Origin of the sequence: Streptomyces avicenniae (assembly GCF_000719135.1) — a bacterium.
Classification (GTDB): domain Bacteria; phylum Actinomycetota; class Actinomycetes; order Streptomycetales; family Streptomycetaceae; genus Streptomyces; species Streptomyces avicenniae.
Genome location: NZ_JOEK01000002.1, coordinates 225599 through 339159 on the forward strand (window position 1 = coordinate 225599; position 113561 = coordinate 339159).

105 protein-coding genes, 1 tRNA gene, 2 pseudogenes and 1 riboswitch (2 of these 109 running past the window's edge) are annotated in these 113561 nt (G+C 73.7%); of the genes and pseudogenes, 46 read left to right on the forward strand and 62 right to left on the reverse strand.

The features are described from left to right. Together IF27_RS05060 and IF27_RS05065 are read right to left on the reverse strand one after the other, a co-directional pair. A protein-coding gene (locus tag IF27_RS05060) for a prenyltransferase/squalene oxidase repeat-containing protein (RefSeq protein WP_052848114.1) crosses the window boundary here: on the reverse strand, positions 1-1316 show its 5' portion. Its footprint begins 142 nt before the window's first position; the window shows 1316 of its 1458 coding nt (coding positions 1-1316); it begins with the start codon at positions 1314-1316; the stop codon falls past the left edge of the window. A 315-nt stretch (positions 1317-1631) separates the two neighbouring features. Further along, positions 1632-2225: a hypothetical protein gene (locus IF27_RS05065; RefSeq protein WP_052848424.1), complete on the reverse strand. Its 594-nt coding sequence runs from the start codon at positions 2223-2225 to the stop codon at positions 1632-1634. 157 nt (positions 2226-2382) lie between these two features. On the opposite strand from IF27_RS05065, the gene IF27_RS05070 reads away from it, so the two are divergent. The 12 genes from IF27_RS05070 (at position 2383) to IF27_RS05125 (ending at position 9691) form a co-directional block, all read left to right on the forward strand. Further along, positions 2383-3624, forward strand: a complete 1242-nt coding sequence (locus IF27_RS05070) for a sensor histidine kinase (RefSeq protein WP_052848425.1) — start codon at positions 2383-2385, stop codon at positions 3622-3624. After that, on the forward strand, positions 3621-4280 hold the full coding sequence (locus IF27_RS05075) for a response regulator (RefSeq protein WP_052848115.1): 660 nt from the start codon (positions 3621-3623) through the stop codon (positions 4278-4280). Before IF27_RS05070 ends, IF27_RS05075 begins: the two co-directional genes overlap by 4 nt. Positions 4281-4355: 75 nt before the next feature. After that, positions 4356-4658 (forward strand): gas vesicle protein GvpO, encoded by a 303-nt coding sequence (gvpO, locus tag IF27_RS05080; RefSeq protein ID WP_052848116.1) that lies wholly within the window; start codon positions 4356-4358, stop codon positions 4656-4658. Between the two features lie 48 nt (positions 4659-4706). Then, the gene (gvpJ, locus tag IF27_RS05085) at positions 4707-5141 is read left to right on the forward strand and encodes a gas vesicle protein GvpJ (RefSeq protein WP_052848117.1); all 435 of its coding nucleotides are present in this window, start codon (positions 4707-4709) and stop codon (positions 5139-5141) included. Beyond that, on the forward strand, positions 5138-5917 hold the full coding sequence (locus IF27_RS05090; RefSeq protein ID WP_052848118.1) for a GvpL/GvpF family gas vesicle protein: 780 nt from the start codon (positions 5138-5140) through the stop codon (positions 5915-5917). Before gvpJ (IF27_RS05085) ends, IF27_RS05090 begins: the two co-directional genes overlap by 4 nt. 1 nt (position 5918) lies before the next feature. Then, positions 5919-6194, forward strand: coding sequence for a gas vesicle protein GvpG (locus tag IF27_RS05095; protein WP_052848119.1), 276 nt, complete (start codon positions 5919-5921; stop codon positions 6192-6194). Continuing rightward, positions 6194-6979 carry a hypothetical protein gene (locus tag IF27_RS05100; protein WP_052848120.1) on the forward strand — a complete coding sequence of 262 codons (786 nt, stop codon included), beginning with the start codon at positions 6194-6196 and terminating at the stop codon, positions 6977-6979. The genes IF27_RS05095 and IF27_RS05100 overlap by 1 nt, the downstream gene beginning before the upstream one ends. A gap of 5 nt (positions 6980-6984) precedes the next feature. Further along, the gene (locus IF27_RS05105) at positions 6985-7956 is read left to right on the forward strand and encodes an SRPBCC family protein (RefSeq protein ID WP_052848121.1); all 972 of its coding nucleotides are present in this window, start codon (positions 6985-6987) and stop codon (positions 7954-7956) included. A gap of 8 nt (positions 7957-7964) precedes the next feature. Continuing rightward, entirely contained in the window at positions 7965-8288 is a 324-nt protein-coding gene (gene gvpJ, locus IF27_RS05110; protein WP_052848426.1) for a gas vesicle protein GvpJ, read from the forward strand. Continuing rightward, the gene (locus IF27_RS05115; RefSeq protein ID WP_052848122.1) at positions 8285-9157 is read left to right on the forward strand and encodes a GvpL/GvpF family gas vesicle protein; all 873 of its coding nucleotides are present in this window, start codon (positions 8285-8287) and stop codon (positions 9155-9157) included. The genes gvpJ (IF27_RS05110) and IF27_RS05115 overlap by 4 nt, the downstream gene beginning before the upstream one ends. After that, positions 9138-9374, forward strand: a complete 237-nt coding sequence (locus IF27_RS05120; RefSeq protein WP_052848123.1) for a gas vesicle protein — start codon at positions 9138-9140, stop codon at positions 9372-9374. Before IF27_RS05115 ends, IF27_RS05120 begins: the two co-directional genes overlap by 20 nt. Positions 9375-9391: 17 nt before the next feature. Beyond that, a complete protein-coding gene (locus tag IF27_RS05125) occupies positions 9392-9691 on the forward strand; it encodes a gas vesicle protein K (RefSeq protein ID WP_052848427.1) in 300 nt (99 codons plus the stop codon). 34 nt (positions 9692-9725) lie between these two features. Here the strand turns inward: IF27_RS05125 and IF27_RS05130 are convergent, their stop codons facing one another. From IF27_RS05130 to IF27_RS05255, 26 genes are all read right to left on the reverse strand, one after another. Next, positions 9726-10172 carry a DUF2550 domain-containing protein gene (locus IF27_RS05130; protein WP_052848124.1) on the reverse strand — a complete coding sequence of 149 codons (447 nt, stop codon included), beginning with the start codon at positions 10170-10172 and terminating at the stop codon, positions 9726-9728. A gap of 68 nt (positions 10173-10240) precedes the next feature. Further along, positions 10241-10624: a F0F1 ATP synthase subunit epsilon gene (locus tag IF27_RS05135; protein WP_052848125.1), complete on the reverse strand. Its 384-nt coding sequence runs from the start codon at positions 10622-10624 to the stop codon at positions 10241-10243. Positions 10625-10784: 160 nt separating this feature from the next. Continuing rightward, positions 10785-12239, reverse strand: a complete 1455-nt coding sequence (gene atpD, locus IF27_RS05140) for a F0F1 ATP synthase subunit beta (RefSeq protein WP_052848126.1) — start codon at positions 12237-12239, stop codon at positions 10785-10787. A gap of 2 nt (positions 12240-12241) precedes the next feature. Next, a complete protein-coding gene (locus IF27_RS05145) occupies positions 12242-13171 on the reverse strand; it encodes a F0F1 ATP synthase subunit gamma (RefSeq protein WP_052848127.1) in 930 nt (309 codons plus the stop codon). A gap of 3 nt (positions 13172-13174) precedes the next feature. Continuing rightward, complete coding sequence (gene atpA, locus IF27_RS05150; protein WP_052848128.1) at positions 13175-14746, reverse strand: F0F1 ATP synthase subunit alpha; 1572 nt, start codon at positions 14744-14746, stop codon at positions 13175-13177. Positions 14747-14880: 134 nt separating this feature from the next. Then, positions 14881-15705 (reverse strand): F0F1 ATP synthase subunit delta, encoded by an 825-nt coding sequence (locus tag IF27_RS05155; protein WP_052848129.1) that lies wholly within the window; start codon positions 15703-15705, stop codon positions 14881-14883. 45 nt (positions 15706-15750) lie between these two features. Next, positions 15751-16311, reverse strand: coding sequence for a F0F1 ATP synthase subunit B (locus tag IF27_RS05160; RefSeq protein ID WP_052848130.1), 561 nt, complete (start codon positions 16309-16311; stop codon positions 15751-15753). A gap of 41 nt (positions 16312-16352) precedes the next feature. Beyond that, positions 16353-16583: an ATP synthase F0 subunit C gene (gene atpE / locus IF27_RS05165; RefSeq protein WP_052848131.1), complete on the reverse strand. Its 231-nt coding sequence runs from the start codon at positions 16581-16583 to the stop codon at positions 16353-16355. A gap of 82 nt (positions 16584-16665) precedes the next feature. After that, positions 16666-17475, reverse strand: a complete 810-nt coding sequence (gene atpB, locus IF27_RS05170; protein WP_052848132.1) for a F0F1 ATP synthase subunit A — start codon at positions 17473-17475, stop codon at positions 16666-16668. Positions 17476-17688: 213 nt separating this feature from the next. Further along, positions 17689-18114: a Cg1360 family ATP-synthase-associated protein gene (locus tag IF27_RS05175; protein WP_052848134.1), complete on the reverse strand. Its 426-nt coding sequence runs from the start codon at positions 18112-18114 to the stop codon at positions 17689-17691. A 305-nt stretch (positions 18115-18419) separates the two neighbouring features. Further along, positions 18420-19904: an MraY family glycosyltransferase gene (locus tag IF27_RS05180; RefSeq protein WP_052848137.1), complete on the reverse strand. Its 1485-nt coding sequence runs from the start codon at positions 19902-19904 to the stop codon at positions 18420-18422. Positions 19905-20055: 151 nt separating this feature from the next. Further along, positions 20056-20700, reverse strand: a complete 645-nt coding sequence (locus IF27_RS05185) for an arsenate reductase/protein-tyrosine-phosphatase family protein (RefSeq protein ID WP_052848140.1) — start codon at positions 20698-20700, stop codon at positions 20056-20058. Positions 20701-20747: 47 nt separating this feature from the next. Continuing rightward, a complete protein-coding gene (locus IF27_RS05190; RefSeq protein ID WP_052848143.1) occupies positions 20748-21395 on the reverse strand; it encodes an L-threonylcarbamoyladenylate synthase in 648 nt (215 codons plus the stop codon). 32 nt (positions 21396-21427) lie between these two features. Continuing rightward, entirely contained in the window at positions 21428-22306 is an 879-nt protein-coding gene (gene prmC / locus IF27_RS05195; RefSeq protein ID WP_052848146.1) for a peptide chain release factor N(5)-glutamine methyltransferase, read from the reverse strand. Positions 22307-22330: 24 nt separating this feature from the next. Next, a complete protein-coding gene (gene prfA, locus IF27_RS05200; RefSeq protein ID WP_052848149.1) occupies positions 22331-23401 on the reverse strand; it encodes a peptide chain release factor 1 in 1071 nt (356 codons plus the stop codon). A gap of 144 nt (positions 23402-23545) precedes the next feature. After that, positions 23546-23770, reverse strand: coding sequence for a 50S ribosomal protein L31 (gene rpmE / locus IF27_RS05205; RefSeq protein ID WP_052848151.1), 225 nt, complete (start codon positions 23768-23770; stop codon positions 23546-23548). 120 nt (positions 23771-23890) lie between these two features. Next, on the reverse strand, positions 23891-25051 hold the full coding sequence (locus IF27_RS05210) for an LCP family protein (RefSeq protein ID WP_052848154.1): 1161 nt from the start codon (positions 25049-25051) through the stop codon (positions 23891-23893). A gap of 113 nt (positions 25052-25164) precedes the next feature. Next, positions 25165-26100, reverse strand: a complete 936-nt coding sequence (locus tag IF27_RS05215; RefSeq protein ID WP_052848156.1) for an aldo/keto reductase — start codon at positions 26098-26100, stop codon at positions 25165-25167. Continuing rightward, complete coding sequence (locus IF27_RS05220; RefSeq protein ID WP_052848158.1) at positions 26097-26606, reverse strand: hypothetical protein; 510 nt, start codon at positions 26604-26606, stop codon at positions 26097-26099. Before IF27_RS05220 ends, IF27_RS05215 begins: the two co-directional genes overlap by 4 nt. Before the next feature lie 141 nt (positions 26607-26747). Further along, positions 26748-28766, reverse strand: coding sequence for a transcription termination factor Rho (gene rho / locus IF27_RS05225; RefSeq protein ID WP_052848161.1), 2019 nt, complete (start codon positions 28764-28766; stop codon positions 26748-26750). 393 nt (positions 28767-29159) lie between these two features. Beyond that, the gene (thrB, locus tag IF27_RS05230) at positions 29160-30086 is read right to left on the reverse strand and encodes a homoserine kinase (RefSeq protein ID WP_052848163.1); all 927 of its coding nucleotides are present in this window, start codon (positions 30084-30086) and stop codon (positions 29160-29162) included. 200 nt (positions 30087-30286) lie between these two features. Further along, complete coding sequence (thrC, locus tag IF27_RS05235) at positions 30287-31354, reverse strand: threonine synthase (protein ID WP_052848428.1); 1068 nt, start codon at positions 31352-31354, stop codon at positions 30287-30289. 55 nt (positions 31355-31409) lie between these two features. Continuing rightward, complete coding sequence (locus IF27_RS05240; protein ID WP_052848166.1) at positions 31410-32702, reverse strand: homoserine dehydrogenase; 1293 nt, start codon at positions 32700-32702, stop codon at positions 31410-31412. Positions 32703-32800: 98 nt separating this feature from the next. After that, entirely contained in the window at positions 32801-34195 is a 1395-nt protein-coding gene (gene lysA, locus IF27_RS05245; protein WP_052848168.1) for a diaminopimelate decarboxylase, read from the reverse strand. 16 nt (positions 34196-34211) lie between these two features. Further along, positions 34212-34961, reverse strand: a complete 750-nt coding sequence (locus IF27_RS05250) for a DALR anticodon-binding domain-containing protein (RefSeq protein ID WP_052848170.1) — start codon at positions 34959-34961, stop codon at positions 34212-34214. Further along, entirely contained in the window at positions 34958-35353 is a 396-nt protein-coding gene (locus IF27_RS05255) for a response regulator (RefSeq protein ID WP_052848172.1), read from the reverse strand. Before IF27_RS05255 ends, IF27_RS05250 begins: the two co-directional genes overlap by 4 nt. A 156-nt stretch (positions 35354-35509) precedes the next feature. Between IF27_RS05255 and IF27_RS05260 the strand changes: the two genes are divergently transcribed. Then, a tRNA-Arg gene (locus tag IF27_RS05260) sits at positions 35510-35581 on the forward strand. Between the two features lie 140 nt (positions 35582-35721). On the opposite strand, the pseudogene IF27_RS29955 reads toward IF27_RS05260, so the two are convergent. The 3 genes and pseudogenes from IF27_RS29955 to IF27_RS30860 all read right to left on the reverse strand — a co-directional run. Further along, positions 35722-35904, reverse strand: a pseudogene (locus IF27_RS29955) (tyrosine-type recombinase/integrase); the annotation flags it as partial. An 89-nt stretch (positions 35905-35993) separates the two neighbouring features. Further along, the gene (locus IF27_RS05265; protein ID WP_052848174.1) at positions 35994-36302 is read right to left on the reverse strand and encodes an immunity 53 family protein; all 309 of its coding nucleotides are present in this window, start codon (positions 36300-36302) and stop codon (positions 35994-35996) included. 131 nt (positions 36303-36433) lie between these two features. Further along, the gene (locus tag IF27_RS30860) at positions 36434-36784 is read right to left on the reverse strand and encodes a hypothetical protein (RefSeq protein ID WP_190232816.1); all 351 of its coding nucleotides are present in this window, start codon (positions 36782-36784) and stop codon (positions 36434-36436) included. A gap of 181 nt (positions 36785-36965) precedes the next feature. Here IF27_RS30860 and IF27_RS05270 point away from each other — a divergent pair, with 181 nt between their 5' ends. Further along, complete coding sequence (locus IF27_RS05270; protein WP_052848175.1) at positions 36966-37778, forward strand: AraC family transcriptional regulator; 813 nt, start codon at positions 36966-36968, stop codon at positions 37776-37778. Between the two features lie 66 nt (positions 37779-37844). After that, complete coding sequence (locus IF27_RS05275) at positions 37845-38312, forward strand: cupin domain-containing protein (protein WP_052848429.1); 468 nt, start codon at positions 37845-37847, stop codon at positions 38310-38312. A 53-nt stretch (positions 38313-38365) separates the two neighbouring features. Here IF27_RS05275 and IF27_RS05280 read toward each other — a convergent pair whose 3' ends face one another. After that, entirely contained in the window at positions 38366-38761 is a 396-nt protein-coding gene (locus IF27_RS05280; protein ID WP_052848430.1) for a cupin domain-containing protein, read from the reverse strand. A gap of 53 nt (positions 38762-38814) precedes the next feature. On the opposite strand from IF27_RS05280, the gene IF27_RS05285 reads away from it, so the two are divergent. Next, positions 38815-39807, forward strand: a complete 993-nt coding sequence (locus IF27_RS05285; RefSeq protein WP_052848176.1) for a GlxA family transcriptional regulator — start codon at positions 38815-38817, stop codon at positions 39805-39807. A gap of 11 nt (positions 39808-39818) precedes the next feature. On the opposite strand, the gene IF27_RS05290 is transcribed toward IF27_RS05285, so the two are convergent. Beyond that, complete coding sequence (locus IF27_RS05290; protein ID WP_110945560.1) at positions 39819-40535, reverse strand: HNH endonuclease; 717 nt, start codon at positions 40533-40535, stop codon at positions 39819-39821. A 112-nt stretch (positions 40536-40647) separates the two neighbouring features. Next, the gene (locus IF27_RS05295; RefSeq protein WP_052848178.1) at positions 40648-41130 is read right to left on the reverse strand and encodes a DUF2231 domain-containing protein; all 483 of its coding nucleotides are present in this window, start codon (positions 41128-41130) and stop codon (positions 40648-40650) included. Positions 41131-41258: 128 nt separating this feature from the next. On the opposite strand from IF27_RS05295, the gene IF27_RS05300 reads away from it, so the two are divergent. The 4 genes from IF27_RS05300 (at position 41259) to metE (ending at position 45885) form a co-directional block, all read left to right on the forward strand. Continuing rightward, complete coding sequence (locus IF27_RS05300) at positions 41259-41765, forward strand: sigma-70 family RNA polymerase sigma factor (RefSeq protein WP_223290924.1); 507 nt, start codon at positions 41259-41261, stop codon at positions 41763-41765. Beyond that, positions 41762-42469: an anti-sigma factor family protein gene (locus IF27_RS05305; protein WP_052848180.1), complete on the forward strand. Its 708-nt coding sequence runs from the start codon at positions 41762-41764 to the stop codon at positions 42467-42469. Before IF27_RS05300 ends, IF27_RS05305 begins: the two co-directional genes overlap by 4 nt. Positions 42470-42557: 88 nt before the next feature. Beyond that, complete coding sequence (locus tag IF27_RS05310; RefSeq protein ID WP_052848181.1) at positions 42558-43097, forward strand: COG4315 family predicted lipoprotein; 540 nt, start codon at positions 42558-42560, stop codon at positions 43095-43097. 99 nt (positions 43098-43196) lie between these two features. Next, positions 43197-43391, forward strand: a riboswitch (cobalamin riboswitch). A 175-nt stretch (positions 43392-43566) separates the two neighbouring features. After that, positions 43567-45885 carry a 5-methyltetrahydropteroyltriglutamate--homocysteine S-methyltransferase gene (gene metE, locus IF27_RS05315; protein WP_052848431.1) on the forward strand — a complete coding sequence of 773 codons (2319 nt, stop codon included), beginning with the start codon at positions 43567-43569 and terminating at the stop codon, positions 45883-45885. Positions 45886-45936: 51 nt separating this feature from the next. Here the strand turns inward: metE and IF27_RS05320 are convergent, their stop codons facing one another. From IF27_RS05320 to IF27_RS05330, 3 genes are all read right to left on the reverse strand, one after another. Beyond that, positions 45937-46578 carry a peptidoglycan DD-metalloendopeptidase family protein gene (locus IF27_RS05320; protein ID WP_052848182.1) on the reverse strand — a complete coding sequence of 214 codons (642 nt, stop codon included), beginning with the start codon at positions 46576-46578 and terminating at the stop codon, positions 45937-45939. A 61-nt stretch (positions 46579-46639) separates the two neighbouring features. Then, positions 46640-47536, reverse strand: coding sequence for a peptidoglycan-binding protein (locus tag IF27_RS05325; protein WP_052848183.1), 897 nt, complete (start codon positions 47534-47536; stop codon positions 46640-46642). Positions 47537-47816: 280 nt separating this feature from the next. Further along, on the reverse strand, positions 47817-48803 hold the full coding sequence (locus tag IF27_RS05330; RefSeq protein ID WP_190232818.1) for a helix-turn-helix transcriptional regulator: 987 nt from the start codon (positions 48801-48803) through the stop codon (positions 47817-47819). Positions 48804-49138: 335 nt separating this feature from the next. Here IF27_RS05330 and helR point away from each other — a divergent pair, with 335 nt between their 5' ends. Continuing rightward, on the forward strand, positions 49139-51343 hold the full coding sequence (helR, locus tag IF27_RS05335) for an RNA polymerase recycling motor ATPase HelR (RefSeq protein WP_052848185.1): 2205 nt from the start codon (positions 49139-49141) through the stop codon (positions 51341-51343). On the opposite strand, the gene IF27_RS05340 is transcribed toward helR, so the two are convergent. From IF27_RS05340 to IF27_RS05355, 4 genes are all read right to left on the reverse strand, one after another. Further along, complete coding sequence (locus IF27_RS05340; protein WP_190232819.1) at positions 51330-52082, reverse strand: hypothetical protein; 753 nt, start codon at positions 52080-52082, stop codon at positions 51330-51332. The genes helR and IF27_RS05340 overlap by 14 nt on opposite strands. A gap of 118 nt (positions 52083-52200) precedes the next feature. After that, positions 52201-52854, reverse strand: a complete 654-nt coding sequence (locus IF27_RS05345) for a DsbA family oxidoreductase (protein ID WP_052848186.1) — start codon at positions 52852-52854, stop codon at positions 52201-52203. Between the two features lie 159 nt (positions 52855-53013). Further along, positions 53014-55755 carry a DUF6493 family protein gene (locus IF27_RS05350; RefSeq protein ID WP_052848187.1) on the reverse strand — a complete coding sequence of 914 codons (2742 nt, stop codon included), beginning with the start codon at positions 55753-55755 and terminating at the stop codon, positions 53014-53016. Beyond that, positions 55752-57155, reverse strand: a complete 1404-nt coding sequence (locus IF27_RS05355; protein ID WP_052848188.1) for an SWIM zinc finger family protein — start codon at positions 57153-57155, stop codon at positions 55752-55754. The genes IF27_RS05350 and IF27_RS05355 overlap by 4 nt, the downstream gene beginning before the upstream one ends. Positions 57156-57294: 139 nt before the next feature. Here IF27_RS05355 and IF27_RS05360 point away from each other — a divergent pair, with 139 nt between their 5' ends. Together IF27_RS05360 and IF27_RS05365 are read left to right on the forward strand one after the other, a co-directional pair. Next, positions 57295-58779 (forward strand): MFS transporter, encoded by a 1485-nt coding sequence (locus IF27_RS05360; RefSeq protein ID WP_052848189.1) that lies wholly within the window; start codon positions 57295-57297, stop codon positions 58777-58779. 32 nt (positions 58780-58811) lie between these two features. Next, complete coding sequence (locus tag IF27_RS05365) at positions 58812-59180, forward strand: VOC family protein (protein WP_052848190.1); 369 nt, start codon at positions 58812-58814, stop codon at positions 59178-59180. Between the two features lie 9 nt (positions 59181-59189). Here IF27_RS05365 and IF27_RS05370 read toward each other — a convergent pair whose 3' ends face one another. Next, positions 59190-59651, reverse strand: a complete 462-nt coding sequence (locus tag IF27_RS05370; protein WP_190232820.1) for a hypothetical protein — start codon at positions 59649-59651, stop codon at positions 59190-59192. Between the two features lie 57 nt (positions 59652-59708). Next, a complete protein-coding gene (locus tag IF27_RS05375; protein ID WP_052848433.1) occupies positions 59709-60965 on the reverse strand; it encodes an NAD(P)/FAD-dependent oxidoreductase in 1257 nt (418 codons plus the stop codon). 275 nt (positions 60966-61240) lie between these two features. On the opposite strand from IF27_RS05375, the gene IF27_RS05380 reads away from it, so the two are divergent. The 8 genes from IF27_RS05380 to IF27_RS05415 all read left to right on the forward strand — a co-directional run bounded on the left by IF27_RS05380 (position 61241) and on the right by IF27_RS05415 (position 69302). Next, a complete protein-coding gene (locus IF27_RS05380) occupies positions 61241-61795 on the forward strand; it encodes a hypothetical protein (RefSeq protein ID WP_052848192.1) in 555 nt (184 codons plus the stop codon). A 696-nt stretch (positions 61796-62491) separates the two neighbouring features. Continuing rightward, a complete protein-coding gene (locus IF27_RS05385) occupies positions 62492-63367 on the forward strand; it encodes an ABC transporter permease (protein ID WP_110945561.1) in 876 nt (291 codons plus the stop codon). A gap of 48 nt (positions 63368-63415) precedes the next feature. After that, positions 63416-64183: an ABC transporter ATP-binding protein gene (locus tag IF27_RS05390; protein ID WP_052848193.1), complete on the forward strand. Its 768-nt coding sequence runs from the start codon at positions 63416-63418 to the stop codon at positions 64181-64183. After that, entirely contained in the window at positions 64183-65841 is a 1659-nt protein-coding gene (locus tag IF27_RS05395; protein ID WP_052848194.1) for an FAD-dependent oxidoreductase, read from the forward strand. The genes IF27_RS05390 and IF27_RS05395 overlap by 1 nt, the downstream gene beginning before the upstream one ends. Continuing rightward, a complete protein-coding gene (locus IF27_RS05400; protein ID WP_052848195.1) occupies positions 65838-66209 on the forward strand; it encodes a 4Fe-4S dicluster domain-containing protein in 372 nt (123 codons plus the stop codon). Before IF27_RS05395 ends, IF27_RS05400 begins: the two co-directional genes overlap by 4 nt. Before the next feature lie 11 nt (positions 66210-66220). Beyond that, positions 66221-67252: an ABC transporter substrate-binding protein gene (locus tag IF27_RS05405; RefSeq protein WP_223290925.1), complete on the forward strand. Its 1032-nt coding sequence runs from the start codon at positions 66221-66223 to the stop codon at positions 67250-67252. Next, positions 67249-68886 (forward strand): FAD-dependent oxidoreductase, encoded by a 1638-nt coding sequence (locus IF27_RS05410; protein ID WP_052848196.1) that lies wholly within the window; start codon positions 67249-67251, stop codon positions 68884-68886. Before IF27_RS05405 ends, IF27_RS05410 begins: the two co-directional genes overlap by 4 nt. Continuing rightward, entirely contained in the window at positions 68883-69302 is a 420-nt protein-coding gene (locus IF27_RS05415) for a 4Fe-4S dicluster domain-containing protein (RefSeq protein WP_052848197.1), read from the forward strand. Before IF27_RS05410 ends, IF27_RS05415 begins: the two co-directional genes overlap by 4 nt. Before the next feature lie 63 nt (positions 69303-69365). Here IF27_RS05415 and IF27_RS05420 read toward each other — a convergent pair whose 3' ends face one another. The 4 genes from IF27_RS05420 to IF27_RS05435 form a co-directional block, all read right to left on the reverse strand. Beyond that, complete coding sequence (locus tag IF27_RS05420; RefSeq protein ID WP_052848198.1) at positions 69366-70352, reverse strand: aldo/keto reductase; 987 nt, start codon at positions 70350-70352, stop codon at positions 69366-69368. A 152-nt stretch (positions 70353-70504) separates the two neighbouring features. Continuing rightward, the gene (locus IF27_RS05425) at positions 70505-71338 is read right to left on the reverse strand and encodes a helix-turn-helix domain-containing protein (RefSeq protein ID WP_052848199.1); all 834 of its coding nucleotides are present in this window, start codon (positions 71336-71338) and stop codon (positions 70505-70507) included. Between the two features lie 102 nt (positions 71339-71440). Then, positions 71441-73444: an ABC transporter ATP-binding protein gene (locus IF27_RS05430; RefSeq protein WP_052848200.1), complete on the reverse strand. Its 2004-nt coding sequence runs from the start codon at positions 73442-73444 to the stop codon at positions 71441-71443. Positions 73445-74167: 723 nt separating this feature from the next. Next, a complete protein-coding gene (locus tag IF27_RS05435) occupies positions 74168-77293 on the reverse strand; it encodes an AfsR/SARP family transcriptional regulator (protein WP_052848201.1) in 3126 nt (1041 codons plus the stop codon). A gap of 230 nt (positions 77294-77523) precedes the next feature. On the opposite strand from IF27_RS05435, the pseudogene IF27_RS32125 reads away from it, so the two are divergent. Next, positions 77524-78183 (forward strand): annotated as a pseudogene (locus tag IF27_RS32125) (ATP-binding protein); the annotation flags it as partial. A gap of 96 nt (positions 78184-78279) precedes the next feature. Continuing rightward, a complete protein-coding gene (locus IF27_RS05440) occupies positions 78280-79917 on the forward strand; it encodes a tetratricopeptide repeat protein (protein ID WP_476713123.1) in 1638 nt (545 codons plus the stop codon). A gap of 29 nt (positions 79918-79946) precedes the next feature. Here the strand turns inward: IF27_RS05440 and IF27_RS05445 are convergent, their stop codons facing one another. The 3 genes from IF27_RS05445 to IF27_RS05455 all read right to left on the reverse strand — a co-directional run bounded on the left by IF27_RS05445 (position 79947) and on the right by IF27_RS05455 (position 82711). Next, complete coding sequence (locus IF27_RS05445) at positions 79947-80522, reverse strand: hypothetical protein (protein WP_052848202.1); 576 nt, start codon at positions 80520-80522, stop codon at positions 79947-79949. Continuing rightward, complete coding sequence (locus IF27_RS05450) at positions 80519-81760, reverse strand: hypothetical protein (protein ID WP_110945565.1); 1242 nt, start codon at positions 81758-81760, stop codon at positions 80519-80521. The genes IF27_RS05445 and IF27_RS05450 overlap by 4 nt, the downstream gene beginning before the upstream one ends. 141 nt (positions 81761-81901) lie before the next feature. Continuing rightward, complete coding sequence (locus IF27_RS05455) at positions 81902-82711, reverse strand: Fpg/Nei family DNA glycosylase (RefSeq protein WP_052848437.1); 810 nt, start codon at positions 82709-82711, stop codon at positions 81902-81904. Between the two features lie 46 nt (positions 82712-82757). On the opposite strand from IF27_RS05455, the gene IF27_RS05460 reads away from it, so the two are divergent. Then, positions 82758-84245: an FGGY-family carbohydrate kinase gene (locus IF27_RS05460; RefSeq protein ID WP_223290939.1), complete on the forward strand. Its 1488-nt coding sequence runs from the start codon at positions 82758-82760 to the stop codon at positions 84243-84245. Positions 84246-84308: 63 nt separating this feature from the next. On the opposite strand, the gene IF27_RS05465 is transcribed toward IF27_RS05460, so the two are convergent. The 4 genes from IF27_RS05465 to IF27_RS05480 all read right to left on the reverse strand — a co-directional run bounded on the left by IF27_RS05465 (position 84309) and on the right by IF27_RS05480 (position 88420). Next, a complete protein-coding gene (locus IF27_RS05465) occupies positions 84309-85334 on the reverse strand; it encodes a hemolysin family protein (RefSeq protein ID WP_052848205.1) in 1026 nt (341 codons plus the stop codon). Further along, entirely contained in the window at positions 85331-86659 is a 1329-nt protein-coding gene (locus IF27_RS05470; protein WP_052848438.1) for a hemolysin family protein, read from the reverse strand. Before IF27_RS05470 ends, IF27_RS05465 begins: the two co-directional genes overlap by 4 nt. A gap of 341 nt (positions 86660-87000) precedes the next feature. Then, complete coding sequence (locus tag IF27_RS05475; protein WP_052848206.1) at positions 87001-87939, reverse strand: M56 family metallopeptidase; 939 nt, start codon at positions 87937-87939, stop codon at positions 87001-87003. Positions 87940-87943: 4 nt separating this feature from the next. After that, complete coding sequence (locus tag IF27_RS05480; protein ID WP_052848207.1) at positions 87944-88420, reverse strand: BlaI/MecI/CopY family transcriptional regulator; 477 nt, start codon at positions 88418-88420, stop codon at positions 87944-87946. Positions 88421-88583: 163 nt separating this feature from the next. Here IF27_RS05480 and IF27_RS05485 point away from each other — a divergent pair, with 163 nt between their 5' ends. Further along, on the forward strand, positions 88584-89159 hold the full coding sequence (locus tag IF27_RS05485) for a TerD family protein (protein WP_052848208.1): 576 nt from the start codon (positions 88584-88586) through the stop codon (positions 89157-89159). 101 nt (positions 89160-89260) lie between these two features. Here IF27_RS05485 and IF27_RS05490 read toward each other — a convergent pair whose 3' ends face one another. Together IF27_RS05490 and IF27_RS05495 are read right to left on the reverse strand one after the other, a co-directional pair. Further along, positions 89261-90058 (reverse strand): VOC family protein, encoded by a 798-nt coding sequence (locus IF27_RS05490; protein WP_052848209.1) that lies wholly within the window; start codon positions 90056-90058, stop codon positions 89261-89263. A 110-nt stretch (positions 90059-90168) separates the two neighbouring features. Then, complete coding sequence (locus tag IF27_RS05495; protein ID WP_052848210.1) at positions 90169-91182, reverse strand: aldo/keto reductase; 1014 nt, start codon at positions 91180-91182, stop codon at positions 90169-90171. A gap of 221 nt (positions 91183-91403) precedes the next feature. Between IF27_RS05495 and IF27_RS05500 the strand changes: the two genes are divergently transcribed. Further along, a complete protein-coding gene (locus IF27_RS05500; protein WP_052848211.1) occupies positions 91404-91895 on the forward strand; it encodes a hypothetical protein in 492 nt (163 codons plus the stop codon). 23 nt (positions 91896-91918) lie between these two features. Next, positions 91919-93379, forward strand: a complete 1461-nt coding sequence (locus IF27_RS05505; RefSeq protein ID WP_052848212.1) for a flotillin family protein — start codon at positions 91919-91921, stop codon at positions 93377-93379. A 79-nt stretch (positions 93380-93458) separates the two neighbouring features. On the opposite strand, the gene IF27_RS05510 is transcribed toward IF27_RS05505, so the two are convergent. Then, a complete protein-coding gene (locus IF27_RS05510; protein WP_223290926.1) occupies positions 93459-94568 on the reverse strand; it encodes a PucR family transcriptional regulator in 1110 nt (369 codons plus the stop codon). A gap of 205 nt (positions 94569-94773) precedes the next feature. Between IF27_RS05510 and IF27_RS05515 the strand changes: the two genes are divergently transcribed. Further along, the gene (locus IF27_RS05515; RefSeq protein ID WP_052848213.1) at positions 94774-95631 is read left to right on the forward strand and encodes an aldo/keto reductase; all 858 of its coding nucleotides are present in this window, start codon (positions 94774-94776) and stop codon (positions 95629-95631) included. A 49-nt stretch (positions 95632-95680) separates the two neighbouring features. Here the strand turns inward: IF27_RS05515 and IF27_RS05520 are convergent, their stop codons facing one another. Both IF27_RS05520 and IF27_RS05525 read right to left on the reverse strand, forming a co-directional pair. Further along, a complete protein-coding gene (locus tag IF27_RS05520; protein WP_052848214.1) occupies positions 95681-96517 on the reverse strand; it encodes a nitroreductase/quinone reductase family protein in 837 nt (278 codons plus the stop codon). A gap of 256 nt (positions 96518-96773) precedes the next feature. Then, a complete protein-coding gene (locus IF27_RS05525) occupies positions 96774-97430 on the reverse strand; it encodes a VTT domain-containing protein (protein WP_052848215.1) in 657 nt (218 codons plus the stop codon). Positions 97431-97552: 122 nt separating this feature from the next. Here IF27_RS05525 and IF27_RS05530 point away from each other — a divergent pair, with 122 nt between their 5' ends. Then, positions 97553-98617 carry a sensor histidine kinase gene (locus IF27_RS05530; protein WP_052848216.1) on the forward strand — a complete coding sequence of 355 codons (1065 nt, stop codon included), beginning with the start codon at positions 97553-97555 and terminating at the stop codon, positions 98615-98617. Beyond that, positions 98608-99252, forward strand: coding sequence for a response regulator transcription factor (locus IF27_RS05535; protein WP_052848217.1), 645 nt, complete (start codon positions 98608-98610; stop codon positions 99250-99252). Before IF27_RS05530 ends, IF27_RS05535 begins: the two co-directional genes overlap by 10 nt. A gap of 186 nt (positions 99253-99438) precedes the next feature. On the opposite strand, the gene IF27_RS05540 is transcribed toward IF27_RS05535, so the two are convergent. From IF27_RS05540 to IF27_RS05550, 3 genes are all read right to left on the reverse strand, one after another. Beyond that, positions 99439-100785 (reverse strand): ThuA domain-containing protein, encoded by a 1347-nt coding sequence (locus tag IF27_RS05540; protein WP_110945567.1) that lies wholly within the window; start codon positions 100783-100785, stop codon positions 99439-99441. A 4-nt stretch (positions 100786-100789) separates the two neighbouring features. Further along, positions 100790-103228 carry a PQQ-dependent sugar dehydrogenase gene (locus IF27_RS05545; RefSeq protein WP_420821978.1) on the reverse strand — a complete coding sequence of 813 codons (2439 nt, stop codon included), beginning with the start codon at positions 103226-103228 and terminating at the stop codon, positions 100790-100792. Positions 103229-103507: 279 nt separating this feature from the next. Further along, entirely contained in the window at positions 103508-104152 is a 645-nt protein-coding gene (locus IF27_RS05550; protein ID WP_223290927.1) for a TetR/AcrR family transcriptional regulator, read from the reverse strand. Between the two features lie 99 nt (positions 104153-104251). Between IF27_RS05550 and IF27_RS05555 the strand changes: the two genes are divergently transcribed. The 6 genes from IF27_RS05555 to IF27_RS05580 all read left to right on the forward strand — a co-directional run. Next, positions 104252-106765: a beta-glucosidase family protein gene (locus IF27_RS05555; RefSeq protein WP_052848219.1), complete on the forward strand. Its 2514-nt coding sequence runs from the start codon at positions 104252-104254 to the stop codon at positions 106763-106765. 207 nt (positions 106766-106972) lie between these two features. Next, positions 106973-108907, forward strand: coding sequence for an RICIN domain-containing protein (locus IF27_RS05560; RefSeq protein WP_052848220.1), 1935 nt, complete (start codon positions 106973-106975; stop codon positions 108905-108907). Between the two features lie 152 nt (positions 108908-109059). Beyond that, entirely contained in the window at positions 109060-109458 is a 399-nt protein-coding gene (locus IF27_RS05565; protein WP_052848440.1) for a ChaB family protein, read from the forward strand. 43 nt (positions 109459-109501) lie between these two features. Continuing rightward, positions 109502-111907 (forward strand): phosphoketolase family protein, encoded by a 2406-nt coding sequence (locus IF27_RS05570; protein ID WP_052848221.1) that lies wholly within the window; start codon positions 109502-109504, stop codon positions 111905-111907. Positions 111908-112196: 289 nt separating this feature from the next. Further along, complete coding sequence (locus tag IF27_RS05575) at positions 112197-113465, forward strand: glycosyltransferase family 4 protein (protein WP_052848222.1); 1269 nt, start codon at positions 112197-112199, stop codon at positions 113463-113465. Further along, positions 113462-113561, forward strand: the 5' portion of a protein-coding gene (locus tag IF27_RS05580) for a hypothetical protein (RefSeq protein WP_052848223.1). 794 nt of this gene lie beyond the right edge of the window; the window shows 100 of its 894 coding nt (coding positions 1-100); its start codon is at positions 113462-113464; the stop codon falls past the right edge of the window. Before IF27_RS05575 ends, IF27_RS05580 begins: the two co-directional genes overlap by 4 nt.

The following is a 113561-nucleotide window of genomic DNA, read 5'->3' on the forward strand; positions in this document are numbered from 1 at the left end:
AGCATGCCCGCGATACGTTCCTTCGCGAGGCCGTCCTCAGGCGCGTCGTACAGGACCTTGATCAGGTCGAACAGACGCTCCGACAGCTCGCAGATCACCTCCCCTCCGCCGTCGCGTGCCCCGAGGAGAACCTTGCGCCCCGGGCCGAGCGCGACGTGCTCGATGACCCTCTCCGGCGATTCCTCCGCGCCCCGGTCCTCCGGGATGCTGTCGTCCAGACTCAGCCGCGCCGAGCGCCGTATTGCCTCTTCGTAGGCCGACACGGTGTAGTACGCGGCCCGGATAGTGGCGCGTTTCCCCGAAGCGCCCGGCTCGTTCCACATCCCGGCCTCCGCGTCCCAGAGGTCGTTCATCAGGCGCCATGCCTTCGTGAGCCGGGCATCTCGTGGGCTGGCGCCGGCCCGAATGGCCCCTTGGGTGCACAGGGCGTACGCCAGGTGCTCCCACGCGGTGCCCTGCACGTCCTTGTCGTCCTCGACGAAGGTCTCCCATCGGTGGTGGTTGCGCAGCAACCACCGGCCAGCCTCGTTGACGGCGTCGGAAAGCCGTTTCGTCTGCACCGGCCCGTGCACTCCGCCGACCTCCCGTGGGTCGTCCCGGTACGCGGGCTCGCCGTCGGGCCCGATACCTGAATTGACCGCGGCCAATGCCAACAGGCACAGCGCGGTCTTGCTTGGGCTCGGATCGGTGTCGATGTAGGTGCGCCACCCCCATGCTCCGCTGGGGCGCCGGTGGTAGAGCAGGCCGTGCACGCCGTGGTCGATCAGCGGCTCGACCCGCTCAAGAAGGCTGCCGCTCTCCACCCCGCCGGGCAGGACGAGTCCCGGGCCGAAGGAGTGAAGGACGTCTCGGAGCTGAGCGAGCGCATGAACGGCGAGGGCCGTCTGGTGCAGCGAGGTGTCGTCGAGCCGGAGCACCTCGGGCCAACCGTGATCCACCTGGTGATCCTCAAGTCGCCCGACACACCATGCCGCGGTCTCCGCGACCCCGTCGTGCTGGAAGAAGCGGGGGTGGGACAGCAGGCCGGCCAGGCCGAAGGCGATGAATCGGGTGTGCTCCCCACGGCCCCCCTTGTCACGGGGACGGCAGTGCTCCGCGATGGCGCCGGTCAAGAAGTCCAGCGCCTGACGTACCGGTTGGCCGGCGATGCCGGCGGCCCGCAGGATGGGCAGGACTTCACTGGTGTTGACGATCGACGAGACGGAAGTGAGTGTCAGGCCCCATCCGCCGTCGTGGCCCTGGTGGCGCAGCAAGGTACGGGCGGCCTCGCCCGCCCTGGGCTCGAATGCGCTCAGCCCCGCACGCGTTCTCTTCACGATTCGCCTCCGCCGCCGACCGCTGATGGCTCCCCGGGAACGTACCCGGCTCGACCGGCAGAGACCCGCGTTCACGCCCAGCTCGCCGCCGTGCACGGTCATGAAGCATGCGAAGCAGCAAGGCTCCGCCCCGGAGGCAGAGGAAGGCGGCGGGTCGGCCCAGCACCCTCACGGAGACGCTGCCCCAGATCAACACGGGACGCTGCGCTCGTAACTCCGGGCTCATCGCGAACCGCTGCCCATCTCCGCCCTGATGACCTACGTCTGACGCAGACCGCGGCCGACAACCTCCTCCGCGCCCGAGGTGCGACCGGCTCAGCGGGGCACCTCGGTGTCGCGGGCCGTCCCCACCGGCGCGGGGGCCTCGGCGGCCTCGGCGGGGGGCCGCTTCTGCCAGATCGAGTAGGTGGCCGCCACGACCCCGTGGATGAGCACCGCCCGCAGGGCGGCCGACTGCGTCGCACGCAGCCGATCCCGCCCGGCCACGTCGCCTATGAGCCACAGCATCGCCTCCAGCACGCCGATCGCTATCAGCGCGCCCGCCAGCGTCATCGCCCACAGCCGCCACTCGTGGCGCGCCCGCGCCGCCCCGTACCTCGGCGGCTTCTGCGGGCGCGGCCCGCCTCCCCACCAGTGCGCCGCATGCCCGTCCGCCCAGTGGATGACGTAGTGCCCGTACGCCACGGTGAAGCCGAGGTACAGCGCCGACAGACCGTGCGCCCACGACGGCTCGCCGCCCGAGCGTAGATCCACGACCGTCACCGTCAGCAGCACGAGGTCCACCACCGGCACGCACAGCAGCAGCACATTGCTCAACCGCCGCCTGCGCAGCACGTAACGCGTCACGAGCCCGCCGCCGAGCACCACCCAGAAGGCGATCTCCGCCGCGAGAATCAGCCCGATACCCACGTCTCCCCCGATCTCCGCCACCAGGCAGGCAGCCCCTGCCCTACACCCAGCCTTCCGCCGCGCCCGCCCCGTTCCGTCATCGGAAATGACGATCCAGGCTGCAACTTTCGATGTAGCCCCGGCCGCGACGCCGCCCGCCTGTGCTGAGATGGACGGCATGCCGGGACCACGCACCCGCCCCCACCGCACCGACGCCCTGATCGCCGCCACCGGCCTGACGGGCGGCCTCGTCATGTGGTGGCTCGGCCTCTACTCCAGCCCCGCGCTGGCGCAGGGGCGCGAGAACTGGGTCCTGCTCCCCCTGGCCGTCATCTGCGCCGCCGCGCTGCTGCGCAGGACCTGGCAGCCGGGCGCGCTCCTGCTCGGCTGCGCCGCCGTCGTCGCCGACCAGGCCACGGGCTCGCTGGTCGTGACCGTCGCGCTGTTCACCGACCTCTGCTACGCGGCCGTGATGTACGGGGCGCCGCGCGTCGCCCGCGCCGTCCCGATGGCGTCCATCGTCCTGAGCGTCGTCGGCACCGGCCTCCTCCTCGTCCTGCTGCGCGACCCGCAGGCCCTGCTGCTCGGCGCGGTGCTCGGCCTGGTCACGGCCGGCTCCGCGTTCACCGGGGCGATCACCCGCGCCCACCGCGACGACGCCGCCGCCGAACGGCTCCGCGCCGAACAGACCCGCCTGCTCGCCGAACTCGACCGCACCCAGGCCGTCACGGCGGAACGCTCCCGCGTGGCCCGCGAACTGCACGACGTGGTCGCCAACCACCTGTCCGCCATAGCCCTCCACTCGACGGCCGCCCTGTCCCTCGACGAACCCGCCGTCACCCACCACGCCCTCGGCGTCATACGCGAGAACTCCACCCAGGGCCTCACCGAGATGCGCCGCCTCATCGGCCTGCTGCGCGACGGCACGCCCGAGGCGCCGTCCCCGGCCCCCAGCCTCGACGGCCTCACCGCCCTGATCACCCGGGCGAACGAGTCGGGCGCCGCCACCGGCCTGCGCTTCACCGTCCACGACAACCGCCCGGACGCCCCCCTGCCCGCGCCGGTCGAGCTCGCCGCCTACCGCATCGTGCAGGAGTCCCTGGCCAACGCGGTGAAGCACGGCGCCCCCGGCGGCGCGGCCGTCCGCCTCGATGTCCACGACGACACCCTGCGCGTCGAGATCACCAGCCCGTACGGCGAGCGGCGGCGCGCCACCGACGTGCCCGGCACGGGCACCGGCCTCACCGGGATGCGCGAGCGCGCGGCGCTCCTCGGCGGCGCGCTGACGGCGGGACGGGACGGCGGCGCCTGGCACGTCCGCGCCGACCTGCCGCTCGACCCGCGGGAACGGCAGGAACCCCCGGAGCCCCCCACCCCGGCCGAGACCGCCCCACGCCCCGAGGGGAGCGCCCGCCCATGACGATCCACGTGCTCGTCGCCGAGGACCAGGCCGCGGTACGCCAGGGGCTCGTCCTCATCCTGGGCGCCGCCCCCGGCATCGAGGTGGTGGGGGAGGCCGCCGACGGAGAGCGCGCCGTACGGCTCGCCCGCGAGCTGCGCCCCGACCTCGTCCTGATGGACGTCCAGATGCCCCGCCTCGACGGCGTCTCCGCCACCGCCGCGATCACCGCGGAACGCCTCGCCGAGGTGCTGGTCCTCACGACCTTCGACTTCGACGCGTACGTCTTCGGCGCCCTGCGCGCGGGCGCGGGGGGCTTCCTGCTGAAGGACAGCGACGCCGAGACGCTGATCGCGGCCGTCCGCGCCGTCGCGGCGGGCGAGGGCGCGATCGCCCCGGCCGTCACACGGCGGCTGATCACCGAGTTCGCCCGCACGGCGCCACGCGCGCCGTCCCCCGCCGCCGCCAGGGTGCCCACGCTCACGCCCCGCGAGCACCAGGTGCTGGCCCACGTCGGCGCGGGCCTGTCCAACGTGCAGATCGGCCGCCGCCTCGGCATGGCGGAGGCGACCGTGAAGACGCACGTCAGCCGCCTGCTCGGCAAGCTCGACCTGCGCAGCCGCGTGCAAGCCGCCGTCCTGGCCCAGGAGTTGGGTCTGACGCCGGACGCCCGCTGATCCCGGCCGCCGCGCCACCCCCCGGACGGCTCAGCACCCCGCGCCGATCGGCGGGACCCTGCCGAGACTGAGCCCATGGGAGAACACTCGAAACGGCGCGGCGGTCAGGCGACGGCCGAGCGCGTCCGCGGCCCCGAGGGCGCCGCCCGGCGGGCGAGCCGCCGCCTCGAACGCCTCACCGGGCACCCCGTGGACGGCGTCTCCGCCGTCTCCGCGGAGGACCACGGCTGGCGCGTCGCGCTCGACGTCCTCGAAGTCCCGCGCATCCCGGACACCACCAGCCTGATGGCCACCTACGAGGTGGACCTCGACCAGGACGGGAGACTCCTGCGCTTCCGCAGGGTCCGCCGCTACCGGCGCGCCGCGTCCGACGACTGACGCACCCCTCCGGCACCGCTTGGCGCCACCCCGCGAAGGAGCACCCGCATGACCGTGGCCACCCCCTACCCCGACACCCTCACCTGCGCACCCCGCTCGGGCACCCTCTACGACGTCATCGACATCATCCTCGACCGCGGCATGGTCATCGACGTGTTCGTACGCGTCTCGCTGGTCGGCATCGAGATCCTGCGCGTGGACGTCCGCGTCGTCATAGCCAGCGTGGACACGTACCTGTACTTCGCCGAGGTCTGCAACCGGATCGACCTGGAGGCGGACGACCGGGCGCAGTCCCTGCCGAACATCAGGGGCGGCGCCAAGGCCCCCCACCCGCCCGTCCGCCACCGGGCCGCCAAGAAGGTCAAGAAGACGGCGGGCTCGGGCCGCAAGAAGGCGAAGAAGGTCAAGGACACCCTCACGCCCGGCCACCACCGGCACCACCACCACGAGCACCACCACGACGACGACGGAGGTGACGAATGAGCGCGCTGTACGTGTACGGCGTCGTCCGTCCCGGCCATCCCCTCCCGGCCGGGGCACGGGGCGTCGGCGACCCCCCGGCGCGCCTGCGTGTCGTGGGCGACGGCGCGCTCGCCGCCGTCGTCAGCAAGGCGCCGCCCGACCTGCTGGCGCGCCGCCGCGACCTCGTCGCGCACCAGGAGACGCTGCTCGCGCTCGCGGCGGACGGCCCCGTGGTGCCGATGCGCTTCGGCGTCGTCGCCCCGGACCGCGCCACGCTCGTGGACCGCCTCGCCGCGTCCCTGGACACGCACCTGCGCGCGCTCGAACGGCTCGACGGGCGGCTGGAGATGAACGTGAAGGTCTTCCCCGTCGAGGCCGCGCTCGCCGGGCTGCTGCGGGCGGACGCCACGCTGCGCTCGCTCCGCGAGCAGGCACGCCGCCGCCCCGGCTACGAGACCAGCGTCCGCCTCGGCGAGGCGGCGACGGACGCGCTGCGGCGGCTCGCCACCACGGCGGCGGCGCCGGTGCTGCGGGCACTCGGCGCGTTCGCGGAGGCCGTCTCGCCCGGTCCCGAGGTGCCCGGCTGCGTCGGCAACACCTCGTTCCTCGTACCGCGCGCCGCCGTCGCCGACTTCGGCGCGGAGGCGGCCCGCCGCACGGCGGAGGTCGCCGCGCGGGCCGAGCTGCGGGTCACCGGCCCGCTGCCCTGCTTCAGCTTCGCCGACACGGGGACGGCCGCCGAGGCCGCGCCCGCGCCCGCCGGACCGCCCCCCGCCACGCTCGCCGGGCGGTCCTGACATGGGCCTGCTCTCAGGACTGCTCCTGCTGCCGCTGGCTCCCGTCCGCGGCACCGCGTGGGTGGCCGAGCGGATCGCCGAGGCCGCGGACAAGGAGACGAGCGACCCGGCGCCCGTCCTCGCCCGAATCACGGCGCTGCACCGGGCGCTGGACGAGGGCGAGATCGGCGAGGCGGAGTTCGAACGCGAGGAGGAGGCCCTCCTGGTCGAGCTGCAACGCCGCCGGGCGGCGTCCGCCCCGCCCCCCACCCAACCGAGCAGGAAGGCCCTGAACTGATGGACACCACCAAGGCGGCGCTGGCCGCGGGCATCGCGGGCGGCTACCTGCTGGGACGCCGCCGCAAGGCCAAGCTCGCCTTCGCCGTCGCCACCTACGCCGCCGGGCGCCGCTTCGGGCTGAGCCCCCGGGGGATGGTCGGCGCGGGCGTGCGGAAGATCCAGGAGAACCCGCAGTTCGCCGAGGCCACCGAGCGGCTGCGCAGCCAGTTCCTCGACGCCGGGCGCTCGGCCGCCCACCAGCAGATCGGCACCCTCGCGGACACGCTGCACGAGAGGACCGAGTCGATCAGCGGCTCGCTCGGCGCCGACGAGCACGAGGACAAGGACGAGACGCCGCCGGAGGGGCGGAAGCCCCGGGAGAAGCAGGAACCGGAGGACGAGCACGAGGACCACCCGGACGACGAGGACCAGGACGAGGACGAGGACCAGGAACCTCACGACGAGCACGAGGACCACCCGGACGACGAGGACCACGACGAGGACGAGGGCGAGGACGAGCAGCCCCAGGCGCGACGGAGCAGCCACCGGCACCGCGACCGTTCCGGACGTGGCAAGGCTCCGGCGGACGACGGCGACGACAGCGACGACGGCGACGACGGCGACGACGGCGACGACGGGCCGGACGACGAGGAGGACGCCGTGGACCACAGCCACGACGACCAGCCGCCGCCCCGGAAGCAGCGCAAGAAGGCCGCCGCGGCGAAGGCGGCCCACACGAGGAAGGCGGCGGGCGCCAGCAAGCGGGCCGCCCGTGCCACCTCCCGACCCCAGCGTGAGAGGTAGCCGACATGGCGAACAGCGACACGGCCGACCAGGACAGCAAGGGCGGCAAGGACGGCAAGGGCGGCGCGTCCGACGTGCTCACCCAGAGCATGGAACGCCTCGGCCACGAGCTGACCGGCTTCCTCACGGCGCAGATCCACCGGCTCGCGGACCGGGCCGGGGGCAAGCTCGGCGGCGTGGCCGGTCAGGTCGGGCAGAACGCGCTGCACCCCACGCAGCTGCCGAAGACGGGCGCGAAGCTCGCGGGTGCCGGGGCGAGCAAGGCGAAGGACTCGGCCGTCGGCTCGGTGAAGAAGGCGGTCCCCGGGATGGGCGGCGGGGACGACGACGACAGCGGCGGCGACGACGACGGGGGCGGCAAGGGCGGCGGGAAGGGCAAGGGCGGCAGCGCGGGCGGCAAGTTCACCAGCATCATCGAGACCATCGACGTCGGTCTCCCCCTGAGCGACTGCTACCGCCACTGGACGTCGTACGAGGACTTCGGCGACTTCATGAAGGGCGTGCAGAGCGTCCAGCGTTCCGACGAGACGACCACCGACTGGAAGCTGAAGGTCGGCCCCTCCAGTCGCGGCTGGAAGGCCACCGTCCAGGAGCAGATCCCCTACGAGCGGATCGAGTGGACGTCCGAGGGCGCCCAGGGCAGCACCACCGGCGTGGTCTCCTTCCACGAGCTGGCGCCGAAGCTGACGCGGATCGTGCTCGTCGTCCAGTACTACCCGGCGGGCTTCTTCGAGAAGACGGCCAACATCTGGCGCGCCGCGGGCCGCCGCATCCGCCTCGACCTCAAGAACTTCCAGCGCTACGTGACGCTGGAGGCCGACGAGGTGCCCGAGGGCTGGCTCGGCGAGATCCGGGACGGCGAGGTCGTCCAGGACCACGAACCGGACGACGAGGACCAGGGGGACGACGACCAGGACGACCAGGACGAGGAAGAGGACGACGAGGACGACGAGGCCGAAGACGAGGAGAAGCGGTGACCCTCCCCCTGGAGCCCGTGGACACCTGCGACACGCTCACGCACCGCGCCTCGGGCCCGTCCAACCTCGCCGACATCCTCGAACGCATCCTCGACAAGGGCATCGTCATCGCCGGTGACATCAAGATCGACCTGCTCGACATCGAGCTGCTGACGATCCGCCTGCGGCTGTTCATCTCCTCCGTCGATACCGCCCGCAAGGCGGGCATCAACTGGTGGGAGACCGAGCCGTCGCTGTCCACCACGGCCGCACGCGACGCCCTCGTGGACGAGAACCGTCTGCTGCGCGAGCGCATCGCCGACCTGCAACAGGAGATCACCGACCGCCCATGACCGCACCCGCCTCCTCCCCCGCGCCCCCAGGGACCGCCACGTCGGCGTCCGCCACCTGCGTCTTCGCCGTCTGCCCCCGCGCCGCCGAGGGCGCCCTGGCCGCCGCGCTGGCGTCCGTCCCCGGCCACGTCACGGCCACAGGACCCGTCCGCGCCCTGGCCGCCGGGCCGCTCACCGCGGTCGTCCAGGACGTGCCGGCCGAGGCGTTCACCCCCGAGGCGCTGCGCGAACGGCTCGCCGACCGCGCGGCGCTCGAACAGTACGCGCGGGCCCACGACGAGGTGGTCGCCGTCACGGCGGCCACCGCCCCGGCCGTCCCCCTCCCCCTCGCGACGCTCTACCTCGCGGACGGACGGGCCGCCGACGCGCTCGTCGCCGACGCCGCCCGCCTCCTGACCGTCCTCGACCGCGTCACCGGCCGCGAGGAGTGGGGCGTCAAGCTGACGCTCACCGGCCGCGCGACGGCGCCCCCGCCGGAACCCGCCGCCGCACCGGCCCCTGCGCCCACCCCTGCGCCCGAGCCGTCGGGCCGCGCCTACCTCGACCGCGTACGCGGTCGGCAGCGCGCCCGCGAGGACCGGCAGCGCGCCGCGTACGACGCGGCCGAGCGCGTGGACGCCCGCCTGCGCCCCCTCGCCACCGCCGCCCGCAGGCTGCGCCTCCAGGGCGACGGCGCGCAGGGCGGCCCGCAGCCGCAGGTGTTCAACGCCGCCTACCTCGTGGACCGCGCCCGCGCCGCCGAGTTCCGCGCCGCCGTGGCGGCCCTGCGGCAGGCGCCGGAGATCGCGGAACGGCTGCGGATCGACCTGACCGGCCCCTGGGCGCCCTACTCGTTCACGGGTGAGGACCATGACGACACCCACGGCTGAACCCGTCGCGTGGAAGGGCCCCGACGGGCCCTACGGACCGATCGGCGTCCCACTGGTTGACCTGCTCGACCGGGTCCTCGGCTGCGGGGTCGTCATCAGCGGCGACCTGGTGATCGCCATCGCCGAGGTGCCCCTCGTGCGGCTGTCGCTGCACGCGCTGCTGGCCTCGGTCTCCGAGCGCGTGCCGTCGCCCTGGGCCGACAGCGGGCCGCTGTGAGCGGGGCACGGGACGTGCTGGCCGCCACGGCACCCGGCGGCGCGCCCGCGCGGCTCGACATCGACGGGCCGAGCGTCGGACGCGACCTCGCCGCGCTCGTGCTCACGATCGTGGAACTGCTGCGGCAGCTCATGGAACGGCAGGCGGTCCGCCGCGTCGAGGCGGGCGAGCTGACCGACGAGCAGGTGGAGCGCGTCGGCACCACCCTGATGCTGCTGGAGCGGCGGATGGAGGAGCTGCGCGACCAGTTCGGCCTGACGGCCGCCGACCTCAACCTCGACCTCGGCCCCCTCGGCTCGCTGCTGCCGCGGGACTGACACCCCACGGGCGCGGGAACGCGAAAGGCCCGGCTCAGGCGACGTTCACCCGTTGTCCGGGTGGCGCCGCCTCCAGCCAGGCCAGGAAGCCGGTGAGCGCGTCCTCGCTCATCGCCAGCTCGATGTCCCATTCCTCGTGGCGACAGCTGAGGACGACCGCGCCGGGCAACAGCGCCAGCTCCTCGTCGTCGGCCGGGCGCCGCCGCTCCCGTACCTCGATACGGTCGCGCTGGAGGGTACGCCGGGGACGCGGCGCGTAGGAGAAGACCCGGAACCACTCGACGTGGTCCCCGTTGTAGCGGGCGACGCCGTACAGCCAGCCCTTGCCGGACGGCTGCCCCGCGCGCACGGTGAACCGGGCGCTGCAGTCGAACGTGCCGCCGGAGCGCTGGATCAGCCTGCGCCGCAGTCCGAAGCCGAAGAGCCCGAGAACCGCGAGCAGGAGCACCGCCCCCACGGACACGAGCAGGACGACGACCATGGGTGACGACCTCCTCGCCTCGTGCCGTGTGTCTCGCGCCGGATACCCCTGGTGTGCCTGGTGATGCGTCAGCGATCCACCGACACGGCACGCAGGCGGACGTCGGCACGCCGCTCGGCCTCCGCGTCCTCCTCGGCACGGGCCTGCTCCAGGGCACGCTGGGCACGCTCGACATCGATCTCGTCGGACAGCTCGGCGATCTCGGCGAGCAGCGACAGCTTACCGTCCGTGTACGACAGGAAACCGCCGTGCACGGCCGCGGTGACCGTGCCGGTGCCGCTCTCGCCCGCCGTGCGGATGGTCACGGGGCCCGACTTCAGCACGGCAAGCACCGGCTGGTGGCCGGGCATGATGCCGATGTCGCCCGCGGTGGTCCGCGCGACGACCAGGCTCGCCTCGCCGGACCAGACCCGGCGGTCGGCGGCGACCAACTCGACGTGCAGCTCAGCCACGATGGCTCCCTCACTTCCGGATATCCACCTGGATATCGCCGGCTAGTCGAAGAATAGATGGGGTGCGCGGACGTCCGTGGGGCGGGGGCTCCCTGTCGGGGTGGGCCCCCGCCCCGGGACGGACGCGGTCCGCGGCCCGGCGGTCGGCCGGGCGCCGGTGTCAGGAGACGCCCAGCGCCTTGGCCTTGGCCTTCAGGTCGTCGAGGCCACCGCACAGGAAGAACGCCTGCTCGGGGAAGTGGTCGTACTCCCCGTCCGCGATGGCGTTGAACGCGGCGATGGACTCGTCCAGCGACACGTCCGAGCCGTCCATGCCGGTGAACTGCTTCGCCGCGTGGGTGTTCTGCGACAGGAAGCGCTCGATACGGCGGGCGCGGCTGACGGTGAGCTTGTCCTCCTCGCCCAGCTCGTCCATGCCGAGGATGGCGATGATGTCCTGGAGGTCCTTGTACTTCTGCAGGATGTTCTTGACGCGCGAGGCGCAGTCGTAGTGGTCCTGCGAGACGTAGCGCGGGTCCAGGATGCGGGACGTGGAGTCCAGCGGGTCCACGGCCGGGTAGATGCCCTTCTCCGAGATCGGACGGGAGAGCACCGTCGTCGCGTCGAGGTGGGCGAACGTGGTGGCCGGGGCCGGGTCCGTCAGGTCGTCGGCGGGCACGTAGATCGCCTGCATCGAGGTGATCGAGTGGCCACGGGTCGAGGTGATGCGCTCCTGGAGCACACCCATCTCGTCCGCCAGGTTCGGCTGGTAGCCCACCGCGGAGGGCATGCGGCCCAGCAGGGTGGAGACCTCGGAACCGGCCTGCGTGAAGCGGAAGATGTTGTCGATGAAGAACAGCACGTCCTGCTTCTGCACATCGCGGAAGTACTCCGCCATGGTCAGACCGGCCAGGGCGACGCGCAGGCGGGTGCCCGGCGGCTCGTCCATCTGGCCGAAGACGAGGGCGGTCTGCGGGAGCACGCCGGACTCGGCCATCTCCGCGATCAGGTCGTTGCCCTCACGGGTGCGCTCGCCGACACCGGCGAACACGGAGACGCCCTCGTGCAGCTTCGCCACACGCATGATCATCTCCTGGATGAGCACGGTCTTGCCCACCCCGGCGCCGCCGAACAGGCCGATCTTGCCACCCCGGACGTACGGGGTGAGCAGGTCGATGACCTTCAGACCGGTCTCGAACATCTCGGTCTTCGACTCAAGCTGGTCGAACGCGGGCGCCTGCCGGTGGATCTCCCACCGGTCGGTGATCTCCGACTCGGCCTCGGGCTCGTTCAGGATGCGGCCCAGGGTGTTGAAGACGCGGCCCTTGGTCACGTCGCCGACCGGCACCGTGATGCCCTTGCCGGTGTTCGTGACGGGCGCCTGGCGGACCAGGCCGTCGTTCGGCTCCAGGGCGACGGTACGGACCATGCCGTCACCGAGGTGCTGCGCGACCTCAAGGGTCAGCGTCTTCGTCGCACCGGCCTGCGCCGGGTCGGCGATGTCAACGGTCAGCGCGTCGTAGATCCCGGGCATGGAGTCCACGGGGAACTCCACGTCCACGACCGGGCCCCTGACCCGCGCGATGCGGCCCGTGGCCGTGGCCTGCGTGGGGGCCGACTCAGCAGCAGTAGTCATGATCAGCGTTCACTTCCCGCGGTCGCGTCGGCCAAGGCGCTCGCGCCACCGACGATCTCGGTGATTTCCTGGGTGATTTCGGCCTGGCGGGCCGCGTTCGCAAGCCGGGTGAGCGACCGGATCAGGTCCTCGGCGTTGTCGGTCGCGGACTTCATCGCCCGGCGGGTGGCGGCGTGCTTGGAGGCCGCCGCCTGGAGCAGGGCGTTGTAGATCCGGCTCTCGACGTAGCGCGGCAGCAGCTCGTCCAGCACGCGTTCGGCCGACGGCTCGAACTCGTACAGCGGCTGCGCCTGGTTGCCGCGCTGGAACGTCTCGGCCGACTCCTCGGCGGAGCGCTCCAGCGTGAGCGGCAGCATCCGGGTCTCGACCGGCCGCTGCGTCATCATCGAGATGAACTCGGTGAAGACGATGTGCAGCTCATCGACGCCGCCCTCGTCCGTGTCCCGCTGGATCGCCTCGATGAGGGGCTCCGCCACGGCCTTGGCGTCGGCGTACGTCGGGCTGTCCGTGAAGCCGGTCCACGACTGGCGGACCGGCCGCTCCCGGAAGCCGTAGTACGAGACACCCTTGCGGCCGACGATGTAGGCGTCCACCTGCTTGCCCTGGGCGACCAGCTCGCTGGTCAGGTGCTCGCCGGCCTTGATGGCGTTGGCCGAGTAGCCGCCGGCCAGACCGCGGTCGGACGTGATCAGCAGCACCGCCGCCCGCCGGGGCCGCTCGGCCTCGGTGGTCAGCGGGTGCTTGACGCCCGCGCCGTGCGCGACGGCGGTGACGGCCCTGGTCAGCTCGTCGGCGTACGGCGCCGACGCGGCCACCTTGCGCTGCGCCTTGACGATGCGCGAGGCCGCGATCATCTCCATGGCACGCGTGATCTTCTTGGTGGCCGTGACGGACTTGATCCGCCGCTTGTATACGCGAAGCTGAGCGCCCATGGGTCAGTCCTCGCCCAGCAGCTGGCCGTCCGCCGTCTCGAACTGCCGCTTGAACTGGGTGACGGCGGCGCGGACGGCGTCGAGCGTGTCGTCCGACATCTTGCCGCCCTCGCGGATGGAGGTCATGAGGTTCTTGTGCTCACGGCCCAGGTAGTCCAGCAGCTCCCGCTCGAAGCGGCGGATGTCGCCGACCGGGATCTCGTCCATCAGACCGCTGGTGCCGGCCCAGACGGAGACGACCTGGTTCTCGGTCGAGAACGGGTTGTACTGGTCCTGCTTCAGCAGCTCGACCATGCGCTGGCCGCGGGCCAGGGACGACTTGGACGCGGCGTCCAGGTCGGAACCGAAGGCGGCGAACGCCTCCAGCTCGCGGTACTGCGCGAGGTCCACGCGCAGCGAGCCGGTGATCTGCCGGATCGCCTTGTGCTGCGCGGAGCCGCCGACGCGGGAGACGGAGATACCGACGTTCAGCGCCGGGCGCTGGCCCGCGTTGAACAGGTCGGACTCCAGGAAGCACTGGCCGTCGGTGATGGAGATGACGTTGGTCGGGATGAACGCCGACACGTCGTTCGCCTTGGTCTCGACGATCGGCAGACCGGTCATCGAGCCGGCGCCCATCTCGTCGGAGAGCTTGGCGCAGCGCTCCAGCAGGCGGGAGTGCAGGTAGAAGACGTCGCCCGGGTACGCCTCGCGGCCCGGCGGGCGGCGCAGCAGCAGCGAGACGGCGCGGTAGGCGTCGGCCTGCTTCGACAGGTCGTCGAAGACGATCAGGACGTGCTTGCCGTCGTACATCCAGTGCTGGCCGATGGCCGAGCCGGTGTACGGGGCGATGTACTTGAACCCGGCCGGGTCGGACGCGGGGGCCGCCACGATGGTGGTGTACTCCAGCGCGCCGGCCTCCTCCAGGGCGCCGCGCACGGACGCGATGGTGGAGCCCTTCTGGCCGATCGCCACGTAGATGCAGCGGACCTGCTTGTTCGGGTCGCCGGAACGCCAGTTGTCGCGCTGGTTGATGATCGTGTCCACCGCGAGGGCGGTCTTGCCGGTCTGCCGGTCGCCGATGATCAGCTGACGCTGGCCGCGGCCGATCGGCGTCATGGTGTCCACGGCCTTGTAGCCGGTCTCCATGGGCTCGTGCACCGACTTGCGCTGCATGACCGAGGGGGCCTGGAGTTCGAGGGCGCGGCGGCCCTCGGTCTCGATCTCGCCGAGGCCGTCGATCGGGTTGCCCAGCGGATCGACGACGCGGCCGAGGTATCCCTCGCCGACGCCGACCGAGAGCACCTCGCCGGTACGGCGTACCGGCTGGCCCTCCTCGATGCCGCTGAACTCGCCGAGGACCACGGTGCCGATCTCCCGCTCCTCAAGGTTGAGGGCGAGGCCGAGGGTGCCGTCCTCGAACTCCAGCAGTTCGTTCGCCATGGCCGAGGGCAGCCCCTCGACCAGCGCGATGCCGTCACCGGCAACGCTGACCGTCCCGACCTCTTCCCGCGAGGCCGCGTCCGGCGTGTACGACTGGACGAAGTTCTCCAGTGCGTCCCGGATCTCATCCGGCCGGATCGTGAGCTCCGCCATCTGGGTTCCCTGCTCTCCTTGTTGGGCCCGTACGTTCGTTCCGTCTACGGCCCAACCGGGCCGCTGGTCCTGCAATGTTCGATCGACGTGCGATCGGCCGCGCGTGACGCTCGCGGCGCGTGCCGCCCGGACGGTCAGCCGGCGAGGCGCCGGTTCACGTCGTCCAGGCGGTCGGCGATGGTGCCGTGGATGACCTCGTCCCCGATCCGGACCGAGATCCCGCCGACGACGGCGGGGTCCACGTCCAGGTTGAGCTGGATCGGCCGGCCGTAGAGCCGGGCCAGGACGCCGCCCAGCCGGTCCCGCTGCCCGTCGCTCAGCGGTACCGCCGTGGTGACGACCGCGACCGAACGGCCGCGGCGCGCCGCCGCCAGCGTGGACAGGGATTCGAGTCCCGCCTCCAGGCTACGGCCTCGCGGCCGTTCCACCAGGCGGGCGACCAGTCGCCGTGTGACCTCGTGGGTCCGGCCGCCGAGCAGTTCGGCGACGAGGCCCGCACGGGCCGTGACGGCGGCCTGCTCGGTGTTCCTGGCGGCGAGCGCCGCGCGCAGCTGCGGCGCGGTGGCGACGATCCGCGCGAAGCGGAACAGCTCGTCCTCCACCGCGTCCAGGCCCCCGGCCCGCTCCGCGGCGATGAGGTCGGCGCTGTCGGCCAGTTCCTCGACCGCGTCCACCAGGTCGCGGGAGGCGGACCAGCGGGACCTGACCATGCCGGAGACCAGATCGACGGCCTCGCCGGAGACCTGGCCGGTCAGCAGCCGCCCGACCAGTCCCGCCTTCTCCTCGCCCTGCTGGGCGGGGTCGGTCAGCACCCGGCGCAGCGCGACCTCGCGGTCGAGCAGGCCGGTGACCGCGGCCAGGTCGGCGGCGAGGGCCGCGGCGTCGAGGGACGTGTTGTCGGCCAGGGCGTCAAGCCCTTCCCTGGCCGCCTCCAGCGCCTCGCGGCTCGCTCCGTTCATGCGGTCACGCTTCCCTTCCGGCCCGGTGGACCGCGCTGGCGGTGGTCATCGGCCCGCCTCTGAGCCGCTGGTCACGCCGGACTCGGCGCGGTCCTCCAGCTCGTCGAGGAAGCGGTCGATGGTCCTGCTCTGCCGGGCGTGGTCCTCCAGGGACTCACCGACGAGCCGACCGGCCAGATCGACGGCGAGCTTGCCGACGTCCTGCCGCAGCTGCTCGGCGGCCTGCTTGCGATCGGCCGCGATCTGGGTGTGACCGGCGGCGATGATCTCCTCGCGCTGCCGCTGGCCTTCCGCACGCATCTCGGCGATGAGCGCGGCGCCCTGCTCCTTGGCCTCCTGGCGCAGCCGGGCGGCCTCGTGACGGGCCTCGGCGAGCTGCTCCCGGTAGCTCTCCAGCGTCTGGCGGGCCTCGGCCTGGGTGGCCTCCGCCTTCTCCATACCGCCTTCGATGGCCTCGCGGCGCTCCTCCAGCGTCTTGTTGATGCTGGGGAGGAGCTTCTTGTAGAAGACGAAGAAGATGACCGCGAAGCAGAAGAGCCCGATGAAGACCTCGGGCCACACCGGCAACAGCGGGCTCTGGGGTCCCTCGCTCTCCGCGAACAACATGGTGGTTGACCTCTCGTCGGTTGTGGCTCGGGGTGCTGGGATCAGATGGCGAACGCCAGCACGAAGCCCATCAGCGCCAGCGCCTCGATGACGGCGAAGCCGAGCAGCATGTTGGTACGGATGAGACCGGCGGCCTCGGGCTGCCTGGCCATGGCCTGAACGCCGTTACCGAACACGATGCCGACGCCCACACCGGGGCCGATGGCCGCGAGACCGAAGCCGATGGTGTTGACGCTGCCTTCGACGGCGGCAAGGGTTTCGAAAGCGGACATGTCGGTGGTTCCTTCTCTGTGGTGGGCCGGTGGGGGGTTGGCCCACCGGTGGGTCGTGCGCTCGGGAAGGTCGTGCTGACTCTCAGTGCGCTTCTTCGAGCGCCTGGGAGAGGTACGTGGCGGTCAGGACGGTGAAGACGTACGCCTGGAGCGCCTGGATGAAGAGCTCGAAGACGGTCAGCACCAGCGCCAGGACCAGCGCCGGGACCGCGTAGACGGTGCCGACGACCGTGCCGGACATGTACCAGGCCGCGGTGATGAACAGCAGCAGCAGCAGGTGGCCGGCGAACATGTTGGCGAAGAGCCGCACCGCCAGGGTGAACGGCCGCAGGAAGACGTTGGAGATGAACTCGATGGGCGTCAGGACGACGTAGATGCCCTTGGGCAGGCCGCTCGGGACGCAGAGGTTGCGCAGCCCGCCGACGAAACCGTTCGTCTTGAAGGTCACCGTCATGTAGACGACCCACACCGTCACCGCGAGTGCGGCCGGGAAGGCGATCGCCGAGGTGACGGGGAACTGGGCGAACGGGATGACCGCCCAGATGTTCATGACCCAGACGAAGAAGAACAGCGAGACGAGCAGCGGGACGTACGGCTCGCCCTTCTTGCCGATGATCTCGCGCGCGATGCCGCGGTGCACGAAGTCGTAACCGGCCTCGGCGACCATCTGGAGCTTGCCCGGCACGATCTTCGGCTTGGCGAACGCCGTCCAGAAGAAGGCCAGGATCGCCAGCGTGCCGAGCAGCGCCAGCAGCATGATCTTGTTGAACTCGATCGGGCCGACGCTGAAGATCGGGTCGAAGATGAACGACCACACCGACGGAGCGGGGAAGCCGCATTCCTGGAACAGATGGCAATCGGTCTCGAAGGCGAGCAGCTGATCGTTACTCACCGTGAGCTCCCTCGGCGTGACGCATGAATACGGCTACCTCGATGTGTCGGCGTGGCAGCGTGCCACGGGACGGCACTGGACTGGGTGTGGCGGAATGCGGGCCGGTCAGCGTGCGCGCGACTGTCCCGCACAGCCCGCGCGGCATCGCTCCGGCTTCCGGCGACGGACGATAGCAGCCCGCGACGACACCGGTTATCCACCCCTCGTCCCGGCTCATGGCCGACCGCCGCGTGCCGGGGCGTCCGACTCCGGCTGGACGTAGGGGGTCTTGAGCGTCAGATGCACCCGGACGGTGCCGCCGAGCCACGCGACGATGCCCACCACGACACCGGCCGCGAACGCGCCTCCGTTGAGGAACGAGGCGTCGCGCAGCAGGAGGAGGAGACCGAGGAGCAGCCCCATCTGGGTGGTGTAGATCAACATCGCGGCGCCCATGAAGAGTTCGGGCCAGCGGTCGCCGACCGCGCCGAGCGAGACCATGCCGAGCGCGAAGAACGCGGCGGCGACGAGTACGCCGAGCGCGACCCCGACGGCGCCGTCAGCGGCGGCCGTCACCGCGCCGACGGCTACGGCGAGCACACCTACCGCGGCAGTGGGGATCGCGGCGCCGCGGATGATCCGGGCGTCGTTGGACTGCATGGAAGTGTTTCTCCGGCGGGGCTTCGGGGACGTGTCGTCTTCGACGTTGACGGTGTCCGACAGGCTCTGGCGATCGCGCCGGGGGACGTCGCGCGATCCTCCGTGCCGGCCGGTTCGCGCGGGGCGTGACCACCGCGCCCGACGGGCGGGTGTTCGCAAGTCCGGCGTGTGATGGGCTGCGGCGCCGGTCTTTCGTGAACGCTATCACAAACTATTTGATGAGGTCTTTACCCAGTTCGTGTGGAGGAGATCACACGCAAGGAGTATCCACGGCGTTGCGTCGCTGACGCGCAGCGTGACATCTGCTATGAGCGGGTGTCGATCTTCCGGTGGACCGCGAACCGCTTCCGGTCCCCCACCGCCGTCGCGCCGCGCGGGCCGTCGGCGGGGCCCGCGTGCGGCTGTCCGGGACGCTCCCGGGCGGCCGTCCCTGGACCCGCGGGCGGCTGCCCGGCCCCGGGCCTCGGCTCCGCGCCCTCGGGCGACAGGGAGGCCCGCTGCGCGGTCCCGTGCCCCTCCGTACGCGGCCCCTCAGGGGCGCCGCCGCCACCCTGGCCAGGACCGTCGTGCCCGTCCCCGCCGTCCTGCCCGTCCCGGCTCTCGCGGGCACGGCGCTCCTGCCTGCGGATGCGGTACCGCGGCGGCACGACGCGCTCGGCCCAGGCGGGCACGCGCGGCGTGAAGCGCGGCAGCAGCAGGACGACGAGCCCCACCGCGCTCAGCGCCAGCACCGTCGGCACGATCCACGCGCTCAGCGACTGCACCGAGTAGGCGACCGCGCCGAAGGCGATCAGCGCCGACCAGAAGTACATGATCAGCACCGCCCGCGTCTGCGAGTGGCCGATCTCCAGCAGCCGGTGGTGCAGATGGCCCCGGTCGGCCGAGAACGGCGAGCGGCCGTTCCACGTCCGGCGCACGATCGCCATCACGAGGTCGGCGAACGGGACGGCGATGATCGTCAGCGGCAGCAGCAGCGGGATGTAGACCGGGATCAGTTCCTGGACGGTCGTCGATTCCGACTGTGTGAACAGGTTCACGGCGTCCGGGTCCACCTGGCCGGTGATCGACACGGCGCCCGCCGCCAGCACGAGACCGAGCAGCATCGAGCCCGAGTCGCCCATGAAGATGCGCGCCGGATGCAGGTTGTGCGGCAGGAAGCCCACGCACATGCCGATCAGCACGGCCGCGAAGAGCGTGCCGGGCGCCGCGGCCTCGATGCCGTAGCCGTACCAGATGCGGTAGCTGTAGAGGAAGAACGCCGCCGCCGCGATGCCGACCATGCCGCCCGCGAGGCCGTCGAGACCGTCCACGAAGTTCACCGCGTTGATCGTGATCACGACCAGCGCGACGGTCAGCAGCGTGCCCTGGAGCGGCGTGAGCGCGACGACCCCGACGCCGGGGATGGGCAGCCACAGGATCGTGAGGCCCTGGAGCACCATGACGCCCGCCGCGACCATCTGGAGGCCGAGCTTCAGCAGCGCGTCCACCCCGTACCGGTCGTCCAGGACGCCGATCACCCAGATCAGCGCCGCGCCCGACAGCAGCGCGCGCGGCTCGTCCGAGAGCCGGAAGACGGCCCCGACGTTCTCCAGCTGCGAGGCGACCAGCAGGCCCGCGCACAGGCCGCCGAACATCGCGATGCCGCCCAGCCTGGGCGTCGGCTCGCGGTGGACGTCACGGGCCCTGATCGCGGGCATGGCGCCCCACGCGATGGCGAACTTCCGCACCGGACCTGTGAGCAGGTAGGTGACGGCCGCCGCGACGCAGAGCGTCAACAGGTATTCGCGCACAGATAGCCCCGATGGTCTCGCCGGACTGCCGCGTAACACCCTCTCACGTCCCGGCCCCTCCTCGACCGCCCCGCTGTCCGCTCCCTGCCCGTCCGCCCCTTCTGTCCGCCCACGGCATCGGCGGCCCGCCGCGATCGGGGGCGCCGGGCCGTCAGCGCAGCGCCCGGTCGGCGCGCGCGCGGTGCGGCGGGACGCCGGTCAGCGCCGTCACCACCGGGTCGAGCGCCGCGCGGATCTCCTCGCCGACGCTGCGGAAGTACGGCAGCGGCGCACCGTACGGGTCCTGCACCTCGTCCGCCTCGGCCGTCGGCGCCAGCAGCCAGCCGCGCAGCGCGGCGGCGGCCCGCGCCAGGGAACGGGCGCGCTCCACCAGCCCATCGGGCGACTCCGCGGCCGGGAGCGTGGCCATGTCGATGGCCCGCACGAGGCGGGTGAACTCCTTCAGCGTGAACGTCCGCAGGCCCGCGGAGTGGCCCATGGAGATGACCTGCGCCCGGTGGTCCCTCGTCGCGGTCAGCACGAGATCGGCGTGCACGACGTGCTCGTCCAGCAGCTCGCGGCCGATGAACCCGCCGGGGTCCGCGCCGTACTCGGCGAGGAGCTGCGCGGCGTGCTCCTCCATGGGCGCGCCCTCGTGCCCCCAGGTCCCGGCGCTCTCCACGACCAGGCCGCGCGCGAACGGGCCGAGCCGCTCGTCCAGCGCCTGGCGGGTGAGCCGTTCCGTGATCGGGGAGCGGCAGACGTTGCCCGTGCTGACATGCAGGATGCGGAAGACCCGGGGCGGGGCGTCGGGCATCTCAGCCGCCCGTATGCCGGTGCCCGGGGGGCTTCCCGGGAGCGCCGTCAATGGGACGTCTCCAGATCGGGAACGACCTTCCGCAGCTCCTCCTCGCTCACCGCCCCGGCGCGCAGCAGCACCGGTACGCGACCGGTGACATCGACGATGGACGACGGCACGGCGTCCGGCGTCTGCCCGCCGTCGAGGTAGACGGAGACCGCGTTGCCGAGCATGTCCATGGCGGCGTCGCAGGTCTGGGGCGCGGGGTGGCCGGTGAGGTTGGCGCTGGAGACGGCCATCGGGCCGAAGTCCTTCAGCAGCTCGATCGCGACCGGGTGCAGCGGCATGCGGACGGCGACGGTGCCGCGCGTCTCGCCGAGGTCCCAGGTCAGCGACGGCTGGTGGCGTGCGACGAGGGTGAGGGCGCCTGGCCAGAAGGCGTCCACCAGTTCCCACGCCTTCTCGCCGAAGTCGGTGACGAGGCCGTGCAGCGTGGTGGGCGAGCCGATGAGGACGGGCGTCGGCATGTTCCGGCCGCGGCCCTTGGCGGCCAGCAGGTCGCCGACGGCGCCGGGCGCGAAGGCGTCGGCGCCGACGCCGTAGACCGTGTCGGTGGGCAGGACGACCAGTTCGCCGCGGCGGGCGGCGGAGGCGGCCTCGCGCAGGCCGTTCTTGCGATCGACAGCGACGGAGCAGTCGTAACGACGTGCCATGGGTGAAGTGTCTCCTCTCACCGTTGCCGGGGTTACCGCGCGACCCGGCGGGCGGTGGCGAACCGGGGCCTGTTGTTGAGGTCGGGATGGTCGGCGGCGTCGGCCCAGCCACGGTCCTCGGTGAAGATCCAGGGCACCAGGCCGCCCTGGGTGTCGGCGTGCTCGACCACCACCATGCCACCGGGCCGCAGGAGCCGGTGGGCGGCCCGCTCCAGGCCCCGGATGACGTCGAGGCCGTCCTCGCCGGAGAAGAGCGCGAGCTGCGGGTCGTAGTCGCGCGCCTCGGGCGCGACGTACTCCCATTCGGTGAGGGGGATGTAGGGCGGGTTGGAGATCACCAGGTCGGCCTGGCCGGTCAGTTCGGGCAGGGCGGTACGGGCGTCGCCGTGGTGGAGGACGACGCGGCTGCCCTCGGCGTTGCGCCTGGCCCACTCCAGCGCCGACTCGTCCAGCTCGACGGCGTGGACGCGGGAGCGGGGCACCTCCTGCGCGAGCGCCAGGGCGATGGCGCCCGAGCCCGTGCACAGGTCGATGATCAGCGGCTCGGCGACGTCCATGGCGCGGACGGCGTCTATGGCCCAGCCGACGACCGACTCGGTCTCCGGCCTGGGCACGAACACGCCTGGCCCCACCTGGAGTTCGAGGTAGCGGAAGAACGCGCGCCCCGTGATGTGCTGGAGCGGCTCACGCGCCTCGCGGCGTGCGACGGCCTCCCAGTAGCGGGCGTCGAACTCGGCGTCGGGCACGGTGTGGAGCTTGGCGCGCTCGCTGCCGTGCACGAAGGCGGCCAGCTCCTCCGCGTCGAAACGCGGCGAGGGCACCCCCGCGTCGGCCAGCCGCTGGGTGGCGCGGGCGACCTCGGCCAGCAGGACGGACCGGGACGGCGGCGGGGACGGGGACGATGCGGTCACGGGCCCCACCCTACGCACCCGCCGTCACTGCGCCGCCGCCAGCTTCGCCGCGGCGTCCGCGTCCACGCACGCCTGGATGACCGCGTCGAGATCGCCGTCGAGGACATGGTCGAGGTTGTACGCCTTGAAGCCGACGCGGTGGTCGGAGATGCGGTTCTCCGGGTAGTTGTACGTCCGCACGCGCTCGGAGCGGTCCACGGTACGGACCTGGCTGCGGCGCGCGTCCGACGCCTCGCGGTCGGCCTCCTCCTGCGCGGCGGCAAGCAGTCTGGCCCGCAGGATGCGCAGCGCCTGCTCGCGGTTCTGGAGCTGGCTCTTCTCGTTCTGGCAGGAGACGACGATGCCGGTGGGCTGGTGCGTGATGCGCACGGCGGAGTCCGTCGTGTTGACGGACTGGCCGCCGGGCCCCGACGAGCGGAAGACGTCGATCCGCAGGTCGTTGGGGTTGATCTCGATGTCCACGTCCTCGGCCTCTGGCAGCACCAGCACGCCCGCCGCCGACGTGTGGATGCGGCCCTGCGACTCCGTGGCGGGGACGCGCTGCACGCGGTGCACGCCGCCCTCGTACTTCAGCCGCGCCCAGACGCCCTGTCCGGGGGCCGGGGTGCCGCGCGTCTTGACGGCGACCGAGACGTCCTTGTAGCCGCCGAGGTCCGACTCGTTGCCCTCGATCAGCTCGGTGCGCCAGCCGACGCGCTCCGCGTACCGCAGGTACATCCGCAGGAGGTCACCGGCGAACAGCGCGGACTCGTCGCCGCCCTCGCCCGCCTTGATCTCCAGGATGACGTCCTTGTCGTCGCTCGGGTCGCGCGGGACGAGCAGGAGCCGCAGCTCGTCGGTGAGGCCCTCGCGCCGCGTGGTCAGCTCCTTGACCTCGGCGGCGAAGTCCGGGTCCTCGGCGGCCAGTTCGCGGGCGGTCTCGATGTCCTCGCCGCAGGACCGCCAGGCCCGGTAGGCGGTGATCACGGGGGTCAGCTCGGCGTAGCGCTTGCCGAGCCGCCGCGCGGTCGCCTGGTCGGCGTGCACGCCGGGATCGGCGAGTCTCCGTTCGAGGTCGGCGTGTTCGCCGATGAGTTCCTCGACCGCCTCGAACATCGTGCCTGCTCCTGGCTCGGGGGACCGTCGGGTCCGTGGACCGTCGGGTCCGTGGGCTGGTGGGTACGGCGGGGTGCCGGGACGCGAAAGGCGCCGGTCCGGCCGCTCGCGGGGGAGCGGCCGGGCCCGGCGCCGACGGGGGCCCTACTTGCGGCCGGCCCCGGCGTTCTTGCCGAAGCGCGCCTCGAAACGGGCGACGCGGCCACCGGTGTCGAGGATCTTCTGCTTGCCGGTGTAGAAGGGGTGGCACTCGGAGCACATGTCGGCGCGGATGCTGCCGCCGTCGATGGTGCTGCGGGTGGTGAACGTGGCGCCGCAGGTGCAGCTGACCTGGGTCTCGCCGTACGCCGGGTGGATGTCGCGCTTCACGGGTCTCTCCTCGGATCGGGAGGGCGCCGGGTCGGCACGCGGGCGCGTGCCGTGAACCGGGGCCGACGCTCCAGTCTGCCAGGACTGGTCGCGGCAGCCAAAACGGGGTCGCGGACCCCGTTATTCCGCGGCCCGCGCCGGGGCCCCGCCGCCGGACGTCACGCTCTGCACGGTGCCCTCCCGCGCCGCCGAGCCCCGCAGCGCGGACTCGGGCACCGGCCGGTCGTGGCGCAGCGCGTCCCACACGGCGCGGGACTGCGTCTCCATCGGCACGACGCGGTTGGGGTCGGCGGGGTCGTAGGTGACGGGCAGCGTCGTCATGCGGATGCGGTCGGTGTCGATGCCCTGGAGCGTCCTGGCGAGCCCGGCCAGCTCGGAGACCGAGGCGAGGTCCTTGTCGGTGGTGACCGTCGAGGTGGCGGTGTCGGCGAGGTCGTACAGCCGCTTCGGGTCGGTGACCAGGCCGAGGCCGCTGACCTGGTCGGCGAGCGCCTGGAGGAACGTGTGCTGGAGCTGGATGCGGCTGAGGTCGCTGCCGTCCCCGACCGCCTTGCGGGTGCGGACGAGGGCGAGTGCCTGCTCGCCGTCGAGGGTGTGGGTCCCGGCGGGGAGGTCGAGCTTGCTGTCGCGGTCGTCGATGGCCTCGGTGGTCGTGATCTCGACGCCGCCGAGGGTGTCGATCAGCCGGGAGAAGCCGGTGAAGTCCACTTCGAGGTAGTGGTCCATGCGCAGCCCCGTCATCTCCTCGACGGTCTTCACCGTGCACGCGGGGCCGCCGACCGTGTACGACTCGTTGAACATCGAGCGTGCCTGCGCGGGCGCGGTGCCGCCGCCGGTGCGGTCGCAGGCGGGGCGGCTGACGAGGGTGTCGCGCGGTATGGAGACGACGGTGGCGGTGTCGCGGCCCGCGTCGAGGTGGACGACCATCGCGGTGTCGGCGCGGGCGCCCGGCTCGCTGCCGTAGGCGCCGTTCGTGCCCGCCCGGGAGTCGGAGCCGAGGACGAGGAGGTCCATCGACCCGTTGGGGCTGTCCTCGGGGCGGTCGGGGCCGAGCGCGGAGTCGATGTCGATCTGCGAGATGTTGCCGTCCAGCTTGACCCACAGCGCCGTGATCCCGACGCCGCTGACCAGCAGCACCCCGGCCAGCGAGAACAGGGCCGCGCGCACGACGCGGCTGCGGCGTGAGCGTGGCGGACGGGGACGGCGGCGGCGTACGAGCCCCCTCCCCCGGGGCCGGTCCGCCCGTCCGCCGCCGTCCGGTCCGGTGGGTTCTGGACTCATCTCCCCATGGTGGACCGATATGTCCGCCCGCGCGTGTCGATCTTGCGCGGGCGGGGCGCGGACACGGACGGCGGACACGGCCGGGGCCCTGTCCGGGCGGGCCGGTCGGCGGGTCAGCCGGTCAGTTTGTCCAGCTCGGCGACCTCGTCGTCGCCGAGGGCCAGGGAGCCCGCGGCGAGGTTCTCCTCCAGGTGGGCCAGGGAGCCCGTGCCGGGGATGAGCAGGATGTGCGGCGCGTGCGCGAGCAGCCAGGCCAGCGCGACCTGCGCGCGCGTCGCGCCGTGCCGTGCGGCGATCGCGTCGAGCGTCGCGGCCTGGCCGGGGCCGAGCCCCCAGCCGGGCGGGATCAGCGCCGGGTCGAGGTCCGCCCGCAGCGCGCCCGCGGCGAGCGGGAAGTACGGGACGAACGCGATGCCGTGCTCCTCGCAGTACCGGAGCACGTCGGCACTGTCGCGGTCCAGCAGGTGGAAACGGTTCTGCACCGCGGTCACGGGCGCGAGGGCACGTGCCTGCTCCAACTGCTCGACGGTGACGCCGCTCAGGCCGAGGTTCCTGATCAGCCCGCGCTCGCGCTGCCCGGCCAGCGCGGTGAACGACTCCTCGAACGTCGCGTCCGCGTCCGGCGGGAACATCCCGTCGTTCGCCGCGCGCAGGTACACGAGGTCGAGGCGGTCGAGCCCGAGCCGTTCGAGGTTGCCCTCGACCTGCGCGGCCAGCGCGTCCGGGGTCGCGGCGGCGTTCCAGGCGCGCGGGCCGTCCCGTCGGACACCGACCTTGGTGGCGATGACCAGGCGCTCCGGGTAAGGGTGCAGCGCCTCCCTGATCAGTTCGTTGGCGACGCGCGGGCCGTAGAAGTCGCTGGTGTCGATGTGCTCGACGCCGCGTTCGGCCGCGCGGCGCAGCACGGCCAGCGCCGCGCCGCGGTCCTGCGGCGGGCCCCAGGAGCCCGGGCCGGGGAGCCGCATGGCTCCGAAGCCGAGCCTGCCGACCGTCAGCCCCTCCCCCAGGGCTAACCGTCCTGCCGCGTCCTGCCTGCTGTCGTCGGTCACTTCCGCTCCTCGGTGCGGCGCGGGGCGTTCCCCGCGCGGTTGTTGTCGAGACGTGCCCGCACGGACGCGGTGGTGACGCCGCCGGAGGCGTGGCGGTCCAGCTTGCCGCGCCGCACCAGGTCGTGGACGCCCTGCCGGGTGACCCCGAGCATGGCCCCCGCGACGGCGAGGGACACCGACTCCACGCCCGGGTAACCGACCCTGCGTGCCACGACGCGGCCCAGCGCGGTCCCCCACCAGTGCGCGGGCGGGTCGAACGGCCCGTCCCCCGGGTAGAGCGCCCCGATGAGCCGCATGGCGGTGAACGCGGCGGCCCTGCTGTCGTCCCCGAGGAGCCGGGCGGCCCAGACGCGGGCCCGGGTCCCCACCCGGGCCCGCAGCACGTCCAGCTCCTCCGGGTCCTCCTCCAGCAGGATCTCCAGTGGGTCGAGCAGCCGCCCGCGGACGAGGGCGACCAGTTCGGCCGCCAGCTCGTCGTGCTCGCGTGACGTGTTCCCGGAGTCCACCGGTCCCTCCCCCTCTTCCGTGCTTGACACCAAGCGTCAAGCACTTGACGTCAGATGTCAAGCACACGGCGCCCCTGCGCCGGAAACGGGTCCGGCCCGCCGAGCCTGGGAGCTCGACGGGCCGGACGGACGTGCCGTGGATCAGTCGCCCGAGGGCGTCGGCGTCGTCTTCTGGATCTGGAGCAGGAACTCCGCGTTGCTCTTGGTCTTCTTCATCTTGTCCAGGAGCAGCTCGATGGCCTGCTGCTGGTCGAGCGCGTGCAGGACACGGCGCAGCTTCCAGACGATGGCCAGCTCCTCGCTGCCCAGGAGGATCTCCTCCTTGCGCGTGCCGGACGCGTCCACGTCCACGGCGGGGAAGATGCGCTTGTCGGAGAGCTTCCGGTCGAGCTTGAGCTCCATGTTGCCCGTGCCCTTGAACTCCTCGAAGATCACCTCGTCCGCGCGCGAGCCGGTCTCGACCAGCGCGGTGGCCAGGATGGTCAGCGAGCCGCCGTCCTCGATGTTGCGGGCGGCGCCGAAGAACTTCTTCGGCGGGTAGAGCGCCGCGGAGTCCACACCGCCGGAGAGGATACGGCCGGACGCGGGCGCCGCCTGGTTGTAGGCGCGGCCGAGGCGCGTGATGTTGTCCAGCAGCAGGACGACGTCGTGCCCCAGCTCCACGAGCCGCTTGGCGCGCTCGATGGCCAGCTCGGCGATGGTGGTGTGGTCCTCGGACGGCCGGTCGAAGGTCGAGGAGATGACCTCGCCCTTGACCGCGCGCTGCATGTCGGTGACCTCTTCCGGCCGCTCGTCCACCAGCACGACCATCAGGTGGCACTCGGGGTTGTTGTGCGTGATCGAGTTGGCGATCGACTGCATGATCGTGGTCTTGCCGGTGCGCGGCGGGGCCACGATGAGACCGCGCTGCCCCTTGCCGATGGGCGCGACCAGGTCGATGATGCGCGGGATCAGGGCGCCCGGGTCGTTCTCCAGGCGCAGCCGCTCCTGCGGGTACAGCGGCGTCAGCTTGTTGAACTCGGGCCGCCCGCGGCCCTGTTCGGCCGACGTGCCGTTGACGGAGTCGAGGCGGACGAGCGCGTTGAACTTCTCGCGGCGCTCGCCGTCCTTCGGCTGCCTGACGGCGCCGGTGACGTGGTCGCCCTTGCGCAGACCGGCCTTGCGGACCTGGGCGAGGGAGACGTAGACGTCGTTCGGCCCGGGGAGGTAGCCGGAGGTGCGGACGAACGCGTAGTTGTCGAGGATGTCGAGGATGCCCGCGACGGGGATCAGCACGTCGTCGTCGGTGATCTGCGGCTCCACGACCTCGTCGCGCCCACGGCGCCCACGGCGGTCGCGGTACCGGCCGCGGCGTCCGCGGCGGCTGCCGTCGAAGTCGTCGTCACCACCGCGGTCCCGATCGCGGTCCCGGTCACCCCGGTCGCGGTCACGGTCGCGCCCGCCCTCACGCTCCCGGTCACGGTCGCGATCCCTGTCGCGGTCGCGGTTGCGGCCCTGGTTCTGGCCGCCGCCCTGGCCCTGGCCCTGGCCCTGGGAGTTCTGACCGCCCTGACCGCCCTGACCGCCCTGGTTCTGGCCGCCGCCCTGCGGCTGCGCGTTCTGGCCCTGGCCGTTCTGGCCGCTCTTCTCACGCCGCCCGCGGTCACGCTCACGCTTGGACTGACGGTCCTGCTGGCCCTCGCCCGAGCCCTTGCCGCCGTCGGCGCGGCCCTGCTCGGCGGGCGCCTGCTCGGCGCGCTCCCCGGCCTCGGCGGCCGGAGCGGCCTTCACCTCGGCCTGGCCCGGGATGTCGATCTGCTGGGCGGCACCGGACTCGTCACCGGTACGGGCACGGGAGGTGGCGCGGCGCTTGGGCTTCTCGGCGGTCTCGGCGGACGTGGCCTCGCCGTTCGCCTGCGCCGACGGGGCGCCGCCGGCCTGCTTCTCCTTGATGACCTCGATCAGCTGGCTCTTGCGCATCCGCGCCGTGCCCCTGATCCCCAGCTTCGCCGCGACCTGCTGCAACTCGGCAAGCACCATGCCCTCAAGGCCGGTGCCGGCCCGCCGGCGACGGGGCGCGGCGGAGGCGGCAGGAGCGTCCGTGGCGGACGTGGTGGCAGCACCGGCGCTCTTGCCGGCGGTGTCGGCACTCACGCCCATCAGATCGGTGGTGTCGCTCACTAAGGGTCCTTCCCTGGAGCGGACGTCGGCCTGTCTGGCTCGGCGACCGGTCGTGCTGTCCGGCTGCGGCCCTGTGCGGTGGGCCGACCGGTGCGGTAGATCCCGCCTGCTCACTGCGCACGGCGGAAGATGCGATTCATGCTGTGGTGTGTGGGGTCGCGGACTGCTACCCCCGCACCACACTCCGGAGCGTGCTCGGCGCTACCAGGCAGGCTGCTCAGGCAGATGAGGGAGGCTCCCGGAGGAAAGGGGTGGTCCCAACGACGTGGGACCCCGGAATTCCGCACCGGACTCGTCGGAGTGGTAGGTGCGGACTTGAGATTAACACTACCGGACGCCGCGTTCATTCCCCCCTCTCGCTGATTTTCCGGCCGGGGAACCGCGGCGCCCGCGTCACCGGGCGGCCTTGGCCAGCGGGAGGACGCTGGCCCCCGCCGTGTCCAGGGCCAGCCGGTTCGCCGTCCAGCCGTCACCGGCCAGCCGGGCGATCTTGTCGGCCTGGCCCTCGTCCGCGAGCGCCAGCACCGTCGGCCCCGCGCCCGAGATGACGGCGGGCACGCCGTCGGCGCGCAGCCGGTGCACCAGCTCGACGCTGTCCGGCATCGCGGGCGCCCGGTACTCCTGGTGCAGCCGGTCCTCGGTGGCCGGGAGCAGCAGCTCGGGGCGCCTGGTCAGGGCCTCGACCAGCAGCGCGGCACGGCCCGCGTTCGCCGCCGCGTCCGCGTGCGGGACGGTGCGCGGCAGCAGCCCCCTGGCCGTCTCGGTCGCCAGCGGCGTGGACGGCACGAACACGACGGGGACGACGCCGGGCGCCGGGTCCATCCGCACGGCGCGCACCGCGCCGCCCTCGCCCCAGGCGAGGGTGAAACCGCCGAGCAGACAGGCGGCGACGTTGTCCGGGTGCCCCTCGATCTCGGCGGCCAGCTCCAGCAGCGCCGCGTCGTCGATCTTGTGCTCGCCGCCCGTCGTGACCGCGCGGGCGGCGACCAGCCCGGCGCAGATGGCGGCCGACGAGGAGCCGAGGCCGCGCCCGTGCGGAATGCGGTTCGCGCAGACGACCTCAAGGCCGCGCGGCTGCCCGCCGAGCGCGTCGAACGCGGTGCGCAGCGAGCGGACCAGCAGGTTCCCCTCGTCACGCGCCACCGTGTCCGCGCCCTCGCCCGCGATGTCGATGTGGAGCCCGCTCTCGGCCACCCGGACGACGATGTCGTCGTACAGGCCGAGCGCGAGGCCCAGCGCGTCGAAGCCGGGGCCGAGGTTGGCGCTGGTCGCGGGGACGCGCACCCGGACGGCGGCGGCGCGGAAGGCGGGATGGGCCATCGCTGGATGACTCTCCTTGCTGAGATGTGCGGCATGTCCCCCGGGCGCGGCACGCACGGCGGCTGCGGTGCGCCGGACGGTGGCCCGCCACAGGGGCGAGGCGCGTGAGCGGCGGTGCGCTCCGGGACGAATCCCAGCGTATCGAAGGAGGGTTCACCGGCGATACAGGGCCACCCGGTGTCGCCCGCCCGCGCCCCGGATCAGGCCAGGCCGAGCCGCTCGGCGGCGGCGTCCGCGTCCACCGGGACCGTGACGGGGCGCGGCGCCCCGGCGACGGCCCAGTCGGGGTCCTTCAGACCGTTGCCGGTGACCGTGCAGACGATCCGCTGGCCGGGATCGACGAGCCCCAGCTCGTGCGCCTTCAGCAGCCCGGCGACCGACGCGGCCGACGCGGGCTCGACGAAGACGCCCTCCTGCGACGCCAACAGGCGGTAGGCGGACAGGATCTGACGGTCCGTCACCTCGTCGATGAGGCCGCCGGACTCGTCGCGCGCCCGCTCGGCGAGCGACCACGACGCCGGGTTGCCGATGCGGATGGCGGTGGCGATCGTCGTCGGGTCCTTGACCGGCTCGCCCCGGACGAGGGGCGCCGCGCCCGACGCCTGGTAGCCCCACATGCGCGGCGTGCGGGTCGCGGGACCGTCGGCGGCGTACTCGCCGTAGCCCTTCCAGTACGCGGTGATGTTGCCCGCGTTGCCGACCGGCAGGACGTGGAGGTCGGGGGCGTCGCCGAGCATGTCCACGATCTCGAACGCGGCGGTCTTCTGCCCCTCGATCCGCACCGGGTTCACCGAGTTGACCAGCGCCACCGGGTACTTCTCCGACAGGCCGCGCGCCAGCGTCAGGCAGTCGTCGAAGTTGCCGTCAACCTGGAGGATGCGCGAGCCGTGCACGAGCGCCTGGCCCATCTTGCCGAGCGCGATCTTGCCCTGCGGGACCAGGACGGCGCACACCATCCCGGCGCGCACCGCGTAGGCGGCGGCGGAGGCGGACGTGTTGCCCGTCGAGGCGCAGATGACCGCGCGGGCGCCCTCCTCCTTGGCCTTCGAGATGGCCATCGTCATGCCCCGGTCCTTGAAGGAACCGGTCGGGTTCGCGCCCTCGACCTTGAGGTGCACCTCGCAGCCGGTGCGCTCGGAGAGCACCTGCGCGGGCACCAGCGGCGTGCCGCCCTCGCGCAGGGTGACCACGGGGGTGTCCGCCGTGACCGGCAGCCGGTCACGGTACTCCTCGATGACGCCCCGCCACTGACGGCTGGTGGCGGACATGGCGGGTGACTTCATGACGATCGAGCCCTTCGTGTTGGCTGCGCCGCGCACGGCGCTACTCCCCTTCGACGCGCATGATGCTCGCGACGCCGTGCACCGTGTCCAGTCCGCGCAGCTCCTCGACGGTCGCGGAGAGCGCGGCGTCCGGCGCCCGGTGCGTGACGACGACGAGCTGCGCCTCGCCGTCCTTGCCGGTCTGCCTGACCGTGTCGATGGACACGCCCTGCCCCGCGAAGACCATGGCGCACTGCGCGAGCACACCCGGTTTGTCCGCGACGTCGAGACTGATGTGGTAGCGCGTGACGACCTTCCCCATCGGGCCGACCGGCAGCGCCGCGTACGCCGACTCGCCGGGACCGCGCCCGCCGCCGAGCCGGTTGCGGCAGGCCGCGACCAGGTCGCCGAGCACGGCCGACGCCGTGGGCACGCCGCCCGCGCCCGGGCCGTAGAACATGAGCTGCCCCGCCGCGTCCGCCTCGACGAAGACGGCGTTGTACGCCTCGCGCACCGAGGCGAGCGGGTGGGTCAGCGGGATCATCGCCGGGTGGACGCGCGCCGTCACCGACCGGCCGTCCTCCGCGCGCTCGCAGATGGCGAGCAGCTTCACCGTGCAGCCCATCTTGCGGGCGCTGGCGATGTCGGCGGCCGTGACCTCCGTGATGCCCTCGCGGTGCACGTCGTCCAGCGCGACGCGGCTGTGGAACGCGATCCCGGCCAGGATCGCCGCCTTCGCCGCCGCGTCGAACCCCTCGACGTCGGCCGTGGGGTCGGCCTCCGCGTAGCCGAGGGCCGTGGCCTCCTGAAGGGCCTCGCCGTAGCCCGCGCCGCTCGTCTCCATGCGGTCGAGGATGAAGTTCGTGGTGCCGTTCACGATGCCGAGGACGCGGTTGACGTGGTCCCCGGCGAGCGACTCGCGCAGCGGGCGCAGCAGCGGGATCGCGCCCGCGACGGCGGCCTCGAAGTAGAGGTCGGCGCCGTGCTCGGCCGCGGCGGCGTGCAGCGTCGGCCCGTCCTGCGCGAGCAGCGCCTTGTTGGCGGTGACGACGCCCGCGCCGTGCGCGAACGCCGACAGGATCAGCGTCCTGGCGGGCTCGATGCCGCCGATGAGCTCCACCACGACGTCGATGTCGCCGCGCGCGACGAGCCCGGCCGCGTCCGTCGTCACCAGCCCGGGATCGACGCCGCCGCGCACCCGGTCGGGGCGGCGGACGGCCACCCCGGCCAGCTCGACCGGCGCGCCGATGCGGGCGGCGAGGTCAGCGGCGTGCGTCGTCATGAGGCGGGCCACCTGGGAGCCGACGACCCCGCAGCCCAGCAGCGCCACCTTCAGCGGACGGCTACGCACCATGTGAACTCGCCTTTCAGCTCGTGCAAGGATTCCCAGTCTCACGCACCGGGTCCCGGCCCCTGTCCCGCGTTCACTATGCGGACTGCGGCCCGCGCCGGTCAGCCGACGTCGAGCCCCAGCAGATCATCCTCCGTCTCGCGGCGGACGATGACGCGGGCCGCCCCGTCCGCCACCGCGACCACCGGCGGGCGGGGCGTGTGGTTGTAGTTGCTCGCCATCGAGCGGCAGTACGCGCCGGTGGCGGGCACGGCGATCAGGTCGCCGGGCGCCAGGTCGGCGGGCAGCCACGCGTCCCGTACGACGATGTCGCCGCTCTCGCAGTGCTTGCCGACGACGCGCACCAGCATCGGCTCGGCGGCGGAGGCGCGGGAGACGAGCGCGACGGAGTACTCGGCGTCGTAGAGCGCGGTGCGGATGTTGTCGGACATGCCGCCGTCCACGCTGACGTACGTGCGCAGGCCGTGCAGCGGCTTGACGGTCCCGACCTCGTACAGCAGGAACGCGCCCGGCCCCACGATCGCCCGGCCCGGCTCGACGGACAGGCGGGGCACGGCGAGCCGCGCCGCGTCGCACTCGCGGGCCAGGATGTCGCCGAGGGTCTTCGCGATCTGGTGCGGCTCGGCGGGGTCGTCGGCCGAGGTGTAGGCGATGCCGAGGCCGCCGCCGAGGTCCACCTCGGGCAGCTCGACGCCGTGCTCGTCGCGGATGGCGGCCAGCAGGCCGACGACGCGGCGGGCGGAGACCTCGAAGCCCGCCATGTCGAAGATCTGCGAGCCGATGTGCGAGTGCAGCCCGGCCAGCTCCAGCGCCTCCGGCCGCGCCAGCACCCGGCGTACGGCCTCGGCCGCGGTGCCGTCGGCCAGGCCGAGGCCGAACTTCTGGTCCTCGTGCGCCGTCGCGATGAACTCGTGCGTGTGCGCCTCGACGCCGACCGTGACACGGATCAGCACCCGCTGCCGCACCCCGTGCCGCTCGGCGGCGGCGGCGACGCGGTCGATCTCCTGGAGCGAGTCGAGCACGATGTGGCCGACCCCGGCGGACACGGCGCGGTCGATCTCGGTGAGCGACTTGTTGTTGCCGTGCAGCGCGATGCGGGCGGGCGGCATCTCGGCGGCGAGCGCCGTGGCCAGCTCGCCGCCGGAGCAGACGTCGAGGTTCAGCCCCTCCTCGCGCAGCCAGCGGACGACGGCGCGCGACAGGAACGCCTTGCCCGCGTAGTAGACGTCGGCGCCCGTGCCGAACGCCTGGCGCCATGCGCGGCAGCGGGCGCGGAAGTCGGCCTCGTCGAGGACGTAGGCGGGCGTGCCCTGCTCGGCGGCCAGGCGGCGGACGCCGATCCCGGCGACGCGCACCTCGCCGTCGTCGCCGCGCTCGACCGTCTGGGACCAGACGCGGGGGTCGAGGCGGTTGAGGTCGGCGGGCGGCGCGGCGTAGTGGCCCTCGGGCAGGACGTCGGCGTGGCGGGGCCCGGCGGGGTGGGCGGAACGGCTCATGGTTCTTCTCTCACGTCTACATGTGGTCGGGCGCGCTGATGCCCAGCTGGAGCAGGCCGTCGGCGAGCACCGTCCCGGTGGCCTGGGCGAGGGCGAGCCGGGCGCGGTGGACGGCCGTGGGTTTCCCGTCGCCGACGGGCAGCGCCGCCCGTCCGTGACCGGTCGCGGCGAAGGCGCGGGCGACCTGGTCGAGCCAGGGGGCGGGGCGGACGGGGGGCCGTTCCCCCAGGAGCGCGAGCAGGGCCCGCTCGGCGGCGTCGTAGGGGGCGGCGCCGGGCTCGGGCGTGACGCCGAGGGCGTCGGCGGCGCGGGTGACGGCGCGGGAGCGGGCGTGGGCGTGGCGGACGCGGAACAGCGGGTTCCCGTCGCGCTGCACGAGCAGCCCGGGCCCTGGCGCCGTGCCGGTCGCGGCGGCCCAGCGGGCGATGTCGCGGGCGGGGTCCTCGGGCAGGGGCGTGGGGCGGGGACGGGCGAGGAGCTGGGTGAGGAGTCCGGCCTCGTCGTCCACGGCGATGGTGAGGAACGCCGTGCCGGTGATCTCGACGGTCCGCACGCCGGGGACGGCGAGGAGGCCGTCGCGCAGGACGCGTGCCACGTCGCGGGCGTCCCGTCCGGCGGTGGCGGCGAGCCGCAGCGCCACGGGCGTGGCCCAGCCGGGGCGCCCGTGGGGGGCGCGCCTGAGCGCGACCGCCTCGGGCCCGGCGACGACGCCGAGACCGTCGCGCGCGGTGCGCAGGACGGCGTCGGAGAGCTGGGCCGGGGTCACGGGGCAAGCGTACGAGAGGCCGGGCGGCCCTCGGCGCACAGCGTCCGTACGAGGCGGACCAGCTCGGCGGGCTCGAACGGCTTGGCCAGCACCGCGTCCACCCCGCCCGTGCACACCCCGGCCCCGGCGCTGGCGCTCACGAGGACGAGGGGGATGCCGACCGTGCGGGGGTCGAGCCGGAGGCGGTCCACGGTGCGCAGCCCGTCGAGGCGGGGCATGGCGAGGTCGAGGGTGATCACGTCGGGGCGGAACGCGTGGACGCTCTCCAGGCACTGGGCGCCGTCGGCCGCGGTCATGACCTCGAAGCCGTCGAGTTCGAGGTTGACCCTGATCAACTGCCGGATCACCTGACTGTCATCGACGACAAGGACCCGCCCAAAAGCGCCTGGCACACAGCCAGCGTAAGCGCGTACTTCCGCCGCTGTCCGGGCTTTACGGCAACTTCTACCCGGCGGTAGCGCGCCCCGCACCCGCGTGCGGAAACGGCGGTGCGGACCCACCGGACCGAGCTGGTAAGGTTCTTCCCGTCGCCCCAGGGCGGCGGATGCGCCCCCGTAGCTCAGGGGATAGAGCAACGGCCTCCGGAGCCGTGTGCGCAGGTTCGAATCCTGCCGGGGGCACTTCGCGTGGACATCGAGGATCGCTCCTCTGACCAGCACAGGTGTCATCAGACAGGGCCGGACTCAGTCCCATTGAGTCCGGCCCTGTCTCGCTGTCCAGCGGTGTTCACGCGTGAGTGGCGCGTGGGCTCACGCGCCTGTCAGGCCCATCCCATGGCCTGCTCGATCTTCCGATTGTTCACCTCCTCGTGGCCGTCGATGCAGCCCTCGTAGCGGCGGTGGATGACCTCGGGCGAGTTCCCCGCCCGCCTGGCCACCTCGGCCACGGGCACACCGGCGTTGAGCCACGTCGTGATGCAGGTGTGCCGCAGGTCGTAGGGGCGCTCGCGACCAGCACTCCCCCACGCTCGTTCGGTGAGGAGCCCTCCGTCCGCAGCTTGACGCGTCCTACGCAGCTTCAGACGGTCACGCATCAAGGGTGATCCGAAGACGAATCGCCTTCAGCGAATGTAAGGAATATCTCGATGACCCGTTCCAAAGAGTGAGGGTCACAAGCCGCGTTGAAGCGCGATCCATTGCTCTCCACGAAGAACCACGACGACTCGGAATCGGTATTTTTGCACGCGAACCTACGCCCCTCCAACGGTGTCTCGGAGAGGTCGATCTCCAAGGACCATCCCGGGTTGTCCAGCGTTTGGATGCTGATCCCGAACTCGTGCTCCCAATCTCCGTCACACGCGCTGGAATACCATTCCTGCAGCCTTGACAAGGCTTCACCCACGGGGTCCTCCTCGGACGGATCTGCCACAGTCCGGTTGGTCTTGCGGAACCATCCGACAGGTTCACGTGTCGGCATGGGTATGTGAGTTCGCGCTGGATTGCCCAACTGAGGCTTCTCCGCCACATTCCACATCAAGAGACTTCGCCCCGTCGCGTGCGGAACAATGCATCGCCGGGAGGTTTCCAGGCAATTCCCTCGCGCCTCAGCCGATCAAGTATCCACTCACGCCCGATCGGGTCAGCGACGCTCCATGCATACAGAAAGGGACGCTCCCGCCGCGCACCCCGGAAACTTATGCGACGAACTCCTCCGCGCCGCAGGGAAACATCCGGCATGTTGTGACACATGTCGGCGAGCCACGCGATACACGCGACATAGTCGTCGCTCGGCCACATCTCCACCGGCTTCGCCCGTCGCGCCATCGCCCTCATTTCGAGAAGGGCGATATTTTTCAGGAACGATCCGACATGCCAGTCGTCCATCCGTCTCACCAGCCACCCCAATCGTCACGGAAGAATTCCATGGCCGTTGCGCACTGCACAAGAGGTGCCCATTCGCTACCGAAGGCGCCAATGCCCGTCGGCATCCACGGCCAGGACGGTGCCGCGGCGCCGGGGGGCGGTTCGTAGACTGGCGAGGGTGGAGCAGCGTACGACCAGCGTGATGACGGCGCGTCCGGCGCCCGCCTTGCGGCGGTACGTCGGCTCGTACGCCGGTTTCGACCTTCGCGGGTTCCCGGCGGGGGTGCACTGCGGCCCGCCGGGCCGCGTGCTCACCGCGGTGATCAGCCTGTCCGACCCGTTGGAGGTGGCGGCGGGCGTGGACGACGGGTCGCCGGTCACCCGCTTCGGCAGCGTGGCCGGTGGGCTGATGTGCCGGTCCGTCGCGATCCACCACGACGGACGCCAGCGGGGCGTGCAGGTGGCGCTGACACCGCTCGGGGCCCGGGCCGTCTACGGGATGCCCGCCGCCGCGCTCGCCCACCGGCTGGTCCCCCTCGACGAGCTTCTCGGAGCGCTCGGCGTCGAGTTGGTCGATCGGCTCCGGGCGGTGACGACCTGGGCCGGGCGGTTCGCCGTGCTGGACGAGGTGCTCCTGCGAGCCGTCGGCCGCGACGCCGGGGGCGCCCCCCTGCCCCGGGTGCGCCCCGAGGTGGCCGAGGCGTGGCGCCGCCTCGTCGCCGCGCGGGGCCGCGTGCAGGTCGGGGCGGTGGCCGCGGAGCTGGGCTGGAGCCGCCGGTACCTCACCGAGCGGTTCCGCGGGGAAGTGGGCCTGTCGCCGAAGACCTTCGCCCGCGTCCTGCGGTTCGAGCACGCGCACCAGTTGGCGACGGCGCACGCCCCGCTCCCGTGGACCGACGTGGCGGCCGTCTCCGGCTACGCCGACCAGGCCCATCTCGTCCGGGACTGGCGCGAGTTCACGGGCCGGTCGCCGACGGTCTGGCGTCGCGGCGAAGTGCTGCTCAAGGCCGGGTAGTCCGCGTCGGCCTCCGTTCCCTTTCCTTCAAGACCACCCGGGCGCCGACCGGTGACGATCGTCGGCATGAGACTTGTCCACCACGAACGCGACGCCATCGTCCTGCGGACCACCCCCGTGCACCTCGGCCTGGGATCGAGGGCGAGACCCATCGAGGGCTTCGCCTGGGATCCTGAGGTGCTCGGGGCCTACAGCGCCGCGACCGCGGCGGACGGCGCCGAGGGCCGGTTGGTGACCATCCACGACGGCGACGGCCCCGGCGACCATTGGGAACGCCACCCTTCCGGTGACGAACTGATCATCTGCCTCAGCGGGTCGGTGACGGTCATCCGCGACGTGGAGGGGGTGACCGAGCGCGTGCCGCTCGGGCCGGGCGAAGCCACCGTCAACCCGGCCGGGGCATGGCACGCGGTCGATATGGACGGCGCGGCGTCCATCCTGACCGTCACCCCCGGCCTCGGCACCGACCACCGTCCGCGGACCGCCACCGGCCCGGCCGAGTCCATCGGCACGCCCGGCGACCACGTGCCCTGACGGGGACACGTCGCGACCGGGGCGCCCGTCAACGGGCGCCCCGGTCGTGCGGCTCAGAGGTCGAGGGCGTGTCCGGTCGTCGGGTCCACGTGGTCCGGGATCGCGTCGTGGCGATCGCCCACGTTGGACGTCCCGGTGGGCTCGAACATGAGGATCGCGGCGCCTGACGGGGCCTCGGGCTTGTGCTCGGTGCCCCGTGGGACGGTGAACACCGCCCCCTTCGGCAGGACGACCGTGCGCTCCCCGCCCGGCTCGCGCAGGGAGATCCGGAACTCGCCGTCGAGCACGAGGAAGAACTCGTCGGTGTGGTCGTGGACGTGCCAGAGGTGTTCGCCCTCGACCTTGGCGATGCGGACGTCGTAGTCGTTGACGCGCGTCACGATCCGAGGGCTCCACAGGGCGTCGAACGAGGCCAGGGCGTCGCCGAGGGGAATGGGTTCGCTGCTCATGTGGCCCATCGTGCGCGGTTCCGTGGGGCCACGGTGAGTGCTAGGAATCGCATATGCCGAAAGAATCCTCGCACGCGGTCCCCACGGCGGGCGCGCACCGGGTGGTCGTGATCGTGGACGAGAACTCGAACCCTTTCGAACTCGGCTGCGCGACCGAGGTCTTCGGGCTGCACAGGCCGGAGCTCGGGCGTCGTCTCTACGACTTCGGGCTCTGCTCCCCTGAGCCCCGCACCCTGATGCGGGACGGGTTCTTCGTGCTCACGGGAGTCGCCGGGCTGGAGGCGGCCGACGCGGCGGACACCCTGATCGTCCCGAACCGCCCGGACACCGACGTGCCGCGCCGTCCCGCCGTCCTCGACGCCGTCCGGCGGGCGCACGCGCGTGGCGCGCGCCTGATCGGCTTCTGCAGCGGGGCCTTCACGCTGGCGGAGGCGGGCGTCCTCGACGGGCGGCGGGCCACCGCGCACTGGCAGTGGGCCGACGTCTTCCGTGCACGCTTCCCGTCCGTGCGGCTCGAATCGGACGTGCTGTTCGTGGACGACGGCGACATCCTCACCTCCGCGGGCAGCACGGCCGCGCTCGACCTGGGGCTGCACGTGGTCCGGCGCGACCATGGCGCGGAGGTCGCCAACTCCGTGAGTCGGCGGCTGGTCTTCGCGGCGCACCGGGACGGCGGGCAGCGGCAGTTCGTGGAGCGCCCCATGCCCGACGTGCCGGACGAGTCCCTGGCCCCCGTCCTGGCCTGGGCCCAGGAACGGCTGGACGCGCCGCTCACCGTGTCCGGCCTCGCGGCGCGGGCGGCGGTCAGCCAGGCGACACTGCACCGCCGCTTCCGTGCCCAGCTGGGCACGACGCCGTTGGCGTGGCTCACGGGGGAACGGCTCGCCCTGGCATGCCGGTTGATCGAGCGGGGTGAGTCACGTTTCGAGGTGGTCGCGCGGCGCAGCGGGCTCGGTACCGCCGCTCATCTGCGCCTGCTGATGCGCCGCGAGACCGGCATCACCCCGTCGGCGTACCGGCGCCGGTTCGGGCCCGAGGTGTCCTGACGGCGGGCGCCCTACTCCCGGCGTATGGACGCCCGCAGCTCGGCGGGCGTGAGCCATGGCGCACGCCGGTGGATCATCCGGTGACAGTTCGCGCAGATCAGCGCCAGGTCCCCGAGACGGGTCCGCGTCTCGCCCGTGAGATGCAGCGGGACGACGTGGTGGACCTCGATGTATCCGGCCCCGCGCGCCCCGTAGCGCGCCTCGAAGTCGAAGTCGCACGCCTCACAGGCGAGCCGCCCGCCTCGGCCGAGGGCGTCCGCGATCTTCCGTCTCCGCACCGTCCGGTCACGCTCCCGGGCGAGGTGGCGCCTGAGCAGGAGCCTGCCCTCCGGTGCGCTGTACTCCTCCGCCTCCTCGACGGCGCCTTCCGGCAGGCCACGGAAGGCACCCGACGCGACACCTTCCCTGATGAGGTGGGCGGCCCTGGCCATCTCGTCCGGTCTGGTCTCGAAGGCGCGGACGACCTCGCCGTCCAGTGCGCTGCCGTGGGTCGTCACGCCGTCGAAGCCCGTGCGGCGCGTGGCAAGATCGACGCTCTTGCGCCCGACGCCGTTGGGATTGCGGAACTTCTCGCCCCGGACGGATTCGGGGTGGATCGGCATGAGCCGCAGAAGCTCCGACAACGCGACGACGCGCGCGTCCTCCGGGTACAGGCGCTTCCAGCCGTTCCTGACGACCAGGTCACAGACGAGGATCACCTCGTCCTGCGACCAGTGCGGACTCCGCAAGGTCCCACCCCCGTTCCCGGACCTTCCGGCCCCTGCCTCGGCGCGGTCGTGCGCGTGGCAGAAGCCTAGGAGGGGCCACTGACAGTGGAGCCCGGCGGCGGCGGGCCGTGGGTCAGCCGAGGAGGCCGCCCCAGACGGCTTCTGCGCCCGAGTCCCCCGCGCGCACGAGCGCGTACGTGCTCCCGGCCGCGACGAGGACGGCCAGCGCGCCGAGGACGGCGGTGGCCACCGTCACCGCGCGCCCGGTCAGGCGCGCCCTGTCCCTCCCCCACCGGAACCAGACCCACTGCGCGACGGCGACGACGAGGAGCGCCAGCGCCCACGGCAGCAGCATCCGCCCGTACCGCTCGTGCCGCTCCACCGCGGGCAGCGGCCCGACGACCTCGGCGAGCGATTCGCCCGCCGAGATCGTCACGGGCACCAGCACGGCGACGGCCAGCGCGCCGAGCGGCGTGACGACGCCGAGCCGCCGCCGCGCGGCGGGCCAGAACTGCGCGAGCAGCAGCGCGAGCACGGTCAGCGGCAGCAGGACGACGACGGCGTGGACGACGAGCGGGTGGATCGGGAGCCCCGACAGGTTCGGCGTATGGTCCATGGGGAGGTCACGAGACGCGCGGGCGGAAAGTTCACCCCGCGCGTGAACCATCCCGCGCCGCGCCTCGTGGTCCGCGTGTGGGTGACGAACGACCGCGCGGCGGGAGCCGCATGCCGGAGGGACCGGGCGTGAGCGTGCGGAGGGCGACGGCGCTGCGTGCGCTGCACGACCGGCACGCCGCCGCGCTGTGGCGGTACGTCGCCTCGCTGACGGGGAGCCTGGCCGACGCGGACGACGTGGTCCAGGAGACGCTGCTGCGGGCCTGGCGCAACCCCGGGCTGCTGGCCGAGGACCCGGACGCGGTGCGCGGCTGGCTGTTCACCGTGGCCCGCAACCTGGTGATCGACCAGGCGCGCAGCGCGCGGCGGCGTCACGAGCGTCCGTCCGCCGAGGAGGTGGAGCGCGTCGAGGACGACCGTACGGACCGGCTGTTCGATGCGATGCTGCTCCAGGACGCCCTGTCCTCGCTGAGCGGGCACCACCGCGAGGTGATCGTCCGCGCCTACTACGGGGGCCGGAGCACGGCGGAGGTGGCGCGGGAGCTGGGCATCGCGGAGGGCACGGTGAAGTCGCGTCTGCACTACGGGCTGCGCGCCCTGCGGTTGGCGTTCCAGGAAAGAGGGGTGACACGGTGAGCGGGACCGGCCACGAGGGTTTCGCCGACTGGGACGCCGCGTACGTGCTCGGCGCGCTCACGCCGGAGGACCGGCACGCGTACGAGGCCCATCTGGAGGAGTGCCCGCTGTGCCGGGACGCCGTCGGGGAGCTGGCCGCGATGCCGGGGCTGCTGGCCCGTACGCGCCCTGCGCCCGCGACGGACGCCGAGGCGGAAGCAGACACGGGCTCGCCGCCCGACGACCTCGTGGACCGGATGCTGGTGCGCGACACACGGTGGCGCGCCGGTCGGCGGCGGGTGCGGGTCCGGGTGGCGGCGGGCGCGCTGGCCGCCGCGGTCGCGCTGGCCGTGCTGGCGGGTGTGCCCTCGGTGCTCGGGACGCGCGACGCCCCGTCCGACGCGGTGTCGGTGGCGCTGGAGCCGACCGGGGCGACGCCGATGACCGTCGATGTCCGGCTGGACCCGGTCGCCTGGGGCACGCGGCTGTCGGTCGAGTGCGGCTATCCGGAGGGCACGGCCTGGTCGGGGCCCGGCGGCCCGTGGTCGTACGCGCTGGTCGTGACGGACGCCGACGGTGCCACGACCCAGGTCGCGACCTGGCAGGCGGTGGCGGGCAGGACGATCACGCTGGACGCGGCCACCGCCGTGCCGGTGGAGGACATCGCCTCCCTCTCGGTGGTCACGGCGGGCGGCGACGACCTGCTGACGGCCCAGGTCCCGTAGCAGCCGGTCCCGAGGTGAACCGATGAGGCCGCGGTCTCGTGTCCTCGTCGGATCGCACGGGCGGTCCGCGGAGCGAAGGGACACACCGATGAGGACGAAGCTCACCCTGGGGCTGGCCACGGCGGCGATCACGCTGCTCGGCCTCACCGCCTGCTCGTCGGACGACGACGGCGGCGACGCGTCGGCGTCCGACGACAGCTCGGCATCGCAGGAGAGCACGTACACCGACCCGACGCCCGCCGAGGACGAGGCACCCCCCGCCGAGGAGACGGCGGCGGGCACCGCGCTGGCCACCGCGGACACCGCGCTCGGCACGATCGTGGTGGACGGCGAGGGCCGCACCCTCTACCAGTTCGACACCGACACGCAGGGCGGCGACGCGTCCACCTGCGAGGGCCAGTGCGCCGACAACTGGCCCGCAGTCCCCGCCGAGGGCACGCCTGAGCTGGACGGGGTGACCGGCGAGGTCGGCACGATCACCGGCATCGACGGCGAGCCGCAGCTCACCCTCGACGGCTGGCCGCTCTACTACTTCGCGGGCGACGAGGCGGCGGGCGACACCAACGGCCAGGCGGTCGGCGGCGTCTGGTGGGTCCTGACCCCCGCGGGTGAGCCGATCCGCGACTGACGCGGGCCGGCGCCTGGCGGCGGTACGCGGGCGCGTACCGCCGCCGGATGCTGGACAGCGCCGCCTCTTCCGGCGCGCCACGCCGTAGGCTGGGCGGCGCAGCTGGTTCGCCCCGTCCGCCAGGCGGGAGGCGTCGTAAGAGGGAACCCGGTGGGAATCCGGGACTGCCCCGCAGCGGTGAGCGGGAACGAACGTCGTCATACGCACTGGGCCCGGCCGGGTCTGGGAAGCGGCGGCCAGTAGGAGTCCTCACGTCGTGAGGACGCGCCCGCGAGTCCGAAGACCTGCCCGCTGCCCGTGCGCGCACCACGCGCGCGCGGACATCCCGGTGACCTCGTGGGCGGGTCGGCGTACATATCGGAAGGACGGCCGCGCCTTGCCGCGCGCGCCCGCGCCGCCCGGTCCGTCACCCTTCACGCCCCGTCCCGTCGCCGGGATCTCAGGGATCCGTCTCGTGAAGGAGATCTCCGTGACCATCAAGCCCGCAGCCGCGGCAGCACGGGCCACCGTGTACGGCTACCCGAGGCAGGGACAGAACCGGGAGCTGAAGAAGGCGATCGAGGGCTACTGGAAGGGCCGCGTCACCGCCGCGGACCTCCGCTCGGCCGCCGAGGGACTGCGCCGCGCGAACTGGCGGCAGCTCGCCGAGGCCGGTGTGCACGAGGTGCCGACCGGCGACTTCTCGTACTACGACCATGTGCTGGACGCCTCCGTCATGGTCGGCGCCGTGCCCGAGCGGCACCGCGCGGCCGTGGCCGCCGACGCCCTGGACGGCTACTTCGCGATGGCGCGCGGCACGCAGGACGTGGCGCCGCTGGAGATGACGAAGTGGTTCGACACCAACTACCACTATCTGGTCCCTGAGTTGGGGCCCGACACCGTGTTCACCGCCGACTCGGCCAAGCAGGTCGCGGAGCTGGGCGAGGCCCGGGCGCTCGGCCTGACGGCAAGGCCCGTGCTGGTCGGCCCGGTCACGTACCTCCTGCTCGCCAAGCCCGCCCCCGGCGTGGCCGCCGACTTCGACCCGCTCACGCTGCTCGACCGGCTGCTGCCGGTGTACGCGGAGGTCCTGGCCGACCTGCGGGCGGCGGGCGCGGAGTGGGCGCAGCTGGACGAACCGGCGCTCGCGCAGGACCGTTCCCCGGCCGAACTGGACGCGGCGGCCCGCGCGTACGCGTTCCTCGGCGAGCCGGCGGACCGGCCGAAGCTGCTGGTCGCCTCCTACTTCGACCGGCTGGGCGAGGCGCTGCCCGTGCTGGCCAAGGCGCCGGTCGAGGGCCTGGCGCTGGACTTCACCGAGCGGTCGGCCGCCAACCTGGACGCGCTGGCCGCGGTCGGCGGGCTGCCGGGCAAGCGCCTGGTCGCCGGTGTCGTGAACGGCCGCAACGTCTGGATCAACGACCTCGCCGCGTCCCTCACGACGCTGGGCACGCTGCTCGGGCTCGCGGAGCGGGTGGACGTGGCCGCGTCCTGCTCCCTCCTGCACGTGCCGCTGGACACGGCGGCCGAGCGGGACATCGACCCGCAGATCAGGCGCTGGCTGGCCTTCGCGCGGCAGAAGACCGCCGAGATCGTGACCCTCGCCAAGGGCCTGGCCCAGGGCACCGACACGATCGCGGCCGAACTCGCCGCGAACCGGGCCGACCTGGCCGCCCGCGCGGGCTCGCCCCTCACGCGTGACCCGGCCGTCAGGTCCCGCGCGGCGGGGGTCACGGACGCGGACGCGCGCCGCTCCGCGCCGTACGCCGAGCGCGCCGTCGCGCAGCGCGCCCTCCTGGGCCTGCCGCTGCTGCCGACGACGACCATCGGCTCGTTCCCGCAGACCACCGCGCTGCGCACGGCGCGCGCCGACCTGCGCGCCGGGCGCATCGACACGGCCGGGTACGAGGAGCGCGTCAAGGAGGAGACGCGGGAGGTGATCGCCTTCCAGGAGCAGGCGGGCCTGGACGTCCTCGTGCACGGCGAGGCCGAACGCAACGACATGGTGCAGTACTTCGCCGAGCAGCTCACCGGCTACCTGGCCACGCAGCACGGCTGGGTGCAGTCGTACGGCACCCGGTACGTCCGCCCGCCGATCCTGGCGGGCGACATCTCCAGGCCCGAGCCGATGACGGTGCGCTGGACGGCGTACGCGCAGTCGCTGACGAGCCGCCCGGTGAAGGGCATGCTCACCGGCCCGGTGACGATGCTGGCCTGGTCGTTCGTGCGCGACGACCAGCCGCTCGGCGACACCGCCCGTCAGGTCGCCCTCGCCCTGCGGGACGAGGTGGCCGACCTGGAGGCGGCCGGGACGTCCGTCATCCAGGTGGACGAGCCCGCGCTGCGCGAGACGCTGCCGCTGCGCGCCGCCGACCACGCGGACTACCTGGCCTGGGCGACCGAGGCGTTCCGGCTGAGCACCGGCGGCGTGCGGCCGGACACGCAGATCCACACGCACATGTGCTACGCGGAGTTCGGCGACATCGTGCAGGCCATCGACGACCTCGACGCCGACGTCATCAGCCTGGAGGCCGCGCGCTCCCACATGCAGGTGGCCCGCGAGCTGGCCGCCCACGGCTATCCGCGGGAGGCCGGGCCCGGTGTCTACGACATCCACTCGCCGCGCGTGCCGAGCGCAGAGGAGGCCGCGGCCCTGCTGCGCACGGGACTTGAGGCGATCCCGGCCGAGCGGCTGTGGGTCAACCCGGACTGCGGCCTGAAGACCCGCGGCTGGCCGGAGACCCGCGCGTCGCTGGAGAACCTGGTGACGGCGGCGCGTGCCGTGCGCGGGGAGATCTCCGCGTCCTGACGCGTGCGGTCGTGCCGCGCCGCTCCCCCGGGGGCGGCGCGGCACGGCCGGTCACCAGGCGGGCTTGCGTCCGCTGGCGTAGCCGCCGCCCTTGGGGCGGTCCTCGAAGTGCAGGTGCGGGCCGGTCGTGTTGCCGGTCACGCCCACCTTGCCGAGCTGCTGCCCGGCCTTGACCTTGTCGCCCTTGCCGACGGCGCGGTGGGAGAGGTGGCAGTAGACGTAGAGGCGGCCGTTGTCGGCGTTCAGGCCGATCCAGGTGCCGTACGAGCCGCCGTCCCCGTCCGACCAGGCGATGGTGCCGGAGCGGACGGCGACCACCGGGGTGCCGGTCGGCGCCGGGTAGTCGTCGCCCGTGTGGTAGCCGGCGCTCCAACTGCCGCGCACGCCGTAGGCCGTGCCGATCCTGGTGTGGCCGCTCACCGGGGACGCCACGCGCCCGCCGCCCCCGTGGGTCCCGCTGCCGAGGCCGAGACGCCGCATGGTCTCGGGTCCCGGCAGGCCGTCCGCGTCGCCGCCGCTCCAGCCCTGGTCGCGCTGGAAGGCGCGGCAGGCGGCCTTCGTCTCGTCGCCGTAGAAGCCGGTCGCGCCGGACGGTATGCGGTGCCCTTTGCCGATCAGTGCCTTCTGGAACGCGACGACGCATTTCGTGTCGGTCGCCCCGAAGGACACGTGGTCGAATTCGATCGTGGCCATGTCTTTTCCCCCTGTTTTCCTGTGGTGTTCGTGCTGGTGACGCGTTGCGCGTGCCGTCGGATCAGCTCGCGGGGACGCGGAGTCGGTCCCAGGTCACCCTGCCGGGTATTCCGTCGGCGTCGGCGCCGGAGAATCCCAGCTTTCGCTGCCAGAGCGCGTACGACTGCCGGTGTTCCTCGCCCCATTCGGGGCCCGGCCGAGCGGTCACGCCGTAGCGGTCGCACCGTTCGGCGACCAGGCGCCGCCCCATGCGGGCGATGACCTCGCTGCGCCGTCCGGCGCAGAAGAAGCCCTCGCCCGGGTAGGCGGCGTATCCGGCTGCGGGCTTCCCCTGGGCCGGGTCAGGAGCCGGTACGGGCGGCGCCGCCAGTCGCCTCGCGACACGTCCGCGCATCGCCTCCATGGAGAACCCCCTCGGGTCCACCTTTCCCGGCTGCCACTCCAGGTGACCGATGACGGAGCGGTGGCTCCAGCCGTGCGCCCGGCACAGGGCCGCCGCCGCGCGCTCGATCGCGAGCAACTGCGCCTCGGGCCAGGGATCGCGTCCGTCGCCGAGGTTGACGCACTCGAAGCCGTAGAAGTGGGTGTTGCCGTCCGTGTCGGCCACGGTGTCGGGCGGCAGCGCGGCGCGTTCCGCGACGACCGCGTCGAGGACGCGCCGGTCGCCGCGCCCGGCGTGGTTCGCGCGGCCGTGGCCGACGAGGTGGACGTGCCCCTCCTTGTCGATGACGCCGTGGCACAGCGGTCCCGGCAGGGCCGCGTGGCCGTCGTAGCACAGCGCGACGCTGCTGGCCGTGCCGCGGGTGACCGTGTGGTGGATCATGACGCCGTGGACCGGCCCCCAGGGATTCCCCGAGGCGGCGCGGTCGTGGGTACGCCAGTCGCGTACCTCGTGCACCGTCAGGCCCTCCCCGCGCAGTGCCCCCAGGACCCGGGCCGCCGTCAGTGGGGTTGCCATTCCCTTTCCCCTCCCGATGAGCGAACGAGGGTCCCCGGTTCGGTTTCCCCTCGCCTTCCGCTACTCATCCTCCGGGGTATTCGGCGGATTGTCCTTGACGATGGTTATCCGCATTCTTGACTTTGCCGCACCTGCGGACGCATTCGCCGTCCGCCACAAGGGGAAGAACCGCACCGTGAACCACAGGAATGCAAAGGCGTGACAGGCGTGGAGGGCGCGGGAACGGGGTCGGGAAGGGAGTGGGGGCGGCCGTGCCGCGAGGTGGAATCCCGCCGGGAATTCAGGAGATTCGGTGTCCGTCACGTGACGGCGGCGGGGTGGGCAGCGTGTGGCGACGGTAGTCCCGGGGCGGCACGCCGTGGACGGCGCGGAAGGTCCTGGAGAAGACGGCGGCGTCGGTGAATCCCCAGCGGGCCCCGATCTCCTGGACCGGCACGGCACGCTGCGCCGGGTCGGCGAGGTCCTGGCGGGCGCGTTCGAGTCGCTGGCTGCGGATCGACGCGGCGGGGGTGTCGTGACCCAGGGCGCGGAGGATCCGGTGCAGGTGCCCGAGGGAGATGTGGTGGGCGTCGGCGACCGACCGGGGCGTCAGCGCGGGGTCGTGGAGGTGGCCGCGGATGAACGACTGGACGCGCAGCGCCAGGGCGTGGCTGCGGGTCTCGGGCGGGAGGCGGTCGTGTGCGTCGAGGCGTTCGGCGAGGGCCGCCGCCAGGAGGTCGAGCACGACCGTCTCCAGCCGGAGCAGGCCGGCGGGCCGGTACGTGGCGGCGTCCCGCACCAGGCGCGTGAGGAGTCCGAGGAGCAGGGCGCCGACGCCTTCCCGCCAGGACAGCCCTTCGGTGAGCAGCTGCTCCACCCGGCCTCCGGGCAGCGGCAGCAGCCTGCGGGGCACCTCGACCCCGATGATCCGGGTGGTCACGTGGTTGCGGCAGTCGAAGGGGCGTGACGGGTCGGTGACGAACAGCCCGCCGCCGCGGTGGACCTCGCGCCGTCCGGCCTGGGCGATCTCCATGACCCCGTCCAGCATGCAGGTGACGTGGTAGGTCCCGGGATCGAACTGCCTGATCAGTGCGGGGGTCCGGTGGAAGGACATCGGCGCGGCCATCCCCGGCCACACCCGCACCTCGCCGACCTCCACGACGGAGATCTCGGCCTCGAACCGGTCGAGGTGGTCCACCCGCATGTCCATCGGGCACAGGGCCTGCGCCATGCGCTCGCGCCACCAGGCGAGGCGGTCCTCGGCGGGGAGATCCCCGGTCCGTGACATCAGCACGTTCACCACACCCCCAGGAGGACGGGAGCCAACGGGCTTTGGGCTTTCCTGGTCACCCGAGAGGTTAGGCGGGGCGCGTAAACAGATGATGGACGCGCGGCCCGGACGGCGCCGGGGGGCGGGCGCAGCGAGCGGGGGCCTCGGGGCGACTCACCGGAGGCGGGACGGCGTCGGCCGCGCTTGCCCGGCTACGGGAACGGCGCGTTCTCCTCGCCACTCTCAACGTATAGCGCAAGGGGGGCCTTGCGGCAAGGCCCCCGTCGTGCCGCACAATCGCACTCCTCAGCCGGAAGTCACCGAAATGGGAGATTCACCACGTGCGTGCGCATATGCCGATCGCCGGGCCGGGCGGGACCCCGGGAGCCGCTGCCACGGACCCCCCGTCCACCAGCGCGTTCGCCCTCCCCGAGCGCCTCGCCGCCAAGGCCGACCCGGCGCTCGTCGCCGCCGACGAGGCGCACTTCGCGGCCGTCGCACGGAGCCTGCGCGAGGCCGTCGCCGAGCTGTCGGGCCAGCTCGACGCGGCGCGCCTGGCGCCCGGCGGCGTCGGCCGGGCGGCGATGGACCGCGACACGGAGGTCCACCGGCTGACGGGCCGCCTGCGCGCCCTGCGGCGCTTCGGGCTCGACCTGTGCCTCGGCCGGGTCGTCCACGCCGACGACCCCGAGCCGGTGTACATCGGGCGCCTCGGCCTCACCGACAGCACGGGCCGCCGCCTGCTGCTCGACTGGCGCACGCCCGCCGCAGAACCGTTCTTCGCCGCGACCCACGCCCACCCGCAAGGGCTGCTCAGCCGCCGCCGCTACCGCTGGACCGGCGGCCGGATCGCCGACTACTGGGACGAGGTCTTCACCGAGGAAGGGCTCGAAGGGCACGCCGCGCTCGACGACCAGTCCGCGTTCCTCGCCAGCCTGGGCGGCAGCCGTTCCGACCGGATGCGCGACGTCCTCGCCACCCTCCAGGCCGACCAGGACGCGATCATCCGCGCCGGGTCGCGCGGCGCCCTCGTCGTGGACGGGGGGCCGGGCACGGGCAAGACCGTCGTGGCGCTGCACCGCTCCGCCTACCTCCTGTACTCCGACCCGCGCCTGCGGCGGCGGCGCGGGGAGGTGCTGTTCGTCGGCCCGCACGAGCCGTACCTCGCCTACGTCGCCGACGTCCTGCCCAGCCTCGGCGAGGAGGGCGTGCGGACCTGCACGCTGCGGGACCTGGTCCCCGAGGGGGCCACGGCGGCGCCGGAGGCCGACCCGGAGGTGGCGCGCCTCAAGGCGTCGGCCGAGTTGGTGAAGGCCGTCGAGCGGGCCGTCCGGGTGTACGAGGAGCCGCCCACGAAGGGGATGACGGTCTCCACCGAGTGGGCCGACATGTGGCTCGGCGCGGACGACTGGGCCGAGGCGTTCGACGCGCCGGGGCCGAGCACGCCGCACAACGAGGCGCGCGAGCTGATCTGGGACGCGCTGGCCGAGATCCTCCTGGACAAGTACGGCGCGGGGGACGACGAGGACGTGACGCCCGACGCGTTCCGCCGGGCGCTGACGCGGGACGAGGACCTGGTGACGGCCCTCCATCGCGCGTGGCCGCTGCTCGACCCGGCCGACCTCGTCGGGGACCTGTGGACGGTGCCCGCCTATCTGCGGCTGTGCGCCCCCCGGCTCGGGCCCGACGACGTCCGCGCGCTCCAGCGGGAGGACGCGCGGGCGTGGACGGTCTCCGACCTGCCGCTGCTCGACGCGGCGCGGCAGCGGCTCGGCGACCCGGCGGCCGACCGGCGCAGACGTCGCCGCGAGGCGTCCGCGGCGGCCGAACGCGCGCGCATGGCCGACGTCATCGACCACATCGTCCACGCGGACGCGGACGGCGAGGGCGCCGTGACCATGCTGCGGGGCGCCGACCTCCAGGACAGCCTGGTGGACGAGGCCGCGCTGCCGGGCGCCGACCGCGAGCCCCTGTCCGGGCCGTTCGCGCACATCGTGGTGGACGAGGCGCAGGAACTGACCGACGCGGAGTGGCAGATGCTGCTGCGGCGCTGCCCGTCCCGGAGCCTCACCGTCGTCGGCGACCGCGCGCAGGCGCGCGGCGGGTTCGCGGAGAGCTGGCGGGAACGGCTGACGAGGGTGGGGCTCGACCAGGTCACCGTCACCTCGCTCGGCATCAACTACCGCACGCCGAAGGAGGTGATGGCGGAGGCCGAGACCGTCATCCGGGCCGCGCTGCCGGACGCCAACGTGCCGGTCTCCGTGCGCGGCACGGGCGTCCCCGTCACGCACGGGCCGGTCGCGGACCGGGACGCGCTCCTCGACGCCTGGCTCGCCGCGCACGCGGAGGGGATCGCCTGCGTCATCGGCGACCCCACGTACCGGGCCGCGTCGCCCCGCGTGCGGTCGCTGACTCCGGCGCTGGCGAAGGGACTTGAGTTCGACCTGGTCGTCGTGGTGGACCCGGACGCCTTCGGCGACGGCGTGGCGGGAGCGGTGGACCGCTATGTCGCGATGACGCGTGCCACGCAGCGGCTCGCCGTCCTCACGAGCCCCTGACGGGGGCCGGGCGCCGCCACCGGTGGAGCAGCCGGGCGGCGCACACCGCGAGCGCCACGGCGGCCGGGGGCACGGTCCACCACGGGAGGCCGGTGAGCAGGGCGGCGATCCCGACGGCGAAGGGACCGGCCGCCACGACGCCGAGCATCAGGTTGCCGTACGGCCGCCAGGTGAACGGCCGGTGGTCGAGGGGCCTGGCCAGCCGGACCGCGCCGAACCCGAGCAGCAGGGCCGCGAGGAGGGCGGCGCCCGTGCCCGCGGCGGCCGTCATCTGGGGCTCGTCGCGCGGTTCGTCCGACGTGCTCTGCCGGGCGTCGTCCCTGCTGAGCGCCATGACACGGCCGCGCCAGACGGTGCCGGTGACCTGCTCGCCCGGCCGGAGCCGGTCCAGGACGGGCCCTTGGTCGCCGAACCTGACGGTGCCGTTCCAGAAGTCCGTCCCGTCGAGGGTCGCGTCGAGGCCCCTGGGCTCGGTGTCCGTGTCCCGGACGGTGAACGTCACGGTCCGCAGGCAGTCCTCCCACCCGCCGGTCGCCGCCGGGCCGGGGCACGGCTCGGCGGCCCCGTAGTCCCGGTAGCGGTCCATGGTGGAGGGGAGCCAGTCGGTGAACGTCATGTGGCCGAGCCAGGCAGGGAACAGCGACAGCGCGATCAGCGCGACGCCCACCAGCCGCGCCCTGACGGGTGAGCGCCGCGTGGCGGGGGGCTCGTGCGTCGTGCCCGTGGTCGTGTCCTTCACCGTCGCCCCCGCCTCTCCCCCGTCGCGTGCCGCCCTCAGCCTCTCCTGTCCGGAAGGCGGTCGGCCACCGGGGCTGTCGGCACGTCCTGGCCGCCTCTCCTTTCCGGCTTCCGGCAACTCACGGGGCCGTGGTCGCGGCGTGGGCCTTCCGCAACAGGTCCGCGAGCACGTCCGCGGTCTGGGCGCCCGAGGCGGTCCAGCGCCCTGCGACGACGAAGGAGGGCACCGCGGAGACGCCGAACCGCGTGGCCCGCTCCTCGTCGGCCCGCACGGCGTCGGCGTACGCATCGCCCGCCAGGACGGCGCGTACGGGGTCCGCTTCGAGCCCGGCCTCCCCGGCGAGGGCGAGCAGCGTGGGGTGGTCGGACAGCGAGGCGCCCTCCTTGGTGTACGCGACCATCAGCCGCTCCTGGAGCCGCCCGGCGAGGCCAAGGCTCTCGGCGTGGTGCACGAGGCGGTGCGCGTCGAAGGTGTTGGACGGGCGCGCCAGGGCCAGGTCGTAGTCCAGCCCCTCGTCGGCGGCCTGGGCGCTCACCCCGGCGAGCAGCCGCGCGGCCTGCCGGGGCGGGATGCCCTGGCGCCGGAGCATCCGCTCGGGGATGGTCTCGTCGGTGACGCGCGGGGCGGCCGGGTCGAGTTCGAAGCTGCGCCACCGCACCCGTACGGCCTCCCGCAGCCCCGACAGGTCGAGCGCCTTCTCGAAGCGGCGCTTCCCGATGAAGCACCAGGGGCAGACGACGTCGGTCCAGATCTCCACGCTGATCTCGTTCATGGCCGGGACCCTAGAGGCCGTGGCTTTCTCCTGGTAAGCACCCACCTGCGGGTAAGCCCCGGCCCCACGGGTACGCGCGCAGGCCGGACGGCCGGGCGGCGCGGCGGACATGACGCGTGTCACAGCCCGCGCGCGCCCGGCGGCGTCGGCCGCCCGCCGTCAGCCGAGCGCCTTGCTCAGCCGTGCGGCCTCCAGGGTGATCCGGCTGCCGCCGCCCCGGGCCGCTATCTCCGCGACGACGCGGGACAGGTCGTCGCCCGACGCGCCGTCGCGTGGGGCGCAGCGGGTGGCGAGGGCGAGCAGTTCCGGCAGGCCGGAGTGCCGGGAGCCGTGGGCCGGGGGCTCGGTCAGCAGCAGGGGCAGGGCGGCGGCCAGGGCCCCCCAGACGGCGGCGCGCGCCCCGGCGTCCGCGGCCTCGGCCAGCCCCGTGGCGAGCCTGCTGCCCTTGACGGCGCCCCGGTGCGCGGCCTCGGCGGCGAGGCGTCCGAGGAGCGGCGGGTCGATGCGGCCCTGGGCGGCCAGGCTGAGGAGGGCTTCGGCGGCGGCCGTGCGGTCCTCGGCGTGCCGGGCGGCCAGGCCGTGGGCCACGGCGAGGTGGACGGCGGGTCCTGCGTGCCCGCGGCAGGTGGCCAGCACGGGGAGGACCGCGCCGAACGCCCATTCGTCGCTGTCGGCCAGGCTGGCGAGCGGGGCCTGTATCCGGGTGGCGAGGAGTTCGGCGTGCTGCGGGGCGACCCAGGGCCACAGCGCGTGCTTGTCCGGCCAGAAGACCTCGTCGATGAGATGGTCGGGACCGGCCGAGGCGAGCAGCCGCGAGAAGCACGCGTCGAGCGGCAGCGGGACGGCGGTGGCGGCCAGGCGCACCTGGAGCCGCCGGGACGCGCGCCAGAGGGCCCAGCCCTGGCGCTTGTCCGCCGTGGTGCGGATCGTGGTGACGGCCGTCGCCGTCACGGGGGCCCGGTCCCGCAGCCAGCGGGCGGTGTCCTTCGCGGCGGCGCCCCCGACGCGATCGGCGGCGGCTGCCCACCGTTCGGCGTCGGCGGGGTCGTCGGGCACGGTGAGCCGCAGCAGGGCCTGGCCGAGGTCCGCAGGGCCGGGCTCGGTGGCGTGCGCCTCGTGCGCGCGCAGCCGGTCCAGCAGGTCGGCGGGGTCGAGGGTGCCGTCGCCGCTGCTCGGTGTCGCGAGCAGGCAGGGCCAGGCCCGTTCGCCTGGCTCGGCCACGTTCCGCGCGATCTCGTCGAGGCGGGCGGCGAGCACGTCGCCGTACGGCGAGTGGCTGCGGGGCGCGTCGGTGCCCGCCCTCGCCAACAGCGCCCGGGGGCCGGTGTCCCCGGCAGCCGCGGCGACGACGGCGGCGACGTCGCTGCCCGAGATGTCGCCCCGGCCGCGCCAGCCCGCGAAGGCGCGCGTCTGCGTGAGGGGCGCGGCGGCGGCCCGCAGCGCGGCGGGGTCGCGGTGCGCGAGGTGGACGACGGCGGCCAGGGCGCGTTCGAACGCCGTGGCGTCGCCCCGGCCGGTGAGCAGCACGGCCAGTTCCTCGACGAGTTCAGCCGTGGTCCCCGGGGGTGCGGGGAACGGCGGGACGACGTGGGCGGGCAGCGGGTCCGGCTCCTCGTCCGGCCCTGCCTCCGCGGGCTCCTGCGGCAGGCCGAGCAACTGGGCCGCGCGCGCCCGCAGTTCCGGGTCGCCGAGGGTGGCGGCGGCGTCGCGCAGTTCGTCGGGCGCCGTGCCGCCGGTCCGCTTGAGCAGCCGTTCGGCGAGGCGCCAGGCACGGGTCGTCAGCAGGGTGTCGTCCAGCGCGAGCGCCCCGGCCAGCGAGCGCAGGACGGCGGGGACGGCGTCCTGGCGGGCCGCGGCGCTGTTCAGCAGCTGGAGGTGCGCCTTGTGGAGCTTCTTCTCGGTGCGGAAGAAGACGGCGTCGCTGGCCTCCGTGAGCTGTTCGGGCGTCAGCAGGCCCGCGGCGTCCAGCCGGAGCAGGGCGGCGTGGGCGTGCGAGGCGACGACGGAGGGGGTGTCGGACAGGAGCCGCAGCAGGTCGGGGGCGCGCGCGGCGTCCTCGGCCGGGGTCGGGGCCAGGGCGTCGAGGAGGTCGAGGGCGAAGCCGGTGTCGGCGGGACGCCCGCCGCGCAGGAGCCGTGACGTGCCGAGCGCGAGGAGCGTCGGGCGGTCGAGCGTGCCGTCGGCGGCGAAGGTGGCGAGGCTGCCGGTCCACGAGTCCTCGGGCCGTTCCGACCCCCAGGGGGACCGCAGGGCGGTGCCCAGCTCTTCCACCTCGAACAGGCGCGGCAGGAGGACGGGGAGGAACGCGTCGGCCCGCAGCACCCCGCGCAGGTCACCGGCGAGCGGCAGCGCGGCCCTGATGTCCTCCGGCGCGTCGAGCGCCCGGCGCCCGCCGTGCTCGGCGAGGAGACGGCGGCTGCGGACCCAGGCGCTGACGAACCCGTCGGTGGTCGGCACGGGCGCGCCCGAGGAGCGGACCAGGAGTTCGGCGACGATGCCTTCCTGGTCCTCCCAGCGGTCGGGGCGGCGCTCGGCGAGCCGCGCGGCGACGTCGGCCTGCCAGGCGGGGTCGCGGCGCGCCAGGACGGTGAGGAGGGCGCGCAGCCCCCGGGGGTGCCAGCGCTGGAGTTCCCTGGCGCCGAGCCAGCGGGCCGCCTCGGCGGGGGAGGTGAACGCACCGGCGGCGGCGACCACCAGCCCGTTGCGTGCATGGGTGTGCTCCCGGTCCCACGGCCGGAAGCTGCGCAGGCTCGGGCGCAGTGCGCGGGCGGCCTCGGCGGCTGCCTTCCTGCCCGCCGCGTCGAGCGGGGCGAGGAGACCGGCGAGTTCGCCGACCCGTCCGGCGGCGATGGCGTCGCGTATCCGGCTCGTCGTCGCGGCGGCGTCTGCTGGGCTGGTCACGGTGTTCGTTCCTTCTGGCCTGACGGGGTGGCGAGGGGCTGGGCGCCGCGCGCGTGGAGCCGGACGGCGAGGGCGTGGCTGCACGGCCCGCGACCGCCCCGGTAGGTGGCCCACCAGCGGCAGGTGCAGCTGAGCCGGTCGCCCGCCGTACGGACGAGGTGCAGGTCGCCCTTCGAGCCGCGCACGAGCGCCGTGCCGCCCGGCTGCGGGGTCACGGCGCCCTCGGCGAGCAGGGCGCGGGCGGCGCGCAGCCGGGGGTTGTGCCGCTCGACGCCGTGGGCGCTGTAGGGCAGTTCGCGGTGGAAGTAGGCGGCCTCGGCCGTGTCGTAGCCGATGCGCCCCGCCGTGCCGAGGCGGGTGAGCGCGGCGGAGACGCGTGCGGTGTCGAGGCCGGACTGTTCGGCGAGCGAGGCGATGTCCACGCGGGGTTCCCAGGCCAGCAGGACGGACAGCAGGTCGGCGTCCTCGGCCGTGCCGTCGGCCGTCAGCGCGTCGAGCACGGCGCCCTCGCCGGAGAAGCCGCGGTCGGTCTCGGGGGAGAGCATCAGCGTCAGCCGCATGCCGGGCAGCGCCAGCTCCCACGCGGAGGCGACGGGCCCGGGCGCGGAGGGGCCCGTGGGCGGGCCGTAGACGCGCAGCGCGGTGGCGTACCGCAGGACGCGCTGGAGCGCGGCGAGGCGGTGCGGGCCCGGGAGGCAGACGGCGCCGGGGACGGCCTTGCTGGTGGCCCGCAGGCCGCCCCGGGCGGGGACGAACCAGCGCGGCGGCGCAGGACCGGCCGCACGCGGCAGTCCGCGCAGGAAGCGCACCGCCTCGGCGGCGGACAGTTCGGCGCGCAGGTCGAATCCGGAGGCGATGACCTGGGTCTCCGCGAAGCCGCGCAGCCACCGGTCGGGCAGGGGCACCTTCTTCTCCAGCACCGGGCCGTCCAGCGTGGTGACGGCCAACTCGTCGGGCCCGACCCGCAGGTGGAGCGGGTCCGCGGCGCCCGTGCGCGCCAGCGCCTCGCGCAGCGGTCCGTTGACGTCCACGTTGGTCGTGCCGTGGCCGACGTCGGCGCCGTCGAGCCCGGCGCGCAGCACGTCGAGGCGGGCGTGGACACCCCCGCAGCCGGAGAAGGACTCGAAGCGCAGCCGGTCGCCGTTGCCGGTGACCACCGGGTCGAGCAGGGCGGGGGCTCGCGGGTTCCGGTACCGGGCGGCGGCGACGTCCGCGACGGCCAGCAGGCCCGCGGCGGCCGTGCGCGGGCTCGTCAGGAAGCCGCTGAAGAAGGACGGGTGGGCCCGCGCGCCGCCCGGGGTCGCCCCGCCGGACGTCTCCAGCGCGAGACGTCCGCCGCCCGGTGCGTCGTGCAGCGCGGAGGGCCGCAGATAGGCGAATGCCTGTTCGGCTTGCGTCATACGCAGGACAGTACGGCCCACCACTGACAGCCGGGGGCGACGGCGTGTCAGACCCCGGGTTCCAAGATCATCCCGCCGTACGCTGGGGCGGCGCCCGGCCCCCTCTGGGGGCGCACCGCACCACGAACCCGGAGGCGACATGCGCCCCATCCCGCTCGTGTCCCGCGTCCTCGCCCGCCCACCGCTGGCGGGCAGCTACGCCGCCGCCGTGGCCCTGGTGCTGCTCGCGCTCTGCCCGTTCCTCGTGCTGACGACGGCGACGTCCCTGATGGCGCCCGCGCTGCTCCACGACCTGCACGCGACCCCGTTCGAACTCCAGCTGGCCGTCGGGCTGTCCAACGCGGGCTACGCCTTCGGGGCGGTGGCCGCCGCCGACCTCATCCAGCGGGTGCCGAGGCGGCACGTCTACTTCGTGTGCGAGGCGGGCTTCGTCCTGGCGGCGGTGGTGGCGCTCAGCGCCCAGGGGATCGCCCAGTTCAGCACCGCGCTCATCCTCCTCGGCCTGTTCACGGGGCTGCTGCTGGTCGTCGCGCTGCCTCCGCTGATCACGCGGCAGAACCTGGACGAGCTGCCCACGACGGCCGCCGTCGTCTCGGTCGGCCTGTTCGGCATGGTGACCCTGGGGCCGCTGGTCGGCGGGCTCATCGGTGACACGGGCAACTGGCGGCTGCTGTTCACCGTCATCGCGCTCCTGGCCGCCGCCGGTCTCGTCATCGGGTTCCTCAGCTTCGCGCACAACCCGCCGCTCTCGCCGGGCGCGGGCTTCGACTGGCTCGCCATCCCGCCCGCGCTCGCCGTCACCGCCCTGCCGTTCTTCGGCGTCTCCTGGCTGACCCGCTCGACCTTCGGCAGCCTCGTGTTCCTGCTGCCCGTCATCGTGGGCGTGGCGATCGGCGTGGTCCTCGTGGCCGGGCAGTACCGGGCGAAGAACCCGCTGATGCCCGTCAAGCCCATCAGCAACACGCTGCCGGTGGCCGGGATCGCGGGCGCCATGCTGGCAGGGGCCGCGTTCACGACGCTGATCGAGCTGAGCGAGTCCTTCCTGCTGGAGGGGCCGCGCTACACCCCCGTCAAGGTCGGCTCGCTGCTCACGCCCCAGCTCCTCGGGGTGCTGATCGGCGCGCTCATCTTCCGGCGCGTGCTGTTCACCCGCTGGACGCCGCTGCTGGCGCTCTCAGGACTCCTCAGCATCGGGGTGGCGGCGCTCGTCCTGCTGACGCTCACCGAGTCCAACGCCTCCGTCATCGTCCCCGTCGCCGCGCTGTTCCTGGGCTACGGCGCGGGGGCCGGTGTGACGCCCGGGCTGTTCCTGGCCGGTCTCTCGGTGCCTGCGGTGGCGATCGGCTCGATCTTCGCGCTGGTCGAACTGCTGCGCTCCGAGGCGGCGTTCCTCATCGGCCCGGTGCTGCTCCACTTCGCCGAGGACAAGGGCATCGCCGACAGCGGCTACCACGTCACGGTCGCCATCGTGCTGGCGATCACCGTGGGCGGTGCGCTGCTCCTCGTCGGGCTCTACGCCATCAGCGGCGCCCGGCCGCGCCGCCCCGACATGCGCGCGTGGATGGGCGGCAAGAGCGCCGCCTACCACTCCCCGCCGCTGGCCGCCCGGTTCCGTAAATCCTGACCGGCGCGGCGCGCGTCTGCCAGGATCGGCGGATGTTGAGAGTCGGATCAGTGGTGCTCGGTGTGTCGGACGTGGCACGTGCCGCGGCGTTCTGGGGCGAGGCCCTGGGCTATGTGCCGCGCGAGGAACTCGACGACGACTGGGGGGTGTTGGTGCCCGCGGAGGGGACCGGTGTACAGGTGGCGCTCATGGAGAGCGCGACGCCGCCGCAGGGCCGTCCCCGCGTCCACCTGGACCTGTACGCGGGGGACGCGGCCGACCAGGCCGCCGAGGTGGAGCGGCTGGTCGCCCTCGGGGCGCGGCGGGTCGCCTGGGATCTCTACCCGGATGACCCGGACTTCGTCGTCCTGGCCGACCCCGACGACAACGTCTTCTGCGTCATCGACACGAGCCGCGGCTGAGGGCCGCGCTCAGCCGCGCCGCGCCGACATGCGGCCGGGGAAGCCGAGGCGACGGCCGCGCGCGCGCGACCGCAGCACGAGCGCCACGACGAGGGGGGCTCCGAAGAACACCACGAGCCCGGCGCCGATGTTGGCGTCGGCCGTCGCCCCGGTGAGCACCCGCCAGCCCGCCCCCGTCACCGCACCCGCGACCACCAGGGGGACGAGCACGCCCCACCACTGGCGGCGCATCCGTCCCGCCACCGTCGCGGCCACGAGCGCCCCGGCGCTCACCACGGCGACGAGCGCGCCGCCGATCCCGGCGAAGTCCTCGACCACGTCGGGGACGTCAGGCGGCGGGACGACGTGCCCCAGCAGCGCGGGGTCGGCGGTCGTGTCGTCCAGGGGGCCGACGAACCCCCACACGGCGACGGGTACCGAGACGACCAGGGCGACTGCCGCAGCAGCGAGTAAGCGTCGTTCATGAGCCATGTCCGCCAGTATGCGCCCGTACGGGGGACGGGCGGGGGACGGGCGGGAGCGGCACGGTCAGCGGTCCGTGCGGGCCAGGTCACGCAGGACCTCGCGGGCCGCGCGGGTGCCGGAGGCGAGGGCGCCCTGCACCGAGCCGGTGGCGCGGTGGTCGCCGCACACGTACCGGCCGCGTCCGACGTCCCGCGGGCTCGGACGGCTGAGCGGCTGGGGCGGCGGCATGGCCGGGAGGGCGCCGGGCACCTCGCGGGTGGCCACGGATCCCCACGCCGCGGTGTCCGCGCCGTAGACCTCGGCGAGCACGGGCAGCAGGGCGGCCTCCCGTCCGGGGCTGTCCAGGCCCAGGACCGAGGTGGCGATCAGGCTGTGGCCCGGCGGGGCGTACTCCGGGACGGCCTCGCTGAGCACGCAGGTGTTGAGGAGGCGGCGGCGTGTGTCGGTGAGGAGGACGGGCTCGGGCAGCGGCGAGCGTGGGGCCGCGTGGTAGTAGGTGGTGACGGTCCGGCAGTCGGGCACCGGCAGGGTGGGCAGCAGGTCGGCGGCCGTGGCCGGGTCCGTGGCCACGACGACGGCGCGCGCCGGGAGTTCGCCGCCGTCCGCGAGACCGGCGCCCTCCTCGGTGAGGCGGGCCACGGGCTGTTCGAGCCGGAGGGTGTCCGGGGGCAGCAGGGCGGCGAGCTGACGGGGGACGGCGTCGATCCCGGCGCTCGGGAGGGACGGCGTGCCGCGCAGCATGCTGCGCCAGACGAGGTGGAAGACCCGGCTTGAGGTGACCAGTCCGTCTTCGAGGAACACCCCGGCGAGGAAGGGACGGAAGAACGTCTCGACGAACGCGTCGGTGAATCCGGCGGCGGCCAGGGCGGCGTGGGTCGTGCGCTCGGGTGCCGTCTTGAGGCGGCGGGCCGGGAGGAGGGCGTCGGCGGCGGCGAGGCGGGCCAGGGCCAGCAGGTCACGGGCGCCCGCCGTGCGGCCGGGCAGGAGGGCGGCGGCGCGGCGCGGGTCGCGGGTGGGGTCGGTGAGGCGCAGGCGGCCGTGCGGGGTGTGGAGGAGGACGCCCCGGGTGAACGGGCGCAGCCGCAGGGCGGGCCGGTCGAGCCGCCGCCTGACCTGGGGGTAGGCGGTGCTGAGGACCTGGAAGCCGCGGTCGAGGGTGAAGCCGTCGTGCCGGTCGGTGCGCATCCGGCCGCCGACGCCGTCGGACGCCTCCAGGAGGGCGACGCGCAGCCCGGCGCGCGAGAGGTCCAGGGCGCAGACGAGCCCGGCCACCCCCGCTCCGACGACCAGGACGTCGGGTGCGGCGCGGCGTGCGGGCATGGTGACCACCGTTCTTCCGCCTCGGCGGGCGCCCGCGGCGGCTGGCGCGGGCCCCTGGGATCCTCCATCGTGCACGCCGGGGAGGCGGGACCGTGGCCGCCGCGCGGGCCGCGCGCCACGGGCCCGGCCACCGGCTCCGTGGTCATCGCCTCACCAAAGGTGAATAAAGAGATCTCAATATGATTCAGTTCGTGACGGCCGCGTAACGAAGGGGTTTACCGGCGATCCGCCCCCCATACGCTCGCCGGACAGCACCACTTGTTCAAGGGGAATCCATGCGCACGTCCATACGCCTCGCCCTGCCCGCCCTCGTCGCGGCCTCGGCACTGACGCTCACCGCCTGCGGTGGCGACGACGCCGACGACGGCGGTGACAGCAACGCCGCCGCACAGGAGTCGGGCGGCGCCGCCGCGGACGAGTCCGCCGAGGAGGAGACCCCGGCCGCGCCCGCCCCGACCGTGGACGACCTGCGCGGCGACTGGTACGCGGACCCGGACGCCCAGGAGTCCTCCACGAACATCGCCTTCTACGGCGCCGAGGCGGCGCTGTACTTCGACATGTCCGTCGAGGGCGACGGCTGCCTCAGCGGCTCCTACACGGACGGCACCCTCGCGTTCACCCAGTGCTTCAACGCGGCGGGCGAGAGCGCGGACGACCGGAGCGCCGAGCTGACGCTGAACGAGGACGGCACGCTCGACGTGGCGTGGGCCTCAGGGACGACCGAGACCTACACCAACACCGTCCCGGACGGCGTGGGGTTCAGCGAGGAGGACTTCGCGGACGTCGAGGACATGATGAGTGACGTCGAGGAGGAGCTGCTGGGCGGCTGACCGCCCCTGCCGCACGATCGGAGCCGACCGGGCACGCGCCCGGTCGGCTCCGGCTTTTTCCCGCCGGACCACGGGTGGGCGACGTGACGCGAACCCGACAACTCGAACACGCACCGTCACGACGCACGCCCGCCGCCGCCCTGCTCGCGCGGCCCTGGCAGCGGCCGGTCCGTCACCCCGCGCCCCCCAAACGGGATACGCCGCCATGTTCCGGCCCAAGCACCCCACGGCGCGCATCCGCGCCGGTCAGGGGCGCGGCGTACCACCATGCGGTCACTGTCTTGTCGGACTTGGCCCCGGATGCGAACATACGAGCCATGAAGTGGGCCTCGTTTCTGACGCACAGGCGAGTGGTCGATCACATGCTGATCACCACCACCGGCTGTAGCGCGCGCTGAGCCTCCTCGTCCGCTCGACCCCCTTTCTTCGCCGCTCGCCGTCGCGCGAGCCCGTCACCGCGCCGTCCGGCTGAGGCGGGTGTCCCCTCCCCCTCCCCCTGTGTCCGCCGGTCACCCCGGCTGACCCCGGCGCGGGCCCTGCCGCCGTTCCCTGAGCGCGTCCCCGCTTCCGCACCCCCGTCCCGCGGCTCCGCCCTGCGCACTCCCGCCCTCTCCGCATCCCTTTAACCGCCGCCCCCGTCCGCCTGCCCGCATGTCAGGGCGCAGGCGCGGTCCGGGGTACCCGAAGGGTCCCGCCATGCCGTCAAGTCCCGCAGAAACACTGGTAGTCGGCGCCGCGCCACCGGTGCGCGCCCCCGCACGCACCGAGCCACGCCCCCCGCCTCCGGCACGTACGCCACGCCCCGCCGCCGTCGCGCTGCTCCGCAGGCTGCGGCGGGTCAGCGGCCTCGTCGCCGTCCTGCTGCTGTGGTGGCTGGGCACGGAACGCGGCTGGCTCGGCGCCACCACCCCCTCACCCGCCGCCGTCTGGGACGCCGGGGTGGACCTGATCCGCTCGGGCGAGTACGGGGAGCACCTGGCCGTCTCGCTGGAACGGGTCGCGCGCGGCCTGGCGATCGGCATCCCGCTCGGCGTGCTGCTCGGCCTGCTCGCGGGCCTGACGCGCTCGGTCGAGGACGTCATCGACGCGCCGATCCAGGCGTTCAGGATGCTGCCGCACCTGGCGCTCGCCCCGGTGTTCATCATCTGGTTCGGCATCGGCGAGACGTCCAAGACGATGCTGATCCTGATCGGGCCGATCTTCCCCCTGTACATCAACGTCCTGCACGGCATCCGCGGGGTGGACAACCGGCTGGTGGAGGCGGCGCGTTCGTGCGGTCTCGGACGGTGGGGCCTGACCCGCCGCGTCATCCTGCCGGGCGCGCTGCCGCAGATCTTCGTCGGCCTCCGGCAGGCGCTCGGCATCGGCTGGCTGACCCTCGTCGTCGCGGAGCAGACCGCGACGACCTCCGGCATCGGCTACCTGATGACCGACGCGCGCGAATTCCTGCGCACGGACGTCATGTTCGTCGTCCTGGTCACCTACGCGCTGCTCGGCGTGCTGTCCGACCTGCTGGTCAGGCTGCTGGAGCGGCGGGCCCTCGCCTGGCGGCGCGGCTTCACCGGCACCTGACCCCGCCCGCACGCCCCACCGCACCGCACCCACCCCCCGGAGCAGCCCATGCCCACCCCCGCCCTGTCCCCGTCCCCACCGGCCCGCGAACCGGCGGCGCACGACGGCGTGCGCGTCCACGGCCTGCGGCGCGTCTTCGACGGCCGCGTCGTCCTGGACGACGCCGATCTGACCATCGCCCCCGGCGAGTTCGTCGCGCTGCTCGGCCCCAGCGGCTCGGGCAAGAGCACCCTCCTGCGTGCCCTCGGCGGGCTCGACCCGGAGGCCGAGGGGCACATCGAGGTGCCCGGGCGCAGCGCCGTCGTCTTCCAGGAACACCGCCTCCTCCCCTGGGAACGCGTCTGGCGCAACGTCACCCTCGGCGTGCGCGGCGGCGACCTGCGGGCCCGTGCGACCGCCGCGCTGGAGGAGGTCGGCCTCGCCGAGCGCGCCGACGCCTGGCCCGGCACGCTCTCCGGCGGCGAGTCGCAGCGCGTCGCGCTGGCCCGCGCGCTGGTGCGCACCCCTCAACTGCTGCTGCTTGACGAGCCGTTCGGCGCCCTCGACGCGCTCACGCGGCTCAAGGCGCAGCACCTCGTGGAGGCGCTGTGGGAGGAGCACCGCCCGTCGGTGCTCCTGGTCACGCACGACGTCGAGGAGGCGCTGCTGCTCGCCGACCGTGCCCTGCTGCTCGGCGACGGGGCGATCGCCGCCGAGTTCGTCGTGGACATCCCCCGTCCCCGCCCCCTGGACCACCCGGAGCTGGTGCGGCTGCGCACCGAACTGCTGGCCGGACTCGGCGTGCACGCCCCGGCCGAACACGGAAGGACCGCCTGATGTCATCTCCCTCCCTGCCTGAAGAGACGACCGTCCTCACCGAGGAACTGACCGCCGACGTCCTGGTCGTGGGCGGCGGCCCCGCCGCCACCTGGGCCGCCGTCAAGGCCGCCGAGTCCGGCGCCTCCGTGGTGCTGGCCGACAAGGGCTGGTGCGGCAGCTCGGGCGCGACCGCCGCGGCGGGCACCGGCGTCTGGTACGTGCCCCCGCACCCGGAGGCCCGCGAGGCCGCCATGGCGTCCCGCGAAGGTCTCGGCGGCCACCTCGCCGACCGCCGCTGGATGGCCAGGGTCCTCGACCAGACGTGGGAGAACATGCACGAGGTGGCGTCCGTCAGCCGCTACCCCTTCCCGGTGGACGAGCGCGGCGAGCAGCTGCGGCGCGGCCTCCAGGGGCCCGAGTACATGCGGCGGATGCGGGTGCGCGTGCAGCGCGCCGGTGTCCGGATACTCGACCACTCGCCGGTCCTCGAACTGCTGCTGGACGCGCACGGCGCCGTGGCGGGCGCGGCGGGGCACCGCAGGCAGGCCGACCGGCCGTTCCGCGTACGCGCCGGCGCCGTGGTGCTGGCGACGGGCGGCTGCGCGTTCCTCTCCCGGGCGCTGGGCTGCGACGTGAACACGGGCGACGGCTACCTGATGGCGGCCGAGGCCGGGGCGGCGATGTCGGGCATGGAGTTCTCCAACGCCTACGCGATCGCACCGGAGTTCACCTCGGTGACGAAGACGGCCTACTACTCGTTCGCGACCTTCCACCACGCGGACGGCAGCGTCGTGGAGGGCGCGGGCAGCACGAGGGGCCGCTCGGTCATCGCCCGCACGCTGCTCGCCGAGGGCCGCGTCCTGGCCCGCCTCGACCGCGCCGACGAGGCGCAGCGCCGCGCGATGCGGCTCGGGCAGGCCAACTTCTTCCTGCCGTTCGACCGCCTCGGCATCGACCCGTTCACCGACCTCTTCCCGGTGACGCTGCTCGCCGAGGGCACGGTGCGCGGGACCGGCGGCGTCCGGATCACGGGCGACGACTGCGCCACCGACGTGCCGGGCCTGTACGCGGCGGGCGACGCGGCGACGCGCGAGCTGATCTGCGGCGGCTTCACGGGCGGCGGCAGCCACAACGCCGCGTGGGCCATGTCCTCCGGCACGTGGGCCGGGCGGGGCGCCGCCGCGTTCGCCCGCGCGCTCGGCGAGGGCGCCCACCGGCGCAGGCTGACCCCGGCGGGCGGCGTGGGCCTGCGCCCGACAGGCACCCCCGGCGCCGCGGACGGGCACCGCGAGGTGACGGAGGCCGTACGCCGCGAGGTGCTGCCGTACGACAAGAACCTGCTGCGGGACGGCGCCGTCCTCGGCCCTGCGCTGGAGCGCCTGCACGACGTGTGGGCGGTGGCACGCGCCGGTCTGCGCGGCCACGGCAAGGACGCGATGCGCGCCCGCCGCGCGGCGGCGATGACGGCGACGGCCCGCTGGATGTACACGGCGGCGCTGGCCCGCGAGGAGACGCGGGGCATGCACAAGCGCCTCGACCGGCCGCACCAGGACGACCCGGGCTCGCGGCACCGTCTGGTCACCGGCGGCCTCGACACGACGTGGAGCGTGCCGGAGACGGGGGCGGCCCTCCCGGTCGGCGCGACGGCGGCGGTGGCGGCGGGGGTGGCCCGGTGATCGAGGTCGTCTCCGCGGAGCGCTGCATCGGCTGCGACAAGTGCGTCCTGGCCTGCCCCACCGACGTGTTCGACCGCGGCACGGACGGCGTGCCCGTCATCGCCCGGCAGGACGACTGCCAGACCTGCTTCATGTGCGAGGCGTACTGCCCGGTGGACGCGCTGTTCGTCGCGCCGGAGACCCGCCCGCTGCCGGACGGTTCGGCGCTGCGCGACGAGGCGCGGCTCACGGACGCCGGTCTCCTCGGCAGCTACCGCGCGGGCATCGGCTGGGGCCGGGGCAGAACCCCCGGCGCCCGGCTGGCCGTCGGCCCCGACCTGCCGCGCGCCACGCCCGCTCCCCCGCCCGTCAAGCCCAGCACCACCTGAGAGGCACCACCATGGACCACGCACGCTCCCACGACCCCGCCGTCCGCCGCAGACGCGCGCCGCTGCGCCGCCTGGTGACCGCGATCGCCGTCCCGCTGGCCCTCGTCGCCGCCGCGACGGGCTGCTCGGCCGAGGCCGCCGACGACGCGGGGGGCTCCGGCGGCAACACGCTGCGCGTCGGCGTCATCGGCTCGCGGGCCCAGCTCAGCGGGCCCATCGGCTATCTGGACGAGCAGGGCGAACTGCTGCCCGCGCTCGCGGAGTTCGGGTTCGACGCCATCGAGGTGTCGCCGTTCCCGAACGGCCCCGACCTCAACCAGGCGCTGGTGGGCGGCAGTCTGGACGTCGCCAGCTACGGCGACACGCCCGCGCTCGTCGCGCGCGGCAGCGGCCTGGACACGCGCCTGATCGCGCTCGGCCTCGTCGGCAACGACGCGTCCATCGTCGTGCGCGACGACGGGCCGCGCAGCATCGAGGAGTTGGAGGGGCGGCCGATCGCCGTCCAGACCGGCTCCTACATCCACCGCTACCTGCTCGGCGCCCTCCAGGACGCGGACGTCGAGCCGTCCGAGATCCTGCACATCTACACCACCGACACCGAGGGCCCGTTGGAGCGCGGCGACATCGCCGCCGCCGCCATGCCGCAGGTGAACGCCGAGGTGTTCGAGCAGCGCGGCTACCGCGTCATCGACCATCTCGCCGAGGACCACCCGGACTACGCGGGCACCAGCGCCACCGTCTCCACCGGCGGGTTCCTCGACGAGCACCCGGGCTTCGCGTCCGCCTGGCAGGACCTCCAGGACGAGGGCGTGCGCCTGGCGAAAGCCGACTTCACCGCCTACCAGGACTACGCCGTCTCGCTCTCCGACTTCCCCGAGGAACTGGTGCGCGCGACCACCAGGGAGGACCAGCTGCCGGACAGCGCGTTCCCCGAGCGCGGGCTCGAACTGCTCACCGGCACCAAGGAGTTCCTCGTCCAGCAGGACTTCATCGACGAGGACTTCGCCCTGGACGACTGGATCGTGGACGAGGACGGCGCGTGACCTCGCCCCTGCGCGCGGACGCCGACGTCCTCGTCCTCGGCGGCGGCCCGGCGGGCGCCTGGGCGGCGCTGGCCGCCGCCGAGGCGGGCGCCCGCGTCGTCCTGGCCGACAAGGGATACCTCGGCACCAGCGGCGCGGCGGCCTCCGGCGGCAACAACCTCTGGTACCTGCCGCCCGATCCGGCGCTGCGGGCGCGGGCCGTCGGCGAGCGCGAACGGCTCGGCGGCCACCTCACCGACCACCGCTGGATGGCGCGCGTGCAGGAGGAGACGTACGGGCGCGTCAACCGGCTCGCCGCCTGGGGCTACCCGTTCCCGCGCGACGAGGACGGCGTCGAGCGCCGCAGCAGCCTCCAGGGCCCCGAGTACCTGCGGCGGCTGCGGCGGCGCGTGCACCGGTCGGGGGTGCGCATCCTCGACCACCACCCGGCGCTCGAACTGCTGACGGACGCGGACGGCACGGTGACGGGCGCCGCCGGGCTGCGCCGTCAGGAGGGCTTCGCGCCCTGGCGCGTACGGGCCGGGGCGGTGGTCCTGGCGACGGGCGGCTGCGCGTTCCTCTCCCGCGCCTTCGGACTGAACGTGGACACGGGCGACGGCCATCTGATGGCGGCCGAGCTGGGCGCCGAGCTGTCCGGCATGGAGTTCTCGTCCGTCTACGGCGCCTCGCCCGCCTTCGGCAACCACACCAAGGGCCTGATGATGCAGTACGCCACCTACTACGACGCCGACGGGACGGAGCTGGGCGGCGCGCGCGGCCTCGACACCCGCGACGTGCTCGCGCGGCGGCTGGCGGAGGGGCAGGCGGTGTACGCGCGTCTCGACCGCGCGCCGCTCGCGCTGCGCGAGCGGATGCGGGCGGCCCAGCCCAACTACTTCCTGCCGCTGGAGAAGGCGGGCATCGACGCGTTCACGCAGCCCTACCCGCTGCGGCTCGTGCTGGAGGGCACGGTGCGCGGCACCGGCGGCATCAGGATCGTCGGCGACGACTGCGCCACGAGCGTGCCAGGCCTGTACGCGGCGGGCGACGCGGCGACCCGTGAGCTGGTCACCGGCGCGGCCAGCGGCGGCGGTTCGCTCAACGGCGCGTGGGCGATCTCGTCCGGCACCTGGGCCGGGGCGGGCGCGACGCGCTTCGCGCGGGCCAGGGGAGCGCTCCAGGAGGACGGCGGGCTGCGCGCCGCGGGCCGGGCCGGGCTGCGCCCGGCGCACTCCGGCGCGCGGGCGGCTGACCGGGCGGCGGTGGACGAACTGGTCACCGCCGTGCAGGACCGCGTACTCCCTCTCGAACACAACCTGTTCCGCACGGACGAGGGCCTGCGCACCAGCCTCGCCCTGCTCGCCGAGCGGTGGACGTACGCGGCCGGTGAGCTGTGGGCGCGCGACGGCCGCACGACGCTGCGTGCCCGGGAGGCGAGCGCCATGACGGCCCACGCGCGCTGGATGTACACGGCGGCCCTCGCGCGGACGGAGTCGCGGGGCGTGCACCGGCGCACCGACCACCCGGCGACCGATCCGGCACAGACACGCCGCCTGCTGGTCTCGGGGCTCGACCGGCTCGCGGTGCGCCCCGATCCGGTGGCGCCCGTGCCGTCCGGCGTGACGGCGGGCGCGGCGGAGGGGGCGGCGGCATGATCGAGGTGGTCAGCGACAGCCGCTGCGTGCGCTGCGACATCTGTGTGAAGGTCTGCCCCACCGACGTGTTCGACCGGGACGCGGACGGGCTGCCCGTCATCGCCCGGCAGAGCGACTGCCAGACCTGCTTCTCCTGCGAGCTCTACTGCCCGGTGGACGCGCTGTACGTCGCGCCTCTGTCGGGACCGGCCCCCGAGGGCTCCCCGCACCGCGACGAGGCGGCGCTCGCCGCGTCGGGCGCGCTCGGCGCCTACCGGGCCACGGTCGGCTGGGGCGGCGGGCGGCGGCCGGGCAGCACGCGGGACGCCAACTACCGCTTCACGGCAGGGATGACGGGCCAGCCGGGCGCCCGTCCCGCCCCGCTCCCCGAACCGGCGCTGCCCCCGCCCGCCGGGCTCGGCGAGTACGGCGCCTGACGCGGCGCCGCCCCCGGTGCGGCAGGGCACCGGGAGCGGCGTCGGCCCGCGGGGGCGGGGGTGTCAGGAGGCGTCGAGGTTGGCGAGGTACGCGTCGTCGGCCGCCGCGCCCGCGGCGGCGCCCGCGGGCAGCAGCAGTTCGAGACGGCCGAGCACGTCGTCGGCGATCTCCACGTCGGCGGCCCGCGCGTTGGCGGTGGCGTGCGCCGCGCCGCGCGTCCCGGGGATGGGCAGCGCGCCCCGGGCGATCACCCACGCGAGGGCGAGCTGCGCCGGGGTGACGCCCGCCTCGGCCGCGAGGGCGGCCACGCCGTCGGCCAGCGAGAGGTTGGCGGCCAGATTGCCGCGCTGGAAACGGGGGTTGCCGCGCCGCCAGTCGTTCCCGCCGGGCCGTTGCGCGCGCACCGTCCCGCCGATCAGGCCTCGGCCGAGCGGGCTGTACGCGACGAACGCGACGCCCAACGCGTCGCAGACGGGCAGGATCCCGCCCTCCGGGGCGCGGCTGAGCAGCGAGTACTCGCTCTGCACGGCCGCGACCGGGTGCACGGCGACGGCGCGCCGGAGCGTACCGGCCGAGACCTCGGACAGGCCGACGTGGCGGATCTTCCCCTCGGCGACCAGTTCGGCGAGGGCCGCCACGGTCTCCTCGACGGGCGTCGTCGGGTCGAGGCGGTGCAGGTAGTACAGGTCGATGCGGTCGGTCGCCAGGCGGCCGAGGCTCGCCTCCACGGCCGCGCGCACGTGGGCCCGGCGGCCGAGGCCGGGGACGAGCCGCCCGTCGGGGCCGGTGTCGCCGCCGAACTTGGTGGCCAGCACGACCGTGTCCCTGCGCCCTCCGGCGAGGACGCGCCCGATCAGCCGCTCGCCGTGCCCGGCGCCGTAGATGTCGGCCGTGTCCACGAGGGTGGTGCCCGCGTCGAGCGCGGCGAGCAGCGCGCCGGTCGCGGCGTCCTCCGTGACGTCGCCGTAGATGCCGGGCGACAGCGTCATGGCGCCGAAGCCGACCGCGGAGACGCGGGGACCGTCCGCGCCCAGTGTCCGGTATCGCACGTGCTTGCTCTCTCTCACTCGTCGTCCGTCTCCGGGGAAACGCCGCCCCGGTGGGCACCCGGAACCCTGCCGCACCGCGACGACGCGCGGCAATGACCCGGCGGTTGGTGGTACCCGCGGTACCGGCCCCCCCGGCGGGAGCCGACGGCGGCTCAGCCGCGCCGCAGGACGTCGAGCCGGTCCAGCGCGTCCTGCTCGGGGCCGCCCTCGTCGGCGAGGTACGTCACGAGGCTGAGGTCGCCGGGACCGGGGAGCCGCAGCGCCTCGTACCGCAGGTTGACGCGCCCGACGGCCGGGTGCGCGAAGCGCTTGCGCCCGTGGTCGTGGTTCCGCACGTCGTGCCGCGCCCACCAGGTGCGGAAGTCTTCGCTGTGCAGGGACAGTTCGCCGACGAGCGCGGCGATCGCCGGGTCGCCGGGGTGGCGTCCCGCGGACATCCGCACGTGCGCGATGCCCCGCCGGGCCATCGTCGGCCAGTCCACGTAGAACGTCCTGGCCCCCGGGTGCGTGAACGCGTAGCGCACCAGGTTGCGGCGGGCGGGCGGCATCTCGGCGACGCCGGGGAAGAGCGCGGCGGCCATCCCGTTCCACGCCAGGACGTCCAGGCGTCGGCCGAGGACGTACGCGGGCGTCGGGTCCAGCTTCTCCAGCAGGCGGCGCGTGCCGGGCCTGACGCGTTCGGCCGGTGCAGGGGGCGGCGGGGCGCCGCCGCGCCCGGCGAGCGTGCGCAGGTGCTCGCGCTCGTCGGCGCCGAGCTCGAACACCCGCGCCAGCGCGTCCAGTACGGCCGCGGACGGGTTGACGCCCCTGCCCTGTTCGAGCCGCACGTAGTACTCGACGCTGATCCCGGCCAGGTGCGCGACCTCGGCGCGGCGCAGGCCGGGCGAACGCCGCCTGCCGCCGCCGGTCAGGCCGACGTCCTCGGGGCGGGTGCGGTCCCGCCGGGAGCGCAGGAACTCGGCAAGTCCTCGTCGTGGGTCCGCCATGCCGCCGAGTCTCGCAGCGGCGCGCCCGCCGGGTCGAGTCCGCGTGGTGGTACCACCGTTACCACCCCCGTCACCACGCGGCACGGCCCGGCGGGCACGCTGTCAGACCGTGTCGGCGTCGGCAGGTTCCGCCGCCCGCGCCGCGCCGCGCGGCTGGGGGACGGGCCGGAACTGGGCCGCCTGGAGGTCGTACATCGTCCGGTACCTGCCACCGAGCGCCAGCAGCGCCTCGGGCGACCCCGACTCGACGAGCCGCCCCTCGTGCAGGACGTGCACCAGGTCGGCGCCGCGCACCGACGCCATCCGGTGCGTGATCAGCACGACGGTGCGCCCCTCGTCCGCCAGCGCCCGGATCTGGTCGAACACCCGCTGCTCCGCCTTCGCGTCGAGCGCGGCGGTCGGCTCGTCCACGACGAGGATCGGCGCGTCACGGTAGTGGGCGCGCGCGACGCCGAGCCGCTGCCACTGGCCTCCGGACAGCTGGTGCCCGCCCCGGAAGCGGCGCGAGAGCAGCGTGTCCCAGCCGCGCGGCAGGGTGGGGAGCAGCGTGTCGAGACCCGCGTGGGCCGCGGCGCGCGCCAGGCGCCCGGGGTCGGAGGGGACCTCCGTGCGGGAGATGGAGACGTTGACGCCCGCCGTCATCGGCCAGCGGTAGTGGTCCTGGTGCACGAGGGCGCAGCGCCCGAAGATCTCCTGACGGTCGAGCGCCGCGGCGTCGTGGCCGTCCCAGCGGACGGTGCCGCGCTGCGGCAGGTACAGGCCGCAGAGCAGCTTGGCCAGCGTGCTCTTGCCCGAGCCGTTCTCGCCGACGAGCGCGACGACCGAGCCGCGTCCGACCGGGATCGTGAGCGACACGTCGCGCAACGCGGGGGCGCCGTCGCTGCCCGGGTAGCCGAAGGTGACGTCCTCGAACGTGACGTTCTCCACGGCGGGGGGCAGCGGCTCGCCCCCGGCGGGGATGCACCGGTCGGCGGACTCCCGCAGCAGCCGCTGGAGGTCGCCGACGTACAGGGACTCCTCGTGCAGGTAGTTGATCTGCCGTACCAGGCTGTCGAGTTGGCCGGTGCCGGTGCGGATGGCGAGGACGGCCGTGCCCGCGGCGGCCAGCGCCATCCCGCCGCCCCACAGCAGGAAGGCGAGGAGCGCGTACGTGCCGAGCGTCGCCGCGCCCGTGCAGGCGGCGGCGGCCAGCGCGGTACGGGCGGCGAGCCGGGCGAGACGTGCCTGCTCGTTCTCCTGGCTGACGGACATGTCGCGGAAGTGGCGCAGGATGTAGGGCCCGACGCCGTGGACGCGCACCTCGGGCGCGGCGTCCGTGTCGATCAGCAGGTTGGCGAGGGTGCTGGCGGCGCGCGAGTGCTGCACCCACCGGTGCCAGCTGCGGTAGCGGCGGCGCGCCACCGTCAGCGTCGCCCAGGCGCGCGGGACGACGATGAGCAGCAGCATCGGGAGCAGCGCGCCGTGGAGGGCGGTGAGGACGGTGCCCGCGGCGAGCAGCGAGATGAGGGCGCCGAGGACGCCGACGCTGTGGCTGATCATGTTGCGCGCCGACGCGGCCCCGAACTGGGCGGAGTCGAGCAGGCGGTGGAAGTCGTCGTCCTCCATCGCGGCCATCTCGACCTGGTGGGCGCGCTCCAGGTACTGCTCGCGTGCGAGGCGTTCCGCGCGGGGTTCGAGGGGGCCGCGGGCGAGCGTGGACAGGGCGTCGCAGGCGGCGCCGAGTGCGGCCGTCGCGCCGATGAGGACGGCGACCGGCACGCACTCGCGCATGCGGTCGGTGAGGTCGCCGCCGGTCAGGAGCGTGGTGAGGAGCCAGTTGACGGCGAGCAGGCCCACGGCCTGGGTGATGCCGCGGCCGATCTCGGCGAGGGTGACGAGGAGGGTGAGGCGGCGGTCGGCCCGCCAGGCGAGGGCGGCGGCGGTGCCCACCAGCCGGGGCATGCTCGCCAGCATGGCGCGGAGCCTGAGGCCGTAGCGGGACTCCTCGTGCCGGGCCCATGAGGTGTCGTAGACGAGCGCGCCGCCGAACAGCTCGCGCTCCGCGGCGGAGACGTGCGCGTCGTCCCCGCCGTCGTTGACGTTGCCTGTGCTGTTGCTGCGTTTCACCGGGTGACTCCTTCGGAGACCGTGTGCACCGCCCAACGGCCCCCGCCCGCACCGGGGCACGGCCCCGCGCCGCACCTCGTCCCGCATCACCCCGGAACGCCGGACCGCGCCGCAGCATCCGCCGTACGCCCCGTGGGCAGAACGCCGGAGCGCACTCCCCCCGGGACACGAACCGGCCGGGGGCGAGGACTCGCCCCCGGCCTGGCGCTTTCCGTAGACACCCGGCATCACCGGGCCCGGAAAGGCTGAGCGAAGGAAAGCGGCAGAGGGAGGTGGCGCCTCCTCACCAACCGTCCGAATCCATGCCGACGCTCGAATGCAAGCAGCATGGCGACAGGAACCTGTCTGCTCCATAGCATGGTCGCGTAGACAAGTCCACGTATCCGCGAGACGCTCGACGGAGAGTTGACGAGACTCTCAGCTCTACCTCGATCCAAGTAAGCTCGTCAGTATATCCAGCAGATCAGCGTGTGTATGACTTCGGCACTCCTGGAGACTGCCAACACGCCAGCACTGAACAGCTGGTTACTAACCTCGGTCACGGAACGGCCTTTCTCGGGATGATCATGAACCCGTAGGCTATCCGGCCCCGAGGACAAGGCATGACCAACCAAAGCCGCAATCGAGCACAAGCCCGTCATTAGAACAGTTCATTCACTCCAATGAATGAACTGTGCGTGTGAGCCGTCCTTGTGGGGCGTGATGAGGTAAGGCCGGATCACGTCAGTCCAGCTCGGCCAGTTGCTCACGCATGCCTGCCTCGAAGACACTCGCCTCCCGGCGCAGCCGCTCCGCATCAGCGGTGAACCCCAAGTGCCCCTTGAGGCAGGCGAGCAGCGACAGAGACACCGCCACTTCGTCGGGTGACGCGAGCCGCCGGGCGATCTCCAGCGCCTCCTCGGCATGGCCGACAGCCTGCTCGTGACGTCCCGTGAGGTACTCGACATGCCCCAGCTCGCGCAACGCCTGCATCTCTTCGTTGGGGGCGTGGATGCGGCGGGCCAGCGCGAGCGCCGTGGCGTGGTGCGGCAGGGCCTCATCGACCTGCCCGGCGACGCGAAGGGAGATCCCGAGCCCGTTCAGCACGACACTTTCGAGAAGAAGTTCCCCTCCGCTGCGTATGACGGGCAGTGCCTCCCGGTAGAGAATCAAGGACTGATCGGTGTCACCGAGCATGGTGCGGAGCTTCGCCTCGGTGCTGTGCAGGAGGGCGAGTTCCGCGCGGCCGGCGCCGGGCCTGGCCAGAGCGAGTGCCTGCTGACAGACCACCAGCGCCTCCGACCGACGCCCGGCTCTCGCCATCAGCTCGGAGAGGTTGTTCAGGGTCCTGTAGAGGCCACGCTTGTCGCCCATGCCGCTGAAGATCACGACGGCATGACGGAAGTGTTGCCGAGCTTCCTGCCACTTGCCCAGGTGCAGCAGGCACACCCCCAGAAGGTTCAGGCTCCTGGCGACCTGTCGATCATCGGCGTACTGCTGCCGTAGCCGAAGCACGTGGCGCTGCAACAGCACCGCCTCCCGGTAGTGCCCCGTGTGCCAGTGAAGTGTGCCGGTGTGGTGCAGCACCTGCATCTCAGCATCGATGTCCCCGATCGCTCGCGCGATCTCCACCGCCTCAGCGGCCAGCCGCAATGCCTCCTCGTAGTCGCCGACATGGGTGTGGACGGCGCTGAGGTCGAGGAGCGCGCGGGTCCGGGGGCCGTCCTCGCCGGTCCGTTCCCAGTGCTCGACCGCCTGCTTGAGGTGAGGGAGCGCCGTCAGCAGATAGCCCTCGTTCTCCAGGAAGCCCGCCAGTACATGCGTCAGCAGGGCGTGCGAGCGCGCCGGACCGAAGGCACGCAGGTGCTCAAGCAGCGCAAGGAGGTTGCGCCCCTCGACGGTGAACCAGTCCCGGTGGCCCACCGCTTCGAGCCAGCGGGCGGCGTCCGGCCGCGCACCCGCCGACTCGTGCTCCGTGAGGCCGACCCGCAGGCGGTGAGGGTAGGCGAGCCGGTCCGCCAAGTCGGCGGCCTGGAGCACCGTTTCCGTGAGGCGGTGGATGGCGGCGACCGCCTCGCCACGGGAGGCGAGGGTCCGTGCGTACTCACGCAACAGGTCGTGCACGCTGAACCGGTTGGTGGACTGCTCCCTGAACAGGTTGACCCGCAACAGCTCTTCGAGCAGGTGCTCCGCCCCGTCCACCGGCACCCCGGCCAGCGCCGCCGCGGCGTGCGGCCCGAAATCGGTCCCCGGGTAGAGGCCGACGATACGGAAGAACCGTTTCTGAGCAGTGGTCAGGACTCGGTAGGACATGGAGAAGGCATCGACGAGCCCACGCGTGCCGTCCCGGAACTCGTCGAGTCGGCCGGTGGGCGAGGACGCCAGGCGGTCGGCGAGGTCGGTGGTGGTCCACGCCGGGCGGGTGAGCAGGCGGCAGGCGGCTATGTCGATGGCCAGCGGCAGGTAGGAGCACAGGCGGACCACGCGCGCCACCTCCTCGCGGTCCGCCGCCTGGTGTTCCGGCAGTTGGCGCCGGAACAGCGCGACCGCCTCGTCCTCGGGCAGGACGTCGAGAGCGAGCGACCGTACGCCGCTGAGCCCCGCGAGGCGTCTGCGGCTGGTGATGATCACGAGCGAGGGGGACGCGCCGGGCAACAGAGGCTCCACCTGGTCGGCGTTGAGCGCGTCGTCCAGGATGACCAGCACCCGGCGGCGGCTCATCTCCTGGCGCCAGAGCGCGGCCAGCTGGTCGAGGTTCGACGGAACCGCCCCCTGGGGCACACCGATCAGCCGGAGCAGCTCGCGCAGGGCGTTCTCCGGGGCGAGTGCGGGCTGGGCCGGATCGTGGCCGAGCAGTGCGAGGAAGATCCGTCCGTCGGGGAAACGGTCGCGCAGCTGATGGCCGACCTGGACCGCGAGCGTGGTCTTGCCGACGCCCCCCATGCCGTCGATGGCTTCCAACGCGACGGCGGATGATAGCACATCAGTGACATTCGCTACCAAGGTACCGAAGTACTGCAACTCCGCCGCCCGTCCGACCAGCGGCGTTCCCCGCGGAAGGTTGTCGGGCACCGGTTCGGGCGGCCCCGCTGCGGCCGAGACCCCGATGAGGGTGAGCAGTTCGGCGTCCGGCACGCCCTCGTCGATTCCGCGTCTGATGCTCTGGAGTCGCACGCTGAGGCCGGTGCCGTACCGACGGCGCAGGCGGTGCGCCGTCCGGTGGAGCAGGCGGAGAGCCTCGGCGTCCCGCCCCGCGCCGTGGAGCGCGAGCGCCAGATGGGCGACCAGCGATTCATCGTCCGGAGCATCGTCCGTCAACGCCTGGAGACGGGCGACGGTCTCGTGATGACGCCCGAGCCGCAGGGTGATGCTCGCCTCCAGGAGAGCCACCCGAATCTCCCGGTCGTGCACCCGCGCCCTGACCTCCTGGGCCCAGCCGCCGGGCAGACCGGCCAGGGTCTCGCCTCTCCGGAGGGTACGCGCCTCCCTGAGGAGTGCCAGAGCCGCGTCGAAGCTGCCGTTGTCGGCGAGGGCACGCGCCTGGTCCGTCAGCGTCACATGGTGATGAGCGTCCACCCTGTCCGGATGGGCGTCCAGGCGGTAGCCGCCGTCGGCCCCGAGCAGGCGCTCCTTGCCTGTCGGACCGAGGGCCTTGCGCACGCGCGCGACATAGCTCTGAAGATTCTGCTCCGGTCGGCCCGGGGGATCGTCGCCCCATACGCGCCTGATCAGCGTGTCCCTGCCCACCGTCCGGCCGACGTCCCAGGCGAGCGCCGCAAGGACCAATTTCTGCTTCGGCGTGCCGAGATCACAGGGCTGTCCGTCCATATATGCCTGGACCGGGCCGAGGACCGCTATACGGAACTCCACCAGCGCCCTCCCCGCCGGTATGGCACCCTTTCCGTGTTCCGATGATCGCACGATAATCGGGCGTGAGCCACACCACCCCATCAGCAGGTTTCGCCATTTCCCGTATTCCCTCGGGGCGAGATCAGATCCCGTCGTCACTGGGTAGTTGATCCGTGTCGGGAACGACGCGGTGCGTCCGTGCGATGGTCCTCGCCGACGCTCCGCTGCCGTGGTGACACGAGGGGGAGGCTATGGACAGACGCGAAATTGCTCGCATAGTGCACGAGGTACTGACCGGCACGAAAGGCGTGCCCCACCAAGCCGGTCTGACGCAGCTGAACCGCGCGGTGCAGGATGCGACGGCGACGGACCGAGCACTGGCCGAGGCATGGGACAGCGCGCTCACGGCGCCTTCGACGGCCGCCGTCTCCCAAGCCGCGGCGGCGCTGGAGCGCGCAGCCGCCTCGGACAGCCGGCTCCTGACGGCATTGACAGCGCTGTCCGCCCTCTCGGCGCTCCCGGCCGGTCCCCCGCCCGCGCACTCCAACCACCTCGGCGGAGCCGCACTCGTCGCCGGACACCAGGTGCAGGCCAGGGACATCGGCGGGGGCATCCACATCCATCACACACCGGCCTCGACCGCTCTGCCGGTACCACGCCAGATTCCGGCCGTCTCCCAGCATTTGGTCGGACGGGAGACGGAAATCGCGGAGCTGGACGCGAGCCGTGGGGAGAGCTCTCCCTCGCCCCGCTTGATCGTGGTGAGCGGACCGGCGGGAGTGGGGAAGTCCGCGCTCGTCTCCCACTGGGTGGGCGCCCTGGAACACGAATATCCGGGTGGTTCGTTCTACGCCGATCTCGGCGGATACTCCGTCTCTCAGGCGTTGAGGTCGGAAGACGTGCTGGACCGTTTTCTCCGCGCACTCGGCGTGACCGACATTCCCGTCCGGTTATCGGAGAAATCCGCGCTCTGGCGTTCGTTCACCGCACGGTCGGGAGTGGCGGTCGTGCTGGACAACGCGCTCACGGCGGCGCAGGTCCGTCCCCTGCTGCCCGGGAGCGCCGACCGGAGCCTGACCGTGGTGACCAGTCGCAACCAGCTCACCGGGCTCGTCGCGGAAGGAGCCTCCCTGCACCGACTGCGGGCGCTCGCCCCCGAGGCGGCGGTGCGGCTGCTCGGCCTGGGAGGCGGCGGCGACCGGATCGGCCGGGAACGCGACGCGGCGCGCGACGTCGTGACCCTGTGCGCGTGTCTTCCGCTGGCGGTGTGCCTTGCCGCCGCGCGGCTGGCCGCGCGCCCGCGTCAACTGCTCGCCACGATGGCGGTCTCCCTCGCCCGGGGCATCGGTCCGCTGGAGGAACTGCGCCTGGAGGGCCAAGCGGCGATCAAGGTCGCCCTGGACGAGTCCTACGATCTGCTGGAACCCGAGGCGGCACATGCGTATGCCCGCCTCGGCATGCTCCCGACGAACGTGTTCTCCGTCGATCTGGTCGCCGCTGCCTGCGCGCTCAGCCCCTGGGAGGCGGACCGCGTGGTGGAGTCACTGGTGGAGACGAACATGCTGGAAGACCTGGGTCCCGACTCGTACAGGTTCCACGATCTCGTCCATGCCCACGCACGCCGCCGCGGCGACGCCGTGGGGCCGTCGGAACGCACGGCCGTCCTGCGGAGGTTCGTGGACTGGCTGCTCCTCGGGGCGACCGCTGCCGAGGAGTTGCTCACGCCGAGCCATCGGACGCTCCCGAGGGAGTCCCCCGGCGCGCCAGGATCGTTCGCCGGGCACCGTGACGCCGCGAGCGCGCTCTCCTGGCTGGCCGCGCACCAGGTCATGCTGGGCGAGGCCATCAGGTACTGCGCGGCGTCCGGGTGGGACGCCGCCTGCTGGCAGTTGACGGATGCGGCATGGCCGCTCTTCCTCAGGCTGCGGCCCGCCGAGCTCTGGGTCGAGACGCACCGTCTGGGTCGCGATGCCGCGAGAAGGACCGGGGACCGTGCCGCCCTGCGGCGCATGCTCACATCGGGGGGCAACGGGCTGCGGAACTCGGGGCAGCCGGACGAGGCGGCCGAGTGGTACCGGGAGGCGCTCCACCTGGCCCGGGAGGACGACGACCGCCGTGACGAGGCGCAGGCGACACACGGGCTGGGCGTCGCCCTCTTCGAGGCCGGTCGTCCGGCGGAGGCCGAGGCGTGTCTTCTCGACGCGCTGCGGATGCGGGAGGGCATCGGTTACGTGCGCGGGGCGGCGCTCTCCCGTGTCGTCCTGGGCCAGGTCTCCGAGTCACTGGGACGCACGCGGGAGGCAGTCGCGTACCTGACGGACGCACGTGACGGCCTCGTCGCGGTCGGGGACGCGTACGACGCCGCCCGGGCGCTGGCTCTCCTCGGGCAGACGCTCGCCTCCGCCACCGCGCCCGAGGACACCGTCCGGGAGGGAACCCGTCATCTCCGCATCGCCCTCGACGAGTTCCGCGCCACCGGCTCCTTGGTCTGGCAGGCGCGCTGCATGGAGATGCTGGGGCAGGCCGCCGAAGCGGCAGGGGCGCCGGAGGAGGCCATCGACTGGTACCGACAGGCGCTGGCGGCGCTCGGCCCGCTGAGCCCCCGCGACAGGGAGCGCGTCGAGGGCCGCCTCCGGGCCGAATGATCCCGGAAAACGGCCCCCGGCGCTCCCGTTCAGCGAGCCGTCACGACATAAGTGCCGTGCGGTCCGCGCACGAACAGGGTCATGCGCAAGAGGTCCTCAAGTCCCCTCCCGGCGGACAGCCATGCGTGGAGGAAGGAACCGAGCATCGGCCAGAGTGCGGACGGCGTGCCCGCCGCGCCGGTGACCACGGTTGCCTCCACACAGCGGACGTCGCCCGTACCCAGCAGGCAGGCACCACGCCCGAGCATCGGAACGACCGTCACGAGGCAGCCGGGGTGGGCCGACCGGAGAGCCGCCGTCCGACGCCGCGCGCACTCCCGGGTGGGCGCGGCGGTCGCGACGAGCACATCGGCGAGTCCTGACCATCTCCCGGACACGGGGCAGTCCACGTCCACCCGAAGGTGGTGGTCGGCGCTTCCCGCCGCGATGCGCGGCGGCAGCGCGTCGGTGTCCTCGATGACCGCGCCCCACGTACGGACCGGTGACGCGGCGACGACGAGCGTGGTCGGCGCCTCACCGACGCGCGCGGTCCCGTACGCCCGTTCGGCGAGACGGGCTTCCCGGCGCGTCGTGCCGATCCGGACGCCGACGAATCGCGCGCTCACGCCACCCACCTCCCCGCGCCCGGCCGCTTCCAGCTCGACAGGGGCGGCGGCAGTGGAGCGCGGGGGGTCCGGGGCACGTAGGCGGGCTCGCCCAGCCCCAGCGCCCTGTAGAGGAGCCCGCGCATCCGCTGTTGGAACTCGCCGGGCGCCGACGAGATGAGCGCCGCGACCGAGTCGTAGGCCCCGCTCCGGTACCGCTCGGCGGCGTAGCGCAGTTGCTCGCCCAGCGGGCGTGCCGAGGAGAGGGCCGGGGCGAGTGCGGCCAGCGCCGCCGCAGGTGAGTCCGGGGCGACTTCGGAGCGGGGCACTCCCGACATCAGGATCGGGACGTCGGCGAGGGTCCCGTACGCGGTGACGGAACCGTGGTCGCCGATCAGGAAGTCGCTCGCCACCAGCAGGGACTGCCAGTTCGCTTCCGGGGGAACGAGCAGCGCGCCGTGGCGCATGCCCCCGGCGAGCCAGCTGTGCACCTGCCAGGGGCCGTGGCCCGACCAGACGTTGGGATGCACCAGGACTGCGACGCGGAACCTCCGGCCGGGCAACTCGCCCAGGAGGCGCGGCAGGAACGTGTCGAGCCGCCCGAACGCGGCGGACCGGCCCCAGGTGGACGCGACGACGACGAGTTGCTGGTCGTCACCGAGGCCGAGGGCGCGGCGGTAGGCATGGCGCCTGTCCCTGCTGGCGAGGACGCGGTCGTGGCTCGGGTCGCCGACGACCGTGGCCACGGGCAGGGCCTCGGGGCACGAACGGGACAGCATGTCCAGCTCCCGTGCGTGGGCCAGGGCGATCGCGGTCGGCATGACCCGGCCGTCGTGCAGGAGGTGACGTCGGCTCAGCATGCCGGGCCCGCGTGTGGTCTCCTCCGTGCCGTCGCGGAGGAGCTTGATGTGCCCCGCCCCGTGGGACAGCCGGATCACCGGCGCCCGGACGGCGTGCATTCCCTGCGACCCGGCGGCGAGGGCGAGGTCGAACGGTGTGTTCACGGCGTACCGCCAGGGCACCGTGGCGATCCCCTGGTCGTGGAGGTAACGCCGGGCGCCCTGGCCGAAGGCGTGCGGCGCCACGGTGAAGACCACCTGGACCCGCAGATCGGACTCCAGCGACTGGACGACTTCCTGGAGCCGCTGCGCGTAGGTGATGGTGTGGACGACGACGAGCATTCTCTTGCAGTCGGGGACAGTGGCCCACTGTCCCTGCTGGATCAGCGCAGGCGTCGTACGTCTGCTGTCGGCGGACATGGTTTCCCCCAGTGGGTGATCAACAGTTCGGTCCACCGGGCCAGTGCCCCACCCGCCCGACGGATCGCTTGCCGAAGGGTTGCAGAAGCCTTGCAGCCCAGGTGAGCGGCGTATCGCTCCTGGCGTCCGAGGGGAGTCGCGTCAGTGCCGCGGGGGTGGTGGGCCGTGTTGGCAGTGGGGGCACCAGTACGTCGGGCGGGGGTGGCCCGGGGTCTCGCGGGTCACGCGGATCGGCGTCCCGCAGCGCATGCACGGCCGCCCCCGCTGCGCGTACACGTGGAGACGGCGGCCGGTGCGCGCCAGCAGCCCGGGGGAGGTCGTCGTCCGGTCGGGGCGGTCGCGGTTCGCGGTGAGGAGGTCGTGGGCGAGCGTCACCAGCGCGCCGGGGTCGGCCAGCTCGCCGACGGGCAGCCAGGGCGTCGCCCCGGTCAGGAAGCACAGCTCGGCCATGAACACGTTGCCGACGCCCGCCATCACGCGCTGGTCGAGCAGCGCCTCGCCGAGCGGGCGGGCCGGGTCGGCGAGGAGCCGCCGCCGCGCCTCGGGCGCGTCCCAGTCGGGGCCGAGCAGGTCGGGCCCGAGGTGGCCGACGACGCGGGGCTCGTCGGCGGTCCGCAGCAGGTCGAGGACGGGCAGCCGGTAGCCGACGGCGGTCGCCTCCGCCGTGCCGAGGATCGCGCGGATCTGGTGCGCGGGGCCGCCCGACCAGCGGCGGCCGGGCCCGTACACCTGCCACGCGCCGTCCATCCGTAGGTGCGAGTGCAGCGTCAGGCCGCCGTCGATGCGGGTGAGCAGGTGCTTGCCGCGCGGGGTCACGCCGAGGACGGTCCTGCCGGTCAGGTCGGCGGTGGCCAGGCGCGGGACGCGCAGGTCGGAGCGCGTCAGACGGCGCCCGGCGAGCGCGGCGTCCAGCCGGTCGGCGACCTGCCGGACGGTGTCTCCTTCAGGCATGTTCTCCATGATGCGCCAGCCGCCTACGGTGGGGCGCGTGACGGTGATGATGGGGATGGACATCGGGACGTCGGGGTCCAAGGGCGTCCTGGTCCGCGCGGACGGCACGCTCGTGGCGCGCGCGGAGCGGGAGCACAGGACGGACACGCCGCGCCCCGGCTGGGTGGAGCACGACGCCGAGGGCGTGTGGTGGGCCGACTTCGCCGCGCTGACCGCCGAGCTGCTCGCCGCGCTCCCGGACGGCGAACGCGTCGCCGCCGTCGGGCTCAGCGGCATCGGCCCGTGCGTCCTGCCGGTGGACGCGGACGACCGCCCGCTGCGCCCGGCGATCCTGTACGGCGTGGACACGCGCGCGGGCGCGCAGATAGCCGCGCAGCGCGCCGCGTACGGCGACGGGCCGGTGCTGGAGCGCTGCGGCTCGCCGCTCACCAGCCAGGCCGTCGGGCCCAAGCTGGCGTGGCTGCGGGAGGAGGAGCCGGAGGTGTACGGGCGCGCGCGCCGCTGGTTCATGGCCGGGTCTTTCCTGGTGCACCGGCTGACCGGCCGGTACGTGCTCGACCACCACTCGGCCAGCCAGTGCACGCCGCTGTACGACCTGCGGCGGGGCGGCTGGATCGCCGACCGGTGCGACGGGATAGCGCCGGGCCTTGAGTGGCCCGAACTGCTGTGGCCCGGCGAGGTCGTGGGTGAGGTCACGCGGCAGGCGGCGGAGCTGACGGGCCTCGCGCCCGGCACGCCGGTGGTCGCCGGGACGATCGACGCGTGGGCCGAGGCGGTGGCCGTGGGGGCGACGGGCCCCGGCGACCTGATGGTGATGTACGGCACGACGATGTTCCTCGCCCGCGTGATGGACGGCCCGTCCACGCCCGACGCGCGGCTGTGGACGACGCGCGGCGCGTTCCCCGGCACGTACTGCCTGGCGGCCGGCATGGCCACCTCGGGCGCCGTCACCGGCTGGCTGCGGGAGCTGACCGGCGGCGACTGGGCGACGCTGGTCCGTGAGGCGGCGGCCGTGGCGCCCGGCGCCGAGGGGCTGGTCACCCTCCCCTACTTCGCGGGCGAGCGCACCCCGCTGTTCGACCCGGACGCGCGCGGCCTCGTCGCGGGGCTGACGCTGCGGCACGGGCGCGGCCACCTGTACCGGTCGGCGCTTGAGGGCACGGCCTTCGGTGTCCGGCACAACCTTGAGGTGATGACGGAGGCCGCCGGGGTGCCCGCGCGGCGGCTGGTGGCGGTGGGCGGCGGGGCGCGTGAGCTGTGGACGCGGATCGTCAGCGACGTGACGGGGCACGCGCAGGAGGTGCCCCGGCACACGATAGGGGCGGCGTACGGCGACGCGTTCCTGGCGGCCGTGGGCGTGGGCGCGGCGGCGCCCGGCGACATCGCGGGGTGGAACCCGGTCGTGCGGACCGTGGAGCCCGACCAGGCGACGGCTGCGGTGTACGACCGGCTGTACGGCCTGTACCGCGGCCTCTACCCGGCGACGCGCGAGGCCGCGCACGCGCTCGCGGCGCTCCAGCGCGGCGAGTGGTGAGCGGTGAAGACGTGACGACGTGACGACGGGCGGGCCCCCGCGCGGGGGCCCGCCCGTCAGGGGTCAGGCGGCCGGGGCGGTCGGCGGGCCGACCAGCTCCGTGAGCACGTCCTCCATCGTCACGAACCCGAGCAGCGTGCCCTTGTCGCTGGTCACGGCCGCGAGGTGCGTGGAGGCGGCGCGCATCGCGGTGAGCGCGTCGTCCAGCGGCGTGGTCGGCGCGATGCGGATGACCGGGTGCAGCGCCTCGCGGGGGAACGGCCGGTCGCGGCCCTGGGCCTCCAGCGAGTCCTTCACGTGCAGGAAGCCGAGGACCGTGTGCCCGGGGCCCGTCACGGGGAAGCGGGAGTAGCCGGACGTCGCGGCGGCCTGCTCCAGGCGGCGCGGCGTCACGCGGTGGTCCACCGTGACCATGCGGCCGACGGGCACCGTGATCTCCGTGACGGTGCGCGTGCCAAGCGAGAGCGCGACGCGCAGGCGTTCGCTCTCCCCCGCCTCCAGCAGCCCGGCGTCGCTGGAGTCCTGCACGATGCGCGCCAGTTCGTCGTCGGTGAAGACGGACGCGACCTCGTCCTTCGGCTCGACCTTCAGCATCCGCAGCAGCGTGTTGGCGAAGGCGTTGATGCCGAAGATGACCGGGCGCAGCGCGCGCGTGAGGCCGACCAGGGGCGGGCCGAGGAGCAGCGCGGTGCGCTCGGGCGCGGCGAGCGCGATGTTCTTCGGCACCATCTCGCCGAAGAGCATGTGCAGGTACGTCGCGAGGGCGAGCGCGATGGCGAACGCGATCGGGTGCACCAGGGAGTGGGGCACGCCCATGGAGTCGAAGGCGGGCTCCAGGAGGTGCACGATCGCCGGTTCGGCGACCGCGCCGAGCACCAGGGAGGAGACGGTGATGCCCAGCTGGGCGGTCGCCATCATCGCGGACAGGTGCTGGAGCGCCCACAGCACGGTGCGGGCGCCGCGCTCGCCGCGTTCGGCGCGCGGTTCGATCTGGTCGCGGCGCACCGAGATCAGCGCGAACTCCGCGCCGACGAAGAACGCGTTGGTGAACAGCGTGAGCACGCCGAGGGCCAGTTGGAACGCGGTCATCGGACCTCACCCGCCGGGTCGGCGGTGGTGTGGGAGGGCTGGAGCACGTCGATGCGGACGCGGTCGGCGCGGTGGTGCGCCGTCAGCAGGACGGTGAGGCGCCAGCCGGCGACCTCGACCGTGTCGCCGATGGCGGGTATACGCGCCAGCTCGGTGGCGACGAGACCGGCGACGGTCTCGTAGGGGCCCTCGGGGGCGGCGACGCCGATCCTGGCGAGCTGGTCCACGCGCAGGCTGCCGTCGGCCTCCCAGCTCCCGGTGCCCGCGGGCGCCAGGTCGGGGTCCTCGTCCGGGTCGTGCTCGTCGCGGACCTCGCCGACGACCTCCTCGACGATGTCCTCCAGCGTGACGACCCCGGCCGTGCCGCCGTACTCGTCCACGACGACGGCGAGCGACCGGTTGCCGCGCAGCTGCTCCAGCAGGCGGTCCACGGCGACGCTGTCGGGGACGAGCAGGGCCTCGGCCATGAGGGCGGAGACGGCGGTGCCCGCGCGGTCGCCCTCGTCCAGGGTGAGGACGTCCTTGATGGAGACGACCCCGGCGATGTCGTCGAGTCCGTCGCGGTAGACGGGGAAGCGGGACAGGCCGGTGGCGAGCGTGAGGTTGGCGGCGTCGGCCGCGGTCGCCGAGACGTGCAGCGCGTGGACGTCCACGCGCGGCGTCATGACGTTCTCGGCGGTCAGGTCGCCGAGGTGGAGCGTGCGGACGAACAGCTCGGCCGAGTCGGAGGGCAGGACGCCCTGGGCGGCGGAGTGGCGTGCCAGGGCGATGAGTTCCTGCGGGGTGCGGGCCGAGGCCAGCTCCTCCGTCGGTTCGAGCCCGGCGCGGCGCACGAGGTGGTTCGCCGTGTCGTTGAGGTGCCGGATGAACGGGGCGAACGCGGCCGTGAAGGCGCGCTGCGGCCCGGCGACGGCGCGGGCGACGGTCAGCGGGCGGGAGATGGCCCAGTTCTTCGGGACCAGCTCGCCGATGACCATCAGGACCACGGTGGAGCACACGACGCCCAGCGTCACGGCCACCGGCGACACGGCGCCTTCCGGCAGCCCGGTGGCCTCCAGCGGGCCGCTCAGGAGGGTGGCGAACGCGGGCTCGGCGAGCATGCCGATGACGAGCGAGGTCACGGTGATGCCGAGCTGGGCGCCGGAGAGCTGGAACGTGAGGCGGCGCACGGCGCCGAGCGCGCGGGCGGCGCCCTTGTCACCGGTCTGCGCGGCGCGCTCCAGGTCGGCGCGCTCGACGGTCGTGAGGGAGAACTCGGCCGCGACGAAGATGGCGCAGGCCAGGGTGAGTGCGAGTGCGAGCAGCAGAAGGAGTACCTCGGTCACCATGTCACCCCGCTCTCCTCGCGCGCACGGCGGTCGTGGGAGGTGACACGGCAGGTACTGGGAGGCTCGTCCATCGTGCGGACCGGGCTCCTTCGGGCTCGGGGGGGTCGATCGAGTGACCCCATCGTAAAGGACTGGCAAACGGGACACAGGGGGCAGGCGGGGACGGCGGGGCCGTCCGTTCGGGCTGCCGCCCGGCCACCGGGTTCTACAGTGCCGTAGAAAATGAGCCCTGCCAACCGGCCTGGGCCGTGGAAAAACGGCCCGGGGTCACCGGGTGAACGGCCGGGCGGGGCGATCCATTCCCCCGCCGCCGCGCGCCGTGTCCACGGCGGCCGAGCTCACAGGGCGGTGGCCGCCTTGAGGACGAGCAGCAGGGTGACGGCGGCGTTGACGGCGGAGAGGGCGGAGACGGCCGTGCCCGCCGCGGCGGCCCAGGCGGCGAGACCGGCGGCGCTCGCGGGCGGGGGCCAGCGGCGGTCGGCGGGCACCGGGCCGAGCAGCGCGGCCACGCGGCGGGGCACGGGGCCGGGTGCCGCGAGGGCCGGGAGGGTCACGGCGGGACTGGTCCGCCCCTGTCCGGCGAGCGCGGCCTTGCCGATGGCCCGCGCCACGGCGCGTCGGTCGCCGACGGCGCGGGCGGCGTCCTCGTCGGCCCAGCGTTCGGTCGTGAAGCTCACGGTGGTGCGCAGGGGGCGCAGGAACGGGTGGGCGCGGGCGGCGAGCTGGACGGCCAGCAGGTAGCGGTGGTGGTGGCCGGTGAGGTGGGCGCGCTCGTGGGCGATGAGCGCACGGCGTTCCCGTATGTCGAGGCGGGTGAGGAGCCCGCTGGAGACGACGATGCGGCCGGGGCGTCCTGGGAGGGCGTACGCGTAGGGCAGTTCGTCGGGGAGCAGGGCGAGGCGGGCGCGGCCCGGTACTCCGGCCAGGGCGCGGGTGGCACGGCGGCGCAGGCGGTGGTGGCACCACAGGGCGTGCGCGCAGGCCCAGGCGACGGCGAGCAGCGCGGGGATGGCGGCGCGGCCCGCGACGTCCTCGAACGGGACGGCGGCGCGGACGGCCGGGTCGGACCAGGCGTCGGGCAGCGGGTTGCCGGGGAGCTGCGCCGTGCCGACGACCATGAGCAGCGCGAGGCACAGGGTGCTGGAGACGGCGAGGACGACGGCGACGGCGGTGAGCAGCCGGGTGGCGCGGCGGGGGGCGAGGTGGACGGCCGCGAGGCGCGCCATGGGCCAGGCGGTCAGCGGCAGCACGAGTGGCAGCAGCACGAATACGCCCATCGCGTCAGTCCTTGCCTCCTTCTGTCCGCGGCCCGTGGCCCGGGCCGCCGTCCGGGGTGTCCTCCGGGCCGTCCGGGTCCTCCTCGGCGAGGAGGGCGCGCAACAGACGCTCGTCGTCGGGGCCGAGGGCGCTGACGAAGCTGGCGAGGACGGCGTGGCGGTCGGTCTCGCTCTCCAGGACGCGGCGCATGCGGAAGGCGGCGAGCCCGGCGACGTCGGCGGCCGGGGTCCACACGAAGGAGCGGCCCGCGCGTTCGCGGGTGACGGCGCCCTTGACGCGCAGGCGCGTCAGGATGGTGACGACGGTGGTGTACGCGAGGCCGCCGCCGAGACGTTCCTGCACCCAGGCGGCGGTGGCGGGGCCCGGCGACTGGCCGAGGGCGGAGAGCACCTGGGCCTCCAACTGGCCCTGTCCGCGACGGCGCGGGCGCGCGGGAGGACCGTCGGGCTCGCCGCCGGTCGCGGGATGTCCGTCCGCCATCTTCCTCACCTCCTGCACGGGCGCGGAATATCGTACCGGTGAGGGCTGCGGGGCCCGGTTCTCCGTTCTTCTACGCTGTTGTAGATTCGGGACGGGCGGCCGGTGGCCGCCGCAGCGCGCGAGCGCGGGCCTGAGGACCGCGGCGGACCCAAGGAGGAGAGTCATGGGAGTTTCCCTGTCCAAGGGCGGCAACGTCTCGTTGACGAAGGAGGCGCCGGGGCTGACCGCCGTGCTGGTCGGTCTGGGCTGGGACGTGCGGACCACCACCGGCGTCGATTACGACCTCGACGCCAGCGCCCTGCTGTGCACCAGCGGCGGCAAGGTGGCGTCGGACCAGCACTTCGTCTTCTTCAACAACCTGCGCAGCCCCGACGGTTCTGTCGAGCACACCGGCGACAACCTCACCGGTGAGGGCGAGGGCGACGACGAGGTGATCAAGGTGGATCTCGCGGGCGTGCCCCCGGAGATCACGAGCGTGGTCTTCCCGGTGTCGATCTACGACGCGGGCAACCGCGGGCAGAGCTTCGGCCAGGTCAAGAACGCGTTCATCCGCGTGGTCAACCAGGCGGGCGGCGCGGAGATCGCCCGCTACGACCTGAGCGAGGACGCGGCGACCGAGACCGCGATGATCTTCGGCGAGCTGTACCGGCACGGCGCTGAGTGGAAGTTCCGCGCCGTGGGCCAGGGGTACGCGTCGGGTCTGGCCGGTATCGCGGCCGACTACGGCGTGAACGTCTGACCGTCCCGGTACCGCATCACCCGCCCTGCCGCGCCGGGCCACCCTCACGGGCGGCCCGGCGTCCGTGCGTCCGGGCCCCGCACGGCCCGCGCCCGGCCCGCTCAGCCCGCCGGGGTGAGGATCACGAAGTCGGCGCCCGAGGGGTCGAGGACGACGGCGAGACGGCCGACGCCCGGGACGTCCTCCGGCCCCATCCGGACGGTGCCCCCGTTGTCCCTGGCGCGGGCGACCGCCGCGTCGCAGTCCTCGCTGCCGAGCATCGCGTGCCAGGACGCCGCGCCGCCCTGGACCTCCAGCGCGTCGGCCGGGACCTTGAGGACACCTCCGCACCTGTGCTCCTCGCCCCGCCCGGCCGGGCCGATCTGCGTGTACGTCCCGCCGCCGCCCTCGGGCAGCGGCGTCGCGTCCGTCTCCCAGCCGAAGAGCGCGCGGTAGAACGCGAGCGCCGCGCCGTCGTCCGGGGTGTACAGCTCGACCCAGCTGAGGGTCCCGGGGCCGTCCACGGCGTCGAGACCCCGCCGCTCCCCCGGCTGCCAGACGGCGAAGCGCCCGCCCTGCGGGTCGGTGAGCTGCGCGAACCTCCCCTCGGACCCGACGTCCGCCGGTGCCACGCGCACCGATCCCCCGGCCGCCCGCGCCCCGGCGGCGGTGGCGTCGGCGTCCGCCGTCGCGAAGTAGACCGTCCAGGCGGGTCTCGCGCCGCTCTCGGTGAGCGGCGCGATCCCGGCGACCGCCCGGCCGCGCAGCCGCAGGATGCCGTAGCCGCCCGGCACGGAGACGTCCCCCGGCTCCAGCGTCCAGCCGAAGACCGCGCCGTAGAACGCGGTGGCGGCCTCCATGTCGGGCGTGCCCAGGTCGATCCAGCAGGGCGAGCCGGTGACGTGGTCGGTGGTGATCATGACGGTCCTCTCGCTGTGCCGCGCGCCCCGTCCGGAGCGCGACTCTTCGCCTACACAGAGTGACATCCCCCACTGACAACCGCCCGCCGGACACCGCGCGCCCGGCGCCGCTACGCCCCCGCCGCGTCCAGCCTCGCCACCTGCTCCGCCGTCAGCCGCAGCTCGACGGCCGCCGCCGCCGACAGGTACTGCTCGTACGTCCGCGGGCCCACCAGCGGCACGAGCCCGGGGTCGTCCTGCCGCAGCAGCCAGGCCAGCACGACCTGCCCGGGCGTCGCGCCCGTCTCCCGCGCGACCTCGTCCACCGCCGCGAACCGCGCCGTCGCGTCCGGCCCCTCGTACGCCTCCATCGTGGGGGTGCCGCTGCGCCGCGCCGGGTCGTCGTAGGCGCCCTTCAGGACCGGCGAGTACGCGACGAGCGTCAGATCGTCGTGCGCGCGCAGGTGGTCGAGCTGTTCGCCGTCCACGATCGACGCCTGGTCGAGCCCGGCGCGGCGGCGCAGGTACGAGTGCTGCTGCTGGAGGGCGACGGGGGCGGGCCAGCCGTGGCGTTCGCACAGGGCCCTGATGCGTTCGAGCCGCCATGTCCTGACGTTGGACCAGCCGATGTAGCGGGTCTTGCCCGCCGCCACCAGTCCGGCGAGGGCTTCGAGGGTCTCTTCGAGCGGCGTCGCCCGGTCGTCCACGTGGACGTAGTACAGGTCCACGTGGTCGGTGCCGAGTCTGCGCAGGCTGGCGTCGAGCGCGCGCCGCAGGGTGTCGGCGCCCGCGCCCTCGTAGCCGATGCGGGTGGCGGCGTCCGGGATGGGCCCGGGCCCGTCGCCCCACACGCCGTCGAGCGAGGCGAGCCGCGCGCTGCCCTTGGTCGCGAGGAAGACGTCGTCACGGCTGCCGGTGCGGGCGAACCAGCGGCCGAGGAGGGACTCGCTCTCCCCGCCGAAGCTGTCCCGGCTCTCCCACCAGGCGTAGCAGTCGGCCGTGTCGAGGAAGGAACCGCCGTCCTCCCGATAGCGGTCCAGGAGGGTGAAGGCGGTCGCCTCCTCCGTCCTGGTGCCCATCAGCATGCAGCCGAGGGCCAGTTCGCTGACGCGCTCGCCGGTGCGTCCGAGTGCCACGGTTTTCACGTGCGTTACTCCCCATCTCACGGGTGCGGAAGGACCGCCACGCTAGGAGCTGGAGTCCACGCGAGCACAAGCCCGCGCGTGCCGGGCCGCCGGGCGGCGGGGTCGGCGACCGGCATTAAAAACTCGTCAAGATTGCCGGAACAAGGCAGTGCGCCACCGTTCCGTTGGTGTCACCATCCATGCAGCAAGCCGGAAGGCGGCGCACGGGGGAGGCGGCGGCGATGGAGTGGTTTCTCGGTCTCGGCATAGTCGGACTGGTCCTGCTGCTCCTGGCCCTGGTCCTGGACGGGGTGGTGGAGGGGCTCCTCGACCTGGACGGGGTCGTCTCGTTGCCGGCGGTGACCGCCTTCACCTCCCTGCTCGGCTTCACCGGAGCGATCACGCTCGCGGTGACCGGGCTGGGAGTGGTCCCGGCACTCGGTGCGGGGACCGTGGTGGGGGGCGGTGCGGCCTGGGTGGTGGTGCGGGTGAGCCGGGCGTTGATGCGCGACGACGGGGACGCGGCCCAGCGGGACGAGAGTCTCGTGGGCGCGGCGGGGGCCGTCGTCACGGCGATACCCGGCGGCGGCTACGGCGAGGTCCTGCTGAACGTGGCGGGACTGCGCGTGAAGCTGTCCGCCCGCAGCGCCCAGGCCGTGCCGGTGGGGGCGGAGGTCTGGGTGGTCGGCGTGCTGTCGGCCACCTCGATCGAGGTACGCCCCGTCGAACGCTGAATCAGCGGAGGGGAGTCAACAAGATGAGTGCGGTCATGATCGCCGTCGTCGGCATCGTCGTGCTGTTCGTACTGCTCGGCCTGGTGGTCGTCTCGCGGTACAAGGTGGCAGGGCCGAGCGACGCGTTCATCATCACGGGGCGGCGGGGCAAGGTGTCCACCGACCCGGTCACCGGGCATGTCACCCGGGACAACAGCGGGCAGAAGGTCGTCGTCGGCGGCGGGGTGTTCGTGATTCCGCTGGTGCAGCAGCGGCACGTGCTCGACCTGTCGAGCCGCCACATCCCCGTCGCGGTGCGCGGCGCGGTGACGCTGCGCGGCGTGAAGGTGAACCTGGACGGTGTCGCCATCGTGAAGGTGGGCGGCAGCGAGGAGGCCATCAGGTCGGCGGCGCAGCGCTTCCTGCGGCAGCAGGGCGGCGTCGTGACGTTCACCCAGGAGGTGCTGTCGGGCGCGCTGCGCTCCATCGTGGGACGCATGGCGGTGGAGGACGTGATCCGCGACCGGGCGGCGTTCGCCGGGCAGGTGGCGGAGGAGGCGGAGGCCAGCCTCTCGGGGCAGGGCCTGGTGCTCGACACGTTCCAGATCCAGGACATCACGGCCGAGGGCAGCTACCTGGCGGACCTGGGCAGGCCGGAGGCGGCGCGGGCACGGCAGGTGGCCGACGTCGCGGAGGCGGAGGCCAGGCGCAGCGCCGAGCAGGCGCGGCTGCGGGCCGAGGAGGAGATCGCGGTCGCGCAGCGGACGCTGTACCTGCGGCAGGCCGAGATCAAGGCGGAGACGGACGCGGCGGCGGCGAAGGCCAACGCGGCCGGGCCCCTCGCGGAGGCGGCGCGGCAGCAGGAGGTGCTCGTCCAGCAGGAGAAGGTGGCCGAGCGCCAGGCCGCGCTGACCGACCGGCAGCTCGACGCGCAGGTCCGCAAGCCAGCGGACGCCGAGCGGTACCGGGCCGAGCAGGAGGCCGAGGCGCGGCGGGTGGCCGAGGTGGCCTCCGCGCGGGCGGCGGCGGAACGCGCCAGGCTCACCGGTGAGGGCGAGAAGCAGCGCAGGTCGGCGCTGGCGCAGGCCGCCAGGATCGAGGGCGAGGCGGAGGCCGCGGCCAAGGCGGCGGTCGGCGCGGCGGAGGCCGGGGCGATGCGGCAGAAGGCCGACGCGTACGCCCAGTACGGCGAGGCGGCGGTGCTCCAGATGCTGGTGGAGGTGCTGCCGCAGGTGGTCGGGAAGGCCGCGGAGCCGATCTCGGCGATCGACAAGATGACGGTCATCTCGACGGACGGCGCCGGGCGGCTGCCGCGCGTCGTGGCGGACAACGTGACGCAGGGCATGGAGCTGCTGTCCACGGCGACCGGCATCGACGTCTCGGCGGTGCTGTCGGGGCTCGCGGGCAAGGCGGGTGTGCCGGGGCTCGGCGGGGTCTCCGGCGCGCAGCCGCAGGTCAACGGCGCCGCGCCGGGCGACGGGGCCGCGGTGGAACGCGCGGAGTGACGCGACGCACGCCCGGGGGCCGGTCCGCGTGGCCGGTCCCCGGGCGTCCGCGCGCGGCGGCGGGTGTCGGCGGCGGGCGTCAGAGCGGCTGCGCGGGCCAGCCGAGGAGACGGGCGCCGATGACGGCCGTCTGGAGCGTGTAGCGCTGGAAGGGGTCGGCCGGGTCGGAGCCGGTCAGGTCGTGGACGCGCGCGAGCCGGTACGTCAGGGCGCGGACGCTGAGCGACAGGCGCCTGGCCGCCTCGGCGGAGACGCACCCGGCGCCGAAGTAGACGTCCAGGGTGCGCACCAGCGGTTCCGCGCCGCCCCTGGCGGCGTCGAGCGGGCCGAGGACGGACAGCACGAGGTCGGCCATCGCCTGCCGGTCGCGGGTGAGGACGGGGAAGACGAGCAGGTCGGCGGCGCGCAGCACGGGGGCGTCGAGCGGCATGCGGTCGGCGATGTCCAGGGCGGTGCGCGCCTCCTCGTAGGAGTGGGCGATCCCGGCCGGGCCCGGGTGGGCGCGGCCGAGGGCGGTGCGGCCCTCACCGGTGGCGGGCAGGGCGGCCTGCGTCTGGGCGGCGAAGTACTCAAGGACCTCGGGCCTGCCGCCGGGCGAGACGCAGACGAGGCGGCCGTCCTTCGTCGTGAGCAGCACCTCGCGGGCGCCGAACCGGCTGCTCAGCGCGCCTTCCACGCGGCGGGTCAGCGGGTGCGTGTCGTCGTAGGGCTCGGGGCCGCGCGCGACGCCGACGGCGTGCGAGTGGGCGAGGGGGAAGCCGAACCGGTCCGCGCGCGACGCGACCGTGCCGGGTTCACCCCGGCCGTGCAGCAGGTCGTCGATGAACTCGCGGCGGGCCGCCTCGTCGCGGCGCACGGCGAGGAACTGCGCGCGTTCGTAGCCTTCCGCGAAGGCGTCCACGGCGACCTCGGCGGCGGCGAGGACGCTCTCGGCCGCGGCCCGCAGCGCGCTCGCGGTCTGCACGCCGCGCACGCCGGGCAGGTCGCGCCAGGCGGTACGGGCGGCGGCCAGGTGGGCGCGGACCATCTCGCGCAGCGCGTACCCCTCGCGCGCGGCCCGCTCCCCCACCGCGCGCCGGGCCCGTATCTCCTCGCCGGTGAGCCGTCGGCCGGTGCGGGAGACCTCGGCGAGGGTGTCGGCCCAGCCCGCGAGGCACCAGGGCGGCAGCGCCGTCTCGTCCGTGGTCACGCCGGTCCCCTCCCCCCGGTCGGGCGCGGGCCCGGGTCGGCGCGCGCCGGGACGACAATAGACGACCCCGCCGACAGCCCTTCGTCCCCGACCGGGGCACCTTCGTGGCCGCGGCGGGAATAGGCGTGCGGGGCAAGGGACTTGAGAGGTTGTCCACCGCGAGGACACCACCGTGCGTACATCATCGAGGAGGGGGAGTCCCACCATGGACACACGCCGCATAGGCAAGGAGAACGTCAGCGCGATCGGCCTGGGCTGCATGCCCATGTCCATCGAAGGGCGGCCGGACCGCGCGCGCTCCGTCGCGACGATCCACGCCGCGCTGGACGCGGGCGTCACGCTGCTCGACACGGCCGACGCGTACCACCTCGGCCCGGGTGACGAGGGCCACAACGAGTCGCTGGTCGCCGAGGCCCTGGCGAGCTGGGGCGGCGACACGTCGGGCGTCCTGGTCGCCACGAAGGGCGGCCATCTGCGGCCGGGCGTCGGATGGACGCAGGACGGCTCGCCCGAGCACCTGAAGCGGGCCTGTGAGGAGTCGCTGCGGCGCCTGGGCGTCGAGGCGATCGGCCTCTACCAGTTCCACCGCCCCGACCCGACCGTCCCCTACGCCGACTCGATCGGCGCGCTGCGGGACCTGCTGGACGAGGGGAAGATCCGCTACGCGGGCATCTCCAACGCCGACCCCGACCAGATCAGGCAGGCGGACGAGATCCTGGACGGACGGCTGACGAGCGTGCAGAACCAGTTCTCGCCCGCCTTCCGCTCCAGCGAGCCGGAGCTTGAGCTGTGCGCGGCGCTCGACGTGGCGTTCCTGCCGTGGAGCCCGCTGGGCGGCATCGGCAACGCCGCGGGGCTCGGCGAGCGGTTCGGCGCGTACGCGCGCATCGCGGGCGAGCACGGCGTGAGCCCGCAGCAGGTCGCGCTCGCCTGGCAGTTGGCGAAGGCGCCCGTCGTGATCCCGATCCCGGGGTCGTCGCGGCCCGAGACGATCCGCGACTCGGTGCGGGCGACGGAGCTCGTGCTGAGCGCCGAGGAGTTGGCGGAGCTGGACGCGGCCTGACGCGCGCGGGTGCGGCGGGCGGGCCGCTCGGTCCGCCCGCCGCGTCCCGTCAGGGGATGAGCGCGTCCAGCGCGGGCAGCAGCTCGGCCTCCTCACGGTCGAGGTGGGCGATCAGCTCCCCGGCGAGCCGGTCGAAGGCGGGCAGCAGGTCCGCCGTACGCCGCTCCCCGCCGTCCGCGAGCAGCTGCCGCAGCTCCAGGGTGAGCGCCGCGATGGCCACGTGTTCCTCCCGCAGCCGGTCGAGCACGGGCGTCAGCGCGGGCCGCCCGGCGGCCAGGAACGGGAAGATCGCGCCGTCCTCCCCGCCGTGGTGGTTGCCGAGGCCCGAGCAGACCGTCAGGCAGTTGGCGCGCAGCTGCGCGCCGACGAGCGGGCCCGACGCCGCCAGCTCGGCGCGGATCAGGGCGAGTTCGCGGCGGTAGCCGTCGTGGACCGAGCGGAGCATGGCGCCGCCGCGCGTGTGGTTCGGGCGCGGGACGCCCGCGGCCTCCAGCGCGACGACGGGGATGACGCGGGCCGTCCGCTCCTGATACTCGGCCCAGCCGGGGTCGGTCTCGACCGCCCGCGCGAACATCAGGTCGCGCTCCTCGCCGTCGAGGACGGTGGCGCGCGCCTCGTACGTGAAGACGCCGTCCTCGACGGTGACGAGGGGGTGCGCGCGCAGGTTGTGGTACCAGGCCGGGTGCCGGTCGGCGCCGCCCGCCGAGGCGATGACGAGGACGCGCTCGTCGTCGGGGAGGTAGCCGACGGGGGTGGTGTGCGGGGCGCCGGAGCGGGCGCCCGTGGTGGTGAGCAGGAGGAGCCGCGCGTTCTCGAAGGGCGGGCCGACCTGCCCGTCGTTCGCGCGGAAGCTGTCGATGACGTGCTGGTTGAAGTCTGCGGGCATGCGGAAGTGTCGTCTCCACGGTGACTGGGGGTGAGCCGGGCAGCGTCCGCCCCGTACGGGCGGTGTGCCGGGCGGCGGCGGGCCTCGCGCCCGCCGGGGGCTCACGCCGTGGCCGGGTGCCTCACTCGTGCATGGCGCTGGGCCGACCCGGTAGTCACGGGCCGATCATATGCGCGGCGCGGCGGGCACGACAACGGCGCCCGCCCCGCCGCCCGTGTCCCGGGCGGCAGGACGGGCGCCGCGGCCCGCCGCGCCGTCACGCCCGGCGCTTGCCCTCACCTGGGCGCATGATCCGGTAGACGACGAACCCGACGACGCCGAGCGCCACGACGGCGACCACGCCCGTCGAGTACGTGCCGACGATGTCGCTGACCTGCTCCCAGTCCTCGCCGAGGCGGTAGCCCGCCAGGACGAAGATCGTGTTCCAGATCGCGCTGCCCAACGTCGTGAGCAGCAGGAACGTCCCCAGCGGCATCCGCTCCACCCCGGCCGGGATGGAGATGAGGCTGCGGAAGATGGGGATCATGCGGCCGAAGAAGATCGCCTTGGTGCCGTGCTTGGCGAACCAGCGCTCGGTCTTCTCGATGTCCTCGACCTTGACCAGCGGCAGCTTCGCGGCGACCGCGATCAGCCGCTCGCGGCCGAAGAGCGCGCCGATGCCGTACAGCGCCCAGGCGCCGACGACGGAGCCGATGGTCGTCCACACGAGAGCGGCGATCAGGTTCATGTCGCCCTGGCTGGCCGTGAAGCCCGCCAGGGGGAGGATCACCTCGCTGGGCAGGGGCGGGAAAAGGTTCTCCAGCGCGATGGCGGCACCGGCGCCTGGGGCGCCGAGGCTCTCCATCAGACTGGTCGCCCAGCCGGTGATACCGCCGGGGTCCTCGGTGGCGGCGAGCCGTACGGGGGATGCCATGGATACGATCACACGCCGAACGCTACAAACTCGGAGCGGTCGAAAGCGATCCGGGCGGCCTCAGCGGACCCTGCGGAAAACCGCAGTCCCCCGCGCCGGGCCCGCCCGGTAGCGTCGGGGCCATGCCCGCCGCCGTATCCCGGTGGCTGTCCGCCGCGGGTCTTCTGGCCGCCGGTACGGTCAGCGCCCTCGCCGGAGCCGCCCTCCTCGTCCTCGCCTCGCCCGTCCTGCTGGCGGGCCCGGACGTCGCGCGCCGCGCCGTCCACCGCGTCGCGGGGCGGCTCACGGGGGGCGGCGCGGACGGACCGGCGGCGCTGCGCTTCCTCGCGTTGCGGCTGCCGGTGGGGCTGCTCGGCGGCCTGGTGCTGCTGGCGGCGCTCGTCGGCGCCGTGTACGCGTCGCTGCTGGTCTGGGGCGTGTGGCTCTTCGGCTGGTCCGTGGTGCCCAGCGGGTTCGGCGGGATGCTGCTGCTCTTCCTCGCCGTGCACGGGGTGCCCGCCGTGGCGCGCCTTGAGGCGGGCCTCGCGCAGCGCGTGCTGGGCGACGAGGCGCGCGCCGCACTGGAGCGCCGCATCGACGAGCTGGCCACCAGCCGCGCCGGGGTCGTCGAGGCCGTGCACGAGGAGCGCCGCCGCATCGAGCGCGACCTGCACGACGGCGTGCAGCAGCGCATCGTCGCCCTCGGCGTGCTCCTCGGCCGGGCGGGGCGCGGCGCGGACCGGGAACGGACGCTCGACCTGGTCGGGCAGGCCCAGCGGGAGGCCGCGCAGGCGCTCGCCGAGCTGCGCGAGGTCGCCTGGCGCGTCTATCCCGCGGTGCTGGACGAGGCGGGGCTCGAAGCGGCACTCGAAGCGGTGGCGGAACGGGCCACGCTGCCGGTGACGCTGGAGTACGCCCTCGCGTCCACGCCGGAGCGCCACGCCGCCGCCGTCGTGTACTTCGTCGTCTCCGAGGCGGTCACCAACGCCGTCAAGCACGCGGGCGCGAGCCGGGTGACGATCCGGGTCGCCGGGCACCCGGCGGGGCTGACCGCGACCGTCGGCGACGACGGCACCGGCGGCGCCGACCCGGCGGGCGGCGGCCTGCTCGGGCTCGCGCGGCGGGCCGCCGCGCTCGACGGGCGGCTGCGCGTGGACAGCCCGGCGGGCGGCCCGACGACCCTCGAACTGGAGCTGCCGTGCGCCTGATCCTGGCCGACGACTCGACCCTGCTGCGCGAGGGCCTGGCGCGGCTGCTCGCCGAGGAGGGCCACGAGGTGACCGCGACCGTGGGCGACGCCGCCGCGCTGCTCGCCGCCGTGGACCGTGACCCGCCGGACGTGGCGGTGGTGGACGTGCGGATGCCCCCGACACACACGGACGAGGGGCTGCGCGCGGCCCTGGAGATCCGCCGCCGTCACCCGTCCGTGGGGGTGCTCGTGCTGTCGCAGTACGTGGAGCGCCGGTACGCGACGGAGCTGCTGGGCGGCGACCCGGGCGGCGTCGGCTACCTGCTGAAGGACCGGGTGGTGGAGGTCGAGGAGTTCCTCGGCGCCCTGGAACGCGTACGGGCGGGCCAGGCGGCGTTCGACCCGGAGGTCGTACGGCGGCTGCTGGCGCGCAGCACGCACACGGACCCGCTGGCCCGGCTCACGCCGCGCGAGCGCGACGTGCTGCGGGAGATGGCGCAGGGGTGCACGAACGAGGTGATCGCGCGGCGGCTGTACGTGTCGCGCAGCGCGGTCGAGAAGCACATCAACGCGATCTTCGACAAGCTCGGCCTGTCGGGCGGCTCGGGGCACAGCCGCCGGGTGCTGGCCGTGCTGCGCTACCTGGGCGGCTGAGCGCGCCCGCGGGACGTGGGTGCCCCACGATGCCCGGCTGCGTTCGGCGGCAGCCGGGCACCGTGGGGGGCGGCGGCGGGGTGGGGTTCGGCGTCACCACCCGGCCGCCTCCGTCGCCGCCGCCCCTCGCGGCGGAGACGGAGCCGGGGTGCCGGACGCCCGGGGGCGTCCGGCGGTCGGTACCGGTCAGTCGAGTTGTTGGATACGGACGTTGCGGAAGGCGACGGTGTCGCCGTCCCCGTGGTTCTGGAGCCCGATGTGCCCCGCGAGGCTCCGGGCCGGATCGGTGTTGGTGAAGTCGTTGACCAGCGTGCCGTTGAGGAAGATCTGGAGGCGTTCCCCCTCGACGCGGATCTCGTACGTGTTCCACTCGCCGGGCGGGTTGAGCGCGGCGTCGCGGGCGGCGAGGTCCGCCGACTGGAAGCCGTAGACGGACCCGGTGGTGCGGTCGTCGGCGTCCGTCGCGTCGATCTGGATCTCGTAGCCGTTGTTGACGGCGGAGAACGGGTCGTCCGAGGGCGGGAAGCCCACGAACACGCCCGAGTTGTCGTCACCGTCGAGCCGCCAGTCGAGCTTCAGCGAGTAGTCGGTGAACTCGGCCGTGTCGTACCACAGGAGGCCCATGCCGCCCTCGGTGGTCAGCGTCCCGTCGTCGGCCAGGGTGAACTGGCCGGGGCCCGCCTGGGTCCAGCCGTCCGTGCCGGTGCCGTCGAACAGGCTGGTGTAGCCCGTCTCCGGGCGGCAGTCGGCCTGCGTGACCCCGGCCGCCCAGCGGATGCCGCCCAACAGGTGCCGGACGAAGTCCGGTTCGCTGTACGACTCCGCCGTGTGGCCGCCGCCGGTGTAGAACGCCCGGCCGCCCTCGTACTCCTTGCACCAGGCGATCGGGTGGTCGCCCGCCATGCTGCCGCCCTCGTAGCTGCTCTCGTCGAGCGAGGCGAGGACGCGGGCGGACTCCCGCGGGTTGGTGCGGTAGTTGTACCACTCGTCGGTGCGTTCCCAGGTCTCGCCCAGGTGCGCCGTGGCGTCGTGCGCGTGGTCCTCGACGTTGACCGTCGCGGGCTGGATGTGCGGGTGGGACTGGAAGAGGGCGCCGGCCAGGCCGCTGTACCAGGGCCAGTCGTACTCGGTGTCGGCCGCCGCGTGGACTCCCACGTAGTTGCCGCCGCCGCCGATGTACTCCTCGAACGCGGTCTGTTGCGCCGGGTCGAGGACGTCGCCCGTGGTGGAGAGGAAGACGACGACCTCGTAGTCCGCGAGCGAGGGGTCCGTGAACGCCGCGGCGTCCTCGGTCGCGGTCACCGTGAAGTTGTTCTCGGTGCCGAGCTGGGTGATGGCGGCGATGCCCTCGTCGATCGAGTCGTGCCGGAAACCGGCGGTCTTCGAGAAGACGAGCACGTCGTACGCCGGGTCGTCGGGCGCGGCCACGGCGTCCGCCGCGGAGGCCGCGGACGCGGCGGGCAGCGCGGCGGCGACGAGCAGGCCACCGGCGGCCCAGCGGGCGAGCCGCCCGGTGCGGGAGGAGACGGTCATGGGGTCACGCCCCTTCCGTGGCGAAGTGGAACGAGTCGATGTCGAACAGCGCGCCCGCGCCGCCGGTGAACACCAGGAACAGCTCGGTGCTGCCGTCCGGCAGGTCGGTGAGCGCGGTGGTCACGTCCTCGTACGTGTCCCAGCCGCCGGTGTTCGCCACCGGGACCGAGCCGAGGAGCGTGCCGTCCACGGCGCCCGCGCGGACCTCGATCGTGCCGCCCGCACCGGCCGAGCCGACGCGCGCGGTGAACTCCGTGGCGTTGGTGAGGTGGTAGGGCTCGAAGGAGATCCAGTCGCCGTTCTCGATCGAGCCGACCGCACGGCCGCCCTCGGCCGCCGCGTGCTCGGCGACGGTCACGCCCTCCTGCGCGCCGAAGTGCTCGGCCTGCCGGTGGCGCGTCTGGCTCACGGCCTGGTCGTGCGAGGTGAGGCCGCCGCCGTCGGTGTACTCGGCGTCGAAGACCCCGAAGATGTTGGCGTTGGGGTCGTGCTCGCCGTCCTCCAGGGTCTGGAGGACGCCGGAGCAGCCGTTGGCCGAGGTCAGCGGGTGGCCGTGGCTGTCGTGGCCGAGGATGAAGTTGACCGTGACCTGCGAGCAGTCGATCTCGCCGTCCTCCGGGTCGGTGACCGTCACCTCGAAGGGCACGGCGTCACCGAAGTCCACGAGCGCCCCGTCCTCCGGGAGGCTCAGGGTGACGGTCGGCGCGGTGTTGCCCACCGTGATCGCGACCGAGGCACCGGCGGTGAGGCCGTCCGCGTCGGTCACGGTCAGCTCGGCCGTGAACTCGCCGTCCTCGGTGTAGGTGTGGCTCGGGTCCGCCTCGGTGGAGGTGCCGCCGTCGCCGAAGTCCCACGCGTAGGTGAGCGTGTCGCCGTCGGGGTCGGTGGAGCCCTCGGAGGAGAACTGCACGGTCAGCGGCGCGCCGCCGGAGGTGACGTCGGAGGACGCCTGGGCGATCGGGGACTGGCCGCCCTCGCCGCCGAGGTGCTCGATGCGGTACAGGGCGCTGTTCTCGTCACCGTTGAAGTAGCCGGTGCCGTAGTCGAGGACGTACAGCGCGCCGTCGGGGCCGAACGCGGAGTCCATCACCTGCGTGCCGGTCCAGGGGAACTCGTTGATGGACTGCACGCCGCCGTTCGCGTCCTGCTCGATGCGGCGTATCCAGCGCCGTCCGAACTCGGTCGCGAAGTAGTCGCCGTCGTACTCGGCAGGGAACTTGACCGACGACTGGAGGTCGGGGTCGTAGTTGTAGACGGGGCCGCCCATCGGCGACTCGGAGCCACCGCCGAACTCCGGCACCGAGTTGCCGTCGTAGGGGATCCACGCGGGCTGCGCGGGCGGCAGCTCGGTGAGACCCGTGTTGTTGGCCGAGTCGTTCACGGGGGCGGCGCAGTTGTACGTGCCGCCGGACGCGCCCGAGCCGAAGTCGTAGTCCACGTAGGCGTCGTTGTCACCGGTGCAGAAGGGCCAGCCGAAGTTGCCCGGCTCGGTGATGCGGTTGAACTCGACCTGCCCGGCGGGGCCGCGCGTGGGGGACGCGGTGCCGGAGTCGGGGCCGTAGTCGCCGAGGTAGACGATGCCGGTCGCCTTGTCCACGGACATGCGGAACGGGTTGCGGAAGCCCATGGCGTAGATCTCGGGCCGGGTGTCCGCCGTGCCGGGCGCGAAGAGGTTGCCCGACGGGATCGTGTACGAGCCGTCGTCCTGCACGTCGATCCGCAGCACCTTGCCGCGCAGGTCGTTCGTGTTGCCTGCCGAACGGCGCGCGTCGAACGCGGGGTTGCGCCCGTCGCTGTCGTCGATGGGCGTGAACCCGTCCGAGGCGAACGGGTTCGTGTCGTCGCCCGTGGACAGGTACAGGTTGCCCTCGGCGTCGAAGTCGATGTCGCCGCCGACGTGGCAGCACTGGCCGCGGCTGGCAGGGACGTCGAGGACGCCCACCTCGCTGCCGGTGTTCAGCGTGCCGTCCGCGTTCAGCTCGAAGCGCGAGAGGCGGTTGACGCCGTTGAACGGTTCGAAGTCGGCGTCGGAGCCGTTCGCGGGCGAGTCACCTCCCGGCGTGCTCAGCGGGGGCGCGTAGTAGAGGTAGATGAACCTGTTCTCGGCGAAGTCCGGGTCCACGCCGACGCCTTGGAGGCCTTCCTCGTCATGGCTGTAGACGGGGACCTGGCCGGAGACCCGGGTGGTGCCGTTCGCGTCGGTGAGACGCAGGGTGCCGTCGCGCGAGGTGTGGAGCACGGAACGGTCGGGCAGGACGGCCAGGGACATCGGCTCGCCGGTCTCGGCGACGCCACGCGCGAGCGTCACCTGCTGGAACTCGGGGGCCGCCGCTGTGGGGGGGTCGGCGGCCGGCACCGCTGCCTGGCCTGTGGGGGGTAGGGCGGCGCCGGCGAGCAACGTGCCCGCCATGGCCGCCAGAAGTACTCGGAACTTCCTGTGCACGAGCATCCTCCGTAGACGCACGGGGTGGGGGTGAAGCTTTCGCACAGGCGCGCGCCGCCGCGCCGCCGGACCGTCCGGCCTGGGACAACGAGGGGGATGGCCGCGCGGTCCGGATGTGACCGGAACACAACAGGGACGGTAACGACTTCTGCCTTGACTGGAAACCCCTTTGAAACCGAAGCCGCCGACTTCTTCCTCGCGACGGACAAAGTTCGACGGTTCCCGTAACTCCCCTTGCAGGCCCCTGATCTCGGACGCAGCGCCGGACGCCGCCGTCCTTCAGTCCTCCGCCGGGCGTGGCTCCCGGTCAGGTTCCGGAACCTGGCGCAGCCGCCCGCGCCCGATCAGCGCGTCGATCACCTGCTCCGTGGTCGCCGCCATGTCCACCGCGTCGGGCGCCAGGAGCCACTGGATCTGGAGGCCGTCCATCACGGCTATCACCGCCGTCGCGACGCCGTCCACGTCGAGGTCGTCGTCCACCTGCCCCAGCTCCCGCGCCTCGATCAGCGCCGCCACCACCTGACCGCGCAACCCCGCGTACCGGCTGCGGAAGAAGCCCTGCGCGGGGTGCCCCTCCGTGACGCTCTCGCCCGACAGGACGGCGTAGAGACGTACGATTCCCGTGCGCTCGGCGTTGCGCGCCACCGTGGCCACGAGGTGCCGCAGGTAGGCCAGGCCCCGGGGCCGTTCCGCGTCCAGCTCCGCCAGGTCGGACACGTCCCGCAGGTCGAGCACGCCGGTCAGCAGCCCCGCCTTGCTGTGGAAGTGGTGCAGCACCCCCGCCTGCGTCAGCCCGGCCCGCTCGGCGATCTCCGCCAGGGAAGCCTTGTGGTAGCCGCGGGTGGCGAACGTCTCCATCGCTATCCGCAGGATCTCCTCGCGCCGCCCTGTGACAGGGGCCCGTGGCTGGCGTGCGTCCGGCATCCCAGGAGTGTACGGCCGGAAGTTCCGGAACCGGCCAGTACTTACTAAGCGCTCGGTAAGTCTGGTTTGATTTTTCCGTCACAGCTCGAAAGGAACCCCATGACCTCCGTGTTCTCCACCCACGCCGCCGCCGCGTCCCCGGCGGACGGCGGCGACGACGCCGAACTGGCGCGGCGGGTGAGCGCTCTTGATCTGGAGTCGAAGGTTCGGCTGCTGACCGGCGAGACGCTCTGGACCCTGCCCGCCGAGCCCCGGCTGGGGTTGCTGCCCGTCCGCATGTCGGACGGTCCCCAGGGCGTGCGCGGCACCGGCGACGACCCGGGCGCGACCGGCCTCCTCGCCCCCGCGCCGAGCGCCGTGGGCGCCTCCTGGGACCCGGAGCTGGCGCAGCGCCTCGGCGCCCTGTTCGGCGCCGAGGCCATCCGCAAGCGCACGGACATCGTGCTCGCCCCCGGGATCAACCTCCAGCGCACCCCCGTCGCGGGGCGGCACTTCGAGTACCTGGCGGAGGACCCGCTCCTCACCGGCATCCTCGCCTCCGGCATCGTGCGCGGCATCCAGTCCCTCGGCGTCGCCGCCTGCCCGAAGCACTTCGTCGCCAACGACTCCGAGACCGACCGCACCCGGTACGTCTCCCGCGTCGATGCGCGCACGCTGCGCGAGGTCTACCTCGCGCCCTTCGAGACCGTCGTCGCCGAGGGCGGCACCTGGTCGGTGATGTCGGCCTACTCCGGCGTGGACGACGGCACGGGCGCCGCGCCCATGGGCGAGCACGCGGGCCTGCTGCGCGGCGTGCTGAAGGGCGAGTGGGGCTTCGAAGGCCCGGTCGTCAGCGACTGGGCGGCCACCAGGACCACCGCGGAGACCGCGCGCGGCGGCCTCGACCTCGTGATGCCGGGCCCCGACGGGCCCTGGGGCGACGCCCTCGTGGCGGCCGTGCGGGCGGGCGAGGTGCCCGAGAGCGTGATCGACGACAAGGTCGTGCGCCTGGTGCGCCTCGCGGGGCACGTCGGCCGTCTCGAAGGCTCCGCGCCGCGCCCCGCGGTACCGGCCGTCCCGGAGACCGCCGAGTACGACCTGCTGCGCGAGACGGCCGTGCGCGGCACGGTCGTGCTGCGGGACGAGGGCGACCTGCTGCCGCTGGCCCCCGAGGGCCTCGGCCGAGTGGCGCTCATCGGCCCGAACGCCGTGGACCCGTACTTCCAGGGCGGCGGCAGCGCGTTCGTGCCTCCGGTGCGGACGGTCGGTTTCGCCACCGGCCTGCGCGCCGCGCTGCCCGCGACCACGGAGGTGACGGTGCACCGCGGCGGTGACGCGCGGCTGCACCCGCCGTTCGTGGAGCCGGAGCTGCTGGCCGACCCGGACACGGGCGCGGCGGGCGTGCGCGCCGACTTCCTCGACGCCGAGGGCGCGGCGCTCGGCACGCTGGTGCGCGAGGGCGGCGACTGGGGCGAGTTCCGCGGCTTCCCCGCCGGGACGCACCGCGTGGTGCTGCGCACGGTCGTGACGTTCCGCGGCGAGGGCACGCACCGGCTGGAGTTCGGCGCGGTCGGCCGCTTCGAGATCCTGGCGGACGGCGCGCGCGTCGCGTCGGGCGACGACGACCGGGGCGTGGACCTCGTGCTGGACTCCTCGCACCACCACCCGGCGGGCATCACCGTCGAGTTCCCGGTGGACGGCGAGGAGGGCCGCGTCACGCTGACGCTGGACCTCACCGTCGTGGACGCGGACGGCTACGGCCGCTTCGTCACCGCCCACCTGCGCCACACCCCGCCGGGCACGACGCCGGACGAGGAGGTCGCGGCGGCCGTCGAGGCGGCGCGCGCGGCCGATGTCGCGGTCGTGATCGTCGGCACCAACGAGGACGTCGAGTCCGAGGGCTGGGACCGCACGACGCTGGCGCTGCCCGGCGTGCAGGACGAGCTGGTGCGCCGCGTCGTCGAGGCGAACCCCCGCACCGTCGTGGTGGTCAACGCGGGCGCGCCCGTGCTGCTGCCGTGGGCGCAGGACGTGTCCGCGCTGCTGTGGGCGTGGCTGCCGGGCCAGGAGGCGGGGCACGCGCTCGCCGACGTGCTGCTCGGCCGCGCCGAGGCGACCGGCAGGCTGCCGTGGACGCTGCCCGCGCGCGCCGAGGACGTGCCGGTGCCCGACGCCGTGCCGGTGGACGGGATCGTGGAGTACCGCGACGGCCTTGACGTCGGCTACCGCGGCTGGGACCGGGCCGGGCTGACGCCCGCCTTCCCGTTCGGCCACGGCCTGGGCTGGACGGAGTGGGCGTACGAGTCGGTGACGGCCGAGGCGGACGGCTCCGCGGTGACCCTGCGCGTGACCAACACCGGCGCGCGCGCCGGGCGCGAGGTCGTGCAGGTCTACCTGGAGGCGCCGCAGGACGGCGTGGCGCGCCCGCTGCGTGCCCTGGCCGGATTCGCGTCCGTGACGGCGGAGCCGGGCCAGACGGTGACGGTCACCGTGCCGATCGCGGCCCGCGCCTACGAGGTGTGGGACGTGGAGTCGGACGCGTGGACGACCCCGCCGGGCGCCTACCGCCTGCACGTCGGCCGCTCCAGCCGGGACCTGCGGCTGGAGGCCGCCGTGGAGATCGCCGCGGCCTGATCCGTACGGGGCGCCCGCGTGGACGCGCGGGCGCGCCCGTCCTCACGCCCCCGCACATCAGGTGCGGGGGCGTGAACAACAGAACAGCGCATCGGCACGGCCGGGCGGTGGCCCTTGTCCACCGCCCGGCCGACCGGACTTCGCAGGGCGTACCCCCCCTCTCCCGGCGGGCACACCGCCGGGAGCCCCGACGAAGGAGCCGCACACATGACACGACGGATTCCCTTCCGTTCCCGGTCCTCCTCACCGGCGCCCCCACTGAGGACGGCCGTCGCGGCGGTCGGCGCGCTGGCACTGGCCGTCGGCCTGATGGGCGCGTCGCAGGCCGCCCCGGTGGCCGCCGCCCCGGGAGCGGCGGCCACGAGCGCGCAGGTCTGGCTGACGACGTCGAACGGCGCGAGCCGCCTGGCGCGGCAGGCCGACGTCCCCTTCGGCTCGGCCCCCGAGGCGATCGACATCCGCGTGGACGCCGGGCAGCGCCTCCAGCGGTTCACCGGCGCGGGCGCGTCGGTGACGGAGGCGTCGGCGAGCCTGATCAGGGGTCTCCCGCAGGCGCAGCGCGACGCGCTGATGACCTCGCTGTTCTCCCGCTCGGGCGACGGCGTCGGGCTGAGCTACCTGCGGCAGCCGCTGGGCAGCACCGACTTCAACGCGGGCGGTTTCTACACCTACGAGGACACGCAGGGACAGTTCTCGATCAGCCGTGATCAGCAGCAGATCATTCCCGTCCTCCAGCAGGCACGGCAGCTCAACCCGTCGCTGCGCTTCATGGGCTCGCCGTGGTCGCCGCCCGCCTGGATGAAGACGGGCAACGCGCTGAACGGCGGCAGCCTGCGCACCGACCGCCACCAGCACTACGCCGACTACCTCGTGCGCGCGATCCAGGCGTACGGCCAGGCGGGCATCCCGCTGACGGACCTGACGGTGCAGAACGAGCCGCAGTTCGCGACGAGTTACCCCTCGACCAGCATGTCGTCCGCGCAGCAGGCGGACTTCCTGCGGGTCCTGGACGCGACGCTGACCCGGGCGGGGCTGCCCACGAACGTGCTGGCGTACGACCACAACTGGGACACCCCCGGCTATCCGCTGGACGTGCTGGCGCGCACCTCCGACATCGACCGGGTGATCGGCGCCGCGTTCCACTGCTACGGCGGCTCGCCCGAGTCGCAGGCGCAGATACGGGACGCGGGGCACCGGGTCTTCTTCACCGAGTGCTCCGGCACGGACAGCGCCACCCCCGCGGCGACGTTCGCCGACTCCCTGCGCTGGCAGGCGGAGAACCTGGTGGTGCGCAACATGCGCAGCGGCGGCGAGACGACCGTCACGTGGAACCTGGCGCTGAACGCGAACGGCGGCCCGCACCAGGGGCACTGCGACACGCGCTGCAACGGCGTGGTGGAGATCAACGGCACACAGGTGACGCGTGGCGCGGAGTACTACGTGCTGGGGCATCTGACGAAGTTCGTCGATCCGGGGGCGGTCCGTATCGGATCGACGAGCCAGGGTTCCGGCGGTGTGCAGAACGTCGTGTACCAGAACGCGGACGGCACGCGGATCGCGTACGTGGTGAACGCGTCGGGCGGCACGCAGCGCTTCTCGGTGACCGAGGCCGGGCAGTCGCTGTCGTACAGCCTGCCCGCCGGGGCGGTGGCGTCGTTCGTGTGGTCGGGGGAGCCCGACGGGGGCGGCGAGCCGGGCGGCCCGGCAGCGGGCACGTACCGCATCGCGAACGCGGGCAGCGGCCTGTGCCTGGACGCGGTGGACCGGGGCACGGCGAACGGCACGGCCGTGCAGCAGTGGGCGTGCGTGAACCCCACGCAGGCGAACCAGGCGTGGCGGCTCGCCGGTGTCGGCGGCGGCTTCTACCAGGTGGTGAACCAGCACGCGAACCGGGCGCTGGACGTGACCGGCGGCACGGGCGCGACGGGCGACGGCGTGCCCGTGCAGCTGTGGGACTGGACGGGCGGCGCCAATCAGCAGTGGCGCCCCGAGGCGGTGTCGGGCGGCCACCGTTTCGTGGCGCAGCACAGCGGTAAGTGCCTGACGGTCACCGGGGGCGCGACGGGGAACGGGGCGCGGCTGTCGCAGCAGCCCTGCGCGTCCGGCTCGGCGGCCCAGACGTTCCGGCTGACGGCCGCGTAGGCGGCGCGAGGCCGCGGAGCCGTTTCACAGGACCGGGCGGGGGTACTCGCCCGGTCCTGCACGTCATGGCGCGGGTCACGGCCCGGTGGCGCGGCGTGCGGGGACCGCGGAGAGGACGACATGCCGGGACGCACCGGCAGGAGGTGGACACCGTGCCGGGACGCAAGGACCTTCCCGAGACACTGGAACGCTCCCCCGCCACCGCGCAGCGCACGTGGATCAAGGCGCACGACTCGGCGGTGCGCGAGTACGGCGAGGGCCGCAGGGCGTACCAGGTCGCGTACGGGGCGCTGAAGCACACCCACGAGAAGGTCGGCGACCACTGGGAGCGCAAGGAGAAGGGCCGCAGGGGCCCCTCCGACCGGCGCGCGGCCAGGCCGCGCGGGCGGGGCGGGGCGAGCGGCGGGGGCGTGGACGAGCAGGCGTCGAAGCAGCACCTGTACGAGGTGGCCAAGCGGCTGGACGTGCAGGGCAGGTCACGCATGGACCGCGGGGAACTGCTCTCCGCCATCCGCAAGGAGAACGCCGCGCGCACCCGCCGTTCCCGCTGAGCGGCGGCGCCGCGTCCGCACACCGCAGAAAGGCCCCCCGCCCATGCGCCAGGAACTGCGAGCGGCGGCCACCCGCCCCCTCGACGAGACGGAACTGACGGCCCTGCACGCGTACTGGCGGGCCGCCAACTACCTCTCCGTGGGCCAGATCTACCTGATGGCCAACCCCCTCCTCACGGAGCCGCTGCGCCCCGAGCACATCAAGCCGCGCCTGCTCGGCCACTGGGGCACCTCGCCGGGCCTCAACCTGGTGCACGCGCACCTCAACCGCGTCATCACCGCGCGCGACCTCGACGCCATCTGCGTCTGGGGCCCCGGGCACGGCGGCCCCGCCGTCGTCGCGAACTCCTGGCTGGACGGCAGCTACACGGACGTCTACCCCGACGTGACGCGCGACGCCGCGGGCATGGGCCGCCTGTTCAAGCAGTTCTCGTTCCCCGGCGGCATCCCCAGCCACGTCGCGCCCGAGACGCCCGGCTCCATCCACGAGGGCGGCGAGCTGGGCTACTCGCTGGCCCACGCACACGGCGCCGCGCTGGACAACCCCGACCTGCTGGTCGCCTGCGTCATCGGCGACGGCGAGGCGGAGACCGGCCCGCTGGCGGGCTCGTGGCACGCGAACAAGTTCCTCGACCCGGTGCACGACGGCGCCGTGCTGCCGATCCTGCACCTCAACGGCTACAAGATCGCCAACCCCGCCGTCCTCGCCCGCATCCCGCGCGACGAACTGGACGCCATGCTCCACGGCTTCGGCTACGAGACGCTGCACGTCGGCGGCGACCGGCCGCACGACGTGCACCAGGACCTCGCCGCCGCCATGGACCTGGCGCTGGACCGCATCGCCGCCATCCAGCACGCCGCGCGCAACGAGGGCCGCACCGAACGTCCGCGCTGGCCCGTCATCGTGCTGCGCACGCCCAAGGGTTGGACGGGCCCCGCCACGGTGGACGGGCTGCCCGTCGAGGGCACGTGGCGCGCCCACCAGGTGCCGCTGTCGTCCGTCCGCACCAACCCGGAGCATTTGCGGCAGCTTGAGGACTGGATGCGCTCCTACCGCCCCGAGGAGTTGTTCGACGCGCAGGGCCGTCCGTCGGCGCAGGTGCTGTCCCAGCCCCCCGCCGGACGCCGCCGCCTCGGCAGCAACCCGCACGCCAACGGCGGGATGCTGCTGCGCGACCTCCCGGTGCCGCCGCTGGAGGACCACGCCGTGCCCGTCGATTCCCCGGGCACCACGATGCACGAGCCGACCGGCGTCCTCGGCGGCCTGCTGCGCGACCTGATGGCGGCCACCGCCCAGCGCCGCGACTTCCGCCTCGTCGGCCCCGACGAGACCGCGTCCAACCGCCTCCAGGCCGTCTACGAGGCGACGGGCAAGGCGTGGAACGCGGGCGTCCTCGACGTGGACGAGCACCTGGCGCACGACGGGCGCGTCATGGAGGTCCTGTCCGAACACCTCTGCCAGGGCTGGCTTGAGGGCTACACGCTCACCGGCAGGCACGGCCTGTTCTCCTGCTACGAGGCGTTCGTCCACATCGTGGACTCCATGGCCAACCAGCACATCAAATGGCTGCGCACCTCACGCCGCCTGCACTGGCGCCGCCCCGTCGCGTCCCTCAACTACCTGCTGACGTCGCACGTGTGGCGCCAGGACCACAACGGCTTCTCGCACCAGGACCCCGGCTTCGTGGACCACGTCCTCAACAAGAGCCCCGAGGTCGTCCGCGTGTACCTGCCGCCCGACACCAACACGCTGCTCGCCGTCGCGGATCACGTGCTGCACAGCCGCGAGTACGTGAACGTCGTCGTCGCAGGGAAGCAGCCCTGCTACGACTGGCTCGACCTGCCCACCGCCCGCGCCCACTGCGCGCGCGGCGCCGGGATCTGGGAGTGGGCGGGCTCCGAGGACGGCACGCGCGAGCCCGACGTCGTCCTCGCCTGCGCGGGCGACGTGCCCACGCAGGAGGTCGTCGCCGCCGCCGACCTCCTCCACCGCCACCTGCCCGACCTCGCCGTACGCGTCGTCAACGTCGTGGACATCGCGCGCCTGCTGCCCTCGGACGAACACCCGCACGGCATGTCGGAACGCGACTACAACGGCCTGTTCCCGCCCGACCGCCCGGTGATCTTCGCCTACCACGGCTACCCCTGGCTCATCCACCGGCTGACGTACCGCCGCGCCGACCACGCGCACCTCCACGTGCGCGGCTACATCGAGGAGGGCACGACCACCACGCCGTTCGACATGGTCGTGCGCAACAACCTCGACCGCTTCCGGCTCGTCATGGACGTCATCGACCGCGTCCCCGGCCTCGCCGTACGCGCCGCGCAGGTGCGCCAGACCATGGCCGACGCGCGCTACCGGCACGGCAACTGGATACGGGAGCACGGCACGGACCTCCCCGAGGTCGCCGAATGGCGCTGGGGCCAGGGCCGCGCCGCCGACCGGTGAGGCCGCCCGCGGCCCGCAACGGCCGTGTCCGGACGGGGAATCCTCAGGCCAAGGACCACGCAGGGGTACTGTGTCTCTCGCTGCGCCGACTCCGCGGCCACCGCGCGTACACCGCGCACCGGCCGGGGGCGGCGGCGCCGCGCCGAGCAGCCCCCGCGGCGCGTCAACGCACCGTGACCGCCGCTCGGCGTCCCCTCACTCGACGAGCAGCTGCCGAGCAGCCGCGAGGAGACATGATGCCGACCCGACGCCGGTCCGCCGCGCGCCTTCGCGATAGGTCCCTGCCGACATGAAGATCGTCTTTCTCCTGCACAACGGATACGGGATCGGGGGCACGATCAAGACGACGTTCAACCTCGCCTCCGCGCTCGCCGATCGCCACGACGTAGAGATCATCTCGGTCTTCCGGCACCGCGCGCAGCCGAACTTCGGGCTCGGCGAGAAGGTCAGGATGCGCCATCTGGTCGATCTCCGCACGGAGAAGGACCACCCGCTGCACACCACCCCGGCCCGCGTGTTCCCCACCTCCGAGTACCGGTACGGGCAGTACAGCAGGCTGACGGACCAGCGGATCAAGGAGGCGCTCGCCGGGCTCGGCGACGCGGACGTCGTCATCGGCACACGCCCCGGGCTCAACGTCCACCTCGCCCTGGAGGGCCCCCGCAAGGCCGTCCTCATCGGGCAGGAGCACCTGACGCTGCTCAACCACCCGCCCGCGCTGCGCGGCGAATTGCGGCGCGCCTACCCGAAGCTGGACGCCGTCACCACCGTGACGCACGCCGACGCCGACGAGTACCGCCGCCGCATGCGGCTGCCGGGCGTACGGCTCCAGGCCCTGCCCAACAGCGTGCCGAAACCGGGCCTGCCCCCGGCCGACGGCGACGCCAAGGTCGTCGTCGCGGCCGGGCGCCTCGTCCGGGTGAAGCGCTACGACCTGCTGATCCGCGCGTTCGCGAAGGTCGTCGCGGAGCGCCCCGACTGGCGGCTGCGGATCTACGGCCGGGGCGAGGAGCAGGAGAAGCTGCGCGCCCTGATCGACGAACTCGGCCTGTACAACCACGCGTTCCTCATGGGCGCGGCCAGCCCGATGGAGTCCGAGTGGGTGAAGGGCTCGATCGCGGCGGTGACGTCGAACTTCGAGCCGTTCGGCATGACCATCGTCGAGGCGATGCGCTGCGGCCTGCCCGTCGTCAGCACCGACTGCGACTACGGCCCCGGCGAGATCATCAAGGACGGCGTGGACGGGCGGCTCGTCCCGGTCGGCGACGCCGACGCCTTCGGTGACGCGCTGCTGGCGCTGGTGCGTGACGACGAGCGGCGCCGCGAGATGGGCGCGGCGGCGCTGGCCAGCTCCGAGCGGTACGACCCCGTGCCGATCATCGAGGAGGCCGAGCGGCTGATCCTCAGCCTGCTGGAGGAGAAGCGCGCCGGGCGGGCCCGCGGGCCGCTCGGCGGCCGGGTGGCCGCCGCGCTGCGCAGCGCGCCGCACGCCCTGAAGGACGCGGCCCTCGGTGCCGCGTCCGCCACGGTCCGTACCGTCAGGAAGGCACGCCGATGACGACCGCAGCCGAGAGCGCCGAGACCGCCGAGGGCACGCCCGACGTCCCCAAGGACCGGCTGCCGCGCGCCGATTCGCTGGTGGAGCCTGACGGGC

Excerpts from the sequence above, each read along its gene's own strand:
- IF27_RS05070 (WP_052848425.1), top strand. The coding sequence starts at position 2,383 with ATGCCGGGACCACGCACCCGCCCCCACCGCACCGACGCCCTGATCGCC.
- IF27_RS05075 (WP_052848115.1), top strand. The coding sequence starts at position 3,621 with ATGACGATCCACGTGCTCGTCGCCGAGGACCAGGCCGCGGTACGCCAG.
- gvpO (WP_052848116.1), top strand. The coding sequence starts at position 4,356 with ATGGGAGAACACTCGAAACGGCGCGGCGGTCAGGCGACGGCCGAGCGC.
- gvpJ (WP_052848117.1), top strand. The coding sequence starts at position 4,707 with ATGACCGTGGCCACCCCCTACCCCGACACCCTCACCTGCGCACCCCGC.
- IF27_RS05090 (WP_052848118.1), top strand. The coding sequence starts at position 5,138 with ATGAGCGCGCTGTACGTGTACGGCGTCGTCCGTCCCGGCCATCCCCTC.
- IF27_RS05095 (WP_052848119.1), top strand. The coding sequence starts at position 5,919 with ATGGGCCTGCTCTCAGGACTGCTCCTGCTGCCGCTGGCTCCCGTCCGC.
- IF27_RS05100 (WP_052848120.1), top strand. The coding sequence starts at position 6,194 with ATGGACACCACCAAGGCGGCGCTGGCCGCGGGCATCGCGGGCGGCTAC.
- IF27_RS05105 (WP_052848121.1), top strand. The coding sequence starts at position 6,985 with ATGGCGAACAGCGACACGGCCGACCAGGACAGCAAGGGCGGCAAGGAC.
- IF27_RS05115 (WP_052848122.1), top strand. The coding sequence starts at position 8,285 with ATGACCGCACCCGCCTCCTCCCCCGCGCCCCCAGGGACCGCCACGTCG.
- IF27_RS05120 (WP_052848123.1), top strand. The coding sequence starts at position 9,138 with ATGACGACACCCACGGCTGAACCCGTCGCGTGGAAGGGCCCCGACGGG.
- IF27_RS05130 (WP_052848124.1), bottom strand. The coding sequence starts at position 10,172 with ATGGTCGTCGTCCTGCTCGTGTCCGTGGGGGCGGTGCTCCTGCTCGCG.
- atpD (WP_052848126.1), bottom strand. The coding sequence starts at position 12,239 with ATGACTACTGCTGCTGAGTCGGCCCCCACGCAGGCCACGGCCACGGGC.
- IF27_RS05145 (WP_052848127.1), bottom strand. The coding sequence starts at position 13,171 with ATGGGCGCTCAGCTTCGCGTATACAAGCGGCGGATCAAGTCCGTCACG.
- atpA (WP_052848128.1), bottom strand. The coding sequence starts at position 14,746 with ATGGCGGAGCTCACGATCCGGCCGGATGAGATCCGGGACGCACTGGAG.
- IF27_RS05155 (WP_052848129.1), bottom strand. The coding sequence starts at position 15,705 with ATGAACGGAGCGAGCCGCGAGGCGCTGGAGGCGGCCAGGGAAGGGCTT.
- IF27_RS05160 (WP_052848130.1), bottom strand. The coding sequence starts at position 16,311 with ATGTTGTTCGCGGAGAGCGAGGGACCCCAGAGCCCGCTGTTGCCGGTG.
- atpE (WP_052848131.1), bottom strand. The coding sequence starts at position 16,583 with ATGTCCGCTTTCGAAACCCTTGCCGCCGTCGAAGGCAGCGTCAACACC.
- IF27_RS05175 (WP_052848134.1), bottom strand. The coding sequence starts at position 18,114 with ATGCAGTCCAACGACGCCCGGATCATCCGCGGCGCCGCGATCCCCACT.
- IF27_RS05185 (WP_052848140.1), bottom strand. The coding sequence starts at position 20,700 with ATGCCCGACGCCCCGCCCCGGGTCTTCCGCATCCTGCATGTCAGCACG.
- IF27_RS05190 (WP_052848143.1), bottom strand. The coding sequence starts at position 21,395 with ATGGCACGTCGTTACGACTGCTCCGTCGCTGTCGATCGCAAGAACGGC.
- prfA (WP_052848149.1), bottom strand. The coding sequence starts at position 23,401 with ATGTTCGAGGCGGTCGAGGAACTCATCGGCGAACACGCCGACCTCGAA.
- IF27_RS05210 (WP_052848154.1), bottom strand. The coding sequence starts at position 25,051 with ATGAGTCCAGAACCCACCGGACCGGACGGCGGCGGACGGGCGGACCGG.
- thrB (WP_052848163.1), bottom strand. The coding sequence starts at position 30,086 with ATGGCCCATCCCGCCTTCCGCGCCGCCGCCGTCCGGGTGCGCGTCCCC.
- thrC (WP_052848428.1), bottom strand. The coding sequence starts at position 31,354 with ATGTCCGCCACCAGCCGTCAGTGGCGGGGCGTCATCGAGGAGTACCGT.
- IF27_RS05240 (WP_052848166.1), bottom strand. The coding sequence starts at position 32,702 with ATGGTGCGTAGCCGTCCGCTGAAGGTGGCGCTGCTGGGCTGCGGGGTC.
- lysA (WP_052848168.1), bottom strand. The coding sequence starts at position 34,195 with ATGAGCCGTTCCGCCCACCCCGCCGGGCCCCGCCACGCCGACGTCCTG.
- IF27_RS30860 (WP_190232816.1), bottom strand. The coding sequence starts at position 36,784 with ATGGACGACTGGCATGTCGGATCGTTCCTGAAAAATATCGCCCTTCTC.
- IF27_RS05270 (WP_052848175.1), top strand. The coding sequence starts at position 36,966 with ATGACGGCGCGTCCGGCGCCCGCCTTGCGGCGGTACGTCGGCTCGTAC.
- IF27_RS05275 (WP_052848429.1), top strand. The coding sequence starts at position 37,845 with ATGAGACTTGTCCACCACGAACGCGACGCCATCGTCCTGCGGACCACC.
- IF27_RS05280 (WP_052848430.1), bottom strand. The coding sequence starts at position 38,761 with ATGAGCAGCGAACCCATTCCCCTCGGCGACGCCCTGGCCTCGTTCGAC.
- IF27_RS05285 (WP_052848176.1), top strand. The coding sequence starts at position 38,815 with ATGCCGAAAGAATCCTCGCACGCGGTCCCCACGGCGGGCGCGCACCGG.
- IF27_RS05295 (WP_052848178.1), bottom strand. The coding sequence starts at position 41,130 with ATGGACCATACGCCGAACCTGTCGGGGCTCCCGATCCACCCGCTCGTC.
- IF27_RS05310 (WP_052848181.1), top strand. The coding sequence starts at position 42,558 with ATGAGGACGAAGCTCACCCTGGGGCTGGCCACGGCGGCGATCACGCTG.
- IF27_RS05320 (WP_052848182.1), bottom strand. The coding sequence starts at position 46,578 with ATGGCCACGATCGAATTCGACCACGTGTCCTTCGGGGCGACCGACACG.
- IF27_RS05325 (WP_052848183.1), bottom strand. The coding sequence starts at position 47,536 with ATGGCAACCCCACTGACGGCGGCCCGGGTCCTGGGGGCACTGCGCGGG.
- IF27_RS05330 (WP_190232818.1), bottom strand. The coding sequence starts at position 48,803 with ATGTCACGGACCGGGGATCTCCCCGCCGAGGACCGCCTCGCCTGGTGG.
- helR (WP_052848185.1), top strand. The coding sequence starts at position 49,139 with ATGCCGATCGCCGGGCCGGGCGGGACCCCGGGAGCCGCTGCCACGGAC.
- IF27_RS05345 (WP_052848186.1), bottom strand. The coding sequence starts at position 52,854 with ATGAACGAGATCAGCGTGGAGATCTGGACCGACGTCGTCTGCCCCTGG.
- IF27_RS05355 (WP_052848188.1), bottom strand. The coding sequence starts at position 57,155 with ATGACGCAAGCCGAACAGGCATTCGCCTATCTGCGGCCCTCCGCGCTG.
- IF27_RS05360 (WP_052848189.1), top strand. The coding sequence starts at position 57,295 with ATGCGCCCCATCCCGCTCGTGTCCCGCGTCCTCGCCCGCCCACCGCTG.
- IF27_RS05365 (WP_052848190.1), top strand. The coding sequence starts at position 58,812 with ATGTTGAGAGTCGGATCAGTGGTGCTCGGTGTGTCGGACGTGGCACGT.
- IF27_RS05370 (WP_190232820.1), bottom strand. The coding sequence starts at position 59,651 with ATGGCTCATGAACGACGCTTACTCGCTGCTGCGGCAGTCGCCCTGGTC.
- IF27_RS05375 (WP_052848433.1), bottom strand. The coding sequence starts at position 60,965 with ATGCCCGCACGCCGCGCCGCACCCGACGTCCTGGTCGTCGGAGCGGGG.
- IF27_RS05380 (WP_052848192.1), top strand. The coding sequence starts at position 61,241 with ATGCGCACGTCCATACGCCTCGCCCTGCCCGCCCTCGTCGCGGCCTCG.
- IF27_RS05385 (WP_110945561.1), top strand. The coding sequence starts at position 62,492 with ATGCCGTCAAGTCCCGCAGAAACACTGGTAGTCGGCGCCGCGCCACCG.
- IF27_RS05390 (WP_052848193.1), top strand. The coding sequence starts at position 63,416 with ATGCCCACCCCCGCCCTGTCCCCGTCCCCACCGGCCCGCGAACCGGCG.
- IF27_RS05395 (WP_052848194.1), top strand. The coding sequence starts at position 64,183 with ATGTCATCTCCCTCCCTGCCTGAAGAGACGACCGTCCTCACCGAGGAA.
- IF27_RS05405 (WP_223290925.1), top strand. The coding sequence starts at position 66,221 with ATGGACCACGCACGCTCCCACGACCCCGCCGTCCGCCGCAGACGCGCG.
- IF27_RS05415 (WP_052848197.1), top strand. The coding sequence starts at position 68,883 with ATGATCGAGGTGGTCAGCGACAGCCGCTGCGTGCGCTGCGACATCTGT.
- IF27_RS05425 (WP_052848199.1), bottom strand. The coding sequence starts at position 71,338 with ATGGCGGACCCACGACGAGGACTTGCCGAGTTCCTGCGCTCCCGGCGG.
- IF27_RS05450 (WP_110945565.1), bottom strand. The coding sequence starts at position 81,760 with ATGTCCGCCGACAGCAGACGTACGACGCCTGCGCTGATCCAGCAGGGA.
- IF27_RS05455 (WP_052848437.1), bottom strand. The coding sequence starts at position 82,711 with ATGCCTGAAGGAGACACCGTCCGGCAGGTCGCCGACCGGCTGGACGCC.
- IF27_RS05460 (WP_223290939.1), top strand. The coding sequence starts at position 82,758 with ATGATGGGGATGGACATCGGGACGTCGGGGTCCAAGGGCGTCCTGGTC.
- IF27_RS05465 (WP_052848205.1), bottom strand. The coding sequence starts at position 85,334 with ATGACCGCGTTCCAACTGGCCCTCGGCGTGCTCACGCTGTTCACCAAC.
- IF27_RS05475 (WP_052848206.1), bottom strand. The coding sequence starts at position 87,939 with ATGGGCGTATTCGTGCTGCTGCCACTCGTGCTGCCGCTGACCGCCTGG.
- IF27_RS05480 (WP_052848207.1), bottom strand. The coding sequence starts at position 88,420 with ATGGCGGACGGACATCCCGCGACCGGCGGCGAGCCCGACGGTCCTCCC.
- IF27_RS05485 (WP_052848208.1), top strand. The coding sequence starts at position 88,584 with ATGGGAGTTTCCCTGTCCAAGGGCGGCAACGTCTCGTTGACGAAGGAG.
- IF27_RS05490 (WP_052848209.1), bottom strand. The coding sequence starts at position 90,058 with ATGATCACCACCGACCACGTCACCGGCTCGCCCTGCTGGATCGACCTG.
- IF27_RS05500 (WP_052848211.1), top strand. The coding sequence starts at position 91,404 with ATGGAGTGGTTTCTCGGTCTCGGCATAGTCGGACTGGTCCTGCTGCTC.
- IF27_RS05505 (WP_052848212.1), top strand. The coding sequence starts at position 91,919 with ATGAGTGCGGTCATGATCGCCGTCGTCGGCATCGTCGTGCTGTTCGTA.
- IF27_RS05515 (WP_052848213.1), top strand. The coding sequence starts at position 94,774 with ATGGACACACGCCGCATAGGCAAGGAGAACGTCAGCGCGATCGGCCTG.
- IF27_RS05520 (WP_052848214.1), bottom strand. The coding sequence starts at position 96,517 with ATGCCCGCAGACTTCAACCAGCACGTCATCGACAGCTTCCGCGCGAAC.
- IF27_RS05525 (WP_052848215.1), bottom strand. The coding sequence starts at position 97,430 with ATGGCATCCCCCGTACGGCTCGCCGCCACCGAGGACCCCGGCGGTATC.
- IF27_RS05530 (WP_052848216.1), top strand. The coding sequence starts at position 97,553 with ATGCCCGCCGCCGTATCCCGGTGGCTGTCCGCCGCGGGTCTTCTGGCC.
- IF27_RS05540 (WP_110945567.1), bottom strand. The coding sequence starts at position 100,785 with ATGACCGTCTCCTCCCGCACCGGGCGGCTCGCCCGCTGGGCCGCCGGT.
- IF27_RS05550 (WP_223290927.1), bottom strand. The coding sequence starts at position 104,152 with ATGCCGGACGCACGCCAGCCACGGGCCCCTGTCACAGGGCGGCGCGAG.
- IF27_RS05555 (WP_052848219.1), top strand. The coding sequence starts at position 104,252 with ATGACCTCCGTGTTCTCCACCCACGCCGCCGCCGCGTCCCCGGCGGAC.
- IF27_RS05560 (WP_052848220.1), top strand. The coding sequence starts at position 106,973 with ATGACACGACGGATTCCCTTCCGTTCCCGGTCCTCCTCACCGGCGCCC.
- IF27_RS05570 (WP_052848221.1), top strand. The coding sequence starts at position 109,502 with ATGCGCCAGGAACTGCGAGCGGCGGCCACCCGCCCCCTCGACGAGACG.
- IF27_RS05575 (WP_052848222.1), top strand. The coding sequence starts at position 112,197 with ATGAAGATCGTCTTTCTCCTGCACAACGGATACGGGATCGGGGGCACG.